We start from the raw sequence: 113698 nt of genomic DNA, 5'->3' as shown, positions 1-113698 counted from the left end.
ACTGCGCCACAAGAAGACAGAGAGGTGCGTCGTGACCAAAATCCTGCCCGTATTGCTGGTTCTCCTGATGGGGTTGCACATCATCAAACCGTTCGGCCTGCCGGGACTGAAGCGACGCAGCGATTTCTGGAAAATCGGCGTGATTTCCATTCTGGCCATGGCACTGGCAGTAGGCTTCCATTTCCACGAAGGATGAAAAGGCGGGTCAGGCCGCCTTTTCCATATCCTTCTTCCAGCCGCCGGTTGCGGCAAGGCCGTTCATCCTTGCGCGATGCGCGAAAGCCCGCTGCCCGGCTGCGATATTTTCTTCCTTGCCGCCCCATGCCTCAAGCGCCGCCGCCTGCAAGGCCCGGCCATAGGAAAAGGTCATTTTCCATGGCATGTCGAAGCCAGCATTCATGGCGGATAGATGGGCTGTCGCTTCTTCGCCGGTCTGGCCGCCGGAAAGGAAAGCGATGCCGGGAACCGCTGCCGGAACCGTATTGCGGAAACAGCGGACGGTCTTTTCCGCCACTTCCTCCACGGAAGCCTTGCGATCATTCCTGCCGTCGATGACCATGTTCGGCTTCAGAATCATGCCTTCCAGCCTGACGCGGGCATCGTAGAGCTCGGTAAATACCGTCTTGAGAACCCACTCCGTCACGCCATAACAACGGTCGATGGTGTGATTGCCCGGCTTGCCGTCCATCAGCACTTCGGGTTCGACAATCGGTACGATGTTTGCTTCCTGACAGAGAGCGGCGTAGCGGGCGAGAGCCTGCGCGTTCTGTTTAACCGCTCCCCATGTGGGCAGGCCGTCGGAAATCGAAATCACTGCGCGCCATTTGGCGAAACGTGCGCCGAGTGCGTAATATTCATTGAGCCGTTCCCGCAGGCCGTCGAGACCTTCGGTGACGGTTTCGCCCTCGAAACCTGCAAGCGGCTTCGCGCCCGCATCGACCTTGATGCCCGGAACGGCGCCAGCGTTGCGGATGATTTCAACAAGCGGCGTACCGTCCTTGGCCTTCTGCCTTATGGTTTCATCATACAGAATGACGCCCGAAATATAGCTCTTCATGGCTTCGTTTGCGCGGAAGAGCATCTCGCGATAATCGCGGCGCGTTTCCTCCGTCGAAACGAGGTTGATCGCGTCAAAGCGCTTCTTGATGGTGCCTGAACTTTCATCGGCTGCGAGGATGCCTTTACCTGCTGCCACCAGTGCAATCGCAATATCTTCAAGACGTTCAGTCATATGCAATGCTCCTTCTATCGAGGCGATGAGGGAGTGTTGGTTAAAACTGTGGCAAGCGCAAGTCTTTGAAACGATTGAAATATTTTTCAAACGGTTTAGGTAATCATACTTCCTGCCGCAGGTTTTTGACGAAACTGGTTTTATATCGGGATATCGAACCCCATGTAAGAAACCAGTGAGGAAAGCCCGCCTGTTTTCCGTTGTCGAGATTGGAGGAGGAGATATGCGACGCACCCTTTTTAGCTTGCCGTTGGTTCTGGCTGCATCGATGGTTGCCCTGCCGGTGGTGAACGCTTCGGCTGAGAGCATCAACGCTGGCGGCAGGCAGGCCGCAGCCAAGGCTCCTTTTACTGCATCCTCGGTTGCCGAATTCGATACGCCCTGGGCTATCGCCTTCCTGCCGGATGACAGGCTTTTACTGACGGAGAAGGGCGGCAAGATTTTCATCGTCACGCAGTCCGGTGACAAAACTGCCGTCGATGGTGTGCCGGAAGTCGCCTTTAGCGGCCAGAACGGTCTGCTCGATATTGCGCCTGCGCCCGACTTCGAGAAGAGCAAGGTCGTCTATTTCTCCTATAACGAACCGGCGAAGAACGGCAGCAGTGTTGTTCTGGCGCGCGCTGTTCTGGATGAAGGTGACGGCAAGGCAGCGCTGAAGGACAGGACCGCGATCTGGAAACAGGATGCGGCGGCTCGCGGGGGACAGCCGGGCGGCATCATTGCATTTTCGCCGGACGGCAAGCACTTGTTCTTCTCCGTCGGTGATCGCATGTTGCCGGCAACCGCGCAGGACGATACGGCTCCGATGGGGAAAATTCTCCGCATGAATCTCGATGGTTCCGTGCCGGAGGATAATCCACATGCCGATGCGGACGACGTGCGGGCGCTGACATGGTCGACCGGCCATCGCAACCCCTACGGGCTGGCCTTCGGTCCCGATGGAAAGCTCTGGGAGCATGAGATGGGGCCGCGGGGCGGCGATGAGTTCAATCTCATCAAGTCGGGTCTCAATTACGGCTGGCCACTCGTTTCCAATGGCGACAATTACAGCGGCAGGCCGATCTCGCGCCACAATACGCGCCCTGAATTCGAGCCACCATTGGTGTACTGGACACCCGTTATCGCTCCAGCCGGACTTGCCTTTTACGAGGGAGACATGTTCCCCGAATGGCGCGGTTCGGCTCTCATCGGAGGGCTCTCGGTCATGTCGCTGGTGCGGGTCGTGATCGACAAGGACGGCAAGGCGGACGAAGCCGAGCGCTTTGAAATGGAAAATCGTATCCGCGATGTGGCTGTAGGTCCCGATGGAGCGATCTGGCTGATCGAGGACGACAATCCCGGCCGGTTGCTGAAACTGACACCAAAAAAATAAGCCCGGCGTCAGCCGGGCTTACGTGAACCTGATGTCGGGCGTTATTTCTTCAACACATCGACGCCGGGAAGGGGCTTGCCCTCCATCCATTCGAGGAAGGCGCCGCCTGCCGTCGAAATATAGGTGAAGTCATCGGCGACGCCGGCATGATTGAGGGCGGCGACCGTATCGCCGCCGCCGCCAACCGAAACCAGCTTGCCTGCCTTGGTGCGGGCTGCGACGTGCTTTGCGGTCTTGACCGTGGCGGCGTCGAACGGGCGCAACTCGAAAGCACCGAGCGGACCGTTCCAGACCAGCGTAGCCGCATCATCGATGGCCGAGGCGATAAGATCGGTCGAAAGCGCTCCGGCATCGAGAATCATGCCGTCGCTCGGAACCGAATCGACCCCATAGGTCTTGTTCGGCGTGTCGGCTGCAAAGTGCCAGCCCACAACGGCATCGACCGGCAGGATGATGGCGCATTTTGTGGTTTCGGCCTTGGCCAGGATTTCGCGTGCTGTCGCGGCCAACTCGTGTTCGCAGAGCGACTTGCCGACATCGTAGCCTTTGGCTGCAAGGAAGGTGTTGGCCATGCCACCGCCGATGACGAGCGCATCGACCTTTTCGATCAGGTTGGACAGAAGGTCGAGCTTGGTCGAGACTTTTGCACCGCCGACAATGGCAACGACCGGGCGAGCCGGATTGCCGAGACCCTTTTCCAGCGCTTCAAGTTCGGCCTGCATGGCGCGGCCAGCGAAGGCAGGCAGGACGCGGGCCAGACCTTCCGTCGAGGCATGGGCGCGGTGCGCTGCGGAGAAGGCATCGTTCACATAAAGATCGCCATTGGCCGCCAGAGCCGTGACGAATTCCGGATCGTTCTTTTCCTCGCCCTTGTGGAAACGGGTATTTTCCAAAATCAGGACATCGCCATCCTTCAATGCATCGACGGCGGCCTTGGCCTTGTCGCCGATGCAGTCTTCGGCAAAATGGACACCGTGGCCCAGAACTTTGGCGAGCGGCTTCACAACATGCTTCAAAGAGTTCTCGTCCGAAGCAACGCCTTTGGGACGGCCGAAATGGGCGAGCAGAATGACCTTTGCGCCCTTCTTCGACAGTTCTGCGATGGTTGGAACGATGCGCTCGATACGGGTCAGGTCGGTGACTTCGCCATTCGCCATCGGCACGTTAAGATCAACGCGAACCAGTACGCGCTTGGACTTGACGTCGGCATCGTCGAGAGTGCGGAAACTCATGATCTTTCTCCCAGAACTGTCTTTCGGGTGCGAGTCGAGCAGGGTGCGCTCAAACAGGCAGGCGTCGAAAAAGGGTTGGATAGTCGGTGACAAGCCCGTCCTCATCGACGGGCAGTTCGGCGGTGAAGGTGCGGTCAGACGCTTCGTAGCGATAGCGCCGCCCTTCCTCGATACAGGTATAACGCTGCTGGTCGCGCAGCGGGCGGAAACTGTCGAAGGGCACGTAAAGCATGTCGAGCTGAACGGTGCCGCTCTCCGGCGTAAGGCCAAGGCGGCGGATCGGCAGCGTATTGGTGAAAGGTGTCCCCGCCAGATCGATGTCGACGCAGCCGTCGAACTCGGGCAGCGGGTCACCGGCCATCGTCGTCCAGTGACCATCGCCATCAGAAACGAGTTCCAGCCGTTGGCCATATGTGGTTTCGATCAGGAAATGGAGAACATGCCAGGCGCTGTTGCAGTCGATGCTGTAGCGCACGCCGTAGGGGGCACCGCCGCGATCGCCAATCACGACACTTTCAGCATGGATCGTGCGGCCAGTGGGGCCGAGATTGAGATGTTCGAGCCCTTCTCCTTCCAGCGGACGCCAGCGCGCGACGGTGGGGAGAAGGGCGCGAAACATGGTCAGAGGCTTAGATCAGCTTGCCGAAGGCGACGGCGGTGTCGCCCATGCGGCTGGAGAAGCCCCATTCATTGTCGTACCATGACAGAATGCGCACCATGGTGCCTTCCATGACCTTGGTCTGGTCCATGTGGAAGACCGAGGAATGCGAATCATGGTTGAAGTCGTGCGAGACGAGCGGCTCGTCCGTGTAGCCGAGAATGCCCTTCAGGCGGCCATTGGCAGCTTCGCGGATGGCATTGTTGACTTCCTCGACCGTGGTCGAGCGCTTGGCGATGAAGGTCAGGTCCACGACCGAGACGTTCGGGGTCGGGACGCGGATCGCAACGCCGTCGAGCTTTCCTTTCAGTTCCGGCAGAACGAGGCCGACAGCCTTGGCGGCACCGGTCGAGGTCGGGATCATCGAAAGGGCTGCGGCGCGGGCGCGGTAAAGATCCTTGTGCATGGTGTCCAGCGTCGGCTGGTCGCCCGTGTAGGAGTGGATCGTGGTCATGAAGCCCTTTTCGATGCCGATGGCATCGTTGAGGACCTGAGCGACCGGCGCGAGGCAGTTGGTCGTGCACGACGCGTTGGAGATGACCTGGTGGTCCTTGGTCAGCTTGTCATGGTTGACGCCATAGACGACGGTCAGATCGGCACCGTCGGCAGGAGCCGAAACGATGACGCGCTTGGCGCCTGCTTCCAGATGCATGGCAGCCTTGTCCCGCGCGGTGAAGATGCCGGTGCATTCGAGCGCGATGTCGACGCCTTCTTCCTTCCACGGCAGCTCAGCCGGGTTGCGGACAGCATGAACCTTGATCGGGCCGTAGCCGACATCGATCGTGTCGCCGGCGACCTTCACTTCCTTGGGGAAACGGCCATGCACGCTGTCATAGCGCAGAAGATGCGCGTTGGTTTCAACCGGGCCGAGGTCGTTGATGGCCACGACCTGAATATCGGTGCGGCCCGACTCGACGATGGCGCGAAGAATGTTGCGGCCAATGCGGCCAAAACCGTTGATTGCGACGCGAACTGCCATTTTCTCTTAATCTCCCGATGGGGTGCTGCATCTTGCGATGCGTCTGAATTGAACCGATACGTTCAAAAACTGAAACGCCGGCGTTTTTGCGACGCCGGCGTTTTTCAAATCATGCGGCGTTGAGCTTCTTTTCCGCTGCTTCCGCGGCGTGTTCTGCCGTGATGCCGAAATGCTTGTAGAGATCGTTGATCTCGCCCGAAGCGCCAAAGCCCTTCATGCCGATGAAGATGCCGTTTTCGCCGATGAAGCGTTCCCAGCCGAGCGAGATTGCCGCTTCGATGGCGATCTTGACTGGCGCGTTGCCGATAGTCGCCGTCTTGTAAGCATCGCTCTGCTGTTCGAAAAGCTCGAAGCAGGGAACGGATACGACGCGGGTCGCGATGCCCTTGCCTTCCAGAAGGTCGCGGGCCTTGAGCGCGATTTCCACTTCCGAGCCCGTTGCGAAGATCGTCACCTTGGCGTCCTTGCTTGCGGCGGCCAGCTCATAGGCGCCGTAAGCCGACAGGTTCTCGTCGCGATGCTCGGTGCGCACCGTCGGCAGATTCTGGCGGGTGAGCGCCAGCGTCGACGGGGTCTTCCTCGATTGCAGGGCGATCTGCCAGCATTCGGCAGTTTCGACCGCATCGGCAGGACGGAACACGTTGTGGTTCGGAATGGCGCGCAACGCAGCCAGATGCTCGACCGGCTGGTGGGTCGGGCCATCTTCGCCAAGACCGATGGAATCATGCGTCATGACATAGATGGTGCGGATGCCCATCAGCGAGGAAAGACGCATCGCCGGGCGGCAATAATCCGAGAAGGTCAGGAAGGTGCCGCCATAGGGGATCAGGCCGCCATGCAGCGTCATGCCGTTCATGGCCGCAGCCATGCCGTGTTCGCGGATGCCGTAATGGACATAGCGCTGGCCGTAATCTTCCGGCGTTACCGCCTTGGTCTGGCTCGTCTTGGTGTTGTTGGAACCGGTGAGGTCGGCAGAACCGCCGATGGTTTCCGGCACAACGCCATTGATGACTTCCAGCGCCATTTCCGAAGACTTGCGGGTCGCGACCTTCGGCTTGTCGGCGGAAAGCTTCTTCTTGTATTCGATGATGGTTGCATCGAAGTTTGCAGGCAGGTCGCCACGCATCCGGCGCTCGAATTCAGCGCGGGTTTCAGCGTTGGCTGCAGCAAGGCGCTTTTCCCATTCCTGACGCTTCTTGGCCGCATTGAGACCGGCTACGCGCCATGCGTCCAGAACTTCGGCCGGAACCACGAAAGGTTCGGCGCTCCAGCCGAGCGCCTTGCGGGTGGCAGCAATTTCTTCAGCGCCGAGCGGCGAGCCGTGCACCTTGTTGGTTCCGGCCTTGTTCGGTGCGCCGAAGCCAATCGTCGTCTTGCAGGCGATGAGCGTCGGCTTGTCGGAAACTTTCGCCAGTTCAATGGCCTTGGCAATGGCGTCCTGATCGTGACCGTCGACAGCCATGGTGTTCCAGCCGGAAGCCGCGAAACGGGCAGGCTGGTTGGTATTGTCGGAAAGCGTGACAGGGCCGTCGATCGAAATGTTGTTGTCGTCCCAGAAGACGATAAGCTTGTTCAGCTTCAGGTGGCCGGCAAGCGCGATTGCCTCCTGGCTGATGCCTTCCATGAGACAGCCGTCACCGGCGATCACATAGGTGTAGTGGTTGACGAGGCTGTCACCGAACTGAGCATTGAGGATGCGTTCGGAAAGCGCCATGCCGACGGCATTGGCGATGCCCTGGCCGAGCGGACCGGTCGTGGTCTCGATCCCGGCGGCGTGGCCGTATTCGGGATGGCCTGCGGTGCGCGAGCCGAGCTGGCGGAAATTCTTGATCTCATCGATGGTGATGTCTTCGTAGCCCGAAAGATAGAGCAGCGAATAAAGCAGCATTGAACCGTGACCCGCGGAGAGCACGAAGCGGTCGCGGTCGGGCCAGTGCGGGTTCTGCGGGTCGTGCGAGAGGAAGCGGGTATAAAGCGTCGTCGCTATATCGGCTGCGCCCATCGGCAGGCCGGGATGGCCCGAATTGGCTTTTTCCACCGCATCCATGGAGAGGAAGCGGATTGCGTTGGCCATCTGGTTCTGTTTGTCGGAGTTGGTCATGGTCTCAGCCGTCTTTCCTTGGGAGGGGTTAACGGGGTTGCGGCGATGCCTTTTGCCTGAGCACGATCCCGTGTCGATAACCGCTTCATGCGTTTCAGGATCACGCTCCAGAAGGCAACGGGACACATAGCACCTGCACATAAGGAGTCAATAAATCGATGAGTTTTGGGCAATAAACTGTCCGCGACCATTCGGTGAAGCAGCGTGGATCGCTTAAGAACGATCACCGAAAAGCCGTTTTTGCACCGATAACGGTGTATGAATGCCCGCATATGCCCCTCATTTGTTGCTTATCGGGCAGGCGATTATTACAATCTTTTCAAAGATGCCCGTCCCGCAGGCGCGATTCGAGGCCCGTGAATTGGCCTGCGATTGGCATTGGAAAGGACATGGATGGCACCCGAAGCGACCCTCAGGCAAGTCTTGGAACGGCTGGAAAAGGCACTCAACGCGCTTGAACAAGCGGTCGATCTGCGGCTGGACAAGGAGGGCGATTTCGCCGAAGCCGAGGAAGAGGTGCAGCGCATGAATGCGGATCGCAGCCGTCTTGCCCAGGAACTCGATCAGTCCGAAGCGCGCGCCGAGCGGCTGGAAGCCGCCAACCGCGAGGTTTCGCGCCGTCTCGTGACTGCCATGGAGACAATCCGCGCCGTTCTGGACCGATAGGAGGCTACCATAGCGACCGTTACCGTTACCATCGATGGCAAAGCTTACCGCATGGCCTGCGACGAGGGGCAGGAGGAGCATCTGTCCGGGCTTGCCGACCGCTTCGACCAGTATGTGACCCATCTGAAGTCGTCTTTCGGCGAAATCGGCGATCTGCGCCTGACCGTCATGGCGGGCATCATGGTGATGGACGAACTGGCCGAAATGCAGAAGCGCATCACGGGGCTGGAGAATGAGGCCGAAACGCTGCGCCGCTCGCGTGACGAGGCTTTGGGGCGCGCCGACAGCAACGATGCGGCCCTGACCGGCCTGTTGTCGGATGTCGCAGCCCGCATCGAGCAGGTGGCCTCGCGGATCGCCCCGCGCAGCAGCTGATCCCGTTCTCCCGTCTTTTGAAAAAGTTTTCGTGGCAAGCAGGTGCAAGCCACTGGTGTTCCCGAGAGGCAGGTACTATATTGGCTCTTGGCGAACTGCGCTTCCCGACAGGTGTAACAGCATCCCCGGGGCCTTATTGATCTCTAAGGGAGCTGTCCCTGTGAAGGCTTGCGGGCTTTCGCATATGGCGCCCACCTACTTTGTAGGTTCCCGGGATCAATCACTACCATCGGTCGTCGTGGTCGCCGCTTTCTTTCCCCGACTTGTAGCGTGATCGCTATAAGCTTGATCTGGCGGACAATTTGTTCGTAAACAGGCGCAAACTCCAACAACTTGCGCTTCTTGATGAAATCTCCCGAAACAGCATCGCCCGATTCATCGGAAAGACTGGCCGTCGCGATACCCGTCGCATTCGTTTACGGGCTTCTGCTCTATGTCATGATCTGGTCGCGCCATTACATGGACGCAATGCCGGTCATTGCCGGACTGGCGCTGCTGCCGATGGCCGTTGCAAGCCTTGCCTCCTGCCTGTCCGATCCGCGTGCCCAAAAGGGGCTCTGGCGCCATGTCCGCATGGGCTGGGCCATTATTGCCGGGCTTGTCGTCACCAGCATGGTCCTTTTCCATGAAGCGGGAATTTGCGTAGCCATGGCCGCTCCATTCTTCATGGTGTTTTCTGCGCTCGGTTCGGCGGTGACATTATGGATCATCCGGCAGTTTCGCTCGCGGCGCTCGACCACTCTCGTCATCGCGCTGCCGCTGCTTGTGCTGCCCGCCGAGCTTCAGATGTCCTATGCCCCGCGTGACGCCTCCGTCACCACCGTTGTGGAGATCGCAGCGCCGCCGGAAGTCGTCTGGCAGCAGACTGTCGAAATCCGCAATGTGCGCCCGGACGAACTGTCCTGGACCTTCAGCCATGGCATACTTGGCGTGCCGCAGCCGGTCGATGCGCGGCTGGAAGGGGAGGGCGTCGGCGCGGTGCGGCAGCTCCGGTGGACACGCGGCGTGAATTTTCAGGAAATCGTCACGCAGTGGGAGAAAAACCGGCTGCTGGCTTGGGATTTCCGCTTCGGCCCCGGTTCCATACCGCCAGAAGTAGAGGCGCATATCAAGGTGGACAGCACATATCTGAAGCTTGCGCAGGGTGATTATCGTCTCGAACCGCTTGCGGACGGGCACACGCGCCTCACGCTGACAACTCGCTACCGGATTGCCACGCCGATCGATTTCTACTGCGATCTGTGGGGCAAGCTGTTTTTGAATGACTTTCACGGCGTCGTTTTGAAGGTCATCCGCGACCGGTCCGAGAAGATCGCACAGGGAAGCGGCGCGGTCACTTGACGGAGCGGCTTAATGCGGTTCCACTGCATGGTGAAACGCGATGGCAGGGAGTGGCTTGGAATGACGGCAGCGGAGCGCGATCCCATTCAGAAGCAGGAACTCAGACGCAGGGTTCTGGCGGTTCGCGATGCGCTCGAACCGCGTTATCACTATGAGGCTTCGCTGGCTGCGGCAAAAAACGGTGAAGCCGCCATCGATGTTCCCAAAGGTACATTGATTGCGGGCTATTGGCCGATCCGCTCCGAAATCGATCCGCGTCCACTGCTATCGGCTCTTCGTGCCAAGGGCGTGCGCCTTTGCCTTCCTGTTGTGCTGGATAAAGAAACGATTGCCTTTCGAGAATATCTGCCCGATGCCGAGCTGGTGCAGACGGGCTTCGGCACGATGGGACCGGGAGAGGATGCGCCGCTCGTCGACCCGGTGATCATGCTGATGCCGCTCGCCGGTTTCGACCGTCGCGGGCATCGGCTTGGCTACGGCGCCGGGCATTACGACCGCGCGCTGGCGCGTTTTGCCGAGCGCGGCCTGCAGCCGCTTCTGATCGGCATGGCCTTCGATTGCCAGGAAATCGAGCATGTGCCAGACGAGCCGCATGATATAGCGCTCAACCAGATCCTGACCGAGAGCGGCTTGCGCGTGGTTGGAGCCGAGCCGGCATCCTAGGCTTTCTCCTGCATCTAACCGACGTCAGGCGATGCCGCCTGACTGCAAAATGCCCTGAACGGCTTGCGTTCGCTTGGCGCGGGTTTATAAGGCACTTTCATGAGATTGCTTTTTCTTGGTGATATGGTGGGCCGGTCGGGCCGGACCGCGGTTTATGAGAAGCTGCCGGGGCTGATTTCCGATCTGAAGCTGGATTTCGTTATAGTCAACGGCGAGAACGCCGCGGGCGGCTTCGGCATTACCGAAGAGATTTTCCACGACACCATTCGTGCCGGCGCCGATGTGGTGACGACCGGCAACCATGTCTGGGATCAGCGCGAGGCACTGGATTTTTCCAAGCGTGAGGACCGGTTTTTGCGCCCGGCGAATTTCCCCAAAGGCACAGCCGGAAAAGGCGAAGGGCTCTATATAGCCAAAAATGGCGCTCGCGTTCTCGTCTCGAACATCATGGGCCGGGTGTTCATGCATCCCGATCTGGACGATCCTTTCATCGCGGCCGAGAAGATTCTGGAAGCCTGTCCGCTTGGCGAACAGGCCGATGCCGTGTTCTTCGATTTTCATGCGGAAGCGACGAGCGAGAAGCAGTGTTTCGGCCATTTTGTCGATGGCCGCGCCAGCGCTGTTGTGGGAACGCATACCCATGTGCCGACCGCCGATTGCCAGATATTACGCAACGGAACGGCCTATATGTCCGACGCAGGCATGTGCGGCGATTACGATTCATCGCTCGGCATGGATAAGGAGGAACCCCTCAACCGCTTCCTGTCCAAAGTACCGAAAGGGCGTTTCGAGGCAGCGAACGGTCCGGCCACCATCTGTGGTGTCGGCATCGAAATTTCTGATCGCACTGGGCTCGCCGAAAAAGCGGCCCCCTTGCGCATCGGCGCGCATCTGGAAGAAACTATTCCGGCGTTCTGGCGCTGACTTTTACGCCGGTGAAATTATCAGGCCCGGCAATCCGGCTGCACAGTTCCGACCATTCGCAATGTTCGCAGGCAGTGCGTAGCGTGCCGTCTGCAAAGGCTTTGCGCATTTTGGCGAGCCTTTCGGCATCGAGGGCGAACGGGGTCTGGGCCGTGAGCGGTTCACCGAGCAGATTGCCCACGGACTCCAGCGCCAGCGCGTCGCGCATTTGGACGCTAGCTTCATAACAATGGCAATCGCCCCCGCAAAGCAGGGGCGCGCATATATCGTCGGGGCCATCGACAAGGAGAATATCCTCTCCCGTGCTGAGCCGCCCGGCAATCGCGTCGTAATTTTCCACGAAAGCCGGGCTGTAGCCCTTGCCGACATAGGTCAGCATGCAAAGAAGATGATGGCCGCGCAGGTGTATCGTCACCTGACGATCAGGCCTTGTCGCGGGTCGCTGCCTTGAGGATCGCAGCGCCGAGAGCGGACTTGATGAGAGCGCCGACGAGGAATGGCGTCACGCCGAAAGCCAGTGCCTTTTCGATGCCGATCATGCTGGAAAGCCACAGTGCGCCGAGGCCAAGGCAGATCACGTTGGCCGCAAGGAACGAGACGAAGGCGAGGCCGACGCGGTTGCCGTTCCAGCCGCGTTCGGCCAGATAACCGGTCAGCGCGGCAATGATCGGGAAGGATACGAGATAGCCTGCGGTCGGGCCTGCGAAATGCGCAAGACCACCGGCGCCGCCTGCCAGAACCGGAAGGCCCATCATTGCTTCTGCGAGCCAGGCCAGAACCGTGGCCATGCCAAGGCGCCAGCCATAAAGCGCGCCGATCAGCGGCACGATCAGGGTCTGCAGCGTAATCGGAACCGGCACCATGGGAACTTCGATCTGCGAAGACACGGCGAGCAGCAGCGTGCCGAAGGCAATCGCGGCAAGGCGCGTCGCGCCCGAACGGGCTTCCAGATTGAGCGGGCTGAAGGATGTGCGGGACGGAGTGTAGGTCGCCATGGATTCCTCAAATTATAGATAAAATCGAGTTTCGATCTATTTAATTTCCAGACAATGCATCGCTTTGGCAAGCGAGAAATGGCGGGGATGGAAAAATAACGCGGCGATTTGAAAGAAATTCGGGGTATAAGCCGGACCAATTCTCCTTTTACGAGGAAATGACTGCTTTATCTATATTTCCAAGACCCCGTTTCGACGGGCGAAGCCATGTTCATCCAACGATGGCGAAGGAATCGCGCATCTTGCCGGAAGCGGTCTTGACCGGGCGGTGGCCGATCCATTGCACATGGCGTGCCAGAATGGTCGCCGCGCTTTCGATATCGGCCTGACGCAGTGCCTGCAATATGGCGCGATGGTCGTGGTCGGTACGGGTTTCCCATTCCGACCTCCATGTGGCGAAGAGAAATCGCGCGCTGGCGGCATGAAGATCATCAATGGCTGCCAGCAGGCGCGGCATTTTGCACGGTTCAAGTATGAGCCGGTGGAAGCGGCGATTGGCGTCTTCCCAGCTTCTGACATCCCGCGACTTGTCGCCTTCCAGCGTGGCCTGTTCAGCGGCATCGAGCGTTGCCTGCGTGATGTGCGGCGCGGCGTGTCGCAGCGCCAGAACCTCCAGAGCGGCACGCATTTCCGCCACTTCCCTGATCTCGCCTATATCGAACGACGCGACCCGGACGCCCCGACGCGGCTCCGATACTGCCAGGCCCTGAGCCTCCAGCCGCCGGAATGCTTCCCGGACCGGCACATGGCTGGTCTCGAATTCTTCGGCGATGTGATCCTGCCGCAGTTTCGTGCCGGGTTCGATCTCGCCCGCGATGATGCGGTCGGCAAGGATGCGGCTGATACGGGCTGCGATGGTTTCGCCGGGAGGGCTCTTGACAGGCTGAATCATGAATTTATAGATAATCTGCTTTGCCTGCCGGGTCGAGCGATATTGTTTTTATTGACAGGGAATCGATGTTCGTGGCGCTTTTGCTGGACGAATGGGCCCGAATTCCTTATAACGCCGCCATTCTGCACGGAAAGCACAGTGGCCCGACATGCGGCCCTTCTCTGCTTGATCTCTGTTTCATGCGTGACGCTTCCGTGCGCAGCATTTTAAACAGAACAGGGGTGCCATGGCCGGCCATTCACAGTTTAAGAATATCATGCACCGCAAGGGCCGTCAGGATGCGGTGCGGTCGAAAATGTTTTCCAAGCTCGGGCGCGAAATCACCGTTGCCGCCAAGCAGGGTCTGCCTGACCCGGCAATGAACCCGCGGCTTCGTCTGGCGATCCAGAACGCCAAGGCGCAGTCGATGCCGAAGGACAATATCGAGCGCGCCATCAAGAAGGCCGCCGGCAATGACGGCGAGAACTATGATGAAGTGCGCTATGAGGGCCGTGGCCCCGGCGGTGTATCGGTCATCGTTGAAGCGCTGACGGACAACCGCAACCGCACGGCATCGAACGTGCGTGCCGCCTTCACGAAATCCGGCGGCGCGCTGGGCGAAACCGGTTCGGTGTCCTTCATGTTCGACCGCGTGGGCGAAATCGTCTACAAGGCCTCCGTCGGCGACGCAGACAAGGTCATGGAAGCGGCAATCGAAGCCGGCGCTGACGATGTCCAGTCCGGCGAAGAAGAACATGTCATTATATGCGCGTTTGAAGATATTGGCGAAGTGTCCAAGGCTCTGGAAGCTGCGCTGGGTGAAGCCGAATCGATCAAGACGATCTGGAAGCCGCAGACCAATACCGAACTGGACGAGGAAAAGGCGCGTTCGGTTCTCAAGCTTCTCAATGTGCTGGAAGACGATGACGACGTGCAGAACGTCTACACGAACTTCGAAGTCAGCGACGAAGTGATGGAAAAGCTGAGCGCCTGATCGGGCAGGCTGAGCTAATTTCTAAAATCCCGGCTTTGGCCGGGATTTTTTGTATCCCAGATAGCTGCAAACCCAGGCAATAAAAAACCCCGCCGAAGCGGGGTTTTTTTAAACCATGCAATATCGATTAGATGCCGAGATTGCCGAAACGGTTCTTGAACTTCGTAACGCGACCGCCGCGGTCGAGCAGGGTCTGCGAACCGCCCGTCCAGGCCGGATGGGTGGTCGGGTCGATATCGAGGTTCATCGTATCGCCTTCCTTGCCCCAGGTCGAGCGGGTCGTATATTCGGTGCCATCGGTCATCACGACCTTGATGGTGTGGTAGTCGGGATGGATATTGGCTTTCATCTTCTCAATCCTGAAAGTCTGGGGTGAAAAGCGCAGCCTGATCATCGAAACTGCGGCACTTTCGCCCAATGGCAGATATGAAGACCCATTACCTGTAGGCAATGGCTTCCAAAAGGGTTGGCGAGCCTATACATCAGGCGCACGGCAATAACAAGGGCGCAAACAAAAGAATGGCGGACCGGGGTAGTGAAATTGATATGAATCACGAATTGACCGCAAAGGAAAGCCGCCAACGCCGTTCGCTGAAGCCACTCAAGAGAATGATGCCGTTTCTGGCGCCCTATAAGGGGCTGGTTGCGGGAGCGCTCTTCTCGCTGGTTCTGGCGGCGATGACGACCCTGGCGGTACCTGTCGCGCTGCGTCGCATGATTGATCACGGTTTCACCGGCTCCAACGCGATCTTCGTGAATAACTACTTCGGTATGCTCGTGCTTCTGGCACTCGTTCTCGCGCTGGCGTCGGGCTTGCGCTACTTCTTCGTGATTTCGCTCGGCGAGCGTGTGGTGGCCGATCTGCGCAATGCCGTCTTCTCGCATGTGACGGCGCTCTCGCCGGAATTTTTCGACCGGTCGCAGTCAGGCGAAATCGTTTCGCGCCTGTCTTCCGACACGACACAGATCAAGTCCGTCGTGGGAGCGACGGCGTCCGTTGCGCTGCGCAACATGATTCTGGGCATCGGCGCGCTGGCGATGATGGTCGTGACAAGCCCAAAACTTTCGGCGCTGGTCATTGCGGCGATCCCGATCATCGTCATTCCGCTGATCGCTTTCGGGCGTTCGGTGCGCCGCCGTTCCCGCCTGACACAGGACATGCTGGCGAAAGCCAATGCCTATGCCAGCGAACAGATTGGCGCAATGCGCACGCTCCAGTCGTTCACCAACGAAAAGATGGTGGTAGGCCGTTTCGCGAGCGCGGTGGAAAAATCCTTTCAGGCGGCGCGTTCCTCTATTCAGGCGCGTGCAATCCTGACTGCCTTCGCCATCTTCCTGATCTTCTCCAGCATTGTGGCTGTGCTCTGGTTCGGCTCGCGCGATGTGCTGGCGGGCACGATGTCGGCGGGCACGCTCGGCCAGTTCGTGCTTTATGCCGTGTTCGCGGGCAGTTCCTTCGGGGCCTTATCGGAAGTGGGCGGGGAACTGGCGCAGGCTGCAGGCGCGACGGAGCGGCTTGTCGAGATTCTGGATGAGCAGCCGGGCATTGCCGCGCCCTTGAAACCTGTTGCCATGCCCGTGCCGCCGCGCGGCGAGATCGTGTTCGATTCCGTGCACTTTTCCTATCCGACACGACCGGATGCGCCATCTCTCAATGGCGTCAGCTTCACCGTGAAGCCCGGAGAGACGGTTGCGATTGTCGGCCCTTCGGGGGCCGGGAAAAGCACGGTCTTCTCGCTCGTGATGCGTTATTACGATCCGCAGTCGGGCAAGATCCTGATTGACGGCGTGGCATTGCCCGATGCCGACCCGCAGGCAGTTCGTTCGCGCATTGCGACAGTGCCGCAGGATGTGGCGATTTTCGCAACCAGCGTGCGCGAAAACATCGCGTTCGGCAGGCCGGGAGCGAGCGATGAGGAAATCGTTGCGGCGGCAAAAGCCGCCCTTGCGCATGATTTCATCGTGGCGCTCGACAAGGGCTACGACACGGAAGTGGGCGAACGCGGCGTGACGCTTTCCGGCGGGCAGCGCCAGCGCATCGCCATTGCGCGGGCAATCCTGCGTGCCGCGCCCATCCTGCTTCTGGACGAGGCGACATCGGCGCTGGACGCAGAAAGCGAGATGCTGGTGCAAAGGGCTCTGGATGGGCTGATGGCCGACCGCACAACACTCGTCGTCGCGCACCGGCTTGCGACCGTGCTCAAGGCCGACCGCATTCTCGTGCTCGACCATGGCCATATTGTCGAAGAGGGTACGCATCAAAGTCTCGTCGAGAAGGGCGGTATCTATGCCCGTCTCGCCAAGCTGCAATTCGATGCAGGAGCAGAGGCTTTCGCCGCGAAATAAAACCGGGAGGGTTTCGCCCTCCCGTTTTGTCTTTATCGTTCGGTCAGTTTCAGCTCGATGCGCCGATTCTTTGCACGAGCATCGGTCGTGTCGGAGGCGTCGAGCGGCTGGTATTCGCCGAAGCCTGCCGCAACGAGCCGGTTGGCCGGGACGCCATTGGCGATCAGGAATTTGACGACGGCAGTGGCGCGGGCCGACGAAAGCTCCCAGTTATCGCGAAAACGTCCTGTACCGGCCAGAGGCACATTGTCGGTATGGCCGTCGACGCGCAGCACCCAGTTGATGTCGTCCGGGATTTCCTGATTGAGCTGGTTCACCGCATCGGCGAGTTTCTTCATCTCGTCCTGACCGGCTGGATTGATATCCGCCGAACCTGTCGGGAACAGCACTTCCGACTGGAAGACGAAACGGTCACCGACGATGCGGATATTTTCCTTGTCCGACAGGATTTCCCGCAGGCGTCCGAAGAAATCGGAACGGTAGCGGTTCAGTTCCTGCACCCGCTGGGCCAGCGCAACGTTCAGGCGGCGTCCCAGATCGGCGATCTTGGCGTTCGATTCGCGGTCGCGGCTTTCCGAGGCGTTGAGCGCGTCCTCGAGCGCCGCGATCTGGCGGCGAAGGGCTGAAATCTGCTGGTTCAGCAGTTCCACCTGACTGAGCGCGCGGGCGCTGACCTGCTTTTCGGCATCGAGGCTCTGTGACAGTTCACCGGCGCGCTTTTCAGCCGCTGCACCCGCGCCGCTGCCTTCGTTCAGCAGGCTTTGCAGGCGCGAGCGCTCGCTTTCGGCGGTGGAAAGCGAGGCTTGCAGATTGGCGATGGTGTCCTGCATATCCTGCGAATTGCTGCGCTCCAGCGACAGAAGCTGGGTCAGTTCCTGAATCTGGCTGTTGAGGCGCGCAAGCACGCTGTCCTTGTTGTTGACCTCGCGGCTGAGCAGAAACTGCGCCAGCACGAAAACGGTAAGCAGGAACATGATTGCCAAGAGCAGCGTCGTCAGCGCATCGACGAAGCCCGGCCAGTAATCGACATGCCTTTGGGTGCGGCGGTTGCGGGCAAGGGACATGACGGCTTACTCCGCCTTGTCCGTGCGGTCGGGCTTGCGGTCATGCGAGCGCTCCCCGATAGCCTTGGTGAGGCGGTCGAGCGTCTGGCGAATGGCTTTCTGTTCGTCAGCCTGCTTTTCCACCCAGTCGCGCATGATCTGCTGTTCGTTGCGCATGTTCTTGACGAGACCCTGTATGCCTTCGGCGAGATTAGCGAGTGCCGCCGTCGTGCGCTGCGTGGATGCGTCGCCGCCGTGGAGGTTCTGCAAGCGATCGGCCAGAACGCGGATTTCCTCTGTCCCGCCATGCTGGTCGCCGGCAATGTCCGAACCAAGATCGGTCACCGAGGAAAGCCAGTTTTCCAGTTCCGTGTAGAAGCGGTTTTGTGCGCGGCCCGCCTGCAGGTCGAGGAAGCCGAGGATCAACGAACCGGAAAGGCCGAACAGCGAAGACGAGAAAGCCGTACCCATGCCGGAAAGCGGTGCCTGCAGGCCAGCTTTCAACGCATCGAGAACATCGCCGGTGCTGCCGGAATTGGGGTCGAGGGTCTGGATGGTGCGTCCGATGGAACCGACGGTTTCAAGGAGGCCCCAGAAGGTGCCGAGAAGGCCGAGAAAGACCAGAAGCCCGATCAGGTAGCGCGATATATCGCGGCTTTCATCAAGGCGTGTCGCGATGGAATCGAGAATCGAGCGCATCGAGGCGGTGGAAAGCGCCATCGACTGGCGGCGGCCGATAAGCGCGCGCATAGGCGCGAGCAGCACCGGCGCACGAGCCGCACCGTCGCGGTCGCCCTCGCGGAAGGAATTGACCCAGCGGATTTCCGGCAGGAGCCGCAGTACCTGTCCGAAAGCGAGCAGGATGCCAACCAGCAGGACACCGAGAATAAGCCCGTTGAGCCCCGGATTGGTGACGAAGAACGTATGAATCTGCCGCATGAGGATTGCAGCCAGAAAGGCTACAATAATAAGGAAGATCGCCATGGTGAGAATGACAATGCGCGGGCTCGACAGGCGGTAGGGGTCGTAATCGCGTCCCTCATCCAGACGTTCCCGGGAAAGTCTCAAATCGCTCATGCGTTGCGCTCCATGGTCGCGTGTTTGAACAGGAGCCTACTTCATTAATTCGTGAAGCGGAATCGTCTGGTTACGAAAAAATGAAGGCAGAAATGCTTCAGCGCGCCGCTTTCATGCGACGCGCTGATTTGCAAAGCCAAGAATGATGGCAATATCAGATTGGTTTTTTGATCGTCTTGAGAAGCGCGCCGTGAATGGCTTCGTTGCCGGCAACGATCGAATGATTGGTGAACATATCCTGTCCGCCATTCTTGTCCGAGACGAAACCGCCAGCCTCACGCACCATCAGGATGCCAGCGCCGAGATCCCACGGATGCATGCCGTCTTCCCAGAAGCCATCCAGGCGGCCGCCCGCGACATAGGCAAGATCGAGCGCGACAGCACCCATACGGCGGATGCCGGCGGTTTCGGCCATGACGTTGCGCAGTTCGACCAGGTAATGGCCGTGATGGCCGCGGCCCAGATGCGGAATACCCGTTCCGATAACGGAATCGACCAGCTTGTTGCGCGATGCCACGCGCAGGCGGCGGTCGTTCAGAAATGCGCCGCCACCGCGTTCTGCGGTGTAAAGCTCGTCCATGGCCGGATTGTAGATGACGCCGGCGACGATCTGTCCCTGACGCTCGAGAGCGATGGAGACTGCGAAGACCGGAATGCCGTGCAGGAAATTGGTGGTGCCGTCGAGAGGATCGACCAGCCAGCGGTGCTGTCCGTCCTTGGCTTCGATCTCGCCGGATTCTTCCATGAGGAAGCCGTAATCCGGGCGGGCGCGGCTCAATTCCGTGTAGACGATCTTTTCGGCGCGGCGATCGGCCTGGCTGACATAATCGCCGGGGCCCTTGAGAGAAACCTGAAGATTCTGGACTTCGCCAAAATCGCGGGCGAGGCTGCGGCCGGCCTTCATAGCGGCCTGTACCATAACGTTGAGAAGGGCTGAGCGGGCCATTTCATTGTCCTTGTAAGCACGATCCCGAAGCGTGGAGTTGAAGGGGATCACGCAGTTAATCATAGGCCGAACATCCGAACCGGCACAGGGCCAGCGGACAGTCGGGGAATTGAGCGATCTGAGAAAGAACGGTCGCAAGGATGCGACATGCGACGCCCCCGCTGGGGCGCCGAAATAGTCAAAAACGGATCAGGCGCGGCTGATATAGGTCAGTTCGTTGGTGTCGACAATCACGCGTTCGCCCGATTCGATGAATGGCGGAACGAGGATGCGGATACCGTTTTCAAGCACAGCCGGCTTGTAGGACGAAGCGGCGGTCTGGCCCTTGACGACCGGATCGGCTTCGGTGATGGCGAGCGTGACCTGATCCGGCAGGCGGATGCCGATCGGCTTTTCTTCGTAAAGTTCGACGGTGACCATCATGCCGTCCTGCAGGAAGGCAGCGCGGTCGCCGACGAAATCCTTGGCCAGTTCAAGCTGTTCGTAGGTTTCGGTGTCCATGAAGATCAGCGCGTCGCCCTGTTCGTAGAGGAACGAGAAATCCTTCTGTTCCAGACGAACGCGCTCGACGGTTTCAGCGGCGCGGAAACGTTCGTTGAGCTTGGTGCCGTTGATGAGGTTCTTCAGTTCGACCTGATTGTAGGCGCCGCCCTTGCCGGGCTTGACGGCATTGGTCTTTACCGCAACCCACAGGCCGCCAGCATGTTCGATGACATTGCCGGGGCGGATTTCGTTACCATTGATCTTCATGAGCTTGATCCGGAATGAAAATGTGAAACCATGTGCGGTCCGGTGCATGACGACGAAAAGGCAACCGTCCGGCATTTTTCCGGAGATTGCGCACCTGCCTTATACTCGAACCGCGATAATCGCGTTTCCAAGACCATAAAACTGCGTCTGACGCAAGCCTGACCAAGAAAAGAGAGGCGGTCCGGCTGGAAAAACCGCCACTAATCAGCGAACACGCAGATTGTTCGCGGTTTCAATGGCCTGCTTGATCTGGTCGTCAGCCAGTCCGTCCATCATATCATTGAGGTCCGGCGCGCGAAAACCGGCGCGTTGGGCGACGATATACCAGGCCGCAGCCTTCACCATATCGCCTTCAGTGCCGATGCCGTCGCGATAGAGGCGGGCAAGCCATGCCTGCGCCATCACCATGCCGCGTTGGGCACCGAGGCGCATCCAGCCGAAACCCTGTTCGTAGTCGCGGTCGCCGCCACGCCCTTCGATCAGCCAGCGGCCAAGATCGAATTGCGCCGTATCATATCCTTGCGCTGCGGCAAGCAGCAGATAGACACGCGCTTTCTTGTCGTCGCGCGGGATCTTCGAGGTGCCATTGGCATAGATCTGGCTGACTGCATATTGCGCGTCGGCAAGCTTGGCCTCGGCAGCTTTCTCGAACCAGGGGAAGGCGAGGTCGATGCCCGGCTTGCCCGGCGTCTTCACCATCAGCATCTGGCCGTAGTTGAATTGCGCCATGGCGTTGCCGCCTTCCGCCGCCTTTTTCATCAGTTCTTCTGCCTTGGCGGGGTCCTTTTTGGTATAGGTGCCCTGAAGCAGAAGTGCAGCATAGCGGAATTGCGCTTCGACAACTCCATTATTGGCCGCTTTCTCGTACCATTCCGCCGCCAGTTTCTGATTGGCGGGGATGCCGAGGCCGCGTGCATAAATCTCTGCGATGAGTGTCTGCGATGCCGGGTCGCCCTTTTCGGCTTGAGGCTTGGCCAGATTGAAGGCGGTCAGATAAAGCCCGCGCTGAAATGCCCCGAAAGCCTCGTCAGCAGGCTTGTCGCCAAAACGGCTCGGATCGATGTGCGGAACCGGTTCCGTGGTTGCCGGTTGCGGCAGCATGACGGGCTTGGAAGGCTTGTCGGCCTTCCTGTCCTGATGATTGCCCTGCGTGCCACTCTTCTGGCCGTGCACCGGTTCGCCCGCTGCCAGAACAGGCAGGACCGGCAGCGCGAATGAGATAATGGCAGCGAGAAGAAATTTGCTCTTCATGGGCATAGGCAAGACCTTGATGAAGGAATCAGTTTTCAAAACGCGGTGCTTTTTCATCGAGAAGCCGATTGGCTTCCGCGACAGCCTTTGCAGGGTCTTCGGCGTCGAAAACGGCACGCCCCAGCGCCACGAAATCCGCGCCGGTCTCGGCGGCAGATATGATGCTTTCCAGAGCATTTCCGGCCTGCGCGATGCAGGGAATCTCTACCATCTGCGCCCACCATTCGGCTAGCGACAGGTTGCGCGGATGGGCGTCGGGCTTGTTGTCCGCACCGATCTTGCCGAAGAACACGTAATCGGGCTGCAACTCGCCGATTTCCATCGCGCCATGGCGGTCGCGCAGATTGCCTGTGCCGACAATCATCTTCGGCGTGTGCTTTTCTATCGCTTCGGCCAGATCGGCGGCCTTGCCTTCGATATGGATGCCGTCTGCCCCGACGCGGCCTGCAATGCGCGTATCGTTCAGGACAAGCGCCGCAGCGCCCTTCTCCTGAATCACAGGGACAGCCTTTTCGGCTGCGGCCTGAAAGGTGGCCTCATCGAGATCGCCGGTGTCGAGAATGACGCTCGCAACGTCGCCGCCCGAAAGCGCCGCCGTCAAAAGCTTTGCGAGAGCCCCGCCATCGGCAAGCGGGGGCGCAACCAGCACGATGCGGCAGCGGTCTGTTTCAGTCTGGTGAGCGGGCTTGTTCATGAATGAAGCCTAACGGGAAAAACGTGATGGAATTCGGGCAATAGAGGCGTTCTGTTTACCGGAAACGGAAGCCGCGCTCTATCTATTTGTTTTATCGCATTTATGCGACGCAACCGCGCTTCGGCAAGCATTCGTTGGCGAAATGCCTGCTCGTTCGCGTCCGTCCGCATTGGCATAATGTTATCCACTGGAACGAAAGTTGATCGGAACCAACCCGGTTCTGCTCGTATTTACCGGTATATAACCCACACCGAAGCGGGGCAGTGAACGTCCCGGCAAACGTGTGAAACCGTTGCGGCCGCACATCCGGCCACCCACTCGGAATGACACGAAGAATTGGAAAGTCTCGCAATCCCAGGTGCAGGTACTTTCCTTAAACGATAGGCAGGCTGGTAAATGAATATTGCGACCGCTGGACAAGCGATGCCCGCACAACATGCGAAAATGCGCGATACGCGCATTGACGTGTTCCGTGCGCTCGCGCTGCTAACGATCTTCATCAACCATGTGCCCGGCACGATCTACGAGCATTTCACGCACAAGAATCTCGGCTTCTCCGATTCGGCCGAAGCTTTCGTACTGATTTCCGGCATGGCCGTAGCGCTTGCCTACGGATCGAAATTCGCTTCCGGCAACCGCCTGCTTCTGTCGCTGAAGATGTGGCGCCGCGCCGGTGTTCTTTATACCGCGCATATCATGACGACCATGGCGACCATCGCCATTTTCGCCGCCGCCGCGATCTTCCTCAAGCGTTCGGAATTGCTCACGCAGATCAACATCGCCCCGCTGGTCAAGCATCCGGTCGAGGCGCTGTTCGGCATCGTCACGATGGGCCACCAGCTCGGCTATAACAACATTCTGTCCATGTATGCCGTGATGCTGGTTCTGACGCCGGCCCTGCTTCTGCTGGCGCGCATCAGCCTGCCGCTCATGCTCGGCGTTTCCGGCACGGTCTGGTTCCTGTCCGGCCTCTATCATGTCGCGCCGGTCAATTATCCGACCGAGGGCGTCTGGTTCCTCAATCCGCTGTCGTGGCAGTTCCTGTTTGCCATCGGTATCGCGGGCGTGATGCATGTGCGTCGCGGCGGCGAACTGCCGAAGCATCCGCTGCTGATCGGCCTTGCCGTCGGCTATCTGGTGCTGGCGCTGGCATGGGTGCGCATCCCGCTCTGGGGCATCGATGCATCGATGGGCCTGCCCATGGTCATCACCGGCTTCGACAAGACGTTCCTGTCGGGCCCGCGCCTGCTGCATGTGCTGGCGATTGCCTATCTCATCGCCGTTGTCCCGACGCTGAACAATATCGCCCGCACCGCATCCGACAATCCGCTCGCCATTCTCGGCAAGCATTCGCTGCCGATCTTCATTGCCGGTACGCTGCTGGCGATGGTCGCGCAGGTGATGAAACTCGTGAACCCGGGCGGGCTGCCATATGACACGCTGCTGATCGCAACCGGCATCGTGATGCAATTCGCACTCGCCTATTATCTTGAATGGCTGCCCACCATCGGCTGGAGCAAGAAGGGCGCCGCCGTTTCGGCAAAACCTGCCGTTCCCGCTGCCGAACCCGTCAAGATGCAGGTTGTCACAAGCTCCAAGCCTGCGATGCAACGCTATTAACAATCGTCACCGATCAGCCGCCCCATTCCGGGCGGCTTTTCTTTGGGTAAAAGCACCGGATTGTGCGGGATTATCCACAATGAGCAGCCGAAATTAACCATTCATTAATCTTAAGAATGTTAAATGGTTTACATCCAGTTCGGCTGGATTCTTACCGAGTGGTTTAGCCACTCTGTTTGACGCCTCCCTGTTAAACTCCTGAGAGCCGCCCTTGCGGCTCTTTTTTTATGCGTTTTTTGCTGCACATCGGGAAAATATGGATTTTCCACATGCCGTCGCGCGGAACGGAATGGCCGTCGATCCGTTCTATTTGCGGACTTTCTTTAAAAGCCTTTGAAAATGTTAACCGAACGTTAAACATAAACTTGCGCGACGGTGCATGAACGTGCAGTTTGTCGTGGACTTGTTTAGCGCAGCTGTTCCGTCTCAGCCTCCCCCATGGTCGAACAGCGGTTCAATGGTTTCATTCGTATCCATCCGGCAAAAACCCACCGGACGAATACGGCAACGGAATGGGCCGCCGATACAGGCGGTCATGCAAGGTGGCAGAGCAGTGATTAGCGAACAGGGTCAGATGCCGAGCAATATGATCAGCCTCGCGGAGCGCATGGTCTTCTCGGATTCGTTCAAGCCGATCTATACGCAAGGCATGGATATGGTCGAGGAAGCGGCGAGCTACCTTGATGGGGAGGGCCGCGAGGAGGCGCGTAACCTGTCGCGCGTGGCTGCGACGCTTTATGCCGCCGAATCGATGCGGCTGACCACGCGCCTTATGCAGATTGCCTCCTGGCTGCTGCTTCAGCGCGCGGCGCGCAGCGGAGAAATGTCCCGCCAGCAGGTTGCCGCCGAAAAGGCCAAGGTGCGCCTCGACACGCCGTCGGCGGGCGAAGCCGCACAGGGCTGGTCCGAACTGCCCGCCGCATTCGTGGAACTGGTAGAGCGGTCCATGCGCCTTCAGGCCCGCGTGCGCCGCATGGACCGTGAGGTCTACGGCGAAGTGGTTTCGCTGCAGGGCATCCCGCGCGGCAATCCCGTTTCCGAACAGATCGTGTTGCTCAAGACCGCTTTCGGGGCTTCGTAACAATTGACGATATGCGTCCATCGTGGCGCATGTTTCTCTTTTGTTCACTTTTCTGCTGTCAAGTGAATCCGTCTGAGGATAGGGTTTGCTTATGAAAGAAACGATTCGCATCATTGGTATCGATCCGGGCCTGCGCCGTACCGGCTGGGGCATTGTCGAATCACTGGGCAATTCACTGCATTTCATCGGCTCAGGGACTGTGACCTCCAATGCGGAGATGGATCTCGCATCGCGCCTCTGCCAGCTCCATGAAGGGCTTTCAAAAGTCCTGCATGATTACATGCCGCATGAGGCGGCGGTTGAACACACCTTCGTCAATAAGGACGCAACGGCGACGCTGAAGCTTGGTCAGGCGCGCGGCATTGCGCTGCTGGCTCCGGCCCAGGCTGGCTTACCGGTTGCCGAATATGCGCCGAACGCCGTCAAAAAGGCGGTTATCGGCGTCGGTCATGGTGAAAAGCAGCAAATCCATATGATGGTGAAAGTGCTGATGCCGCGCGCATCATTCGATACGAGCGATGCCGCCGATGCGCTCGCCATCGCCATTTGTCATGCGCATCACCGGCAAAGCATCGCAAGTGCGCGCCGGTTACAACAACTTATCGCGTAGGTGGCCATGATCGGTAAGCTCAAGGGTGTGATCGATGAAATTGCCGAGGATCATGCCGTCATTGACGTGCATGGTGTCGGCTATGTTGCATTCTGTTCGGCGCGCACGCTGGGCAATCTCGGTGGCGCGGGCGAGGTGGCGGTGCTGTTCATCGAAACCTATGTCCGCGAGGACATGATCCGCCTTTACGGGTTTGCCAATCAGCTTGAGCGCGAATGGTTCCGCCTGTTGCAGAATGTGCAAGGCGTGGGGGCGAAAGTGGCGCTTGCGGTGCTAGGAACCCTTTCGCCGTCTGAACTCGCCAATGCGATTGCGCTGCGTGACATCGCCATGGTGTCGCGCGCGCCGGGTGTCGGCAAGAAGGTTGCAGAGCGCATCGTGACCGAACTCAAGAACAAGGCGCCCGCCTTTGCCGGGGAGGCGAGCGGCACGATCGGGCTCAAGCAGGAACTTGGCGCGGGCGCAGCGCCTGCGCCGGTGGCGGATGCGGTGTCGGCGCTTTCCAATCTTGGCTATTCACGCGATCAGGCGGCCAATGCTGTTGCTGCTGCCCTGAAGGAAGCGGGCGAGGGCGCCGATTCGGCCAAGCTCATACGGCTGGGTTTGAAGGAATTGTCGCGGTGATTTACTTGCCTGAGCGAACTGTTCATGCGAGGAGGAAGGCATGAGCGACCGCAATCCTCTCATCAATGCCGACAGCCGCGCAGACGAAGACAATACGCTGCGCCCGCAGACGCTCGACGATTTCGTGGGCCAGGCGGCAGCGCGCGCCAATCTAAAAGTCTTTATCGAGGCCGCCAAGGTGCGCGGCGAGGCGCTTGACCATGTGCTGTTCGTCGGACCTCCCGGCCTCGGCAAGACGACATTGGCGCAGATCATGGCCAAGGAGCTCGGCGTCAATTTCCGCTCGACCTCCGGCCCGGTCATTGCCAAGGCGGGCGATCTGGCGGCGCTGCTCACCAATCTCGAAGAGCGCGATGTGTTGTTCATCGATGAAATTCATCGGCTCAGCCCGGCAGTGGAAGAAATTCTCTATCCGGCCATGGAGGATTTTCAGCTCGATCTCATCATCGGTGAAGGCCCTGCGGCGCGTTCCGTCAAGATCGATCTGGCCAAGTTCACGCTGGTTGCGGCGACGACGCGTCTGGGCCTCCTGACCACGCCGCTGCGGGACCGCTTCGGCATTCCGGTGCGGCTCAACTTCTATACGGTTGAGGAACTGGAATATATCGTGCGGCGCGGTGCGCGCATCATGCAGATGGGCATCTCGCCGGATGGCGCGCTGGAAGTGGCGCGCCGTTCGCGTGGCACCCCGCGTATCGCTGGACGGCTGTTGCGCCGGGTGCGCGATTTTGCGCTGGTCGCCGGTAGCGACGTCATCGACCGCAAGATTGCCGATGAGGCGCTGTCGCGGCTGGAAGTGGACAATCGCGGGCTGGACCAGCTCGACCGGCGCTATCTCAATATTATTGCGCGCAATTTCGGCGGCGGTCCGGTGGGTATCGAAACCATCGCTGCCGGTCTGTCGGAGCCGCGTGACGCCATTGAGGACATCATCGAGCCCTATCTGATCCAGCAGGGATTTTTGCAGCGCACGCCGCGCGGCCGCGTACTTACAGCCGTTGCCTGGCAGCATCTCGGATTGCCTGCGCCTGCTGAAATCATCCAGCAGTCGCAATGCGGCCTCTTCATGGAAGACGAATGACGGAACGACAGGAACAATTGGCGCAGGCTGCCGTATCGGGCGAATTGAAGGACGGCGCGCATCTGCTCTATGCCCGCATCTATTATGCCGATACGGATTTTTCCGGCTTCGTCTATCACGGCCGCTATCTGGAATTTTACGAACGCGGACGAACCGACTTCCTGCGTCTTCAGGATGTTCACCATATCGAGCTGGCGGAAGGCGCGCTTGGCGAGGAAATGGTCTGGGTCGTTCGCCGCATGGAGATCGACTACAAAGCGCCGGCGAAGATGGATGACCTTATCCTGATCGAGACGCGTGTCAGCGAAATTCGCGGCGCTCGGGTCATCATGGCGCAGAAGATCACCTGTGGTGAGCGCCTGCTTTCGGAGGCGAAGGTCGAAGCCGTGATGATTACCAAGGAAGGCCACCCGCGCCGCATTCCCGATGAATGGCGAGAGGCCTTCACCAACAGCCGCAAGGGCTGAATCCTGTAGAGCTATATTTCGGCGGACCACAAAATTTATTTTTCGTCCGTTCCATTAGGGGATGCCTTTCTGCACCCTTCCAACCAGACATCGCCATGCCCTTCCGGCACGCATATTCCTGCTATGAGACGCTCAATCCGACTGACGCGCTCATTGAGCGCGGGGTCATTCTCCCCAAGTTTGTAAGATCCTGGCGCGATAAGAACAGCAACCAGCCGAATGAACTCCCTGTCGCTTAACTCGTCAGGCGACCGGTTATAGATTGCAGAACTTGCTTTATCGAAGCCTGTCATCCAGCCTCGCGGGCCTTCACCCATTTCCAATGTATCGAACCACAGGGCAAGGATTTGTTCTTTGGAAAGCCTGGTTTCCAAACCTATCGCATAACCGGTTTGTCGAATTTTGCCGATACCTGGATGAAACTTTTTAAAAGCAAGGCGCTTGGAAGCCGATTGCGTGATTGTGGTCGCTCCTGCGCCGGGGGTCGAGAAGTCCACTCCCATGTGCTGCGCGAAATTTGGGTCCTCCACCTTCAGCAGCATTGCAAGATGCTTTGCGCCAAGCGAGGCTGCGCCTCGTCCTTGCGATATCAGATCATTCGCTCGCAAACGTAGTCTCGGTGCATCTGACAAAGCATCAAGGTACCCTTTTGCGCCATATAGAAAAACCGCCATGATTAGCAGTCCCAAGAAAAGGCCTGCGAACTTGAAAATTCGTTTCATGCAATCTCTCATTCGAAATCAAGGGGCGGAAACCAAAAGCCAGAAACCACTAAATTGTCGCAGAATTTAGGGTTCCCTTGCGGCCCAGTTCAACAGAAAGACCGGCAACGTTTTTACTGCTAGAAACAGCAACCGAGAAAAGGCGGTCTCTCCATGGAGGCGCGTTGACATTCGCCGTTCGACGTTATGGCAATTTGACGATATGCGTATTTGGATAAACGCTAACGCATCTTTAACCATAATATTCCATTAATCACCCTGACGGAATCGGTTGAGAGAGTGGGTTACAGCGCAGCGCCTTCCTTTCACCAAAATTAACCGTAACAAGCGCCTAATGGATTTAAAGTTGAAATCCGGGAATGGCGGTTGCGGTGCGAAGTGTCGGCCGCCCGTCGGGCAGGTACGGCTTCAGGTAAAAAGCTGCGCGGGTTTGGGGCGTCTGTTTTCAGACGTTGAGTAACGGATTTGCGATACCGCCCGGTCATGTGGCCGGGCGTTTGGATTCGAGGACGGTAGATCGATGGAAAATGTTGCGTTAGCGGCCCCCGCCGCCGATGTTACCCTCTGGGGCCTGTTCATGCAGGCGAACTGGGTCGTCAAGCTGGTTATGCTTGGCCTGCTGTTCGCCTCGATCTGGACCTGGGCTATCATCGTGGACAAGACGATCGCATACGGACGGGCGCGACGCGCGATCGATCGCTTCGAGCAGACGTTCTGGTCCGGCCAGTCGCTGGAGGAACTCTACCGCAATCTCGGGGAGCGCCGGACCACCGGCATGGCGTCCATCTTCATGGCCGCGATGCGCGAGTGGAAAAAATCATTTGAAAAGGGCGCCCGCTCTCCCATCGGCCTGCAGATGCGTATCGACAAGGCCATGGATGTCGCGCTGGCGCGTGAAAGTGAAAAGCTCGACTCGCGCCTGGGCTTTCTGGCGACCATCGGTTCTGCGGCTCCCTTCATCGGCCTGTTCGGTACGGTTGTCGGCATCATGACCTCGTTTCAGGCTATCGCCGCATCCAAGAACACCAGCCTTGCCGTCGTTGCGCCCGGTATCGCCGAAGCGCTTCTGGCAACGGCTATCGGTCTTCTCGCCGCTATTCCCGCTGTTATCGCCTACAACAAGCTGTCTGCAGATGCCGGCAAGATCGGTGGGCGGCTGGAAGGCTTTGCGGATGAGTTTTCCGCCATACTGTCGCGCCAAATTGATGAGAAGCTGACGCCGCGCAATTAAGCGGCCTCCAGCATCGAGTGTAGTTTCAGCCTTCGGGAATCTTGCAATGGGCATGTCGGTCGGAAATCAGGGAATGCAGTCGGGCGGGCGCCGCAGGCGCGGCCGCAAGAAGGCGCTCATGAGCGAAATCAACGTGACGCCGTTCGTCGACGTGATGCTCGTTCTGCTCATCATCTTCATGGTTTCCGCGCCGCTTCTGACGGTCGGCGTGCCGATCGATCTGCCCGACACGCAGGCCAAGGCCATGAATGCCGACACGCAGCCGATCACCGTTTCCGTCAACAGCGAAGGCAAGATCTACCTGCAGGAAACCGAAATCCCTATCGAAGAAGTGGTGCCGAAACTCCAGGCCATCGCCAAGACGGGCTATGAGGAGCGCATTTTCGTGCGCGGTGACAAGGCTGCCGATTATGGCACCGTCATGAAAGTCATGGCCCGCATTTCCGCCGCCGGTTTCAAGAATATCGGCCTTGTAACCCTCCAGGAGCAGGATAGCTGACGCCATCATGAAGGCTGGCCTGACATCTTCTGTTGCCCTGCATGCCGTTGCGGTCGCGCTGGCAGTGGTTTCGTTTTCCTCGCCGAAGGCTTTCGACGTGCAGGATTCGGAGTCATTTCCGGTCGATATCGTACCGATCGAGTCGATAACCCAAATCCAGCAGGGCGACAAGAAAGCGCCCATGAAGGAAAAATCCGCGCCGATCCCGACGACGAAGCCGCAAACCGTTCCCGACGCCCAGAATGTCGGCGATCAGGACGTGGACACCACGACGCCCCCGAAGCCCGACCCAAAGGCGAAACCGATTGAGGCGGCTGAGGAGCCGAAGGCGCAGCCGGAGCCGGTGAAGAAGCCGGAACCGAAACCTGATCCCAAGCCGGAACCCAAGCCCGAGGAAAAGCCGACGCCGGTTCCCGCCACCGAAATGCAGGCGAAGCCGGAGCCCAAGCAGGAAGTGAAACCCGATCCGGTGGCCGAAGCCATCGACAAGCAGGCTGAATCGCCGGATGCGCAGACGCCGAAGCTGCCGGACAAGGTTCCCGCACCGGAAGCAAAGCCGAAGCCGCCGCAGGCGCAGACTGCCAAGACGCCGGATCGTAAGCCAACCGAGGAAAAGAAGCCGACGCAAAGCGCGTCGCAGTCGTCGCAGTCGAAGAACGACGCGATTGCAGACGAGGTTGCGGCCCTTCTCAACAAGCAGAAGGCGGCGGGCGGCGGGGCGAAGCGTTCCACCGATCAGGCGTCGCTCGGCGGCAAGAAGAATACGGGCGGCTCCAAGCTCAGCCAGAGCGAAATGGATGCACTGCGCGGTGCGATTTCCAAGTGCTGGAACGTGCCTGCCGGTGTGGCTGACGCGCCGGGACTGGTCGTCACCGTCAAGATGAAGCTGAACCAGGACGGCTCCATTCAGGGCGTCCCGGAGGTGACATCGGGCGGCGGCGGCGATGGTGTGGCTCGTGCAGCAGCCGAGAGCGCCAAGCGCGCTGTCGCACGCTGCGCGCCGTACAATCTGCCAGTCGACAAATATGATTCATGGTCGGAAGTGATCGTCAATTTCGACCCGAGCGAAATGTTCTGACCGGGCTTCCGGTCGCCAACCACTGCAAGGACAAAGAGGTCCCAGAAGACATGAAAATCGGCATCATCAATACAAAGATCCGGACGGTCTTTTCGGCTTTCGCGTGTATGATTGCCGCAAGCCTTGTCTGCACCATGCCGGCGCGCGCCGTCGTGGAAATCAACATCAACAAGGGTGTGATCGAGCCGCTGCCGATCGCCATCACCGATTTCCTTTCGGCCGACCAGCTCGGACCGAACATTACCTCGGTCATCGCCGCCGATCTTGAGCGGTCGGGCCTGTTCGCGCCCATCGACAAGGGCGCTTTCATCGAAAAGATTTCCAACCCCGATGCGGCTCCGCGCTTCGAGGACTGGAAGGTCATCAATGCGCAGGCGCTCGTCACGGGCCGCATCACCAAGCAGCCGGATGGCCGTCTGAAGGCCGAGTTCCGCCTGTGGGACACGTTCGGCGGTCAGCAGATGATCGGCCAGCAGTTCTTCACCACGCCGGATAACTGGCGCCGCGTTGCCCATATCATTGCCGATGCGATCTATGAGCGCCTGACCGGTGAAAAGGGCTATTTCGATACGCGCGTCGTCTTCGTGGACGAATCCGGCCCGGCACAGAAGCGCGTCAAGCGCCTGGCCATCATGGACCAGGACGGCGCCAATGTGCGTTACATTTCCGACGGCCGCGCCATTTCCCTGACGCCGCGTTTCTCGCCGAACCGTCAGGAAGTCACCTATATGTCCTACGAAGGCGGTTCGCCGAAGGTGTATCTTCTGCAGCTGGAAACCGGCCAGCGCGAGCTTGTCGGCAACTTCCCCGGCATGACCATTGCTCCGCGTTTCTCGCCCGATGGCCAGAAGGTGGTGATGAGTCTGCTTCAGGATGACGGCAGCGCCAATATCTACACGATGGACCTGCGCAACCGTTCGACCACGCGCCTGACCAACAGCCAGGCCATCGACACCGGCGCATCCTATTCGCCGGACGGCTCGCAGATCGTCTTCACGTCTGACCGCGGCGGGCGTCCGCAGCTCTATATCATGGGTGCCGACGGCTCGAACCCGCGCCGCATCTCCATGGGCGACGGCAGCTATTCCACGCCGGTCTGGTCTCCGCGCGGCGATCTCATCGCCTTCACCAAGCAGTCGCAGGGCCAGTTCTCCATCGGCGTGATGAAGACCGACGGTTCAGGCGAACGCCTCCTGACCTCCGGCTTCCACAATGAAGGCCCGACCTGGGCTCCGAACGGTCGCGTCCTCATGTTCTTCCGCAAGGCGGCAGGTTCGGGCGGCCCGAAGCTTTTCACCATCGACCTCACGGGCCGCAACGAGCGCCAGATTCAGACGCCGAACTTCGCGTCCGACCCGGCCTGGTCGCCGCTGCTCGAATAGGTTTTGTGCGAAAGCGTTACCAAAGTTGAAGGCGCGAAGCTTCGGTTCCGCGCCTTTTTTATGGCAAATTGCCACAATCATTCTGCCCGAGCCGTGTTTCTGCCGTATTTTGCCGCCAAGGGCTGGGACAGCAGGAATTCATTAACCATACTTCTTGAGCCTGTCTTAACCTCAATATGATTATTGGGTGGTTACGCAGGAACATCAAATCTTAAGGAGCTCCGGCCCATGCGCCGTATCCAGTCGATTGCACGTAGCCCGATCGCTATTGCCCTTTTCATGTCGCTCGCCGTTGCTGGTTGCGCGTCGAAGAAGAACCTTCCGAACAATGCCGGCGATCTCGGCCTCGGTGGTGCAGGCGCGGCAACGCCCGGCTCCGCGCAGGACTTCACCGTCAATGTCGGCGACCGCATCTTCTTCGATCTCGATTCGTCGTTGATCCGCGCCGATGCGCAGCAGACTCTTTCCAAGCAGGCTCAGTGGCTGCAGCGTTATCCGCAGTACTCGATCACGATCGAAGGCCATGCCGACGAACGCGGTACGCGTGAATACAACCTCGCTCTTGGCCAGCGCCGCGCTGCCGCCACCCGCGACTTCCTCGCTTCGCGTGGCGTGCCGACCAACCGTATGCGCACCATCTCCTACGGCAACGAACGTCCGGTCGCAGTCTGCGACGCCGACTCTTGCTGGTCGCAGAACCGCCGCGCCGTCACCGTTCTCAACGGTGCAGGCAGCTAATCTGCTGACAGCTTACAGTGTTACGGAAAAGCGGCTTTCGGGCCGCTTTTTTCGTTTTGGGCCGATTGTTTGGTCGTTTCGACAAACTTTGGCCGAAGTCACCTTTGTGATAGTGAGCGTCAAAAAGCCTTCGCTTTTCGCATTATTCGGCGCAAAACCGCTTCGCACTTTTGCGGTAAATGCTCTAAAAGCGGAGCTGGAGCATGTCTCCCGGAAGTGGGAACCGGTTTCGGGGAAAAGACATGCGTAAAAACAAATGGATAGAGCGGTTCCAATGCGTCATGTTCCAACCGGAACGGTTCTCATGATGCGGCAAACCATGTTCAGCGTCCGTTCAGGCGCGGCACTTGATCATTCTGTTCGTTCGGAGCGGGATGGGTGAATTAGCAGGGGCAAAGAGAATGAGGAAACCAATGAGGAAAGTGACGCTGGCAATTGCCATGCTGCCGCTTTTGGCGAGTGCTCCGGTTCTGGCGGCATCTGTTTCTTCGCAAGGGGGAATTCAGCTCGCGCAGGCAGGCACTCCCGGCGGGGATCAGTTTTCGCAGCAGGTCTGCAATCTCGCGCATCAGAACGCGCAGTCCTATGCGCGCATCTTGCAGCTTCGCGACAAGATGCTGAAAATCCAGCGCGACAATGAAGCCCGTTTCCAGGCATTGGAAAAGGGCCGCGGCGGCGCACAGAATAGGGTCAGCATCGGTTCCACGGCGATTCTCGATGAAGCCATGCGGGATAACGGCAGCGGCGGCGGGCAGGGCGGTGGCTATCAGAGTCCCGGCTTGCAGCAGGAACTGGTGCGCAACCTGACCGGCAAGGTCGAGGATGTGGACGCCCAGATTTCGTTCACCGACAATCAGCTGCAAAAGACGCAGGAAGACAATGAATTCCGGTTTGAAGAACTGGAAAAGAAGAATGGCCTGACCTCGCCTGCTTCGAGCAGCGCGTCCCAGACGGCACCCGCAGCAGCATCGCCGGGGGCTGATTTGTGCGCTCAGGGCGTGGGCAATCCGGCGGCGATTGCCGATGCGTTGAGTGCGCGGGCGGAAGCCATGAACTTCCAGATTCTCGAAATGCAGGATCAGATGCAGAAGATGCAGGAAGCAAACGAAAGCCGCTTCCAGTTTCTCGAAACCGGCAAGCGCGCCGATGTGGAAATCCAGCAGGCTGGCGGCGACACGTCGCTTGCCGATGCCAGCTCGGATCAGGGCAACAACGGAAACCTCGATGGCGGGGTTTCCGGAAGCGCTCCCCAGAACGGGGGATACGACGCTTCCACACAGTCCGCGGCCAGCCAGTCGTCTGGCGCCGATTCCGTGGCTATTGGTTCGAATGCGCCCGCACAGGGCGGGCCTGCGCGTGGCGAGCCGCCGCAAACGCTGGGCTCCATCCGCTTCGATGCCAGTGGCAATGTAATCGGCGAAACACTCGACGCCACCCCGCGCGCGGTACAGCCGGGCAACGTCCCTTCGGGCGACACGGTCGCGTCTCTTCCGACCGACGATAATCCCAATTCGCTCTATCAGGCTTCCTATCAGTATCTGATGTCGGGCGACTACAAGGCAGCCGAAACCGGTTTCCGCGAGCATGTGAAGCGTTATCCGGCTGATCCCAATACGGCGGAAGCGCGTTTCTGGCTGGGGGAATCGCTTTACGGTCAGGGGCGTTATCCGGAAGCGGCGACGGTATTCATCGATACGCAGCGCGATTATCCGGATTCCAAGCGTGCGCCGGAAAACATGTTCAAGCTCGGCATGACGCTTGAGAAAATGGACAATCGCGATGTTGCCTGTGCGACCTTCGCGCAGATTCCGGAACGTTACCCCAAGGCAGCTCCTGCCATTTTGAAGCGCGTTGCCGATGAGCGCAGCCGCGCAAAGTGTTAGAATCAGAACCTGTTAGAGCGGGACGTATTTAAGCTGAATCGCTAACTCGCTCTAAATTTTTGTTTGAGCATGATTTTATCCGAAAACCGGTTCCCACTTTTCGGAATCATGCTCTGATTGCGGAGTTATTTCGTGGGGCTTAGCCCAAGCAATATTTCCAGATTATTCGAGCCATTCGGATTTGAGCAGGCCAAGGCTGTGATTGCCGCCGTGTCAGGCGGCAGCGATTCTCTTGGCCTGCTTTTTCTCCTTCGGGACTATATGGCCATGTTGAAGGACCCACCCCGGCTGATCGCCGTGACGGTGGACCATCAGTTGCGCGCCGAATCGAAAGCGGAAGCCGAAAATGTCGGTGTGCTTTGCCGACACCACGGGATCGAGCACCGCATTCTCGCCTGGGACGAAGCCAAACCCGCAAGCGGGCTTGCCGCCGCCGCGCGCACCGCGCGCTATCGCCTGTTGGCGCAGGCGGCGCGGGATGCGGGTGGCGCCTTCATTGTCACCGGGCATACTCAGGATGACCAGATCGAAACCTTTCTGATGCGCAAGGAGCGCAGCGCCCATGCCGAAGCGCGGGGGCTTGCAGCCATGTCGTCGCGTTCTTTACTGGGTGGTCTTGGGCGGGAAGGATCGGTCGAACTCGACCGCCCGCTGCTTTCCATTTCCCGTCAGGCCTTGCGTGATGAATTGCGGGAAAGGGGTATCGATTGGGTCGATGATCCCAGCAATGCCAACACGGAATACGAACGTCCACGGGTTCGTCTGGGCGTTGCTGCGCAGGCTGACAGGCAGGCGGTTCTCGACCAGATTGCCGAGGCTGGGGCTGCGCGCGAGCGGGACAATGCGGATTTGATCGCTGCACTGGCCGATCCGTCGAGCCTGCATGTCGATGCGAACGGTTCCCTGCTGGTCGATCCGCAGCTTTATGCAGCGCTTCCCGACAATGCGCGGCGGCTGTTCTCCGGACTGCTGGCCGCCATTGCCGGTGGACGCCGCTTCCTGCCGGGCGACAGCGAGCGCTCCCGCATCGAACGGCTTCTGTCGGGAGAGGATGACAACCATCGCCTGACCGTGTTTGGCGCGCTGATCGAACGTGGCGAGAAGGGTACGCCGCATCGCCTGCGCCGCGAAAAGCGCAATCTGCCGAGACTCCATCTGGAGCCGGGCAAGCCAATTGTCTGGGACGGACGCTTCCGTTTCGCCAATGAAGGCACGATGGATTTCGAGCTCGCGGCGCCGGGGCGTCAGGAGCTTGCCGATTTCCTGAAATCGCGGAACATCGAGATCGAATCCCGCAAACGTGAAGCCTGGCTGGTTTCGCCCGCTCTTTATAGTAATGGCAGGCTATTCGCCTTGCCATTTCTGAAGAATGGGGAGTTTCCGCAAGACGTTCATATCGAACGGCATTTCGCGATCTTCGATCATGTTTTGCCGGGGCATGATTTCGACCTTGCAATGGCTGTGGAAGCCCGCATCGGGCGGGTCTGCGCCGAAATGTCCTAGAGCTGTTCCCGATTCAACGGAATCGCCGGGAACAGCTCCATCCTTGCTTTAACGCATTATCCTGCGCAAAACCGCTTCGCACTTTTGCTGGAAATGCTCTTTTTATAAACCAGAGTGCGAAGAATCGAGGATGCGGGGTCGAACGCGCCTTGGCAAGGCCATCCTTCGATCCTATGTTAGACCGAAACATCGTTCCGTGCCCGCGGAATGGCCGTGGTATCGATTGGACCCGATATGAATCCGAACTATCGCAACTTCGCCCTCTGGGCGATCATTGCTCTTCTTTTGATCGCGCTGTTCAACCTGTTCCAAAGCCCAGGTCAGCGTTCCAATTCCCGTGAAGTTTCCTATTCGCAATTTATAGACGACGTATCCAACGGTCGCGTGAAATCGGTCACGATCACCGGCCAGCGGATCACCGGTACTTTTGCTGATAATGGTTCGACCTTCCAGACCTATTCGCCGGGCGATACGGGTCTCGTTTCGCGCCTGGAAAGCAAGGATGTCGCGATCACCGCCCGCCCTGAAACCGACGGTTCCAGCTCGCTGATCGGCATTCTTCTGTCCTGGCTTCCGATGATCCTGATCCTCGGCGTGTGGATTTTCTTCATGCGCCAGATGCAGGGCGGTTCGCGCGGCGCCATGGGTTTTGGCAAGTCGAAGGCCAAGCTTCTGACGGAAGCGCATGGCCGCGTGACTTTCCAGGACGTCGCCGGCGTGGACGAAGCCAAGCAGGATCTTGAGGAAATCGTCGAATTCCTGCGCGATCCGCAGAAATTCCAGCGTCTGGGCGGCAAGATTCCGCGCGGCGTTCTTCTCGTTGGCCCTCCCGGCACCGGTAAGACGCTGCTTGCGCGCTCGGTCGCGGGCGAAGCCAATGTGCCTTTCTTCACCATTTCCGGTTCGGACTTCGTCGAAATGTTTGTCGGTGTCGGCGCAAGCCGCGTCCGCGACATGTTCGAGCAAGCCAAGAAGAATGCACCCTGCATCATCTTCATCGACGAAATCGATGCGGTGGGCCGTCATCGCGGCGCCGGTCTCGGCGGCGGCAATGACGAACGCGAACAGACGCTCAACCAGCTTCTGGTCGAGATGGACGGTTTTGAAGCCAACGAATCGATCATCCTGATCGCCGCCACCAACCGTCCCGACGTTCTCGATCCGGCACTTCTGCGTCCGGGCCGTTTCGACCGTCAGGTCGTGGTGCCGAACCCGGATATCGTCGGTCGTGAACAGATCCTCAAAGTGCATGTGCGCAATGTACCGCTTGCACCCAATGTCGATCTCAAGGTTGTCGCACGCGGCACGCCGGGCTTCTCCGGTGCCGATCTCGCCAACCTCGTCAACGAAGCTGCCCTCATGGCCGCACGCCGCAACAAGCGCCTCGTGACCATGCAGGAATTCGAGGACGCCAAGGACAAGATCATGATGGGTGCGGAACGCCGCTCCGCCATGACGCAGGAAGAAAAGGCCAATACGGCCTATCACGAAGCCGGTCACGCCATCGTTGCGCTCAACGTGCCGAAGGCCGATCCGGTCCACAAGGCGACCATTATTCCTCGTGGCCGCGCGCTTGGCATGGTGATGCAGCTTCCGGAAGGCGACCGTTATTCGGCTACCTATACATGGATGGTGTCGCGCCTTGCCATCATGATGGGTGGTCGTGTGGCGGAAGAGCTGAAATTCGGCAAGGAAAACATCACTTCCGGTGCTTCCTCCGATATCCAGCAGGCCACCAAGCTCGCCCGTTCGATGGTTACGCAATGGGGCTATTCGGACAAGCTGGGCCGTGTGGCCTATGGCGACAATCAGGAAGAAGTCTTCCTCGGACATTCGGTATCCCGCACGCAGAACATTTCGGAAGAAACCGCGCAGATCATCGACGCCGAAGTGCGGCGCCTGATCGACGAGGCCTATGCCGAAGCGACCCGCATCCTGACCAAGAAGAAGAAGGACTGGATCGCTCTTGCCGAAGGTCTGCTCGAATATGAAACGCTCTCCGGCGACGAGATCAAGGAACTGATTGCGGGCAACAAGCCATCGCGCGATCAGGGCAGCGATACGCCGTCGCGTGGTTCGGGCGTGCCGAAGGCCGGAAGCCCGCGCAAGCGCAAGGGTAGCGAGCCCGGTAGCGAACCGGGTATGGAGCCGCAGCCGCAATAAGCTGTTCGAAATTGAATTGAGAAAGCCGGGGAAACCCGGCTTTCTTGTTATCCAGCTTTGTGGGAGCTTACGGCAAAGGCTCGTTAAGGATTTCGGCGCATCTTACTGCGTCAGATTACGACTTTGGACGTGGGAAGGTTGAGCCTGCAGCCAAAGGCGAAATTGCATTTGTGAGGGTTTTCGCGTTAAGAACAGCGAAATCCGCTGGCCGGACAACCGGCAGCCATTGCTCGCCCGCGAATTCGGGCGACAGATATTTGAAGATTGAGAGCGGTTCATGGCTCAACGCAAGGCGAAACAGATGGCACGCAAATACTTTGGAACCGATGGCATCCGCGGACAGGCAAACAGCTTTCCGATGACCCCGGAAGTCGCCATGAAAGTCGGCATGGCGGTCGGTCATATCTTCCGCCGCAAGGATCACGCTTCGCGCGTGGTGATCGGCAAGGATACGCGCCGTTCCGGCTATATGCTGGAAAATGCGCTGGTGGCCGGTTTCACCGCCGCCGGCATGGATGTGTTCCTGCTCGGCCCCATTCCGACGCCGGCCGTTGCGATGCTCTGCCGATCACTGCGCGCCGATATCGGCGTCATGATCTCCGCATCGCACAATCCGTTCTACGATAACGGCATCAAGCTTTTCGGTCCCGACGGTTACAAGCTTTCCGACGAGATCGAACTGAAGATCGAGGCAATGATCGACGGCGATCTGTCCCCATATCTCGCCAGCCATGGCGACGTCGGTCGCGCCAAGCGCGTCGATGGTGACATCTATCGCTATATCGAATTCGCCAAGCGCACGCTGCCGCGCAACATCGACCTGAACGGCCTGCGCGTCGTGGTCGATTGCGCCAATGGCGCGGGCTACAAGGTTGCCCCTGCCGCTTTGTGGGAGCTGGGCGCGGAAGTCATCACCATCAACAACGAGCCGAACGGTATCAACATCAACGAGGATTGCGGCTCGACGCATCCGATCGGCCTGATGAAGAAAGTCCACGAAGTGCGCGCCGATGTCGGCATCGCGCTCGATGGCGATGCGGACCGGGTGCTGCTGGTCGATGAAAACGGCACTGTCATCGACGGCGACCAGTTGATGGCCGTCATCGCCGAAAGCTGGGCGGCAAGCGACCGGCTAGAAGGCGGCGGCATCGTGGCGACCGTCATGTCCAATCTTGGTCTGGAACGCTTCCTCGCCGACCGTCACCTGACGCTGGCCCGCACCAAGGTGGGAGACCGCTATGTGGTCGAGCATATGCGTGAGCACGGCTTCAATGTCGGCGGCGAGCAGTCCGGCCATATCGTCCTGTCCGATTTTGCGACCACGGGCGACGGACTGATCTCGGCGCTGCAGATCCTTGCCGTCGCGCAGGAACAGGGCAGGCCGATCAGCGAAGTCTGCCGCAAATTCGATCCGGTGCCGCAGCTTCTCAAGAATGTTCGCACCGCTGGCGGCAAACCGCTGGAGAACAAGCGCGTTAAGAGCGCAATCGACGAAGCAACCGAGCGTCTTGGCCACCAGGGTCGCCTAGTTATCCGACCGTCGGGCACAGAACCGCTCATCCGCGTCATGGCGGAAGGCGACGACCGTGGTCTGGTGGAAAAGGTCGTCAACGACATCATCGACGTGATTGCGTCCGAAGGCAGCGCGGCGGCCTGATTACTTCGGAGCAAATTGAACAATGGCGCGGGTTCTGTCCCGCGCTTTTTGTTTGGAGCGCGTCGCGAAAGGGGGGGAATCGGGACTAACAGCCGGGCACTTCTGTATATTAGTTATTCTTAATAATCGTGGTAAAAAAACAAGGTTATATGATTTTTATATAATGCTATTTTATTGATAGGTAGTTTGGTTTGCTGATTAATCGAAGTTTCGGACAAAAAGTTTGTGTGAACAAACTTTTCAAGCGTGACCGTCTGTATCTATCACTGTGCAATCTTCAGCAGTTCTGCTGGCTCGACCTCCAGCACTACTGCCAATCTGCCCAGCACGTCGATGCTAACGCCATATACACATCGTTCTAGGGAACTGACGTAGGTTCGATCTATATCGGCGCGATGTGCAAGCTCTTCCTGCGATAGCCCTTTAGCCAGTCGCAATTTCTTCAAATTCTTTGCGAAGATTTCTCGTATGTCCATCCCGAAGGATGAACTGACTTGTTGAGTATTCCGCCACGGAGTATTCTCTACATGAGATTCGCGCGCGGACCAGCTTTCTAAGGAGTTCAATTTAAGCGCGTGAAACCATAGCGGGTAATGTCAAGCTTCACGCAAGCTATAGACGGCACAAATAGGTTTGGGTTAGGGGGCAATTCAATGGGTTTGTACGGAATGATGCGTACGGGCGTTTCAGGAATGAACGCTCAGGCAAATAAGCTTAGCGCAGTGGCAGACAATATCGCAAATGCCAGCACAAATGGTTACAAGCGCGGTTCGACAGAGTTTTCGTCACTGGTGCTGCCATCAACGTCTGGCAATTACAATTCCGGCAGTGTCCTGACGCAGGTGCGTCATAACATCGGTGCGCAGGGCGGATTGACGTCCACGAGTTCTACCACCGATCTGGCTCTTGACGGCAATGGCTTCTTCGTTGTGCAGGATGCCAATGGCATGCCTTTTCTCACGAGGGCTGGATCGTTCGTACCGGACAAGAATGGCGATCTGGTGAACGTGGCTGGCTTTACCCTCATGGGCTATCCCTATCCGTTCACAGGCGCGGGTAACGGCTTTGATGGCATGGTGCCTATCACGCTCGGACAGAGCAGCTTTCCGGCAGAGCCTACAACCAATGGCACTTTCACTGTAAATCTGCCTGCGAATGGTCCAGACGTGGGACAAGCAATCGTCAATGTTCCACCATCGGAGAATAGCCCGTATAGCGCGTGGAACCGCAAGCTGACGACGGCTAGCCTGAATAGCGCTGGCGAATTTGTGACGACCGAGACCTATTTCACGAAGATTGCTGATAACCGCTGGGAGGTAACCATCGTTGAAACTGATGGTGCGCCATCAACAGGGTTTCCCTATGACCTGACGAGCGGCAATGTTGAATTGCGCTCCGTCCAGCTCGACTTCGATCCGGGGACCGGAGATCTGATCGACAGCAATCCGATTGTTGGCTTCGATCCGAATGATCCCTTCCTCGTTGATCTTTCCGGCTTCACGCAGGCAATAACGGGTGGTTCGACGCCAGCTGTAAAGATCAATACGAACCTGTCCACGCTGGCACCGATCCTCGACACGGCAGCAGGTGAGCTGCCAGCATCCGCTAATAGCGCCGCAAGTGCCCCGACTGAACGGATGAGCCTGCGAGGCTATGCAGGGTTCCCAAACAATGTCGGCCTCGACGTCTATTATACGCGTACAGGGCCGGACACATGGGAAGTGGCTGTCTACAACGCTGCTGACGCGACAAGTACCGGGGCTGGAGCTCCGTTTCCTTACAGTAGTGCCCCGCTCGGCCAAACAACGCTTCAATTCGATCTCGCGACGGGTTCGCTGATCAGTGGCGGCAGTCTCAATGTGACGCTTCCGGGCGGGGAGACCTGGCCCATCGATTTCAGCGACAGTATGTCTTTGGCCGACTCCAGCCTGATGGATAATGAGGGGATATTTGCAGCGCTGAACCTTCCAGCGACCGATCCAGTCATCAAGCCTTCGGTGCTCGGCAATACGCCTGCCGATAATATGGCAAACAGCGCCTATTCGCATAAGACCTCATTGATCGCTTATGATGATCAGGGACGGGCCGTAACGCTGGATGTCTATTTCACCAAGGGTGCGGATTTCAACTGGGAAGTCGCCGTCTTCAATCGGAACGATGCGTCACCATCGGGCGGATTTCCCTACGGTGCTCCGGGTAGCGCGCCCCTTGCGACGTCGCTCATGCGGTTTGATCCTCAAAACGGCAAGCTCCTTGAAGGTGGTACGCTTGAGATAGCAATACCCAACGGCCAGACCATGACACTTGATCTTGCAGCATCAACACAGCTTGCAGGCGATTATCAGATATCGGCTGTTGAACTGAACGGGCAAGCCCCAAGCGCGACCGTCGATACCGTTATAGGTGAAGACGGCATCGTTTATGATCGTTCGGCAAACGGTGACATGCTCGCACGCTATCAACTCGCGATCGCCAATGTTGCAAGCCCGGACAAAATGACCGTCATCAGCGGCAACGTGTTCTCACCTTCCGCTGAATCTGGCGATGTCACGCTAGGAACTGCCGCGTCGAACGGCAACGGCAAAATCAGGACTGGTGCGCTGGAAAACTCGAACGTTGATATTGCACAAGAACTGACCGACATGATCGAGGCGCAGCGTAGCTATACGGCCAACTCGAAGGTATTCCAGACAGGCTCAGAGCTTATGGACGTTCTGGTCAACTTGAAGAGATAGCGGGGCCCGTTTTGTATGCATATTCAGAGGCACCTAATGGCAGGAAGTGAACGCATTGATTTGATTGCGATCACGGAGAAACTCAATCGCTCGCCGATATTCCATATGTCGTTGGGTTCCAAAGAGTTGTTTCACTCGAACTTCATTGCATGGCTTTTAATGGCCTACCCAGACGCTGTGAACTGCTTCGATATTGATGTAACCAAGCCGTTTTCGGTTATTCGAGAACAACACAATATCGATTTAGCGCTAAAGCGTGAATGCGAGCCTCCATTTTGCATCATTGAAAACAAGTTCAAAGATATTCCGCGGCGAGCGCAATTGGAGAGATACGCCGATAAAAGCCCCGCTCATTCGCGTGTTCTTCTCACTCTGGTGCCTGCATCATTTGACGTAACCCAAATAGGTTGGCAGCAGGTTCTTTATGCCGATTTTGCCGATAGGTTAAATGGATGGCTTAATCAAAACCAGAACGTCTCATTCCGTGACCGAGAATTTGTAGCCAGCTACTGCGAGATGACTTCGGCTATCGCTTCTATCGCGGATGCTGTATTAGTGGCGCCCAGCCAAGCGAGGGACAAAATCTACTGGTTCGGATTGACGAACGAATGGCAATGCCGTTTGGACGAAATACGCTTTCTGGATACCATATCCAAACACAGTGCCGACGAAATGCAGTTCGATCTGGAACATGCGTTGCGACTAGGTCTGCCCGATCTTGTGGTCAATCCTGATGAAAAGCAGGAAAAGGACCTCCAACGGTCTGGGGTCATCTTCTGTAAAACGTGGTCGGCGCTCTTTAACAAACAGCCGTGTGTCACGGTCGAGTTGCATCGCTGGATTGCCTCAAATCAGTTTAATCTGACGATCCAGATACAAGGGAACCAATATCGTCGGCTGATTGATTGCGATTATTTCAGAATACCACGCAGCCAAAGTGCGGTTCGCAAAAATTTTGATGCACGGGGTATAATAGAAGCCAGCGATGATTATCGCTGGTTTTTCGATCCCGATATTCATAACGGAATCGTCAACATCACAACATGGAGCCACATCGCATCAAGTAAATTTAGGACATCGATGCGAAAGCCATTCGGCACCTACGCTCCGAAAGCTATCTATCAGTATATTACAATCAGCGATACTCCGACTAGCGATACGTTGCACGCAAGCAAGGTTACTGCCAGCGTTATTGCTGATGTCCGCTTCGGCCTAGAGTTGCTGAATGATGAGCAATACGTACAGCGCTTTGCGAACTTAAAGCAATAGAACGCGCAATATCCTCATTCTTCGCTCGCCCTTTTGGCCGACGGCTATATCCGGGACGAAACAACGACGTTTCGGAAAGGATCACAGCATGTCCCATCTCAAGGCGCTTAAGCTTGCAACCGCAGCTCCCGCCCGCACGAACGACCCTGTTTTGCGGTCACGAGAAAAAATGATCGCGGCACTCTCCGAGCAGAAACTCATGGTTGCTGCGGCGCTTGAGGGTCGCAAGTATCACACCTTCCGCAAGGTTTGGCGCACGAACGCCGAAGGGCAGAAGGTCCAGACGGAGGCACTGCGACGTGTTCGTCAGGGCTGGTTCGAAGATCTTATGGGCAAGACATTTTTTGTCTTACGTTATGCTGGCAAGACCATCGAAATCGCCAAGGACAAGAACGCCATCGAGGTCAGCGAATTGAAGGCGCTGCCTGCAATTCTCGATACGTTGATCGAAGCTGTTCGCGCTGGTGAGCTTGATGCGCAACTGGCTGCGGCATCGGCAGAACGCAAGAAGCAGCTGCACAAAACTGAATAACAGCACAGATATCTGTGCTGTCTTCAAACCCCATGGGATCAATATGATCCCATGGGGTTTGTCTTTTTCAGCAATCATCATAGAGCGTCAACGGCAAGCGTTTATCATCGGATGCTGCTTGGCTGCTTATCTGGCCTTGTCCTCGTTCCTTGACGCTTCTCTGCTTCTTAACGATAGCGATGAAGTTGCCCCGCAAAAGTTTGTTCAACAAACTTTCATCGACGTCCCATACTGCCGGTCGAAGCGCCATCGCGCTGAGCGAGGGCAATGCTATGCAGACGCTCTTTCAGACTGATGACATTTCCGGCAAATTTAAATGACCGGCCAACATCATATGCCTCATGGTTCCAAAGTTCTTCGCTCTCGTCTTCTGTCCAGTTCGTATCTGTATAAGGGTTCTTATACCTTATATCATTGACAGAACTTCCCCAATTAATAACTCCTTCGTCTTCAACACAAATCCCATGAGCTGAGTATTCATCAAGAAAACCATCATCGACTTCGACAGCATCTGTCTGATCGAAACGGTCATCGAATGCTTCGTCGACCAATTCAATACCGTCGAGATCATCATCAGCAATGACCTGCATCTGTGATGTGCCCGGCTTGGCCGACAAATCATTCGACGCCGAATTTGCGACACCAGCACTGGCTCTTTTGCCCTTCACGCCCAAGGAAAAGCGAAGCGACTGAAACCCCGAGTTTTTCTCGCAGAGCCATTCCGCATATGTCTTGACATCTTCAGCTGGCCACCACTTCCTGTTGGCCAGATCATATTTTCCAGAACTGCAGTTGCTATCAGCCGCCTTGAAATCCGCTTCGATACGGAACTTCAGCGCGTACTGGATCACCGATTTGATGTTGAGGCCGACCCTCTGGCTGGCCGTAAACGGTTTGATATCGACCTGATAGGCTGCGCCGTATCCGTTGTTGCGGAAGGCATCGGCGACCTCGGAAACGGAGAGTTGATCCAGCCGAACAATCGCATGAAGGTGTGGTCGCCAGATAGTCGTGTCGTCGGACCAGACCAAGGGAATGCCAAGCTGTTCCAGCGCAATCTGCGAGTTACGGCCCATTCCTTCAAAATCGCTGTACGTCATCCGGTCAGTCTCCCACCAACCGAGGATTTCGAAGTTGTCCCAGCGGCTGTCCTTCCGGCGTTTCAGGCTCACCATATTGCGAATGCGCGTTTTCTCGGTGTCGATGATATCGGAGACATCGGAAAGCATGGTTGCCATCGGTAAAAGGATCGTCGCGAACGCCAATTGCTCATTGGGCACGCCGACGAACCGCTGTCGTGTCGCTTGCTTTATCTGCTTGCTCCGCTCCGTCATGAAACAGCGCGGACACAATGGGATACCGCAACGCCGCATGTAGTTGGTGTCGGGATCCTCAATCCTCCCGCAGCGGGTAGCCTTTCCTCGTAGCGGATGACCGTAGCCGAGGGATTCCATCAGCACGGTCCGTTGCTGTTCGTTCCCTTCGCTGAGCCAGCGAAATCTCTTCTTGTCGTCCCGATCAATATATCCGGGCGCGGCCCAAATCGCATTCCTTAGCTTCCACATGGCGCTCGTCATAAAAATCTCCTTTTTGAAATAACGTGCTATTTATAAAGCACCATTTTAACACCTCCTATGTTCTGAATTAAATATATTTTTCAATAGGATAGGTATAATGAAGCTTGTAGAAATATATGCGGCCATGCACCAGGCACGCCTTACAAAATCGCAAATGGAATTCTCGACAATCTGGCTTGGTCGCAGTCCGCGCTATTATTCGTATCTGCTTGCAACCCAGCGGGAGCCGGGACTTGCAACCCTTTGCGGTATTGCGTGGCGATTGGAACAATTTTTAGAAAACATGTCCGCAGATCATGCGGATGAATTGCTAGAACTCAAGCGTTCAATCAACGTGGACATTGCGCATCGATCTATTGTTGATGTTCGTGGTCGGAAGTTCCGATAGGTGCCCAAGAAGGCAATGGAAGAAAAGGAAAAACCCGGATTGCTGTCAGGAAACAATCCGGGCTCAAATGAAACCGTGGGCTTAACCCTGTTATGCGAGGGAGGGCGTCTTCTCCCTCTAACAGCATCTTGCTCACATTCTATTTATGCCTTCATGCCAAGTGCATGGTAGAGCTTGCCACCATCGAAAAACCTGTCACCGACATTTATTGCGAGATTGCGCGCTTCTATTCGCCACCGGCCTACCTCTGCACGGCTCAGGGCTACACGCAAGAACGCGACCAATTGCGATTTATGCCGCAAATAATTGTCCCAGTTGCTGGTCCATTCAGATGGATACAGACAATCTTCGGGATACATTTCCGAGTAGGAAAGCCGATTGGGCGCAATCGGGATTGCGCCGCAAACAAGCCCTTCCCACAATCCGATTCCAAGTGTTTCCTGCAAGCTTGCCGAAAACACGGCCACGGCTTCACCAAGCAATGTATGATATTCCGGCTTGGTTAGTTTTCGCTCCTGACAGACACGAAACTCGTAGTCTGGAAACTCGGTTGTCAGATCGCGGAAAATATCGACCTGTTTTTCCGGTGCAATGCGGTGCGGAAAGAGGACGAGTTTGCGCTTTTGCCGGTTTTGGTATGTTGCAAGCATTCCCGGCATGTACTCCATCGGCCAGCCAGCTCGTAAAATCCGGCTATCATCCTGTACTTGATGGACGCTCTTGAAAAGATCGACATGGAATTGCGTTGCAAACACATTCACGTCAATCGCCTCAAACAGCGACCGTTCAAAATGCCGCGCCCATGTAACGTCAGGAATGCGTCCGAGGAAATCATGTGGGTCGTGGCTGGCAGCGTGCCATAGAGCAACCGTTCGGACAGGAATTTGCAGAAGATCGCTCATATAACGCAGGGCTGTAATTCCGTAATGCCATGCATCCGTAAACAGAAAGCAATCACCCGCTTTGACTACCTGCCTTTCAAACAGATCTGCGATTTCGGCAATTTGCTGCGACTTGAAGATATTTGTCGCTGCAAAATTTAAGAAGGCCCCCGGCGTCGTTTCTTGCCGGTTGGCCGTACCTTCTATGATACACACTTGCTCATTTGGTAGCGCATGACGGATTTGCTGCGGTAAATAGTGCGCCCACTCAACCGTATACCGCTGCTGGTGCTGCTCAAGCCCGACTATATGAATTGTCATGCTGGCTGTACCTTGGCAGACTGCTTCCACATCAAAAACGCCCAAACGATCGTCGTGCCGATCATTTTCAGGGCTACGCCAACCATCAAGGTTTTGGCATCAAGAATGTTGAGCAAGTAGAAAAGAAGGCCGGTATCAACCGGAACGCTGATCAGCGAAGACAGCAACATTCGCTGGAGGAATGGGCGTTTCGTAATCGAAAAGACGACATAATCGACCAGTTCCGAAACCAGAAACGCGACTACGCTCACGAACGCGATATCAGGGCCGGCCAGCCAGTATGTTGCCAATGCTGCTGCGAGCATGACCGCCAGAACGGAATGGCCTAAATCCATCTGGGCGTAATCGCGAAATACGAACACCAAGCCGAACAGGATGATCGCGGGCGGAATGACTACACCGAATATCTCAATCGGCGCCATCCAGACCAGAAGTAGATTGCTTACGACGATGGTTACGAAATAGAGCGCTGACCACGCAAAGCGCAATTGACGGGTGGTGGGCGCGTTCGGGTCACGATATGAAATTGTCATCGTTCAAGTGCTTTCTTGCAGAAAATACGAATGGGAAATCGGGCTAGCCTGCTGCCAGTGTGTCGAGAAATTGCCCCCAATCCTTGGTCTTCGATTGCGGATCGGCCCAGATGTCTTCGATTGCGAAACGCAGCCCTTTGAGCAAGACGGGAATGTCCGTTTCGAACTCTTTGGGATTGTCGAAAATCCTGTTCACCTGCTTGAACACACGCAGATAGGCTTCGGCGTTGTGGTTCATGAGGATCATGATGCTATCATTGTCGAGATCGGACGAGCCGTTCGACCCGACGCAGATTTCATTGACCGCCACACGTGCGCCGACCGTCGTTGACACGGGGATCGCGTAGAGGGTCTGTCCGTCTTGGATGGCTTTACTGCCTCGCTTGGCTTTCGGGCGACGTTGTGCAATTTCCCATGCAAGCTCGTTCAGAGAGCGGGCATCCGAGGGGCTTCCCTCTTTCGGCATGGATACCGTCGAGAACGTCCATCCGGTCTTATCCAGCCGGTGGGTCACCAGCGCCTGAAATTTCGCAGCGGAAATAAATGGGCCTGCCGTGTCGAACGTGATCTGGAGATCGGGATTTATTTTGGTCACGCAGCGTTGCAGCGCGTTGAACAGGTAGGCAATAGAGGGCGTGGAAATGCCCAATATGTGTATCCACTTCGCTGATTGCAGCAGGCCATCGTTGCGCATGTCATGAAGACGGTTGAGCAGTAACGAAAAGGAGTTCTGGTGCGCGCCAGCAAAGGCCCAGCCTTCGAAGCCATAACCCTTCACGGCCTCGTACCATGCCTTGCTTTCCGGCTCGTTTCGTCCCTGAAGGACGTTGAGCAGTTTCGTTGCCCCCGGCTTTCGGTTTTGCACGAAATAATCGAGATTGAGCAAAGACTGTTTCAGGCAGGCATTGAAATCCAGTGACAGGTCGTTTGCCGCGCACATCGCATCGAGATTATGGCCTTCAGCTATCAGCCGCTCGGCATGCATGGCGACGTTTCCAGACGTGATGCCACCTGTGGGGAAATCCAGCGACATCGAATAGTCGGAATGTGTTTCCAGCCAGCGCAACATGCGTTCGCACGTCGGATCGCCAGTGAACTTGATCCTATTGCCCTGTATCTGGAAGCCGCCGCTGTCACCGATGACCGTGGTCGCCTTCCGGTCACGCAGCTTCACGATGTTGTCTTCGAGTGCCGAGTTCGCCGTCTTTGCGGCCTGACCTGCACTGTAGAGCGCATAGGGATAGTGAAACAGGCCGCTCTTCGGGTCGAGAAAGTTCAGGTCAGTTTCCAGAAACGCAAAGCTGCGCTTAAGGTGCTGCGAATATCCGAGCTTCGCAAATTCCTGACTGATCGCAGGGGTGTATATGGCATATTTTGAAGGCTTGTTAATCATGTCGTCCGTTAAAGAATTTTCGCATTGGGATCGTCTGCAAATTTTTAAGGATTGCATCGTCTGATTGCGCCGGTTTGAATAAAGTGCGTGAGGCATCCAGTGGGAATAGCGGTTAAAAAACAAACAATTCGCGACCAAAATTATTTCGAAGCACAGTTCGCCACGATCAAAAGTGCGGCCAGTGCATTCGAACAGTACGAGAGCAAGACAGAAAACCTGTTGCATGTCGCGTTGGACAAGATTTTCGAGTTCGGTGAAAACATCCGCCAAGACCCGCAGGCATTCGAAAGATTCCTGAGCAGCCACGAAAAAGCCTGCAACAAGGTGACAAAAGCCAATCCCTACAATGCTCTTGTCGATCTGGCCTTTTCCGGTGAGCGGAGCAAATCGTGGCGCAGTCAGATGACCAATGTTCTCGCTCTCGCAGCGGAAACAATCGGCGATCAGCAGTTTGTCGATTGGCTCGTCAGCAACGGCGGCGTGTCGGGCTGTTACCTTCTCGCCGTCAAGCACTTTGCCCGACCGGCGACAGCCAAGGCCGAAAAGCTGCGTTCGGTCCGGTTGAATACGATATCGGAAGAGTTAAAGCGCAAGCCGATTGTAAAAACCGCTTTGCCGGGTGTCAGCCTGCCGGATGGCTTTCATCGGTCGATGCTGTTTTCGCAGGGCGGCCAGACCTTCCTTGTGGATATCCGCGAAGACGATAGCGACGCGACAATCGAAAAGTACCTGCTGGAAGCGATAGGTGACAGGGTCGTTACAACTCATCCGCTTGCTGACAAGCCGCTGTTTTCTCTGTATCGCGCCATCGATCTGATTTCCGGCACCTGCAAACTGTCATCGGCAGATCAGTTGCAATGCATTGCCATCTGGAACGAGGATGCCCAAGACGGCCCTGTTACAAAACTCCGCTTTCTTTCCGAAGCTTACAGCTTCACCAATGCCACGGTCACGCTCGCCCATGCGCTTCCCGAATTGAATGGCAAGGGACAGCGCATTCTTGATCTGGCCAAGGCCGATATCTTCCGGCAGCAGTTTCAGCAGGACACTGCTTGGACGATCCATGAGGATAATAGCGAACTGATCTTGGCCGACAACGCTAAATCCCCCACGCGTCTGACATTGTTACCGGTGTCTGACTACGCAGATAGAAAGCTTCGGCAGTGCCGCAAACTCGGATTGCGCACACGGCACTTCACGATGCTGCTGGACGCGATGCAACGCGATAGCAAGAATCTCGATATCGCGATGACCCTGTTTCAGAAGGCAAACGCGCAAAGGACGACGCTCATCTCGCGACCGAAGCGGTTCCAGTGGGTGTTTAACGGCAAGCATATCGAACTCGGTTTCGAACAGACGTCTGGCATGATGAACACCAACTATCGGTCTGTTGCGTTCAAGGACACGACGACCACGTTGCCCCAAAACGAGCTTTTGCCTGCCGATGCGCAGGCTGTCTGGAATTCCTTCGTCGCCCATGGGGAAGACATTGGCGGATACATCGCGCACGGCGAAGTCGAAGACGCTGCATTTTGCATTGAACATACCTTCGTCAATGGCGATACCGTGGAATACAGATCGCCGTTGATCATCGGAAGGAAGATGGACCCGACGCAGATTTGCGAACCGTTCGTTCAGGCAACCGTACCAACGCCGCCTGCACCACGAACGCCGCCGCAGGGATCAAAAGGTTCAACGCAATCGGGAAACTCCGGCGAATCTTCTGGCAAAACGAAAGCGAGTTCGACTCCTGCTAGCACTGCTACGAGTGCTACAGCCGCTCTCAATCATAGCCCCCGAAACTACGCATTGATCGAGAAGAACCATAGAAAAAAGACGAACTTCCCGGCCACACCATTATCCTGCCGAAATGCTTTCGGAGCATTCATCACGAGCTACCTTCCCAGCGATCCAGAACAGCGCGAAAGCCGGAAATTCGATCTTGAATGGCAACTGGAATGGTGGCGACGGATGACCGACATCCCGGTTCACATCATTGCCTCGAACTGGAGCGATGAAGACGTTGCCGCAAGCAAAGAACTAGGCTTGCTGGCTGGGCATGGGGGCAACATTTCCCGCGTCGGGCCACGCATTCTCATTGAGAACCGCATCGATTGCTTCAATCAGCTTTACATGAGCGCATTCGATTGGGGCATCATGATGGATGACGATGCCGTACTGATGCAGGCCGAGAACCATAACAGCAGCTACCGTCTGTTCTCGGAGATGGCTGAAAACGGCGTAACTGCCTACGATGGCGTTGACGTGTTCGCCCCCATTTATAGCCGGAAAGTGCCGTTCAATAAGGAGCTCAATGGCGACGGCAATCCATATACGGCCAATCACGTGTTCAAGAAGAACACCGATCTCAAAGGCAGCATGATCGTGGTAAGGAACTTTCGGAAGGAAGGCCGCGAACTGCTGCTTCCCGATCGGAGTTTCCGAACGCACGGCGAAGACACTTATCTTGCCTTGCAGGCGGTTGCGCTTGGCTATTCCACCATGACGAGTTGGAACATGGTTCTGGAGGAACTCTCCGGTAAAAGCACGTTCGCCGATGGCGACGATGACAGGACGGAAAAGATGCGGGAGGGCCATGAACAACTCGTCGCAAAATTCGGCCAGCTTGGTTTGCGCATGAAGGCAGCCTCTCATTCCCTCTATAAGAAGGAATTCGAAACCCGCTGCTGGGGCGCAAAGGCAAAACGGATAGAAGTCCCCAAGCCACACGTAGCATCGCTGGAAAAGTTCGTTGAGCGAACTTTTGCCGCATGAGCAGCGGTCAGAGCAAATCGACCGCCGCTTTCATCATTTCATCCCGCACGTCGATATAACGCTGGGTTGTCGTCAAATTGCGATGCCCCGCCAGTGTCATGATGACTTTCGGACTGACGCCAGAATGTGCAAGGCGGGTAATGAACCAGCGCCGACCGCTATGCGATGTTGCGCCATCAAGGCCAGCGTGCCGATATAGTTGGCCCATCAACTGACAAAGCGTGTTGGCGGAAAATGCAGTGTGTTTTTGCGTCAGAAGCAATGGCGCATCCGGCAAACGTTCAACCTGCCATTCGCCGCAATAACGTTCGATCTCCCGGCGCAGCTTTTCGTTGACAAAAACCACTCGGGCATGACCGCCTTTGGTAATTTCAGCACGTAATCGCAATTGCGCCCGCACAAAACCATCTCCATCAAACACATCACGCACAGTCAGCGCTGCAATTTCTCCGACCCGTAATCCCGCCATATGCGACAGCATCAACGCCAGTCGATTGCGGCCTGCGTGTCGGGATTGTGCGACCACTGCAAGCAACCGTTTGAATTCCGCGTCCGTCAGCACACGCGCTTGTTTCATGACAACCTCACAAAATGCAGAGTTTCCATGCCTTTCGTTATGTTACCAAAGGACAGGAAGGGCGAGCGCAGAATGACGTCGAAAATTATTCAATGGGTGCAGTGCTTTAGGGATCGCCGAGATGACAATCTAACAAAATGCGTATTTTTTTAGGTTAATCGGAAGAGAATTTAGCAGTGGCAACGGTACTCACAACGCGTATCACGCCAACAAGGTTTCCGATTTGTTCACGAGGCAATATGCCTTCGAGGCAATCATCATCGGAGATTGTACTTATGGGGTATTGAATGTGGAATGCAGCTGGCATCGGCGGTGGGGCGAACAATTACAAATGACTGCATATCTCACCTCTGAAACCATGTGGATTATCATAGGCTTTCTTGGTCAAGCCATGTTCTCCATGCGCTTTATCGTGCAATGGATCGCCTCTGAAAAAGCCGGGAATAGCATTATTCCGCACACATTCTGGTATTTCAGCATCGGCGGCGGGCTTGCCCTGTGCGCGTATGCGATTTACCGGCAAGACTTGGTTTTCATTCTCGGCCAAAGCACCGGCCTGTTTATCTATGCGCGCAATCTGTACCTCATCCGGCGCAAGGAATAGCAAACCGTTGTCGCTCAATAAGTACAAGGACCTGCCTAGTGAATTTTTCTACCATAGCCAAAAATCTGTGGCTCCCTTTCGTTATCTTCGCCTTGTTCTTGACCGCCATTGCGTTCCGGCCTTTGCTGCCGGTTGATGAAACGCGCTATATGACGGTCGCGTGGGAAATGTTTTTGCGCCAAGGCTGGCTCCAGCCCTTGACAGTGAATTTTGAGCCGTACCACCACAAGCCGCCGCTGCTATTCTGGCTGATAAATCTTTCATGGTCGGTATTCGGGATAAGCCGGTGGGCGGGCCTTATCCCTATTGTGCTGTTCTCGATGGCCTGCGTCTATCTGACGGGCTTTTTAAGCAAGCGTCTTTTCCCTGAAATCCAAGACCGCCAGCGCGTCCAGCTTATCATGGCGGGCGGCATTCCGTTTATGATCTATGGCACGCTGGTCATGTTTGATTTCGTGCTGTGTGCCTTCGTGCTTCTTTCCCTGATTTGCCTTTACTATTTCCGGCAGGAACGCCACTTACGCTATGCACTGCTCATGGGCCTGTGCTTTGGCATGGGCGTGTTGACCAAAGGCCCGGTGGCTTATCTCTATGTCTTGCCGGTCGCGCTTCTGGCCCCGTTCTGGATGAAAGAATTTTCCCGGCCCGCGCAATGGTACGGCGGCATATTGGCCGCGCTTGCCGTTTCCGTACTGCCGGTTTTATTCTGGCTGGTTCCCGTTCTGAAAGCGGCGGATAGCGACTTTGCATTCTGGTTGGTCTGGAATCAGACCGCCGGGCGGATAACGGGGAATTTCAACGCCGCGCATGTGCGCCCGTTCTGGTTTTACTTGCCATTCATCCCGGTCATTTTCATGCCGTGGCTTTTCTTTCCGTCATTCTGGCGCGGCCTGTCCCATGCCAAGGCCGGGCTGAACGGGCACGAGGGTTTGCGCTTTCTTGCTTTCTGGCTCGTGCCGGTCGTGATCGCCTTTTCCCTGATAAGCGGAAAGCAGCCGCATTATCTCGTCCCGCTGGTGCCAGGCGTCGCCATGCTTGCGTCGTATTGCCTTCAAAGGCTTGAAACGCGAACGCTGGTCAAGGCTTTCGCCGCCGTTCTGGTGCTTTTCATCGGTGGGCAGATGATCGCCTCGCACAATTTTCTCAAGCGATACACGCTTGAGTATGTCGCGGACATCGTGAAGACGCAGCCGACGCGCGATCTGGCCTTTGTCAGCAGTTATCACGGCGAATTAGGCTTTATGGCGCGGCGTGAAACGCCGGTCGACAGCCTGCAAATAGAGCAGCTTGCGGCATGGTTTGAAGCGCACCCGGACGGGTGGGCGGTCGTGCGTTTCAAGGACGACCAGCCGGAAATTAAAAATCTCAAGATGATTTTCGCCCACCGTTACCGCGGTAAAAATCTCGGAGTGTTCGAGAAATGAAATGGCTATACGATAAAAAGTGGTGCTCCCCAGCCGTTGTGCAATGGATTCATGATCCCGCCGGATTGAAGGTTACTGAACGTTCGACACTAGAGTATTTACCACGATCTATATGGAGATCTCATAAAAGTGCAAATATATAGTCAGGGCTTGAAGCTAGCGCAAAATTAGCACATGCGATAAAAGTGTAATAATATCAAATTATTATTGGCATATCACCTAATTGAAAATGCGCACGTTGACCTTTCTAGGGGGTAAGGGCTAAGTCCTTCATCGGTACGATTTCGACGTCGATCAACGTGGATTCGTCTGCGTTGCGTCGCACCAGAACAACTGAATGGGCTGCGATTGCCGCTTTCATGAGTGCTGTGAAATCCTCAAGGATTGGCTCGATAGGATTATCTTGCAGTTTTACCCATTCATCGGGGAGCACAATATTATCGTATTGCTCGTAAGTTGCCTTAATGGGCCAATCCCGATGAATGAGCCTTTCCGGTGCGAGCAAATGAACTGTCTTTTTGAATACGGCGTCATAAAGGGCATTAGTGCGGTGGGACTTTTGCTCGTAGTCGTATAGCATTTTGATTGGCTGCCCGCTCGTGTCCAAGCGTACCGCTTCTCCAGCTTTTTGCTTCTCACGCATAACCTTTGACAATTTTTCATGTCGCGATTCATCTCCTTGTGCGAAATGCTCCATTTTCAACGGAGACACGCCAATCGACGAATGTGATGTTGCAAGATCGAACTTGTTCGTCATTCGACCTTGCTTGTCGAATTCGTAAGCCACAATACCAAAGCCGATAATCACACGGAAACAGCGCGTATTCATGTCGAACGATATAAAGTCGATAATCTGCTTGAGTGCTTGCGCTATCTTTGAACGGCTTTCGTAGACTTTCTCGTCCGATCCGGTTTCCCATATCGTGCGCTCGCTGGCGATCCGTTCGGCAAGTGAGTTAGCGTTACGTTCTGCACTGTCCAGCGTCATTAAATCCGCGCGAAATATTTCGAGTTCGGCTTTCGTGCTGTCCTCACGGGATCGACGGTCACTTAACTCGCGCATCAATTCGGCTCGAACTTCGTCTCTATCGGCCAATGCTGCAACTGCTATAAGGTTCTTGCGCTGCCTCTCCAATTCCGCGAGTGTGGTTTCGTGGCTCGCAATCTTCTCCTGCAATTGCTGCTTTCCGGTGGTGTTGTTCTCACGAGCGAAGGCCGAGAACGAATGAAACTCCTTCACGTGGTCGAGAATGGCGCTCTCAACCTTATCATACCGGAATTGTCCGGTTGGTCCGGTGCATGTGCCGCCACGGTAATTGTTGTCGCAACGAATGTACTTCTGAGGATTGTTTGCAGCGCCGCCCGTTTTAATGAGCATTCGGCCCTGACAATGGGCGCATGTTGCGAGCGGCCCGATTAAGTTCGTGAGCCTTTCGCCTTTTCGTCCAGCTGAATTACGAACACGCTTGTTCTTTTGCACTCGCCAGAACAGTTCCTCGTTTATCGTGGCGGGGAGATAACCGCGCAGCGCTTCGCCGTATGGTTGTGACTTTCCGTTAACGCGATGAACCGGCTGATACGTTCCGATCACCGCTTCGTTCCGTAAAATTAACCCTACCGTTGGCTGTTGCCACACACCTTTGCCCGTAAGGGTAGGGGTCTTCGCCTCATTGAGACGGCGAGTAATTACGATCTGGCCTATGCCTGCATCGGCCCATTCGTATATCTGCCGCACAGTGTCGGCATGTTTGTTCAGCCGGTACTCATATTTGTCCGGCGCAATCTCGATTTGATCGAGCCAACGAAACATATGATGCGAAAAGCGTGTCTCACCAGCAAGCGCCCGTTTGCGTCTGCCTTCTGCTGCTCGTTGCAGTCGGTCACTCTTCGTCTGGCTCTCTTCATGTGCGCGAGACATGATTGCCAGCGACATCATTAATTGCGTCCAATTCTCGTCAACGGTCGCATCCGAGTAAACCTGCTTATCTGCAAGCGTTACAATGGTTATTCCGGCGTTGATTAGTTCGATGAACGGGCCGAGCGCATTGCGAACTTGCAGTCGTGAAAGACGATCCAACGACTCCACGAGCAGGTAACTACCGCGTTTGATTTGTCCGCTTTGTACGAGTTGCAAAAACTGTCCAAGCGCACCGGATCGCACGTTTGCGCCAGTGTAAGCGCTGACGCCAATATCGTGCAGTGTGTCGTCCAGACGGAGGTTGTTTTCGGCTGCATATTCGCGACTGCGTTCAAGCTGGCGACGAAGCGAATCACCCTTCAACTGCTGTTGGGTACTCATGCGCACATAAGAATATGCGGTGGGGCGAATGTCGGTTTCTTCCATCGATACAGCCTTCTTTAACCATTAACAGCTATGGTTAAGAAACTCCTTTCATTTAGCAGTTGCTAACTAAGTCGCTTAACGTAATAGCACAATACAAAACTTAACGTTAAGTTGTATTTAACTTTTGCCGAATAGTCTTCCCCGCAAACATCCGTACCCGTCGCTTTCTGCGGCGTGATTCTCCGATGGGGCAGACATATGAAACGTCTTACGAAAACTCTTTTTGCCGGTGTGGCGGCATCGGTTGCCCTCACGGTTATGGCACCTCTCGCGCTGGCGGCCGATATCATTGAACCTGTACCGGAAGTCGTTGTCGCTCCGCCTGCTGTGGGTGGTTGGTATCTGCGCGGCGATATCGGTTACTCAAAGACCAAGTTCAAGGATGCGGATTACGCGACCATCGATAATTGCGACACCTGCGGCGGCGGTTCGCCGACCTTCGGCAGCAACACGCTTTATGGCGATCTGAAAGGTTCGTTCCTTGTTGGTGGCGGCGTCGGCTATCAGGTGACGGATTATTTCCGCACCGACCTGACGGTCGACTACATGACGCGCGCCAAGTTCAACGGTCATACCTACGGTTCGGCCTGTAATGGCGATATCGACTGCGCTTCCGATGAGCGCGGCCGTTTCTCGGCCCTCTCCATTCTGGCCAATGCCTATGTCGATCTCGGCAATTTTGCCGGCTTCACGCCCTATGTCGGCGCCGGTATCGGCGGCACTCGCGTGAAGTGGGGCGACCTTGATGATGTTCGGTATGGCGGCACGCAGGAAGGCGCTGCCAATTGGCGCTTTACCTATGCGCTCATGGCCGGTGCATCCGTCGATCTCACGCAGAACCTCAAGCTCGATGCGGGCTATCGTTATCGCCATATCAATGGCGGCAAGATGTTCGAGGGCAACCAGTGGATCGGTGACGGTTACGACAAGGGCATGAACGTGCACGACGTGCGTGTGGGCTTGCGCTACATGTTCGGCGGTGCAGCTCCAGCCTATGCCCCGCAGCAGGTTTCGACCATCGTGGACGGCCCCGTTTACAAGTAAAAAAGCAAATTGCCGAAACGAAAAGAGGCCCGGTCATCCGGGCCTTATTCATTTAGAAATACGGTAAATATATCCCTATATTTATGCGATCTTAACCATGTTCATTCATACATGACGATACATTCATAAGCGGGGATTTCATCATGTACATGCAATGGCGTGCTTTCTGTTCGCCGGCTGCGCTGCTGGCCGGATTCTGCATCGCATCGCAGTCCTTTGCCGCCGATCTCGATACGATCAGCTATGAGCCGGGCGCTCCGGCGCAGCAGCCGGTCGAGGTAGGCTCCGGCTGGTATCTGCGCGGCGATATCGGCTATAACATTTCCTCCAACGTCAAGGTTCAGACCGAGACGGCTTTCTGGAGCGCATCGCAAAGCTACGACCTGGACAAGAATGTCGTGCCGTCCGTCGGCGTCGGCTATCAGTTCACGGATAATCTGCGCGGCGACGTGACGCTCGGCTATTCCAAGCAGGGCTTCGACGACCTGGATGTCGACGTTCGCAGCTGGGACATGATGGCCAATGCCTATGTCGATCTCGGCAATTATTATGGTTTCACGCCCTATCTTGGTGCGGGCCTTGGCTTCGCCAATGTGCGCTATTCCATCAATACGGCCTATGGCGACTACAAGACGGACGATGATTATCGTCTTGCCTGGGCGCTGATGGCGGGTGTCGGCATCGATGTGGCATCCAATATCAAGCTCGATATCGGCTATCGCTATGGCGTCATCGAGGGTGCTGATGTTGCGAGTGCGGCAGGCATCACGCTCAGCGATAAGGACATTCAGTCCCATCAGTTGCGCGCCGGTGTGCGCTTTACGACCTGGTAATACCAAGCCTCATCGAGACTTGGTTAAGGCCGTGCGGCAATTGAGCATTTCCAGGGCGTGATGCGTTAGCATCTTAGCGCCCCGCTATAATCGCAGCGGGCCTCCTGGCCCGCTTTCCAGTTCATTTGTTTAAGCGCCAGCGAATTTTTCGTTTTCATATGCGCCCCAAATCCTTACAGGTGACAGAACGCGTCGAATGCGTTTCCTGAAAGGGGAGGGGTTATGAAAGCAATCGCTGCACTATCGGATTTTGTTGGCCGCACCTTTGCGGTCTGGGTCATTGTCTTTGCCGTTCTCGGCTTCCTGCTGCCGTCCACGTTCAGCATTTTCGCGCCATGGATCGTGGTGCTGCTCGGCATCATCATGTTCGGCATGGGCCTGACCATTTCGGGTAAGGATTTTGCCGAAGTCGCCAAGCGGCCTTTCGATGTCGCCATCGGCGTGCTGGCGCAGTTCATCATCATGCCGCTTCTCGCCGTATTGCTGACGCGGATCATTCCGATGTCGCCGGAAGTGGCGGCGGGCGTCATTCTGGTGGGTTGCTGCCCCGGCGGGACTGCTTCCAACGTCATGACCTATCTGTCGAAAGGCGACGTGGCGCTGAGCGTTGCCTGCACCAGCGTCACAACCTTGCTGGCGCCGCTCGTGACGCCATTCCTCGTCTGGTTCTTCGCCAGCCAGTATCTGCCGGTGGATGCAATGAGCATGTTCATCAGCATCGTGAAGGTAATCCTCGTGCCGCTGGCGCTTGGCTTCGTGTTGCAGAAGCTGGTGCCGGGACTGGTCAAGGCGGCGGTGCCGATGCTGCCACTGGTGTCTGTGGCGGGCATCGTGCTGATCGTGGCGGCGGTGGTCGCGGTCAACAAGGCGGCCATCGTCCAGTCCGGCCTACTGATCTTCGCGGTCGTGGTCCTGCACAATTGCTGCGGCCTGCTGCTCGGCTATTTCGCCGCGCGTTTCGCGGGCCTGTCGCTTGCCAAGCGCAAGGCGATCAGCATCGAGGTCGGCATGCAGAACAGCGGCCTTGGGGCTGCGCTCGCCAATGCGCATTTCTCGCCGCTGGCGGCGGTGCCGAGCGCGGTTTTCAGCGTCTGGCACAATATTTCGGGTGCGCTGGTCGCGAACTATTATGCGCGCATGGAAGACGATGCTCCCGAAACGCAGACGGCGACACGGTAATGAAATTCTACCGCCCGAAGCAATTCGGGCGGGTTTCGTTAAAATATTCCCCGAAAGCCGTATTGAGGAAAAACGCGCTTTCGGCTATCCCGGTAAGTGGGCCACGTCTCCCCAACGAGACGCGTGCTATCTGAGAGGATAGAAACAACATGACGACGATTGCGAAGCCGGCAGTTCGCCCGGCTAATCCTAATTTTTCATCCGGTCCCTGTGCAAAACGTCCCGGCTGGTCGCTGAATGCGCTGGTCGATGCAGCTCTTGGCCGTTCGCACCGCGCGAAAATCGGCAAGACGAAGCTGAAAGACGCCATCGACCTTACCCGCGAAATTCTTCAGGTGCCTGCCGATTACCGCATCGGCATCGTGCCGGCATCCGATACCGGCGCTGTCGAAATGGCGCTGTGGTCCATGCTCGGCGCGCGCGGCGTCGACATGGTCGCGTGGGAAAGCTTCGGCTCGGGCTGGGTCACGGATGTCACCAAGCAGCTCAAGCTCGAAGATGTGCGCACCTTTGAGGCGCCTTATGGCGAGATTGTCGATTTCAGCCAGGTCGATTTCGACCGCGATGTGGTCTTCACCTGGAACGGCACTACGTCGGGCGCGCGCGTCCCGAACGCCGATTTCATTCCCGCAAGCCGTAAGGGCCTGACCTTCTGCGACGCCACATCGGCGGCTTTCGCGCAGCGTCTCGATTTTGCCAAGCTCGATGTTGTCACCTTCTCCTGGCAGAAGGTGCTGGGCGGCGAAGGCGCGCATGGGATGCTGATCCTCAGCCCGCGTGCTGTCGAGCGTCTGGAAAGCTACAAGCCTGCATGGCCTCTGCCGAAGATTTTCCGCATGACCAAGGGCGGCAAGCTGATCGAAGGCATCTTCACTGGCGAAACCATCAACACGCCGTCCATGCTCTGCGTGGAAGATTATCTCGACGCGCTGAACTGGGCGAAATCGCTCGGCGGTCTCGACGCGCTGGTTGCGCGCGCCGATGCGAATTTCGCCGTCCTGAACGCTTTCGTGGAAAAGACGTCGTGGATCGCCAATCTGGCCGTGAAGCCGGAGACGCGCTCCAACACCTCCGTCTGCCTCACGATTGTCGATCCGGCAGTAACCGCCTTGTCAGCCGACGAACAGGCCGCTTTCGCCAAGGGCATCGTCACTGCTCTCGACAGGGAAGGCGTTGCCTATGACATCGGCGCTTATCGCGACGCGCCTTCGGGTCTGCGCATCTGGGCTGGCGCGACGGTGGAAGCTTCCGATCTGGAAGCGCTGACGCATTGGCTGGATTGGGCTTTTGCAACGCAGAAGGCAGCGCTGAAAGCTGCTGCCTGATACGCATTTCATGCATGACACCGTGGTCCGCGTTGGGGCGGCCACGGTCCGCATTCTCCCATTACAGCGCATTTCCTGAGGCAGAACGGTCTGCGTCATCACAGGAATGCATGGTTTGAAAATGTTTGAAGGAGGCCTCAATGGCACCTCGCGTTCTCGTATCCGATAAGCTTTCGCCCACTGCCGTCCAGATTTTCAAGGATCGCGGCGTGGAAGTCGACTATCTGCCCGATCTCGGCAAGGACAAGGAAAAGCTTCTCGAAGTCATCGGCGATTATGACGGTCTGGCGATCCGTTCGGCCACCAAGGTCACGGAAAAGCTGATTGCCGCCGCCAAAAAGCTCAAGGTCGTCGGTCGCGCCGGTATCGGCGTGGACAATGTCGATATTCCGGCGGCTTCGCGCCGCGGTATCATCGTGATGAACACGCCTTTCGGCAATTCGATCACCACCGCCGAACATGCCATTGCGCTGATGTTCGCCGTGGCGCGGCAATTGCCGGAAGCCGACACATCCACCCGCGCCGGCAAGTGGGAAAAGAACCGCTTCATGGGCGTGGAAATCACCGGCAAGACGCTCGGCGTCGTCGGCTGCGGCAATATCGGTTCGATTGTCGCGACCCGCGCCATCGGCCTGAAAATGCATGTGGTGGCGTTCGATCCATTCCTGTCCGAAGCCCGTGCGCAGGAGCTGGGCGTTGAAAAGGTCGAGCTGGACGAGCTGCTCGCCCGCGCCGATTTCATCACGCTGCACACGCCGCTGACCGACAAGACCCGCAATATCATCAACGCGGAAAACCTCGCCAAGACCAAGCCCGGCGTGCGTATCGTCAATTGCGCGCGGGGCGGGCTGATCGTGGAAAAGGATCTGGTCGCGGCGTTGAAGTCCGGCCATGTGGCAGGTGCGGGTATCGACGTCTATGAAACGGAACCGGCGACCGAAAACGAACTTTTTTCGCTGCCCAATGTCGTTTGCACGCCGCATCTGGGCGCGTCGACGGCGGAAGCGCAGGAAAATGTCGCGCTTCAGGTGGCCGAACAGATGTCGGACTATCTCGTGAAGGGCGCCGTTTCCAACGCCATCAATATGCCGTCGATCACGGCGGAAGAAGCGCCACGCCTGAAACCGTTCGTGAAGCTCGCCGATGTGCTTGGCGCTTTCGTCGGTCAGGTGACAGACGAGCCGATCCAGGAAGTGGAAGTGCTGTTCGACGGTGCCACCGCCACCATGAACACACGCGCTTTGCTGAGCGCGGCTTTGGCCGGTCTCATCCGTCCGCAGGTCGCCGATGTGAACATGGTTTCCGCGCCGATCATGGTGAAGGAACGCGGCATCATCGTTTCGGAGGTCAAGCGCGACAAGTCGGGCATCTTCGATGGCTATATCAAGCTGACGGTGAAGACCACCCTGCGTGAGCGTTCCATCGCCGGAACCTGCTTCTCGGACGGCAAGCCGCGTTTCATCCAGATCAAGGGAATCAATCTCGATGCCGAGGTTGGTCCGCACATGCTTTACGTCACCAACAAGGACGTTCCGGGCATGATCGGCCTGCTTGGTACGATCTGCGGCAAGCACAACATCAACATCGCAAACTTCTCGCTCGGACGCGACCATCCGGGTGGCGATGCGATTGCCATGCTCTATGTGGATGAACAGATTCCACAGGCAGCACTTGACGAACTGACGGCTCAAGAGGCAATCAAGGCGGCAACACCGCTTGAGTTCAACGTCGGAGAAGTTTGAGAAAATGGTTGAAGAGATGGTACAGCCGGAATGGCGGCGCATGCACGAGCATGATATTGCGAGCGTGACCGCCGTCGCCAATGTTGTCCATCTCGACTTTTTCGAGGATGAGGCGGTCTTCCGGGACCGCTTCACGCTTTATCCGGCTGGCTGTTTCGTGCTTGCCCGCGAGAGCGAGATTCTGGGTTACGGCGTCAGTCATCCGTGGAAGCTCGATACGGTTCCGGCCCTCAACGCTGTTCTGGGCGAATTGCCGGAAGATACCAACACTTATTACATTCACGATATTGCGCTTCTGCCCGAAGCACGCTCCGGCGGTGCCGCCACGCGCGTCGTTGAGCTGATGGCCTTGCAGGCCGAACGCGACGGCTTCGTCACCATGTCGCTCGTCGCCGTTAATGGCTCGCAGGGCTTCTGGGAAAAGAAGGGCTTTGTCGTCCGCGATCTCCCGGCGCTGGAGGAAAAGCTGAGAAGCTATTCGGAGGATGCGCTCTATATGGTCCGCGCCGGTTAGGCCGCCGATCTGGTCGGCGCCCTGCCTTTTTATCCTTGGAAGATGCCGCGCATCTTGTGAAGATATGTGGCAATTTTCCAGCCTCTTGAACTATGGATGCTCGCCAATTCGCGCTCCAGATTATCGGCTCTGTTAGATTCGTGGAATCTGAACATTTCAGATTGCTGTAACATCAGGTTTTTTTCTTTTAATTCTTCCCGCAAAATATCTATATGAACACTATGATGGGATTGCGGGGGCAAATCCGTTGAATAAGAGTATTTTTCTCCATCAATTGTACTTCTTATAATTCTGGAGAGTCTTTCAGACTCTAAGAACATATCTTTCTTTAAGCTGCTCATGTTTGAGTATCCAGTGAATATATCATATAGTATTGTACGATTTGGCGGAGGTAAATCGTACGTCAATTCTTCAAATCTTAACCAAAGTACGCGCCCATCACATTCTTGTTCTATAAGGGAACGGAGTTCAACGGTCAGCTGGCTTCCGTATTCGGAGACTTTCTCGCTTCCAGAGAAATATTCTTCAGTGACATTCTCCAAAGAGCGACCTGAAAAATTGGTTCTCATCGCCTGATAGAAGTTTGAGGGTTTAATGAAACCCTTCACGCCATCGTAGCCTACGAGGATTACTGGTTTCTTCGAAGCCAGTCCCTCAAGGGCAACGCGGCCCATACCCGCAACGCCAGCGAATCTGGCCATGTAGGAATGCACGTCAGTTTTAGTGCCGAGAAACTCAACGAAGTCCGCGAGTCCGTTAGTTGCGAGTTTTTCCATCAGTGCTGTACGAGCTGATCCATCGCCGATGATTACGATACCCGGCAGGTTGAGGGACTTAGCGATCGTTATAAATTCATAAATTCCGACGATCTTGAATTCGTCGAGCCGGGAGACAATCAGCCATCGCGGGTCAGCCACATCGTGGGCGACCACTTGGGAAAAAACAGATAAATCTATAGAGTTTGGGAGTATTTTCACAGTATCGGGGTTGGTATAAGGTTCGACCAATTGGGCGACTTCTTCCGAGACCGCTAAAATCAGCGGCGTGTTTGGTAGTATCACCTGCTTCAGGAGGAGGTCGTGTAGTGGGCTATAGCTTGCAATGGAAGTGGGGCCATGCAGAGTTAATACGAAACCAGTTCTCTCAAATTCTGCAGCAATGAAGGCAGCAAAAATCGAAATAAATGGATGCGCATGCACTAAGTCGATCTTATTGGTGCGGATCAGTTCTCTCAAAGAGTGAACGGTTTCCCAAAGACTCTCGATTGATTGGGAAGGTTCGAAATCCAAATCTCTTGTTATCGACGCTATTCCATCTGGAATAAGTGCATCTTCAAACTGTTTTCCTACTGCGAGATGCACTTTCCAACCGTCTTCAGTCAGTTGCCGAATCTCTCCAGACAGGTAAGTTTCCAAGCCGCCAACAGTAAAATTCTCAGTGACTATAAGTATATTTTTCATTCGCCTATCATCAGAAACTTGTATTTTTGATTTCGTTAGAGTCGGCGGTCTAATGATCTGCGCTATCTTCACATATAGCTCGAATGGCTTTTGCCCCAATCCCCAAACCCATTCCGTCCCCTCTTCAATTATCGCATGAAATTCAGGACCCGATCAATAGCTTTGGATATGAGAGGAGAATGGTAGTGGATATGAGAACCGAGTTAGCAGCAGGAATTCCGGTTCTCAAAATCACCTTTTTTGCCTCCCTAGAGACGGAATCTCTACCGATCTAGTCCCGCGCGCTAAAAATCGCGATTTTCTTGCACGAAAGAGTCGCGCAATCCCGTTTCAATCTGTATAGAGACGAGGGATCAGCACCCTGTAGCCTCAGCTGGCGATGACCGGGCCGCTTCGATCCTTGGATTTTCAAATAGAAGCCAAGGAGTTTCTTCAATGGCAAATGTGGTTGTCGTCGGGTCGCAATGGGGCGACGAGGGCAAGGGTAAGATCGTTGACTGGCTGTCCGAACGCGCCGATGTCATCGTGCGCTACCAGGGCGGTCATAATGCAGGTCATACGCTGGTCATCGACGGCGTCAGCTACAAGCTTTCGCTGCTGCCATCTGGCCTTGTGCGCGGCAAGCTGAGCGTCATCGGCAACGGCGTCGTTGTCGATCCGCATCATTTCGTTTCCGAAGTCGGGAAACTGCGCGCGCAGGGCATCGACATCAATCCGGACGTGCTGCGCATTGCCGAAAATGCCCCGCTCATCCTGTCTCTTCATCGCGATCTCGATGCCATGCGCGAAGGTTCCAATTCGGGCCTCAAGATCGGCACGACCAAGCGCGGCATCGGTCCGGCCTATGAAGACAAGGTTGGCCGCCGCGCTATCCGCGTCATCGATCTGGCCGAGCCGGAAACGCTGGAGCCGAAGGTCGAGCGCCTGCTCGCGCACCACAATCTGCTGCGTCGCGGCATGGGCCTTGAGGAAATCGCGGTTGAAACCATTCTGACCGAACTGACCTCGGTTGCCGACCAGATCCTGCCCTATATCGATCAGGTCTGGCGCGTTCTCGATGAACGCCGCAAGGCAGGCGACCGCATCCTGTTCGAAGGCGCACAGGGCGCTTTGCTCGACAACGACCATGGCACCTATCCGTTCGTGACGTCTTCCAACACGGTTGCCGGTCAGGCTGCCGCCGGTTCGGGTCTTGGCCCGACGGCCATCGGCTATGTGCTGGGCATCACCAAGGCCTATACGACCCGCGTGGGCGAGGGGCCTTTCCCGACCGAACTCAACGACGAGATTGGCGAGTTCCTTGGCACCAAGGGCCATGAGTTCGGCGTGGTGACAGGTCGCAAGCGCCGTTGCGGCTGGTTTGACGCCGTGATCGTGCGCCAGACGGTTCGTACTTCCGGCATCACCGGCATCGCGCTCACCAAGCTCGACGTTCTCGACGGTCTGGATGAGATCAAGATTTGCGTTGCGTATGAACTCGATGGCAAGCGCATCGACTATCTGCCGTCCTCTATGGGCGCGCAGGCGCGCGTGAAGCCGATCTATGAAACCTTGCCGGGCTGGTCGGAAACGACCGCAGGTGCGCGTTCGTGGAACGATCTTCCGGCGCAGGCTGTCAAATATGTCCGTCACATCGAAGAACTGATCGGCGCGCCGGTGGCGATGCTCTCCACCAGCCCGGAACGCGAGGACACCATTCTCGTTACCGATCCATTCCACGACTGATAGCGTTTGGATCAAAGCTTGTTCGGAGTGGCCTTCCCCGAAGGCCACTCCAAATTCATTTGTATAGGCCGGTGAACCAGTATCAATGCGTCGCAACAGGGCGAATTTTGCCACTATTTTACCGCATCGTTTTGAAAGTCTTCGCTAAATCGTAGCCGGAGACTTTGCTTTCCCTTGATTATTGTGATTATTGAGACATTTATTGCATCCTGTGCTTATTGTTCATCTGGACGGGCGGAAACCGGGTAAGACGGAATGGCGGATTTTGTAGCGGTACTGAAAAAGACGATCGATGCGCAGACGGACAAGTCTCCTGAATTGCGCCAGCGCGTTTACGCGAAAGCGCGTGCCACGATCGAGCAGAAGCTTGTCACGGCAAATGCCTCGCAGGCTGTGGCTGTCCGCCAGCGCAATATTCTCGAAGATGCCATTGCCGAGGTTGAAGCCTTTTATGCGCCACCCGCCACAGCACCCGAGCCGCCGGTCGAGGATGCGCTGGACAATTTTCTGCAGGAGGCGAATCAGGATGCGGCAGCGCGCGCGCCGTCCCATGAGGACGATGACGCGCCCGCGTTCCCCAGCGCGCCGCACGACGAGCGTCGCGGCAGTCTCTCCGGCGAAGAGGACGACGCACCAGCTATTGCAGCCGAGCGCAGCGACGACTGGAAACTGGACCGCGCCAAGGAAAAGGCGCAGGCCCGTCGCAGCGAATATATCGAGCGCACCGCCAGGAAAGAGCAGCGTTCCTACAAGGGCCTGATTGCGGCTCTGGTTGCCGTCCTGGTCCTTGGCGGCGCCGGTTACGCGGTCTGGGCCAACAAGGACAAGATTCAGGAACTGGCCTCGAGCCTCGGGCGCAGCGATGCGCCTTCAACGGGTTCTGATACCCAAACACATCCTGAAGGCACGACGCCGCCAGCCGACACCAATACCGCGACGACCGGCGGCGAACAGACGCCGGAACAACCGCAACAGCCTGCGGGCGAGCCGAAGATGACCCAGCGGCTTATGCCGGACGGCAGCGAAACCGATAGCGGGCCAGCCGGTGGCGCGAATGGCATCGGCGAGGGCACGTCCACAGCCGCTTCCACCCCTGCGCCTGTCGAAACGAACACGCAGAGCGGCGCGCAACCGGGGCAGAACCAGACGGTCGCCGTCGGCCAGCAGGCGCTTCTCTATGAAGAACGCGGCGGCGCCGGGTCGGATTCGGTCGAGCGCGGCAATGTGGTCTGGTCGACCATCGAGGAAAGCCCGGAAGACGGCCAGCCAGCCCAGCCCGCCGTGCGCGCAACCGTTACGATGCCGACCAGCAAGGTCGAGTTGAAAATGACCATTCGCAAGAATACGGATCAATCCATTCCGGCGAGCCATCTGATCGAAATGGTCTTCACCGTGCCTGAAGGCTTCTCCGGTGGTGCGGTGGATAATGTGCAGCGCGTCACCTTCAAGGATACGGAGCAGGCAGCGGGCAATCCGCTGATCGCCGTGCCGTCGAAGATCGGCGACAATTTCTTCATCGTATGGCTGAACGATGCCCGCACCGCGCAGGATACCAATCTGTCCCTGATGCGCCGCCTGCAGTGGATCGATATTCCGATCTCCTACCGCAACGGTCGCCGCGGCCTCATCAGTCTTGAAAAGGGCGTGCCGGGCGAGAAGGCGTTCAACGACGTGCTGGGCGCGAATTGATCTTCTTGCGAAACGAAAAAGGCCGCTTCGAGCGGCCTTTTTGTTTGGTCGCGATCAGGGATCGCGGTTACTTCTTCTCGGCGAAAGCCTTGATGGCCTTGGCGATTTCGTTCTGCGCGGCTTCCGCACTGTCGAAACCCGCCAGTTCAACGACCTTGCGGCCTTCCGGCAACTGCTTGTAGACGCGGAAGAAGGCTTCAAGGCGCTGCTGTTCGATCTTCGGAAGATCGGTGATTTCCTTGATGTTGTCATAGGTCGGATCGATGTCCGTGGTCGGGACCGCGACGATCTTGTCGTCCTGATCGCCGCCATCGATCATCTTCAGGACGCCGATGGGACGAACCTTGATGATTGCGCCGGGAACAATCGGCTCGCGGGTATAGATCAGCGCGTCGAGCGGGTCGCCGTCGCCGGCAAGCGTGCTGGTGATCGAGCCGTAATTGGCCGGATAGATCACAGGCATGGACTGGTAGCGGTCGACGACGATATGGCCGGTCTTGTCGTCGATTTCATATTTGGTGAAGCTGCCTTGCGGGATTTCGATGGCCGTGAAGAACTCCTTCCCGTCCTGCTCCTTCTGCGGGTAATCGAGGAAGGAGACATATTCGGAAGCAGATGCGGCAGTGGCAGCGGTAAGCGCAAGAGCTGCGGCGAGCAGGAGCTTTTTCATGGGATGACCTTCAGGCTTGGTTGGAACACGCCTTCGTCCCTAAAGCCAATCCATTACAGTTGTTTGACGGTTTTATATCGGTTGGATGACAGCCGCTGCGAAAAGCCGCCGGCGATACTCAGCCGGGCGGATGCCGATCTTCTGGCGGAAGGACGACGGAGCGTATGGGCGCTTCCAAAGCCGACCGCAGCGGCAATATCGTCAATGTCTGCTTCTCCTTGAGAAAGCAGTTCCTTAGTCGCCGCTATCCGCTCCATCGGGCGCAGCGCCGGTTGCCTCGGCAAAGCGCCGCGGGAATGTCCGCGGACTGGATCACGAGGGATTTGAACTCGCGAAAGGCGAGGCGGATCAGTAACGTTCAAATAAATACTGCCGCAAATGGTCTCCCATTTTGCGGCAGTAAAATTGCATGCTGATTATATCAGTTTCAGGCGTGCGCTTCCTCGACATGGTTCAGTGCCTTCTGCTGCTTGAAAGCTGCGGCCTTGACGGCCGCCTGCACCTTTTCAAACGCACGCACCTCGATCTGGCGCACACGCTCGCGGCTGATGCCGAATTCGCCGGAAAGATCTTCCAGCGTCATCGGATCTTCCGACAGGCGACGCGCCTCGAAAATCCGGCGTTCGCGGTCGTTCAGCGTATCCATCGCCTGTTCGAGCATGGAGCGGCGGTTGTCCAGCTCGTCCTGTTCGATGAGGACCTGCTCCTGGCTGCTGCTGTCATCGATAAGCCAGTCCTGCCATTCGCCCGATTCGCCTTCCGAAGCGCGCAGCGGCGCATTCAGCGAAGCGTCACCGGACAGACGGCGGTTCATGGAAACCACTTCGTCTTCGCTGACATTGAGCTTGGTCGCGATCTGCTTGACCTGATCGGGGTTGAGATCGCCGTCATCAAGCGCCTGGATCTTGCTCTTCATCTTGCGCAGATTGAAGAACAGGCGCTTCTGATTGGCGGTCGTGCCCATCTTCACAAGGCTCCACGAGCGCAGGATATATTCCTGGATCGAGGCCTTGATCCACCACATGGCATAGGTGGCAAGGCGGAAACCGCGTTCAGGCTCGAAACGCTTCACGGCCTGCATGAGACCGACATTGCCTTCCGAGATGACTTCACCGATCGGCAGGCCATAGCCGCGATAACCCATGGCGATCTTGGCCACGAGACGCAGATGGCTCGTCACCAGCTTGTGGGCGGCCTTGGGGTCGGTATGTTCGTGATAACGCTTGGCCAGCATGTATTCTTCCTGCGGCTCAAGCATGGGAAAACGTCGGATTTCTTCCAGATAACGGGTAAGACCGCCGTCACCTGACGTGATGCTTGGGAGATTCATCTGGGCCATAGAGCACCCTCCTTTATGATTTCAGGTTCCCGTTTGGCGAACCTGTCGCGGGGGCTGCCTCCTGCACTTCCCTCTCGCGAGCCTCCATATATAGGCATGATTTTGGCGAAAACACGATCCTTTAACTCATGAAACAATCTGTCACTACAATGTGAACGCCGCTTAAAGCCAAAGGTTGCGCTAGCAATTTGAAATGAAATGTTTTTGTGGTGAGAGAGCGGCTTGCACCGCAACCGCGCCCCCGATCTTGATGACGGAAGAGCCGATTTTTATCAGCGATCCATCCTTCGGCCAACCATGATAGTTGCCAGTATTATATAGAGTGCTTCCGGAAATTTTCCAGAAGGTGCTCCATATCTTCCGGCACTGGCGCTTCAAAACGCATCAGTTCCCCGGTGGCCGGATGGGTGAAGGCGAGCAGCCATGCGTGCAATGCCTGACGGTGAAAGCCGCGCACGGCCTCTTTCAGCGGTTCCGGCAGCTTGTTGGCCTTGGTCTTGTAGGCGCTGCCATAATCCATGTCGCCGACAAGCGGATGGCCGATATGCGCCATATGCACGCGAATCTGGTGGGTGCGTCCTGTCTCCAGGCGGCATTCGACCAGCGAGGCCAGTGCGGTGGCATCTTCGCGGGGACCGAATTTTTCAACCGTCACATAATGGGTGATGGCGTGGCGGGCATCCTCGCGCTCTTCATTGACCACGGCCTGCTTGGTGCGGTCGCGATGCGAGCGCCCGAGATGCGCGTCTATGTAGCCCTGCGGGCGCTCCGTCATGCCCCAGACAAGTGCGAGATAGGCGCGCTCCAGATCGCCGGTGCGGCCATGGTCGGCAAACTGTTCGCTCAGATGCCGGTGCGAAAGATCGTTCTTGGCAACGACCATGACGCCGCTCGTATCCTTGTCGAGCCGGTGGACGATGCCGGGACGGCGGATTCCGCCGATGCCCGACAAGCTATCGCCACAATGATATATGAGGGCATTGACCAGTGTTCCCGTCCAGTTGCCGTTGCCGGGGTGAACGACAAGCCCGGCGGGCTTGTTGATCACGATGAGATCATCGTCCTCGTAAAGAATATCGAGCGGTATGTTCTCGGCGATCGGCTCTGCTGGCTCCGGCTCGGGCAGCACGATGGCGATTGTCATGCCTTCGCGCAGCTTCTGCTTGGTTTCACGGGCGGGCGCGCCGTCGATGGTCACATGGCCGTCGGCAATAAGGGACTGAACGCGGCTGCGCGAGAGTTCCGGCCCCAATGCTGCGGCCAGCCACTGGTCGAGACGCTTGCCGGTGGCATCGGAGTCGGTCGTAAGCTCTTTCACTCGTGTCTTCCTCTGTGAGAGCGGCTCTGTCTTAACGAAATCGTCAGAACTGCTCTGTCTCTTGATTTTACCGCATTTATGCGGCGTCAAATGTTTCCATTTGGCTGCAAAATGCTCTATCACGCGCCACACGCCGTAACATGGCGCAGTTCGAACCGGAGTCGTTGAATGCAGGATCCACACTATCCGAGATACCAGAATCATCAGGATTCAGGCTATCAGGACTATCAGCAGGGCTATTACCCGGATGAACAGGCCGAGCCCCCGCTTGATCCAGCCATGGAACGTGTGCGCCGCAAAATGATCCGGCTTCTGGCCGTCTCCATCGGTGTCATGCTGATCGGTCTTATGGCGGTGCTTGTCGCCGTTGTCTACAAGATCAATCGCGCGCCGGAAACCCCGCCGGCTGAAGAAGCCCGTTCCGATATTCCCGGACAGGCCGCTCCCGTGCCCGCAAAGCCCGAGCCGCCGAAGCTGATCGAATCGCAGATCAACCTGACGCCGGGCACCCGTCTTCTTTCGCAAAGCCTTTCGGGCAACGAGCTTTCCCTGGAAACGCTGCTGCCGGACGGCGGCACGGAACTCATCATCTATGACTATCGTGAGTCTCGCATCATCGGCCGCATCAAGCTCGGCAACGTCGAATAGGGCGAACAAGGTCTGAACAGGGCGGCGTGATTGCCGCCTTGCTTCTTTCTGTCCGTGAGGATTGCGCTTTTTCTTTTTGGCGCTTATATCAGCGATATGACTCAGGCGCCCATCGTCTAGCGGTCAGGACGGCGCCCTCTCACGGCGCAAACAGGGGTTCGATTCCCCTTGGGCGTACCAGCAAGTTCAATCACTGAAATCGTTGGCGAAGGGCGTTGTTTCATAATCGTCAATAAACCGTTCTGTATCGGCGATTTGTGCATCCATCTCATCTAAACTGCCGCCTCTAATTCTAAAACATCAATAATAGCTTCAACGATGGGGCGAGACGGTCTCGGTTTCAATTGAAGCGCACTAATATCGCGGTGATGGAGTGATTTCTTTTCCCGTTCAATTCGTGGGGAATGGCAAAAATATACTCTGGTCAATGTCTGCTTCCGCTATCTGAGAAAACCGCTCGGGAACAGAGCATTTGTCACCGTTTCCATAGCTGAAGGCAATGAGGTTTGGTGTCGAGATGACCCATAGTCCGTTATCGAGTGCAAACTTAGCCCTTTCATTGTCATCTCAAGAGTGGAAAAAGCAGGATGAACGGATATTGCACAGATTTCCGCTCGGGTTAATTTCGATATTATCGAAGGCTGTCTGCAATGGATTGTCCAACTCAATGTATGCGCCATCGGTAAAATCGATGGTAATTTTCAACTCTTTTATACTAAGAAGCGACACTGCTGGTTCCCTGACGGACGAGAATTTTGGTTGCATTCGAAGAATTTGAAGCCAACCTAACATATTCCCAGCCACTTCATATTGTCCTTGCCCGCGCTAATGGACACGACGCACTTGCAGACCGAGCGAGTAGATGAAAAAGACATTTATTACAGTACTGTTCTCCATGTCCGTAGTTCATACTGCATCGGCGGACACCTCCATGGCGCCAACCTTTCCGCCACGCATCTCTCGGCAAGACTTTATTACTTACATGGCCGGAGCCATGGCTGCTGGCTTATATTGTGAAGGTTTAGACCTTAATATTGAATATGTTAAAGGTTTTCAGGATGCTACCGGCCTTATGTTTCCTTTCGCAGATCCTAGCTACCGGGAGGAATTTGCGCGGCGAGAGAAGGAAGCGAAGGAAGACCCGGAGAATTACTGTAAAGTTGCGATTGTCATGTTCCACAAAGATGCAAAGCCAAGAGCGGCGCTGGCACCCTTGTTGATGAACAAAATCCGATAAAGAATTTTCAGGCAACGACACCACCTGGCAATAGCTAGACGCATCTGTCCACTCTCTCTGTTGTTCGGATTCTTCCAAAAGGGCGCGTGTGGAACCGATCGGAGCGGAGTATGATCGTGTTTCAATATTCAGGTCCGGCTTGCTTGTCCGCGCAAAGTTTTTGGATTAGTTAAAATTGCAATTATCCCGTGTTTACGGGGTATGAACGCTGCGTATGGTAGTGTTAAACTGGATGCATGTGGAAAATTGGATCGACTATTTATCCTCAAATCCATAATGCCGTCAGGGTGAAAGGCATTCTTGCCGAACCTTTCACGCCGCGGGACGTGCGTCGCGTCGCTCCGGGCTGGCCATATTCGCGATACTTCTCCTTCCTCGCCGAAAACTGCACCGCCAATCAACCGGAAGGCGATGCGCTTTTCGTACGGGTGGGCAGGGGACAATACCATCTGAACGACAAGGTGTCCGGCCCGCGGACGGAACCCGGTCACCAAGCGCAATCCCAATAAGGGGCGCAATCCCAATAAGGGCTGGGGAGATCGGCCCGCTGCCAGTTGCAAAAATTTGCAACTGGCGCCTGGACAGTGCATAATTGCCGCATGAGTGAATCGTACAAGAAACCTGATTATGAGCAGGAACTGCGCCAGGCAGGTGTTCGCATCACGCGGCCGCGCCGGATCATCCTGAACATATTGACCGAGACGGAAGATCACCCCGACGCGCTGGAGATTTTTCGCCGGGCGGTCGAAATCGACAGCAGCATTTCGCTGTCCACCGTTTACCGCACGATGAAGCTTCTGGAAGAGCGCGGCGCCATTCACCGGCACGCCTTTGCCGGCGGGCCTTCGCGTTTTGAACAGGCGAGCGGCGCGCATCACGACCATATCATCGACATGGACTCCGGCGATGTGGTGGAATTCCGCTCCGACAAGATCGAAAAGCTGCAGGAAGAAATCGCCCGGTCGCTCGGTTACGAGATCGTGCATCACCGGCTCGAACTTTATTGCAAAAAAATCCGGAACTGACGGAACCAAGTTCCCTCTGGTGCGTTTAGCGCCCATGAAGGCCGTGACCCCGCCCCCACAACGCGGCTTTCAGAGTTCGCCTCAACCTCCCCGCACGAGGCGAGCGGCGAGAATGCCGCGCTAACCGTCAAACGTTGAGCAGCTGGCGTTCCGCAAATTCAGAGCAAGCCGCCGTGGTTCCGCCTAAGCCGAACCATGGCGGCTTTTTTTGGATGGCCGCTACCCGTCAGGCGTCGAACTGCTCGGTCGGGATGACGAGCGAATAAACAGCCCCGGTGCCGTCGATGCGATAATCGGCATGGCCGTTGACGGAGGCGGGGACGATGCGCTGCAGCACGGCGCTGCCGAAACGCGGATCATGCTCGAAAACCTCGGGCATCGCCGGATTGGTTTCTTCCCAGAGGAATTCCAGGCGGTCAACGCCGCTGGCCAGATGAAGGACCTTCGCCGAAATCTTCACCCGGCCATAGGGGATGGAGAGACCGCCGAAGGACGTCGCATTGACCACCAGCTCGTGCAGCGCAAGGCCGACATGCAGCGCGGCACCGGGAAAAAGATAAGGGTTGTCTCCCTCGACGCTCACGCGTTCATCGCTGACGTCGATATATTTTTCGACCTGCGAATGCACGAGATCGCGAAACAACGCGCCGCGCCAGTTCGAATCGGTCACCAGATCCTGCGAATAGGACAGAGACTGAATGCGCCCGCGAAACTTCAGCAGAAAATCGTCGATGGAATCGGTGAAGCGCGCCGTCTGGCTGGCGATGCTCTGGACGATAGCCAGAAGATTTTTCGAGCGGTGGCTGACCTCGCGCAACAGGGTCTTCAGCACCTGCTCGCGCCGCTTCAGTTCGCTGATTTCAATGGCGGTGGTAACGAGACCCAGAATATTGCCCTCATCGTCGCGGTCGCAATCGATGTGAAATTCTATCCAGCGCAGCTTGTCGCCGTCATTGATGGCAATCTCGACATTCTGCGCTTCGCCAGTGTCGAGCGCCGCATGCTTGGCGCCGTCCAGCTTGTGCAGGGTGGAAGAGAAAATGAAATCGCAGTCGTTGCCGCCGACTTTCCACCGTTCCTGCCAGTAAATCGGGATGTTTTCTCCCCAGGCATAAGCCAGATCGGGCTTCTGATAGAGCACGCAGACATTGCTGTTGCGCACCGCCCGCAACAGGGCCCGCAGGCGGGCTGCGTCGGGTTCGGTGTCCTGCACGGTGAATTTTGCGCCAGCCGTCATATGTGCCCCGATTATCCCGCAACCGAACCCAATTCGCCCGTCTGCAACACGACCAATTCTTCAGAAACGCTGATCGGAAACTTGCGTGCCATGGCGTCCATTTTCTTCGACCAGTCGGCGGGTCTCGGTCGAGCATCGACCTTCCGATCCTTGAACTGTCCCGAATCCTGAAACCTGTAAACCGCCGCATGACTTATGCGGCGGTTAGCTTCACTAAGGCGTAATATAGGCTGGCGTTTCAGGAGGTCAAAAACAGCCTTCGACTTTATGCGGGTTATGCCTTGCGGATCGCCGACGCGATGAGCGAAATGACGAGCAAGGCAAGGAACACGAAGAACAGAATCTGCGCTATACCAGCCGACGCACCAGCGATGCCGCCGAAACCGAGCGCACCTGCCACGAGTGCCACCACGAGAAATACAAGCGCATAATAAAGCATTTTCGGTCTCCTCTTTATTGGATGAAGAAGAAACTCTGCTGAAGCGGTATTGGTTCCGTGCTTCCGGGAAAATTAGGGCGCTCACAACTCTAAATACTCATGACGGGACGTAAGGCGGTGTGATCGGGCAATGGGCGAAGCACCGACGACCGAAATCCCGAAAGGTACGCGCCTTCCGGGATTTTGCGGTTCTTATGCAGTACTTCACTTCCCCTGCCGCTAGGCTGCGACCTGCGAGGCTTCCTCGAAGAAGAGTGCCTGGCTGATCAGTGCTTTCACCATATCCGGGTTGAAGGGCTTGGTGACGAGGAAGGTAGGTTCGGGACGTTCGCCCGTCAGCAGCCGTTCCGGGAAAGCGGTGATGAAAATGACGGGGATCGCATCGTTCTGCAGGATTTCATTCACCGCATCGATGCCGGAGCTGCCATCGGCAAGCTGGATGTCGGCCAGCACCATGCGCGGCTTTTCCTGTTTGTAGAGGGCAACCGCCTCGTCCTTCGTGCGCGCAATGCCCACGACCTCATGGCCGAGGCTTTCCACCATCTGCTCGATATCCATCGCGATCAGCGGCTCATCCTCGATAATCATGATGCGCGTCGCCACCTGGCGCGAGATTTCGGTCGAGGCGACCGAGAGCACGCGGCTCAGTTCGGCGTCGTCCAGTTCGAGAATTTCGGCGGCTTCCTTGTCGGAAAAGCCTTCCACCGCGACAAGCAGGAATGCCTGACGCGGGAGAGGTGCGATATGGGCAAGATTTCTTGCCGCCCGCTGCTCCCATGCAAATTCCGACGCCGGTTCCGGCACGCGGACGGAGGCTGTCTTGTACAGGTTGCAAAAAAGGCGATAGAGGCCGATCCGGTCGGACGAACCCTCCGGGAATATGCTCACATCGGCGATCAATGCTTCAAGAGCTGCCGCGACATAGGCATCGCCCGAAGCCTGGGAGCCTGTAAGAGCGCGGGAAAAACGACGGAGATAGGGAAGATGCGGCGCGATACGCGTCGATAACGTCATGGTAATGGAACTCCTCAACTGCCGCTTTCGTTCATTGAATGCACATTGGCGGACAAGTTTTGACCCTCTCCCGCCTATGCTTTGAGCGCAGCATTATGTTACCTTAAACGGGGCGTTTTGAAAAAAGTTCCGTGAGCGGGAGATATATTCGGAACTTTTCAGAAGCCTGCGCATTTCCCGGACAAGCAGGGGCTTAGATTAATAGGGTAGGGCAATCAGCCCGGAATGATCAAGATATGGCAGAAAAAGAAAACCTTCACATGAACGGAGCCGGGGTTCGGTCGTCCCGCCGCGTTCAGAAGGATATATTAGGACCAAATTGTGAAGTCGGATTGAAACTAAAGGCGCTGTACACCTCGATACAGGATGAGATGATCCCGGACCGCTTCCTCGATCTTCTCGAAAAACTCGATCAGGCTGAACAGGAGAGTATGCGTGAACACAGCACCCGGTCCGTCGGTTGAGAGTAATGCACAATTCAAGCGAGAGCTCTTGTCATCGCTGCCGAGCCTGCGCGCCTTTGCGGTGTCGCTGATCGGCCAGCACGACAAGGCGGACGATCTCGTTCAAGATACGATCATGAAAGCCTGGGCCAAACAGGAGTCCTTCGAGATGGGGACCAATATGAAAGCCTGGCTCTTCACGATCCTGCGCAATGAATTCTACACGCAAATGCGCAAGCGCGGTCGCGAGGTGCAGGACACGGACGGCGTGTTCAGCGAACAGCTTGCCGTGCATCCTTCGCAATATGGCACGCTCGACCTGCAGGATTTTCGCGCGGCGCTTGAGCAGCTGCCCGACGATCAGCGCGAAGCGATCATTTTGATCGGCGCTTCGGGCTTTGCCTATGAGGAAGCTGCCGAGATCTGCGGTTGTGCCGTCGGAACGATCAAGAGCCGTGTAAGCCGCGCGCGCACCCGCTTGCAGGAAATCCTGAAGATCGAAGGCGAAAGCGACTACGGCCCCGATGCGGATTCGTCGCGGGCGACCTTGAGAAGCTTCGCATGATGCATCACGGATCTCCCCTTTCCGCCGGGCGGGGGAGAACCTGTGTCGCCAAAACCCCAAACCTTTGCCAGTTTTTGCTCCCAGCGATTGCTTTTTATATCCAGTCACTTGTAGGTTAGTGATTGCTGATATTTCGTGTCGGCAAAGTGATCGTTGTTTGTAGGTTGCGTCCTTGCCTTCAGCCTTGTTGCAAAAACTGCTTCAATCGTCATCGAAGCCGGTTGCGGTTATCGTGTCGCTTGGCCTCGTGCTGCTGTCGGCAATCATGACATTGTTCTTGTCGTCCGGGGTCAACCATCAGGTGATCGATATTTCGCGCAACTATGCCCTGCGCCAGCAGGTCGACAAGGTTGCGCGCCTTGCCAGCAATATAGAGATGAGCCGCCGCGGCTATCTTCTGACGCTCGACGAGACCTACCTCGATCTTTATCGCAATACGATCCTGAGCGTTGACAAGACGCTTGCCGATCTTGAAGCCCTGACGGATCAGAACCCGCAGCAGGATGCGCGGGTCCGGCAGATTCGTGCGCTGGTCGAACGTGAGCAGGAAGATGTGCGCGAGACGGTCGGCCTCGCCCAGTCGGGCGATGTGACGGCAGCGGTCGAAAAAGTGCGCGGCGATGAGGGCAAGGTGCTGATGGACCAGCTTGCCAGCACGGTAACGCAGTTCATAGACGCGGAAGAACAGCAGCTTCTCGAACGCAACAAGCGGATCAACCGCATGCGCTACTGGATGACGGCAACCTCCATCGTGGCGCTGGCATCCGCCGCCACGCTGGCGCTTTTGCTGTTCAGCCGCGTGCAGCGTTATGCGCGCTCCATGTTCGAGGGGCAGACCGCGCTGCGTTCCGAAAAGCAATTGCTGGAACAGCGGGTCAAGGAACGGACCGCCGAGCTGGAAGAGGAACGCCGCATTGCCGAGCGCGAGCGCCAGCGGGTCGAGCTTCTGCTGCAGGATACCAACCATCGCATCGGCAATTCGCTGGCAACGGTTTCATCCCTGCTTGGCCTCCAGATGCGGCAGACGCGCAGCGAGGATGCCCGCGCAGCCCTTGCCGCCGCCCGCGATCGCGTCCAGACCGTATCGACGGCGCATCGGCGCCTGCGTCTGGGCGAGGACATGGAATCGGCCCGTGTCGATGATTTTCTGGGAAGCGTCATCGACGATATACGCAGCGCCATCGGGCAGGACCGAAAGATCGAGTTCACCACCGATCTGGCGCCGCTCGACCTGAAAGCCCGCGATGTGACGACGATCGGCATCATTCTGGGCGAGCTTGTCACCAATGCCATCAAGCATGCCTTCAAGGGACGCACGGAAGGCCATATCCGCATCAGCCTGAAGCCGGGCGAGGACGCTGTTCCAGTGCTGGTTGTGGAAGATGACGGCGTTGGCCTGGACGCGGATCATCATAAGTCCGGCGAAAAGAATGGCCTCGGGACGCTCGTCATCGAACAGCTTTGCATGCAGTTCGGTGAAAAGCCGGTTTACTGCAAGACCGATAATGGTGTGGGGACAAGGGTGATCGTTCGTCTGTCGTCGCTCCTCGAATGCTCCGACAAGGCTGCCGGCAAATAGGCGCATTGGGTTCCAAAAGCGGGCCGCTCTGAGCGCCGGGCGTAGACCGATGTCGAATGGCACGGTATTTTGCCCTGTCTGAGCGGCAAAGCGATTTTCAACTTTGATCTGAGATTCAGCACTTTCGCGACAAAGGCCATGTCTGCTTTCGCGCCCCAGCCTGTCGTCCGTTTCAGGATGCAACCACGCAAAAATGGGCTTTGCAGGATAGTGGTGAGCCCGAATCTTCCAGATGAGAGATTCTGGGAGTTCTTGCGGCAGAAGAATTGATTGACGAGGTAGCTCTGGCCCATTATGTGCTGTGACCAAGGTTCCGGCACCTGCCGCCTGCGACGCAAGTCACGGTGAAGCCCGGATCGATGTGACAACTCACCCTCGAAGCATTTCGCGCGGTGGGCAATGCAGGCCCCCATTCCACCTTGAAATGCCTCACAAGAGGAGTGAGCGATGTCTACGCGGCACGCTGCCCAAGAGGTTAACCCATTTCTGACCGCCCCTATCGGGCGGCTGTTTGTGTCCAATGCCTTTCCCATGGCTGTGGTCATGTCGATGGGCGGAGTTCTTAACATTGTCGACGGGATATTCGTCGGCCACTTCATCGGATCCGACGCGCTCGCGGCGGTGAGCCTGGCCTTCCCGATGGCCATGGTGCTGTCCGCGCTAACAACCCTGGTGGGCGGCGGCATGTCTAGCCCTATGGCCCGATATCTAGGGGCCGGAGATCGCACGTCTGCCGGACGCATGTTTGCCGGGGCGCACGGGCTGGCGCTGGCGATTTCGATTGGCCTTGCTGCGCTATGGGCGGTGCGCGGCACGGCGCTCGTCGATTTTATGGCCGCAGGCAATCCTAAAGTCGGCGGATTGGCTCAGGATTATCTACGGATCATAATTCTTGGCGCGCCAGCGCAACTGATGCTCGGCGTTCATGCCGATGCCCTGCGCAATGAGGGGCGGGCAGGTTTGATTGCCGTCTTGGCTGTGTTGGTCAACCTGCTCAATATGGGTGCGAACTGGTGTGGGATCGTGATGCTTGACCTTGGAATTTCAGGGTCGGCGCTTGGTACGGTTGCAGCCCAAGCCTTTGGATTGATGCTGTTGGTAGAGGTGAGAAGGCGCGGCAAGGGGCTGCTTCCGCTGTCTGTTCTCGGTTCGCAGAACTGGCTAGGGGCGTGGTCACAGATGGTTCGGCTGGGCCTGCCGCTGTGCCTAAGTTTCATCGGTATTGCCGTGGTCGCTAGCATCGTGATCCTGTCCTTGCGGTTTTCTGCCGATCCCGGGAAATATGATGCCCTGGTGGCCGCTTATGGCGTGGTGACGCGACTTCTAAGTTTCGCCTTTCTACCGCAGATGGCGATTGCGCTCGCGACGCAGAGCATCGCCGGTAACAACGCCGGTGGGGGACTGCATGATAGAGCGAGAACGGCATTGTGGCTGGCGATGGGAACAGCTTTCCTCTGGTGTCTGGCGGTTGTGCTGATCGGGATATCTGGGGGAGCCATCCTCGGCAGTTTGTTCAGTGACGACCCTACCGTGATCGAAGCCGTTGCGGAGATATTGCGGCCAATGATGCTGCTTTACGCGGCATCAGGCCCGGTGCTTGTCCTGGCGTTATATTTTCAGGCTCTTGGTCAACCGGGTCAGACGGCGGCGCTAACTTTGGTAAAGCCTTGGCTTTTGATGCCCACGCTCATATTGGCGCTTTCTGTCGGCTACGGTGTGTCTGGCATTTGGCTGGCCTTTCCCACGGCGGACGCGATCATTGTTATGCTCGCCGTGATGATTGGGCGCAGCGCCCTGCACAGCGCAGGCGCGCCGGCCGTCAATGCGGGGGGAATACATGAAGATCAATGATGCAAAAGCGCAAGCCAAAACCTTGCGCGCTGCCCTTCAGGCGAAGGGAACTGCGATCAGCCATGCACAGGCGTTGGAACTGATAGCCAGGCAACACGGGGCAAGGGACTGGAACACGTTCCATGCCCGGCTGGCTCTGTGCAACGCCCCGCCAGAACTTGCACTAAACGATCGGGTGCGTGGCCTCTACCTTGGTCAGCCTTTCACCGGGCAGATAATCGGCCTTTCCGGCCCGGCTAACCATCGGGAGATTTCCATCCGCTTCGATACGCCAGTTGATGTGGTCCGGTTCGAGAGCTTCTCGAACTGGCGCCGCCAGATCAAAGGCACGATCAACGAACATGGCCGCTCGCATCGCCATACCTCAGATGGTGAACCTCAGTTGATTGTTGAACCGGAGAAAGGCCACCCCTCCTGAACTTCCGAACTGTTGCACAAATTCGAGTTTTTGAGTGGACCAGAAGTTTCCGTCCCAGCTACAGGTGCAAAAGTCGTCCTACCCGAGCGACCTTTGCGATGCAGGATAGCCGCTTACCTTCTGCAAGCCCGGAAGTCCCCTGACTGTTTCCCACCCCATATCCGATATATGCAGATCGGTATTGCAATGACCGTCTTTGGCGCCAGACGGCGCTCAGAAGGCCCAATATCGTGGCATTCGATACCGGCATTTTCGTGAAATGGGATGAAGCGGTTCAGCTTCGCGGCGGGCGCTTTTTCTTGTCCGAAAGCAGCGAGACCAGAGCGATGCCAGCAAGCGGCAGCGCGGCGGCCAGTATCGGGCGTTTCAGGATGGCGGGGACGGTTGCGATTGCTGCAGTGGCCATCATGGCCGTCTTGTCAGCCTCCATTTTCTGCTTGCGCTTTTTCTCCTCGGACGCAGCCTGAATCTTCATGACCGCGAGGATAAGAAGCGCCACGATCAGCGACAGTGCCGCAAGAATGAGAGCTGCCAGCGGACCGCCATAGCTCTGCGCGAGCGCCAGAAAAGCGGCGACGCAGAGAAAGGTGACCGCAATGATGATGAAGATCGCGATGGCCGCGCCGAATATCGCGGCGCGTTTCGTCCGGCCCGCCACGAACTTCAGTTCCTCGCCTGCCATTGCAGACAACAGGGGCATGAGAGCTTTCAGCATGGTCCGCCTCAGCGGCGCGAGAGCAGGGCCAGCAGATAGCCGACACCAAGTGCAGTGGCGAGCGAGGCAATCGGGCGTTCGCGCACCGTTGCCGTCAGCTGGGCTTCGAGGTCCTGCGCCTTGTTGCGCAAATCATCGATGGCGTCTTCGCCCTGAATATAGGCGCTCTGGTAGGTCTCCTTCGCGCTGCGTTTGGCGTCGCGGACCGTCTGCGAACCGAGATTGGCCAGTGTCGCTGCGATGGCGGCAATATCTTCCTTAAGCTGCTCGACCTGTGCCTGAAGGTCTTCCGCGCTGGCATCGGTCAGCGCTTCCTCGATCTTTTCTTCGATCTTGCTCGTTTTCGCGGATGCTCGCGCCATATCGGCTCTCCTGTTCATTCTCTGCTTATCGCTCGGATAACGTGCGGGTGTCCCAATGGTTGCATGCAAAGCCGCCAGCGGCAACAAAACCGGCCGGTTGTTGCGCGTCATGGTAAATGGCGGCGCAAATGGTCGGCATCCGCGGAAGCATCGCTTTGGCTGCTTCCGCGGATGGGCGGACCTTATTCGGCTTCGCCGTGCAGGATCGTGCCCTCGGGGTCCTTCTTGTAGGCTTCAGCCGAATAGGCGGGCTGCGCCTCAAGCTGCTCCTTGGTGAACTGCGTGAAGACGTTGAGCTTGTCGTCCTTGCCGCTCGCCACATCAAGATTGGCGATGGAAACGGCCACAGGCTTGGAGTTGATGCCGAGGAACCCGCCGACATCGACCACGAACGCCTCCGTCTGGCCGTCAGCCGACATCAGCACATCGCCGACTGTCCCGATCTTCGTCTCGTCGGCGCCGAAGACCGTCGCTCCGATCAGCTTGTCGGCGCTCAGTCCTTCCGACGGAACCGGTTTCATGCCGTCGGGCATGGTCCTGTCCGCCTTCTGGGTGGTGATCGTCGTTTCGGCGGCTGGCGGTTCGGCACGCGGCGCGCCATCTGCCGCGAAAGCCGCATTGCGGTCGAATGCCGGTGCCTTTTCGAGCTGTTCCTTCGTGGCATCCACGATCAGCCAGCGCTTGCCGTCATCGCGAACCACCCATGACAGGTGGTCAAAGCCGATGGCGACATTCTTTTCTCCCACGCCGAGAAAGCCGCCGACCCCGATCACCACCGCCTGCGGGCTGCCATCGGCGCCGAGAATGACGTCATTGACCGTGCCGATATTGGCGGCATCGTTGGAAGGCCCATTATAGACCGCTTGTCCGATGAAGCCAGACACCAGAAGCTGGCCGGGCGACGCAACGAAATATCCATTCTCGCTGGCGATCGGCTTTTCCTGTCTCTCATCGGAGAAAATCGGCGAACGGTCCTGAGCAAAAGCGGGCAGGGCGATCAGCGCGGCAAGAGCCGTGGAGGCGAGAAATCTTTTCATGAAAACTCCTGTCGGTAATTAAGGCAAACCGAAGGCGAGAGCCAATCTCGCCGTCAACAGGAGAAAAAACGAGGGGAAACGCTTTCAGTTCCGCTCAAATTCTGTGTTATTCGAACGTCGAAATTGCGAAAGCTGCGGCTTTTTGGTGGCAAAATTGCGGCAATTGGCTTTTCAGGTTGTAATTTTCGCTTACGCCAGCAGCAGGTAAGCTGCCCCAGCCAGCATGATGACGGCCAATCCGACATGGGCCGGCTTCAATGAGCGCTGTTGGACGGGCAGCGGATCGTCATTCCCTGCCATGGCAGTGCGTGCCGCATGTTCAAGCGTCTGGATATCCTTGAGCATCATTGGCATGTCCCTCCAGAGTTCCGGCTCAATTCAGGTCCGAGCGGAATCGCATATCCTCCCCCACGCCCGGAATTTTCTTTTAAATCCAACCCTCAAGCGCTTCGGTCGTCCTATCAGGTCTGATTTGGCGCGAATGTGCAACTGGCAAAAAGGCGGGAGCCCGAAAATCTTGCGGCATCCGGAATTGCACGACGAAAATGCCTTCAATATTAAAACATGACTTGCGCCATCATATTATTGGGAGTTAAGAAGAAACCCAACAGGCGGCGCGACGGCCTGCATGAAGGTTTGGTCATGTGCGCGCGGATTTGAACAATCAAAAGGCGATCGAAATGACTGGTTTCTGGCGAAAAGGCTTCATGGCTGCGGCGATGGGCATGGGCTTGCTGGGCGCGGCTTCTGCTTTGGCTCAGGAGGCATCCCCCTCAACGAATGCCCCGGCGGCTCCTGCTGTGGAAGCGCCTTCCAGTGCCGCACCAGCCAATACCTCACCCGCTTCTGGGTCTGCTCAGGAACCGGCAACGACCGCCCCGACTGCTGCGCCATCGCCTGAACTGATCCAGCCCCAGACGGCTGCTCCTGCCGCCGCGCCGGTCGAAAGCGAGAATGGCCTGATCCTCCCGCACGACCTGTCGCCATGGGGCATGTTCATGGCTGCCGACTGGGTGGTGAAGGCGGTGATGATCGGCCTGGCGCTGGCCTCGCTCGCCACATGGACGGTCTGGGTCGCCAAGTCGCTTGAACTGGCCGGTGCGCGCCGCCGTGCCACCAAGGCATTGAAAGTTATCGGTCATTCGGCAACGCTTGCCGAAGCCGTCCGTGCGCTCGACGGCGCAAAGGGTCCGGGTGCAATTCTGGTCCGCGCTGCGGAAGATGAGGTTCGCCTTTCCGGCCCGGCACTTGCCCGCGCCGGTGGCGAAGGGCTCAAGGAACGTGTTTCCTCGCGCTTGTCGCGCATCGAAGCCAAGGCCGGACGCCGCCTGTCCAAAGGCACGGGCATTCTTGCCACTATCGGTTCGGTTGCGCCGTTTGTCGGCCTGTTCGGCACGGTCTGGGGCATCATGAACTCCTTCATCAATATCAGCCAGGCGCAGACGACCAACCTTGCGGTCGTGGCGCCGGGTATTGCCGAAGCCCTGCTTGCAACGGCCATCGGTCTCGTCGCTGCTATTCCTGCCGTGGTCATCTACAACGTGTTCGCCCGTTCGATCACCGGCTACCGGTCGCTGCTCGCCGATGCTTCGGCGGGCGTCGAGCGCCTTGTCAGCCGCGACCTTGATTTCAGGACGGCCGGTGTGCGTGAAGGCACGCTGCACGCGGCGGAGTAGGCACCATGGCTGGTAAAGTTCGCGAAGGCGGCGGTGACGATCTCGAGCTGAACCACGAGATCAATGTGACGCCCTTCATCGACGTCATGCTGGTTCTGCTCATCATTTTCATGGTGGCGGCACCACTGGCCACGGTTGACGTGAAAGTGGACCTGCCTGCCTCGACGGCAGCGCCCGCACCGCGCCCGGACAAGCCGCTTTATGTGACCCTGAAGGAAGACCTCAGCGTCAGCGTTGGCAATGACGTGGTGGACCGGGAACGCCTCGGCGTGGCGCTGGACGTGCTGTCGGAAAAAAACAAGGAAGCGCGCATCTTCCTGCGCGCCGACAAGAATGTCGGCTATGGCGAATTGATGCGGGTGATGAACCTGCTGCGTGAAGCGGGCTATCTGAAGATCGCGCTGGTGGGTCTTGAAACCGTTGGCGCAAACGCCACAGAGACAGCACCTGCGTCTTCCACTTCCGCACCGGCACCGCAGGGAGTCGCGCAATGAATGCACTCCCGCCCGAGCATCCCCCGATAAAGGTGGCTTCGGCCGACGTTTACCATCATTCCTTCTGGCATGATGCGGGGCGCTGGCTCGGCGCGGGCATTCTTGTTCTGACGGTTCATGCCGCCGGCGCCTATGCCATCCACATGGCGCAGGAAGAAGACCAGCCCGATGGCACGCAGGTTGCCGCCATGGTGGTGGAGCTTGCGCCGGAGCCGGAAGCGCCGATGGAAGAACAGGTTGCGGAGGAAGCCCAGCCGGAAACGGCTGAAGCGCCGCAGGAACAGGCAGAGCCGGAGCCGCAACCGGAACCCGTGCAGGAAGAGCCGACACCGCCCGAACCGGAAGAGGTGACGCCGCCAGAACCCGCGCCCGAACCGCAGGCCGTTCAGGAACCGGAAGAAGTTATCCCGGATGTGGTCGAGGCCGAAAAGCCGGAAGTTGCGGTGCCCATGCCGGTTGAAAAGCCGGAAGTGAAGCCGGAGCCCAAACGCGAGCCGGAGCCGGAACCGAAAAAGGTCGAGAAGCCAAAGCCGGAAAAGCCCAAGCAGCCCAAGGCCGAAAAGCCGAAGCCAAAGAAGGCTGAAAAGGCACCGGAAACCCGTCAGGCCGCAGCACCGCGAATGGATGCTGACAGTGGGACAAAAACGACTGCCAACCGGCGCGGGCAGAATTCTGCCGAGGCGGGGGTGAGTTCGGACAAGTGGAAGTCCAAACTTTATTCGCACATGATAAGGCGTACTCGTTACCTGAAACGCCAATTGGGAAGGGATGCCAGAGGCGTCTTGCAGCTTCAAATCGTCGTGGATCCTTCGGGAAATATCCTTTCCGCGAAGCTGGCGGGATCATCGGGTAATCCAAAATTGGATCAGCTTGCGCTTGAGGCGGCAAAACGAGCTTCCCCTTTGCCCGCGCCTCCTGCTGCTTTGGCTCAGCCCCGGAATGCAGTTTTGGTGCCTATGAAGTTTGAATAGTGTTGAAATAAGAGAAGCCGGTCTGGAAATCAGACCGGCCTTTTCATTACCGCGATCACTCCACAAACCCGAACATCGGGCCATAGCCTCCATGCCAGGATATATCGTTCCGCTCCAGCGCAGGGGCGTAAATGCCTGCACCCCCGCCGCCATCCAGAAACAGGGCTTTTGCGCATTTGAGATGGTCTCGGAACAGTTTTGCAAAGTCGTGGAAGTTGATCGCATCCTCGCTGACCGCGAAGGGGATCGCGCCGCCATCGCAAACGCCGACGCCGCTGCGCCGTGTCCTGTCGGTTGAGCCGACGATGAAAATCGGATTGATCTTGCCGCGAATAACCAGCATCGGCCCGGACTGGGTGGCCATTTGCGGCTTGATCTTCTGTTTCAGAAAACGGTCCGTGGGCAGGATTTCCGCGCCCTTTTCGCCGAGATAGAAGATGCCGTTCGGCTTCTTGTAGAAGTTCGGCACCGGACCGGAGCGGTGGACGGCTGTGGTCTTGCTTGCCGGGCGAAGCTCGCGGCCATCTTCGACATAGAGACCCATCGGTGAAAAATCAGGCTGGTACATTCCGGCATTGAGCGCGAAAACCAGATTTTTGCCCCGGCTTGCGGCAGCGTCGGCCAGTTTTGAAAAATTGCGGTACGGCTCGCCATCCGCATTCTTCCAGAACAGGCGCAAGCCGTCAGCTTTGGCGTCGCAGATGACGTAGTTCGTGTTTTCATATGCTTCGCGGTTGCAGGCTTCAGACCGGCCCGGCTGCGTCAGGGCAGCAATCGCGGCAAACATCAGGGCGGCAGCGAACAGGGCTCGCCTGAGAAGAATCATCTGTGCACTGCCTTTGGCTCGAAAATGCTTTATTCGGATGACAGTGCCACAGCCGGGAGCAGGCGGGAAGCCTTGCGCGCTGGCAGGAAGCCGAAGATCAGGCCGGTGGCGAAAGCGCAGGCAAAGGCCAGCAGAACAGGCCCGACACTGTAACCGACCGAAAGACCGGCCCAGCCCGCGATGGCAGCAGCGCCGAGCCCGATCACGACGCCAAATGCGCCGCCTATGGCCGAAACGGTTAGCGCTTCGGTGATGAATTGCAGCAATATATCGCGCCGCCTTGCACCTGTCGCCATCCGCACGCCGATCTCGCGAGTGCGCTCCGTCACGCTCACCAGCATGATGTTCATGACGCCGATGCCGCCGACGAGAAGCGAGATTGCCGCAACCGACCCCAGAAACAGCGTCATCGTGTTGCCCATTGCCGTCGCATCCTCGCGGATGGAGGACATGTTGGTTATCATCGTGTCCTGTTTCTTGTGACGCTGGTCGAGCAGGTCCTGAATCTGTTCCTGCGTCGTGTTGATGAGGTCGGAATCCTTCACCTGCACGGTGATTGTGCGCACATATTTCTGGCCGAACAGCCGCAGATTGCCGGTCGAAAGCGGCACGACCACCACATCGTCCTGATCCGAACCGCCAAAGCCCGCGCCCTTCGGCTCCAGGGTTCCGATCACCTGAAACGGAATCTTCTGGATCAGGATATATTGGCCGATCGGGTTGCTGCCATCTGGAAACAGGGTGTTGACGACGGTTTTGCCCAGCACGGCAACGGGCGCATAATTGTCGATATCGTTCTGGCTGATGAAATCGCCGGTCGCGACCTTCCACGACTTGGCCTCGGAAAAGGCGGGGACGGTGCCGTTTGCCTGCGACTGGTAATCGACATTGCCGCGCCGCAGCGTCACCGTGCCGGTGACTTCGGGGACGGCGGTTCTGATATTCGGAAGTTCCAGAATGGCGGTGGCGTCTTCGGGAACCAGTGTCGCTATCGAGCCTGTTCCGCGAAAGCCCGCCATGGATGGGCGCACCAGAATGAGATCGGTGCCCATGGCATTGATGCGGTCGAGAATCGAGTTCTGCGCGCCGGTGCCGATGGCGAGCATCGTCACCACGGAACTGACGCCGATTATGATGCCGAGCAGGGTGAGGACCGTGCGGAAGATGTTGGCCTTCAGCGCACGCATCGCCATCTTCACCGCTTCCGAAACATCGGCGATGCGGGCGGAACTGCCGTCAAGCGTCTGGCGGAGGCGGAGAGGGGCCTGCGTATCCGGAATGGCGCGCTTCACCGTATCGGACAGGATCTGCCCGTCGCGGATTTCGATCAGACGGTCGGCGCGTTCGGCCACTTCGCGGGCATGGGTGATGACGATAACGGTATGGCCTTGCTCGTGCATGGAGCGCAGCAGTTCCATCACGTCCTCACCGCTCTGGCTGTCGAGTGCGCCGGTCGGTTCGTCGGCAAGGATGATGCGCCCGCCATTCATCAGCGCGCGGGCGATGGAAACACGCTGCTGCTGGCCGCCGGAAAGCTGGTTCGGGCGATGATCGAGGCGGTCGCCAAGCTTCAACTGGTTGAGCAGTTCGGCGGCGCGGGCATGGCGTTCGGATGCGGGCAGGCCTGCATAGATCGCGGGAACCTCGACGTTTTCCTGCGCTGTCGAGGTCGAGATAAGATTATAGCTCTGGAAAACGAAGCCGAATGTGCGGCGGCGCAGCGCTGCCAGCGCATCGGCATCCAGCGTCGAGACGTCCTCGCCGTCGAGCAGATATTGCCCGCCGCTGGGGCTGTCGAGACAGCCCAGAATGTTCATCAGCGTCGACTTGCCGGAGCCGGAAGCGCCCATGATCGCGACGAATTCGCCCGCCTGAATGTCAAGCGTGATGCCGTGCAGCACCTCAACGGCAAGGTCGCCATTGTAATAGGTCTTGCGAATGTCATCCAGTCTGATGAGGGGCGTATCGGTCATTTGACGGCTCATCAGAACAGGCGCATGCCGGGCCTGCGGCCGCGCTGTCCCGCGGCGGCTTCGGCACCGCTGGAAGCGCTGGTGACGATGACCTTGTCGCCTTCTTCGAGCCCGCTCCTGATCTCGGTCTGCACGCGATTACGCACGCCGATTTCGACCTGACGTTCGGTGACTGCGCCATTGTCGCTTACGACCTTCACCGAAATCTGCGGCTTGCCTCTCTGGTTCTGGCCTTTCTGATTCTGGTCGGCACGCTTGTAGTTCAGCGCCGAAGACGGGACGATCAACACGTCCTTTGCCTCATCAAGAATGAAATAGACCTGCGTGCTCATATTGATCATCAGCTCGCCGGTCGGGTTTGGAACGTCGAACAGGGCGTAATAGAGAACGACATTGTTCTCGGTCGCGGGCGTCGGCTTGATCTGGCGGAGCGTGCCGGTGAAACGCTTTTCGGGCTGGCCGAGCAGGGTGAAATAGACCGGCATTCCGGGCTTCAGCCTGCCGATGTCGGCCTCTGACACTTGCGCTTCCACGGTCATGACCTTGAGATCGGCCACGGTGACGATGGTCGGCGCGCTCTGCACGGCATTCAGCGTTTCGCCTTCCTTGGCGGCCTGATCGACGACCGTGCCTTCCATGGGGCTGTAAATCTTGGTGTAGCCGAGATCGACCTTGTCGCTGGCAAGCTGTGCTTCCTGCTGACGGATCTGCGCGCCGAGCGCCTTCACGTCGGCATCGGCCATGGCAAGATCGGCGTCCGCCTGATCGACGGTCGACTGTGATACGCCACGCGTGGCCAGAAGCGAGCGCTGGCGGGCCGCATTGGCCTTTTTCAACGTCAGCTGTGCCTGTTTGCTCAGAAGCTGCGCCTTGAGATTATCGAGCTGGGCGCTTGCGATTTCCACCTTCTTCTCGAAGGGCGACGGGTCGATTTCAGCGATGAGCTGGCCTTGCTTCACCTGATCGCCCACTTCGACCTTCACGCTTTTGAGCTGGCCGGAGACCTGCGCGCCGACATTGATGCTGCGCAGCGCGCTCAGCGTGCCGACGGCGGTAATGGCGTTCTCGATGTCGCCGCGTGTGACTGTTTCGGCGAGATAATTCGTCTTCTGTCCGCCGGCTTCGCCCGAGCCGTAGAAATACCAGCCGACGCCCAACGCGATTGCAGCCAGCAAAAGCCAGAGCCACCAGCGGCGCGCCTTGCGTGGGGCACTCTTCGGCGACGGTGCCTTGCGCTGCCCGGTTTTGGAAGAATCGGAAGTTGTAAGCACCGTCAAACCCTCAAAGCTTTCAGAACCGCCGTCATCGGGGATTCTTTATCATGTCCCGCATAATTTCTGCCGCATGCAACCAAAGCGGGACGTCGCGCGCTCTGATCGCACATTGCTTTCGGGATATCTATGCTTCTCCGGTCAGGATTTCATCTTAATTATTTGTCATGCAATAATTGCCGGTGACACAAAGGCTGGAGGCTTCCCTGTGGCTGGCGGCAATCGCGTGGACAGCAAGCGGTGAAGCATCGAAAGTTGGCGTCAAGATACAACTGGAAGTTATTCTTTCCAGTTTTGACGGCAAAAGAAAAGCTGGTATAAAAATTAAGTGTTCTTAAATTATATCATGCTGAAATAAGGCCGGGAAATTACAATCAGAAAGTAGACTGAAGAATTAAGAACGTGGCTGTCCAGAAAGGCGGATGGTCGGCGCATGCATGATGCGTGTTGCTTCAAACTGGCATGGGAATAAGGTTTCACTGCTCTTGGACGGGAGGGCAAATGGCTTACCTTATTATGGGGCGGAAAAGGTTCTTATTTGTGAGGAACAGGTTTCATACCTTGTTCCGAAGAATACCTTCATTACGGTCTTTCGATCGGAATAAAAGCGGCACGGCGGCGGTCGAGTTCGCAATATTGGCGCCGGTTTTTCTTTTGATATTGATGGGCATGATTGCGTTCGGCCTTTATCTGGGCGTGGCGAATGCCGTGCAGCAGCTTGCGGCTGACGCGACCCGGACGGCATTGGCGGGCATCGATCCGCCGGAGCGGCTCACCCTGGCGACCAGCTATATCCAGAAGAACGCGGCGAAATATTCGCTGATCGATCCGGCAAAGATGCAGGTGAATGTCGACAATGCCCAGTCCGATCCGAACCAGTTCACGGTGACGATCCGCTACGATGCGGAAAACCTGCCGATCTGGAACCTGATGACGGGCCTGCCGCTTCCGGACACGACCATCACGAGAGCATCGACAATAAGGCTTGGCGGAATCTGAGGCAGGGTGGGGGCATTCGATATGCGAGGTTTGGTATCGCGTTTCCTGCGCGCGCGGGGCGGTAATCTGGCGACGATGGCGGCGCTGGTCGCGCCGGTTTTTCTGGCCGTGGCAGCTTTCTGCGTGGATACAGGCTCACTGTTTCTGGAGCGGCGCCAGTTGCAGAGCATGGCCGATCTTGCCGCCGTTGCCGGTGCGGCCTCTCTTTCGCAGGCCGATGACGCGGTGCTGAGGCAATTGCAGGCAAACGGTGTCGATCCGTTGTTGATGAGCGGCAGCTACGATCCATCCATCGTCAACGGGAAGACCGACAACAAAACGCGGGTCTGGGTGGAGAAGGGCAATTATTTTCCCGACAAGAGCCGCGCGGTCGAAAACCGTTTCGTGGCCGGAGGGGCAAATCCGGATGCGGTTCGCGTCCGGCTGGCGCGGCCGGGCAATCTCTATTTCGGCCAGTCGTTCATCAGTCGACCTGCGCTTGGCGCGACGGGCATGGCGGCGACGAAGGCAGAGGCGGCTTTCTCCATCGGTTCGCGATTGTTGAGCCTGAATACCGATCAGAGTGTGCTCAATGGCCTTCTGGGCGGGCTTCTGGGAACATCCCTCAATCTGAAGCTTGTCGACTACAATGCCCTGGCTGCGACCGATATCAATTTACTCGGTTTTCTGGACAAGCTTGCTCCGAAAGTCGGGTTGACGGCTGGGACCTATGACCAGTTGTTGAATACGGATGTTTCAGTCGGGACGCTGGCAACTGTGCTGGCCGAGGTGGTGACGAACAATCCGACGGCCAAAGCAGCACTCGGTATTCTGGGCAAGGATGCAGCAGCCCTTGCTGCGAAACTGCCGGTCGGAAAGCTGCTAGGGCTCGGATCGATCGCCGATGCATCGCTTGGATCGGCCAGTAATTACAATATCACGGCCAATGTCCTGCAATTGATTTCAGCGGCAGCGATGCTGGGAGGCGATCATCAACTTCAACTTGGCACCGGGCTGAAACTGCCGGGAGTGCTGGCATTCAAACTGGATGTCGCAGTTGGAGAGCCCGCGCAAAAGACCCCGTTCTTTACCGTGGGCGGAGCAGGTACCTTGGTGCGCACCGCGCAGATACGCCTGCTTTTGACGCTTGAGGTCGGCAATGACGGGCTTGTTTCCTATCTGGCCAATGTTCACGTGCCGATCTTCATCGACGTGGCGAGCGGCGAGGCCGAACTGAAAAGCATAAGCTGTCCGCAGGGCCCTGGAAGTGCCACGGTGAAACTCGCCGTCAAACCGGGCCTGGCCGGTGTTTATCTTGGCGATACCGATATAGATCTGATGAGGAATTTCAGCAAAACGCCGGTTGTCAGGAAGACAGCGATCGCTACAGTGAAATTGCTGGTCGCAGACATTGCCGAGCTTCGCGGTCGTGTCGAATTGCCGCTCGGCAACCCCAAGCAGGAAATTGTGACCTTCACGCCTGCCGATATTGCCGCCAAACGGATCAAAACCGTGGGGACCAACCAACTTGCCGGATCGCTTTTTGTCGGGCTGGTAAAGGGGCTCGATCTCGAGGTTGTCCTGATCGGATTCTTGCCCTTGCCTCTGCCCCTGAGTGGGTTGACCCAGCTTTTGGGTACATTGCTCACCCCTTTGGGCCCGGCGGTGGATGGCCTGCTTTTCGGGGTGCTGGATCTGCTCGGCGTCAAGATTGGACAAGCCGACGTTCAGGTCACTGGCGTTCTTTGCCAGCGCGCCGTTCTTACACAGTGAGAAAATCTGCAATAAAATAGCCCGGCTTAGCCGGGCTTTGTTTGCGTTTTGTATATTTACGCAGTGCCGGTCGAACCGAAACCGCCTGCGCCGCGTGCCGTGTCGGTCACTTCGGCGCGTTCCTCGATCTTCGGCTGGACGACCGGCGCGAAAACGGCCTGCGCGATGCGCATCCCGCGCTCGATGCGAAAATCGTCATCGCCGAGATTTATGAGCAGGACCTTCACCTCGCCGCGATAATCGGAATCGATGGTGCCGGGTGTGTTGAGGCAGGTGATGCCATTCTTGAAGGCAAGGCCGGAACGCGGGCGAATCTGTATCTCGAAGCCTTCCGGAATCTCGAAGATCAGGCCCGTTGGAACCAGCGTGCGGCGTCCCGGCAGGAGAACGATCTGGCGATCTTCGGCAACGGCTGCGCGCAGGTCCATGCCAGCAGAACCAGGTGTCTCATAGGCCGGGAGTTCGAGGCCCTCCGCATGTTCGAGGCGGATGATGCCGAGCGTTGGCGCGGAAGAGGATGCTGCGGTCATGAGGGAGCCTTTCCTGCGGGGATTCAAATTGGCGATGCTCATACGTGAAAACAGATCAAAGGTGTACCGCCTATTTGGCGTTTTGCAATGATAGTACGGCACAGGGTCATGCAATTTGCACCGGGAATAGTCCGTGCGGGATGAAAAGCAGCCGACCGCGCCCTTATGGAACAAATCCGTCCTTCGCCTGTTGGACCTCGTGTCCAAAGGATAAGGAATTGAAAAATGCCCAACCCGGAAGTGACCAGATGTATCGATGCCTGCCTTGATTGCTATCGCATTTGCCTCGACACCGCCTCCAGCCATTGTCTGGAAGAGGGCGGGGCGCATGTCGAGCCGAAACATTACCGCATCATGCTGGCTTGCGTGGAAAGCTGCCGGACGGCAGCCCACATAATGTTGCTGGACACGCCCCTTCACCGTGCAACCTGCGGCGCCTGCGCGAAGATTTGCGAAGCCTGCGCTGAATCCTGCCGGGAGATTGGCGGCATGGAGAAGTGCGTCGAAGCATGTGACCATTGTGCGGCGCTCTGCCGGGAAATGGCCACGCATTAGAGGTGCAACGGCTCGGGAATGGTGCAAACAAACAGGGAAAGCGCCGCGCGCATGCGCCATTATTCCTTCAGCGGCACGGCGGTGGTTTCCTTGATCTCTTCCATCACGAAAGAAGCCGAAACATCCGAAAGCGGCACGCTGGCGATCAGTCGCTGGTAAAGGCGGTCATAGGCCTTGACGTCCGAAACGCGGGCCTTCAGCACGTAATCCAGATCGCCGGTCATGCGGTAGACGCCGACGATTTCGGGAAAGCGCCCCATGGCGGCGCGGAATTTGTCCAGCCACTCGGGATCGTGGCTCGATGTGCGCACGAGAATGAAGACCGAAAGGCCGCAGCCCACCATTTCAGCATCAACCAGGGCGACACGCGCCTTGATGATCCCTTCATCCTCCATGCGCTTCACCCGCCGCCAGCAGGCGTTGCGGGAAAGATGAACGCGCTCGGAGAGAGAATCAACGGACAGGGTGCCGTCAACTTGCAGCTCGCTTAAGATTTTTCGATCAATTTCATCGAGGGACAGGCTCATGGTGGGATGATTGTCCCAATATGAAGCTCAGCGCAAGGATAATTTGAGATTTCATCTCCAAACCTTCTGTTAAAATGATTTTTCACAAAGGTGCTTCTGCGCCTGATAAGTGGGAACGAATTGCTCAATCCTGGGAGTTTTCAATGACGACACGTATTACCCGCCTCTTCACCGACCATCCTTCCTCGGTCGATGAAACCTATTTTGAGCATATGCTTTTTGCATCACGTTTTTCGGCAAAATTGCTTGGAGCGGCGCTTGCCGCGCTGGTTCATGCAATTTTGCCATTTTTATTCGAGAAGACGGCGAGCACGATCGTTCGCCAGCTTTATGAGCGGACGCATAACCGGGGCCGGTAATCGCCGGATCGAAAATGTGTCGTTGGGCCGCCTATCTCGGACCTGAAACCTATCTGGAAGACATTATATCGTCTCCCTGCCATTCGCTCGTGGCGCAGAGCCACGACGCGCATGAAGCCAAAACGCGTACCAATGGCGACGGTTTCGGTGTCGCCTGGTACGGCCATCGCGACGAACCGGGCCTCTATCGGGACATACTTCCCGCATGGTCGGACCAGAATCTGCGCAGCCTTGCGCGGCAGATACGCTCGCGTCTTTTTCTGGCGCATGTGCGCGCATCGACCGGAGGCCTGACCAGCCGTTCCAACTGTCATCCCTTCGTGTCCGGCCGTTGGAGCTTCATGCATAACGGGCAGATCGGCAGTTTCGACCGGCTGCGCCGCCGTCTGGAAAGCCATTTGAGCGATGACGTCTACGGGCAGAAGCATGGCGCGACCGATTCGGAACTGATTTTTCTGCTGATGCTGGAATTCGGCCTCGACAGCGATCCTGTTCTGGCGATGAAGCGCATGGTCGCGACCGTCATCGAAGAGGCGATCCGCGCCGGCGTGCCGCCGTTCCTGCGGCTGACGGCGGCTTTTTCCGACGGAAACCAGCTCTATGCGATCCGCTATGCCACCGATGCCTTCGCGCCGACGCTCTACACGGCGACGCTCGGGGGATCGGCCGGGATTTGCGTGGTGTCCGAGCCTCTGGACGGCGAAGCGGCCAACTGGATGGCGGTTCCCGCCAACAGTTTCGTCACCGTCTCGCGGCGGGGCCGCATCTCCATCGAAACCTTCGAGGAACCGGTATCGCGCCCGCAGGAAGCTGTCATGCGGGCGTGAAACTGCGACCGCAGGATCAGGCGCTGCCGATCAGGATGCCTGCCGCCAGAACCAGCCCGCCGCCCAGAACGATTTGCAGGACGGAGCGGAAGAACGGCGTTTCCATATAGCGGTTCTGGATGAAGGCAATCGCCCAAAGCTCGAAGAACACCAGCACGGCGGCGAAAATCGTCGCGGTCCAGAAATCCTTGATCAGATAGGGCAATGTGTGGCCAAGGCCGCCCAGCGTCGTCATGATGCCGCAGGCAAGGCCGCGCTTGATCGGCGATCCGCGCCCTGACAGCTTGCCGTCGTCGTGGATCGCTTCGGTAAAGCCCATCGAAATGCCTGCGCCCACCGAGGCCGAGAGGCCGACGAGAAAGGTTTGCCAAGTATCCTGCGTGGCGAAGGCTGCGGCGAAGATCGGCGCGAGCGTCGAGACCGAACCGTCCATCAGGCCCGCAAGGCCGGGCTGGACATAGGTGAGGATGAACTGCTTGCGTTCAGCAGCGCGTTCCTCGTCCTGCACATCGTCCGGCGTGAGCTCGTTTTCGAGCCGCTCCGCGGTCGCCTCGTGCTTCTTTTCCTGCAAGGCCAGATCGCCGAGAAGCTTGCGGGTCTCCGCATCGGTCACGCGCTTTCCGGCCTCGATATAGAAGCGATAGGCCTGCTCTTCCATTTCGGAGGCGGCTTCGCGCACCTTGTCGATGCCGAGCGGCCGCACGAGCCAGTCGGGCTTGCGGTCGTAATAGCCGCTCACATGCTCGCGGCGGATCAACGGAATATGGTCACCGAAGCGGGCCCTGTAGCGTTCGATCAACGCGTCGCGGTGGCCGTGCTCCTCAGCCGCCATTTCCTCGAAAATCTTTGCCGATTGCGGGAACTCGTCGCGCAGGCCATCGGCATAGGCGAGATAGATGCGGGCATCGTCCTCTTCGGAGGATATGGCGAGCGCCAGGATTTCCTGTTCGGAAAGCGAATCGAAAGGGCGGCGGCCATTACGGAAAAAACGGTTCAGCATGAGGAAATACCAAAGTCCTTTATCCACCCGATCGGGTAGCTGATATAATTTAGAATAGTTCTAAAAATAGAATCTACGGTGCGGAAGTCAAGACTTTCGTTCGCTCATGTTTGGGATTGCTGCATGCCGGAGGCGCCAATAGATTCAATGACGGCGGGTAGCAATGTCACGATTGTGGACGGGACGGAAAAGGACGCGGAATGACCGCACCGCATAATTCTACACACAGTATCGACGCCCGACCGCTTGACCGCCGGGATTTCCGCACCCTTGGACTGTCGGCGATCGGCGGCGCGCTTGAACTCTATGATTTCATTATCTTTGCGTTTTTCGCCAGCACGCTGGGACATCTGTTCTTTCCGCCGGACATGTCTGAATGGCTGGCGCTCGTCCAGACTTTCGGCATTTTCGCCGTTGGCTATCTCGCGCGGCCGCTCGGCGGCATCGTGCTGGCGCATTTCGGCGACCGGTTCGGGCGCAAACGTGTTTTCACCTTTTCCGTCCTGCTGATGGGGGGCGCGACGCTGGCCACGGCCTGCCTGCCCACCTATGCGACGCTGGGTATCGCCGCGCCGGTTTTGCTGACCTTGTTGCGCATCATGCAGGGAATAGCTGTCGGCGGGGAAGTGCCGGGGGCATGGACATTCGTTGCCGAACACGCGCCTGCCAATCGCGTCGGACTGGCCTGCGGTCTTTTGAGTTCGGGCTTCACATTCGGCATTCTGCTCGGCTCGCTGATCGCTGCCCTGATCAACTGGATCTATACGCCGGAACAGGTTGCGGCCTATGCCTGGCGCATCCCGTTCCTGATCGGCGGCATTCTGGGTGCTCTCGGCCTTTATCTGCGCCGCGGGCTGACGGAGACGCCGGTCTTCATTGCCATGGCGAAAAGCACCGAGCAGCGGAAGCGGCTGCCGCTCGGCACTGTCTTGCGCCACCATCGGCGCGGCGTCGTCATTACGATGCTGCTGGCCTGGTGCATGACGTCGGCCATCACGATCACCATGCTGATGACGCCTACCTTCCTGCAGAAGCTCTACGGCTACAGCCCGCTTCAATCGCTGACCGCGACCAGTTTCGGCCTCGTGTTCCAAATAGCCGGGGCAGCTTTGGGCGGCATTGCCCTGGACCGTTTCGGCAGCGGGCGCTTCCTTGTGGCGACGGGCGTGGTCTTCGCCGTCGTCACCTTCACTTTCTACAGCTTCGCCGGCGTTTCGCTCTGGTGCCTGTTTGCTCTATACGGGGTGGTGGGCTGCGTTGACGGAATGGCGGGGGCGACTTCGTTCACCATGGTCCGCGTCTTCCCGGCTCATGTCCGCTTTTCAGGCGTTTCGTTCGCCTACAATATCGCCTGCGCTATTTCCAACGGGCTCACGCCGATGGTGCTGACCGCCGTCATGGCGGTCAATCCTGCTGCTCCTGCCTGGTATCTGCTGCTCATCGCGGCGCTGATCAGCGGAATGGGTTTCTATCTTCTGGCGCGCAGTGACCGGGTGGAAGGCGCAATTGATCTCGACGAGCTGTCGGTAGGGCATGCCATTCCAATGAAGGGCTAAGAAAAAGGGCCGCGTATGCGGCCCTTTTCTTTCGCGTCTAGTGTGCCGCCAGCTTGGCGGCCCCCAGTTCCTTGTCGTGGACAGCGAAGCGGTCGATCATATCGGCGCTGGCCTCGTTGAAGCCGACCACCGAGACGGAGGTGCCGCCGGCCCGATATTTGAGGACGACCTTGTCCAATGCGCCGACCGAGGTGATGTCCCACAGATGCGCATGGCTGACATCGATGGTGATCTTTTTTGCAGGCTTGGAGAAATCGAACGCGGCGATGAAATTCTGCGCCGAAGCGAAGAAAATCTGGCCCTGCACGGTGTAGATGCGTTCGCTGCCGTCGCTGTTTTCGGTTTCGGTGACGCGGAACATTTTGGCGACCTTGCCCGCAAAGAAGACACCGGAGAGCAGAACGCCGACCAGAACGCCTTTCGCCAGATCATGGGTTGAAACGACGGTCACGACCGTTGCCAGCATGACGAAGGATGAAGACGGCGGATTGCGGCGCAGATCGAGGATCGACCGCCACGAGAAGGTGCCGATGGACACCATGATCATGACGGCCACCAAGGCAGCCATCGGGATGATGCGGACGAGATCGTCGAGCACCAGAATCAGGAACAACAGGAAGGCGCCGGCCACGAAGGTCGAAAGCCTGCCGCGTCCGCCGGACGAAACATTGATGACCGACTGGCCGATCATGGCGCAACCGCCCATGCCGCCGATCAGCGCCGAGGCGATATTGCTCGTACCCTGACCGATGCATTCCTGGCTCTTGTTGCTGGTCGTGTCGGTCATATCGTCGACGATCTGGGCGGTCATCAGCGATTCGAGCAGCCCGACAGCGGCAAGGGTGATCGAATAAGGCAGGATGATCTGCAAGGTTTCGAGCGTCAGAGGCACTTGCGGCAATGCAAAAACCGGCAATGCGGATGGCAATTCGCCGAGATCGCCCACGGTGCGAAGGTCCATTCCGGTCCACCAGGCCAGCGCGGTGAGAACCGCAATGGCGACGAGCGGCGAGGGGATCGCTTTGGTCAGACGCGGGAAGAGATAAATGATGGCAAGGCCGCCCGCGATCATCCAATAGGTCTGGATGGGGACATGGATCAGCTCAGGCAGCTGCGCCATGAAAATGAGGATCGCCAGCGCGTTGACGAAGCCGGTAATGACCGAGCGCGATACGAAGCGCATCAGGCGTCCGAGTTTGAGGAAGCCCGCAAGGATTTGCAGGATGCCCATCAGGATCGTGGCGGCAAAGAGATATTGCAGCCCGTATTCCTTGACGAGCGAGACCATCACCACGGCGGTTGCAGCCGTGGCGGCGGAAATCATGCCGGGGCGACCGCCGGTAAAGGCGGAGACGCAGGCGATGGCGAAGGAGGCGAAGAGGCCGACCTTGGGATCGACTCCGGCGATGACCGAAAAGCCGATGGCTTCCGGAATAAGGGCAAGTGCTACGACGATGCCGGAGAGAATATCGCCGCGAATATTGGAGAACCACTCGCGGCGGTAGGCAGCAAGACGTGTCATTGAATTTTCCGCAAATAGAAGACGGGCGTTGAAAGCCGTCCGATTCAACATGGCCGATTGTAAAAATGGGAGATGTTGTTGCGTTGTCTGGCGGATAGGCGGCCAGAAGAGCCACCCGGGCTTTCACCGGGTCCTTGCGAATGCGCTTGTATAAACAAAAACAACGCAGCAGGGCAATAACCCGCTGCGTTTTCTATTGAGCTATATTGAACAGATCAGAGAATCTTCTGCATGAAGGTCAGGTCGAGCCAGCGGCCGAATTTCTGGCCAACCTGTTTCAGCGTTCCGCAATCCTCAAAACCTTGCGATTTATGCAGGGCGATGGATGCGGCATTGCCCGCTTCGATGCCCGCCACCAGCACATGGACATTTCGTTCGCGCGCTTCTTCCACCAGTTCGGCCAGTAATGCGCGACCGATACCCCCGCCGCGCGCGTCGCTCGCCACGTAGACCGACAATTCGGATGAGTGGCGGAAACCCTCGAACGGGCGGAAGGGGCCGTAGCTCGCATAGCCGACGACCCGCTTCTCGCGTTCGGCAACCAGAACCGGGAAACCGTCGCGGTTGCGATTTTCCAGCCACTGGCGGCGGTTTTCCAGGTCGACGAGCGTTTCGTTCCAGATGGCGAGCGTATTCTCAACCGCGTCATTATAGATCGCAAGCAGGGCAGGGAGATCGGCTTCCGTCGCATGGCGGATCACGAGGGTCATTTCAGATGCCTTTATAAAAGAGCGTGGTAGCGCAGGGGCTGCCATCGGGAAAGAGCGCGTAATTGGGAATCACGCCGGCAGGCTGCCAGTCAAGATGCATATAAATCGCTTCGGCGGGGCTGCCGGTGGCGGTATCGAGACAGATCAGCGTTTTGCCATGCATGCGGGCTTGGGTTTCCGCCGCATCCATCAGCTTGCGGGCGAGGCCGAGGCCGCGTGCCTTGCGATGGACGAGCAGTTTTTTCAGGTCGGCGCGATGCGGCTGATTGGGCATTTGCGCAAGACCAAGCTGGACCGTGCCGACAATCTCGCCCTCATGTTCGGCAACGATGAGCAACGTTTCGCCGTTCTCGGTTTGATGGGCAATGCGGGTCCAGTAAGGGATGAAATCCTGTGGTTCGCACGGCGCCATAAAGCCCACCGATGCGCCACCCATGACACAATCGGCTAGGATTTCGGCAAGCGCGGGAATGGCGCGTCTTGCTTCTTCGGCATCAAGAATGTGGATCATCGGTCTGCCTTTCAGGGAACGCTCCGGCGTTCGAGCACAATGGCATAACGCGCAACGGTCGAGCCCGGATTGTGAAAAGTGATGCCCGCCATGATGGGCATATAGAGGCAGTCGCCGGGCTTCAGACTGTAATGCGTGTCGCCGACGGTCATTTCCATCTCACCGGCAAACAGCCACATATGCTGCGTGATACCGGCATTGGCGGTTTGCGGTGCAAAGGAAACCTTGCCGCCAGCGGGAAACTCGACCTCAATCATGTCCACATTCGAGCCGGTGCCGGGAGGAGAGACCGACCGGCGCACATAGCCGGTATCGGGATCGCGCCAGACAGGCTGGCGGTCATGCGGCAGATAGGGCGAGGGCGGGGCTTCCGCATCGCCGAAAAAGGCTGAGAGCGACGTGCCGAGCGCGGCGCAAATGCGCGCCAGAAGCTGCGCGGTGGGGCTTGTCTCGCCGCGCTCGATCCGCGAGATCATGGCGCGGCTCACCCCGGACGCATCGCCCAAGGCCTCCAGTGTCATGCCTTGTGCCAGACGCAGGTGGCGCAGGTTCTGACCAATGGCGTTGTCGAGTTGTTCGATCGTGTTTTCCATTATATTAGAATTAATATCTATTATAATGGAGTCAAGCGATTTCGGAAACGAAAACGGCGGGATTTCTCCCGCCGCATTCAATCTGCTTCTACGATCAAAGCCCGAGGCTTTGGCAATGACCTCTCATCCTGAGCCGGTGCGAAGCACCTTGTCGAAGGGCGAGGGGGGGGGGGGCGCGTGGTTCGCTTTCCCTCGTCCTTCGATCCTTCAAAAATCTCAGGATGATGCGCCGTTTTCAACGGCTCCTCAGGATGAGGGAAGGGACGTCTGCGCTCCAAACCGATCAGCCTTGCGCCTTCAGCTCCAGGCGGCGGCGATGCAAGACCGGCTCGGTGTAGCCGTTCGGCTGTTCGCGGCCCTTGAAGACCAGATCGCAAGCTGCCTGGAAGGCAATAGACGTGTCGAAATCGGCGGCCATCGGGCGGTAGAGCGGATCACCTTCATTCTGCTTGTCCACGACAGCGGCCATGCGCTTCATGGTTTCCATGACCTGCGCTTGCGAAACAACGCCGTGATAGAGCCAGTTGGCGATGTGCTGTGCGGAAATGCGCAGCGTTGCGCGGTCTTCCATCAGGCCGACATTGTTGATGTCCGGCACCTTGGAGCAGCCGACGCCCTGATCGACCCAGCGCACCACGTAACCGAGAATGCCTTGAGCATTGTTGTCGATCTCCTTCTGGATGTCTTCCGGCGTCCAGTTCGGACGGCTGGCGACCGGCACCGACAGGATATCGTCAAGCTTGGCGCGCGGGCGGCTCTTCAGGGTCGCCTGAACGGCGGCAACATCGATCTGGTGGTAGTGGGTGGCGTGTAGCGTAGCGGCGGTCGGCGACGGCACCCAGGCGGTGTTGGCGCCAGCCTTCGGATGCGCGATCTTCTGTTCCAGCATCGCGGCCATCATGTCGGGCATCGCCCACATGCCCTTGCCGATCTGCGCATGACCGGAAAGCCCGCATTCCAGACCGATATCGACATTCCACTGTTCGTAAGCGCCGATCCATGAAGCCTGCTTCATGTCGCCCTTGCGGATCATCGGACCCGCTTCCATGGAGGTATGGATCTCATCGCCGGTACGGTCGAGGAAGCCGGTATTGATGAACACGACGCGATCCTTGGCAGCGCGGATCGCCTCCTTGAGATTGACGGTCGTGCGGCGCTCTTCATCCATCACGCCCATCTTCAGCGTGTTCGGCTTCATGCCGAGCATTTCTTCCGTGCGGGTGAAAAGCTCGTTGGCGAAAGCCACTTCTTCCGGCCCGTGCATCTTAGGCTTGACGATATAGACCGAGCCTTCGCGCGAGTTCATGTGGCGGCCATTGGGGCCGATGTCGTGCAGCGCGATCAGGCTGGTGAAGGCCGCATCCATGATGCCTTCCGGCACCTCATTGCCTTCGGCATCGAGAATGGCCGGGTTGGTCATCAGGTGGCCGACATTGCGGACCAGCATGAGCGAGCGGCCCTTGAGCGTGAGCGTGGAACCGTTCGGCGCCTTGTAGGTGCGGTCGCCGTTGAGGCGGCGGGTCATCTGCTTGCCGTTCTTTTCGAACGTGTCTTCAAGCTTGCCATTCATCAGGCCAAGCCAGTTGCGATAGACGGCAACCTTGTCTTCGGCATCGACGGCGGCAATCGAATCCTCGCAATCCTGGATCGTGCTGACGGCCGACTCCAGAACCACATCGGCGATATGGGCCGGATCGGTCTTGCCGATCGGGTGGTCAGCGTTGACGACGATGTCGACATGCATGTTGTTCTTGGCGAGAAGCACGTTCGTCGGGCCGGCGGCGTCGCCATTATAGCCCTTGAACTGGCTTTCATCCTTCAGCGCCGTTGTCGAGCCATTGGTCAGCTTGATTTCAAGCTTGCCGTCCTTGATTGCGAGACCGGCGACATCGGCCCATTTGCCGGCGGCGAGCGGCGCGCTTTCATCGAGAAAGTTCTTCGCCCAGGCAATGACCTTTTCACCGCGCTTCGGATTGTAGCCCTTGCCCTTTTCCGCGCCATCGGCGTCGGAAATGGCATCGGTGCCATACAGCGCATCATAGAGCGAGCCCCAGCGCGCATTGGCGGCGTTGAGCGCATAGCGTGCATTCATGACCGGGACGACGAGCTGCGGGCCGGCGATATGGGTGATTTCAGGATCGACATTGGCGGTCGAAACCTTGAACTCGCCGCCTTCCGGCAGGAGATAGCCGATATCCTTCAGGAACTGCTGGTATTCGGCCTGCGTGTAGCCCTTGTCACGGTTCTGCTTGTACCAGGCATCGATTTTCGCCTGCATTTCGTCGCGCTTGGCGAGGAGGGCGCGGTTTTTCGGAGCAAGATCGCGAATGATTGCGGCAAAGCCCTTCCAGAATTTTTCCGGCTCCACGCCGGTGCCGGGCGCGGCTTCCTTGGCCAGAAATTCCACCAGTTCGGGGGCAACACGCAAACCTTCGATTTCGACGTAATTGCTCATTGCTTGGCCTCCTTCAGAATAAACGAATGCACTGCCGCATTTTTCAATGCGGCTCCTTCCCGCCTATGAACCGTTTCGGGGCGCTTTCGTCAATCGGTGCGCGGGCACATCATCTGTGACGCTGCGGCGAAAATCATTTCAGAGCTTGAGCTTGGCGCGAATGTCGTCAGGCGTAAAGCCCTGCTCCCGCAGCGATGCAAGCGCCGTATCCATCCGGCTTTTTGACAGTTTCAATCCATCATCGCCCAGTACCAGATCGTGGTGATGATAGTGCGGCTCCGGCAGGCCGAGAAGTTTCTGAAGGAGCCGGTGCACGGATGTTGCGTGAAAAAGATCTCGCCCGCGCACGACATGGGTAATGCCTTGCAGGGCATCGTCCACCACAACAGAGAGGTGATAGCTGGTCGGCGTGTCCTTGCGCGCTATCACCACGTCGCCCCAGCGGGACGGATTGGCAGCGATCTTTCCCGTTTCGCCATCCGGACCCGCTCCGCTTTCATTCCATGCCAGCGGTTCGCCCGCGGCGGCAAGCGCCTTGTCCATATTGAGCCGCCAGGCATAGGACATGCCTGAAGCAATGCGTTCCATCTGTTCCTTTTCGGACAGATCGCGCTCGCCCTGCGGATAGAGCGGCGTTCCGTCCGGGTCGGACGGCCAGTCCTCGCCCTTGGCGAAAGCTTCGCCAATCCGCTCGCGCACCTCGCCACGGCTGAGGAAGGCCGGATAGACGAGGCCCTTGTCGGCAAGTTTGGTGAGGGCGTTGCGATATTCGCCGAAATGCTCCGACTGACGGCGTACAGGTGTTTCCCAGGTCAGGCCAAGCCAGCCCAGATCGTCGTAAATGCCTTTTTCCAGCGCAGGCGTACAGCGCGCGGTGTCGATATCTTCCATGCGCAGGAGAAAACGCCCGTCATGTTCCTCCGCCATACGCGCATTGAGAAGCGCGGAATAGGCATGGCCGAGATGCAATTGTCCATTGGGGCTTGGCGCGAAGCGAAAGACGGGTCGGGTCATGGTCATTAGCCGGAGTCGGTTGCCAGAGTCAGTTGATTGTCATCTGGGTGCATTGCTACGATGTGCCAGCGAATAAAGGAAGACAGTGCGATGCGGCGAATAGACAGTCTGGACGACATTGCGGCGGGGCTTGACGCGCTGGTGCTGACCGATGAGCGGCTGGCGGATATACGCAGCCGCTCCCATGCGGTGCCGCTGCGCCGTTCACCACCCGGTTTTGAGAGTCTTGCCTCCATTATCGTCGCGCAGCAGGTTTCGACCGCCAGTGCGGCCGCAATATGGGCGCGGCTGAAACAGGCGATCGATCCGCTGACGCCTGAAGCTTATATTGCGGGCGGGAAGGAGGCATGGCGTTTGGCAGGACTGTCGCGTCCCAAGCAAAGAACGCTTCTGGCTGTGAGCCAGTCACTTGCCGAAGGTGCTCTGGACTTGCACGGTCTCTGTGACCTGCCCGCTGAGGAAGCGATCGCCGCGCTGACGGCGATCAGGGGCATCGGTCCGTGGACGGCGGAAGTCTACCTTCTGTTTTCTGCCGGTCATCCGGACGTGTTTCCGGCCGGCGATGTGGCGTTGCAGGCGGCTGTCGGCCACGCCTTCGCCCACGAAACCCGGCCCGATGCAGTCGCGCTTCGCAAGCTGGCGGAAGACTGGGCGCCGTGGCGCGGCGTGGCGGCGCGATTGTTCTGGGCCTATTATGCCGCAATCAAGGGACGCGAGGCCGCGCCGCTCTTGTAAATATTGCGTGTTTCCCGAAGCATAAATGCGTTTCCGCTTCACAATCCTGTCACGTCGGGCTTACATTATCCACATCGGCTGATGACGGTATTTCGATTCGCAGAAGCTTGATTTGTCTGCGCATCGCCGCACCGTCTTCACGAGATTGGAGCGTCGTTGTTGCGCCCAAAATGGACGCGCGGCGCTTCGATGAAAGCGCAATTCCGCATGGAGAGCCATTTCGCCCTTTTTCGGAGTTGCTCTGAAGGAGGTGCGCCCTTGAATGTTGCCGTCTCGCCCAGAACCGTCTCGACCAGTGGCTTGCCCGCGCTGGTTCTGAACGCGGATTACCGTCCGCTCAGCTATTATCCCCTGTCACTGTGGTCCTGGCAGGATGCGATCAAGGCGGTGTTTCTCGAACGCGTGAATATCGTGGCGGAATACGATCATATCGTTTCCTCGCCATCGTTCTCCATGCGCGTTCCGAGCGTGATCTGCCTGAAGGATTATGTAAAGCCGCCGCGTTATCCGGCTTTCACGCGCTTCAACGTTTTCCTGCGTGATCGTTTCGAGTGCCAGTATTGCGGTTCGCCGCATGACCTGACCTTTGATCACGTTACCCCGCGTTGCCATGGCGGCGAGACGACGTGGGAAAATGTGGTCGCCGCCTGTTCACCCTGCAATCTGCGCAAGGGCGGCATGATGCCCGCCGTGGCGCATATGTGGCCGCGCCAGAAGCCGGTCATGCCGACCGTGCAGGACCTGCACAATAATGGTCGCCTTTTCCCGCCCAACCATCTTCACGATAGCTGGCTCGATTTTCTGTATTGGGATGTCGAACTGGAACCTTAGTGTCTGTTCCAAAAGTCGCCATGCCGGTCTGCAAATGGCAATTTGTCTGCGTTCCGGTGCTCATGTAGCTTTTATTCGTATATTCTTATCCGAAAAGTCTGCAACTTTTCGGGAATATGCGTAAGTACACTCCGCTCCGGTACTCGAAAATCACCATTTTCGCCACAGCCTGCCGCTTTTCGATTCAAACACTTGAGCACGTTGCGCAAAAGGGCGCAGCGGTCTTGCGATAACGACATGTGATAAAAGAAGAAAACGCCCCTACAGCTTCCCGTTCTTACTTCCCAGTTTTTGCAAATGCGCCGTAGTAGCCGATGGCTGCAAAGAGCAGGCTTGCGACGACGTTCCATCCGGCAAAGGACAGGCCGAGGAAGTGGCCCGGTGCGCTGTCGCATGCTGGCGGATGCGTATTCAGATCGCTCAGCAGATTACCCGCATCCAGCGTGACTTTCATTGTTGCAGCGCTGCAATCCAATGGTCCCGGCCAGTATTTCAGTTCAACGCCGGTATGATAGACGGCAAGGGCCAGGCCGAAGGTCATCAGCAGCGCCCCGATCAGGATCAGGCCGCGTGTCAGGACCGGCGGCCATTTCAAGCCATAAGAGACCCATGCAGCCGCCAGAACCGGGCCCCCGATATAATAAGGCGTGCGTTGTTCAAGGCAGAGCTTGCAGGGCATGAAGCCGGCCAGATGCTCGAAACCCAGTGCCGTGCCGACAGTTGCGGCAAGGCCGATGGTCATGATGCCCGCGGTCCATGCCTGAACTTTGCCAACCGGATTATTGAGTGCAAACGCCATATGGGATTCCCTGAAAAGGCTCTTTAGAGCGGTTGTCGCATGTCTTTATCCCGAAACCGGTTCCCACTTTTGGGAGACATGCTCGAGATAAACATAACACCACAGTTGCAAATTCGTGATGTCGGGCTGCAAAGAGCGCTGTGTCTGTTTTCCGGTGCTCACGTACCTTTAAGTACGCTCCGCTCCGGTACTCGAAAATCACTCCTTTCGCCACGGCCCGACGAATTTGCAACTGTAGTGCTAAGCGAAAAAATCTGCATGTCTCCAAGCAATTTATTTTGACCGGGATTGGGCGAACCGCTCAGGCATGAAGATATTTCACAGCAAAGAAGAGCGCGATCAAGACCACAGCGACCAGACTTGCGATCAGGCCGAGGCGCTTTTCGATGAATCCGCGGATCGGTTCACCGTAACGGCGCAGCAGCCAGGCCAGAAAATAGAAACGCGCACCGCGCGCAACGATGGCCGATGCAATGAACAGCCAGATATTGATGCCGGCTGCACCCGACAGGATCGTCACCACCTTGATCGGCGGCAGGTGCGCCAGGCCGGAGGTGATGAGCATCAGCAGGATGGCGTCGGCGCTGGTCGTGCCGCGCAATTGCTCGAACGTGTCCAGCTTGCCGTACATTTCGAGCACCGGCTTGGCGATCTGTTCATAGGCGTGATAGCCGAGATACCAGCCCGCAATGCCGCCGAGGACGGAGGAAACCGTCGCGATGAAAGCGTAGCGCCAGGCGCGTTCGGGCCTCGCAAGCGCCATGGGCAGAAACAGGACATCGGCGGGGACAAGAAAAACCGAGCTTTCCACAAAGGCAATGATGGCAAGCCACCATTCGGCGGATTTTCTTGCAGCGAGCGAAATCGTCCAGTCGTAAAGGCGGCGCAGCATATATTTTCCGGAGTTCCTTGGCCAAGGCCATATTAGCGGTTGGACCGTCTATAAATAAAAAAGGCGGCGCGAACAATGCGCGCCGCCTTCTTTGACACTGCTTTCAGAGGAACGGAATGGAAAGCAGTGTCTTCTAGCGCTTGTAAGCGCTGCAAATGTATTTGGTTTCGAGATATTCCTCGATGCCGTATTTGGAGCCCTCACGGCCGAGGCCGGACTGCTTTACGCCGCCAAAAGGCGCGACTTCGTTGGAAATGAGTCCGGTATTGTGGCCGACCATACCGTATTCCAGTCCTTCGCTGACACGGATCGCGCGGCTGAAATTCTCCGTATAGAAATAAGCGGCCAGCCCGAAGATCGTGTCATTCGCCATGGCGATGACTTCTTCTTCCGTGTCGAAGGCAAAGAGCGGGGCCAGCGGACCAAAAGTTTCTTCCTTGGCGACGATCATGTCCGGGGTCACGCCCGTCAGGACGCCGGGTTCAAAGAACAGCCCACCCAGTTCCTTGCCGCCGGTGATAAGCTTCGCACCCTTGGAGACGGCATCGTCGATATGTGCCTTGACCTTGGTGATGGCCTTCGGCTCGATCATCGGCCCGATGACGACGCCCGGTTCGGTGCCGTTGCCGACCTTGAGTTCCTTGACCTTGGCCGCAAGCTTTTCGGCGAACTTGTCGTAAATCCCGCGCTGCACGTAGATGCGGTTGGCGCAGACACAGGTCTGGCCCGCATTGCGATACTTGGAAATCATGGCGCCGTCGACGGCGGCATCGAGATCGGCATCGTCGAACACGATGAACGGCGCATTGCCGCCAAGCTCCAGCGAGATGCGCTTGATGGTCGGGGCGCACTGCGCCATCAGCAGGCGGCCAACTTCCGTCGAACCGGTGAAGGAGAGCTTGCGCACGGTTTCATTGCTCGTCAGTTCGGCGCCGATTTCGCGGGCCTTGCCGGTTACGATCTGCAGAACGCCTGCCGGGATGCCGGCCTTTTCGGCCAGGACCCCGAGCGCCAGTGCCGTCAGCGGCGTGAGGTCGGCGGGGCGAACGATCATGGTGCAACCGGCAGCAAGGGCAGGCGCTGCCTTGCGTGTGATCATCGCGGCGGGGAAGTTCCACGGCGTGATGGCGGCGGTGACGCCGACCGGCTGGCGGATGACCGTCAGGCGCTGCCCGGCCTGCGGGGCAGGGATGGTGTCGCCATAGACGCGCTTTGCTTCCTCTGCGAACCATTCGATGAATGATGCGGCATAAAGAACTTCGCCGCGGGCTTCAGCAAGCGGCTTGCCCTGTTCGGATGTCATGATAAGAGCAATATCGTCGGCATTGGCAACGATGAGATCGAACCATTTGCGCAAGATGGCCGCGCGTTCCTTGGCGGTCTTGGCGGCCCATGCTGGAAAAGCCTTTGCCGAAGCGTCGATAGCTTCCTTGATGGTCGCGACGGAAAGGGAAGGAACCGTGCCGATGACCGAACCGTCTGCCGGATTGGTCACGTCGATCTTGGCTCCGTCCGTGGCGTCTATCCAGCGCCCGTCAACAAGGCATTGCGATTTGAGCAGCAAAGGGTCTTTCAAAGCGAGCATAGTGGTTTTCCATCCCAGTCTTGCAGAGAAAGCGTGTTCAGTATATTGAACAGCTTACGATATTTTGAATTAAACAGGCCGCCGCTACCAAAGTCAAACGGTTAATCATGCGGTCGATGAGGCGAATGGCAAGGCTATGACGAAAACGGCGAGTGACGAAGAGAGTTCCCAGAAACTGGTGCCGGCAGTTATGCGTGCGGCACAAATCATGGATCAGATCGCGAAGTTCGCGCAGGAGGGCGGCAAGGGATCGGCGGATGGGCTCAAGCTTTCCGATCTCGCCCGCCGGACCGGTTTGCCGAAAAGCAGCGTGCATGGGCTTTGCCAGACGCTGGTGCATCTCAAGCTGTTGAAACTCAACAGCGACGGAAGCTTTGCGATGGGGCCGCAATCGGTGCGCTGGGCCAATGTGTTCATGGCAGGCAGCGACATCGTTGATGCATTTCATGAGGCGGTTGCGGAGGCGGATGGCCTCGGCGCACATACGTTGACGCTCTCGCACCTCGAAGGCCCGGATGTCATTTATCTCTCCTGCCGCAACTCGGCAGCGCCGCTGGGGATCACGTTCCGTATCGGCATGCGGGTTCCTGCTGTTTTCACTGCGACCGGCAAGGCCATGCTGGGAGCAATGTCGCCACAGGAACTGGCACGCCATCTGCCGTCCGAATGGCCGGAACTGATTACACCGGCGAGCGCGCCTTCGCTCAAGGTTCTGGAAGCCGAGATGGCGGAAGCAAGAGCAAGAGGCTATTCGCTGGATAATGGCCAGTTGCGCGAAGGCATGTTTTGCATTGGCGCAGCGATCTGCGACAGGCCATTCCATCCAGCAGCCGGCATTGCCCTATCGATGATGGCTGCCGAGGCGCGCCCCGATATTATAGAAGACATGGGCAGGCGAGTGCGCGCATTGGCGAATGATGTGGCGGACCGGATGGGATGGCTCTCCGCCTAAGCCGGGATGGACGCGTATATAAGGGGCCGCTTGAGTGGCTTTGTCTTGTTCCTTGGCTGTGGAAAGAATTTTTGGAAAAAGTTATGATTGGTCGTTGACAGTTTTGTTAGGTGGGGTCTATATGGCGCCACAACGAGGGCGGCGACGCTGCTAGCGGCAGACTGATGCGTCCCT

General features: G+C 57.5%; 109 protein-coding genes, 1 tRNA gene, 1 other RNA gene, 1 pseudogene and 1 other annotated feature. Of the genes and pseudogenes, 63 read left to right on the top strand and 49 right to left on the bottom strand.

From position 1 onward, the window contains the following. Position 1 precedes the first annotated feature (1 nt). On the top strand, positions 2–196 hold the full coding sequence (locus tag J9800_RS20310) for a hypothetical protein (protein WP_286167637.1): 195 nt from the start codon (positions 2–4) through the stop codon (positions 194–196). Positions 197–205: 9 nt separating this feature from the next. Here the strand turns inward: J9800_RS20310 and J9800_RS20305 are convergent, their stop codons facing one another. Beyond that, complete coding sequence (locus tag J9800_RS20305; RefSeq protein ID WP_114216909.1) at positions 206–1231, bottom strand: class I fructose-bisphosphate aldolase; 1026 nt, start codon at positions 1229–1231, stop codon at positions 206–208. 223 nt (positions 1232–1454) lie between these two features. On the opposite strand from J9800_RS20305, the gene J9800_RS20300 reads away from it, so the two are divergent. After that, complete coding sequence (locus tag J9800_RS20300; RefSeq protein WP_210845917.1) at positions 1455–2603, top strand: PQQ-dependent sugar dehydrogenase; 1149 nt, start codon at positions 1455–1457, stop codon at positions 2601–2603. A gap of 41 nt (positions 2604–2644) precedes the next feature. On the opposite strand, the gene J9800_RS20295 is transcribed toward J9800_RS20300, so the two are convergent. From J9800_RS20295 to tkt, 4 genes are all read right to left on the bottom strand, one after another. Further along, positions 2645–3835: a phosphoglycerate kinase gene (locus J9800_RS20295; RefSeq protein ID WP_114216907.1), complete on the bottom strand. Its 1191-nt coding sequence runs from the start codon at positions 3833–3835 to the stop codon at positions 2645–2647. A 49-nt stretch (positions 3836–3884) separates the two neighbouring features. Beyond that, the gene (locus J9800_RS20290; protein WP_114216906.1) at positions 3885–4454 is read right to left on the bottom strand and encodes a putative glycolipid-binding domain-containing protein; all 570 of its coding nucleotides are present in this window, start codon (positions 4452–4454) and stop codon (positions 3885–3887) included. 10 nt (positions 4455–4464) lie between these two features. Continuing rightward, entirely contained in the window at positions 4465–5472 is a 1008-nt protein-coding gene (gene gap / locus J9800_RS20285) for a type I glyceraldehyde-3-phosphate dehydrogenase (RefSeq protein WP_112591377.1), read from the bottom strand. 109 nt (positions 5473–5581) lie between these two features. Continuing rightward, positions 5582–7573, bottom strand: coding sequence for a transketolase (tkt, locus tag J9800_RS20280; RefSeq protein ID WP_114216905.1), 1992 nt, complete (start codon positions 7571–7573; stop codon positions 5582–5584). A gap of 393 nt (positions 7574–7966) precedes the next feature. Here tkt and J9800_RS20275 point away from each other — a divergent pair, with 393 nt between their 5' ends. The 6 genes from J9800_RS20275 to J9800_RS20250 all read left to right on the top strand — a co-directional run bounded on the left by J9800_RS20275 (position 7967) and on the right by J9800_RS20250 (position 11542). Continuing rightward, on the top strand, positions 7967–8239 hold the full coding sequence (locus tag J9800_RS20275; RefSeq protein ID WP_112591381.1) for a DUF4164 domain-containing protein: 273 nt from the start codon (positions 7967–7969) through the stop codon (positions 8237–8239). 9 nt (positions 8240–8248) lie between these two features. Beyond that, positions 8249–8614 (top strand): cell division protein ZapA, encoded by a 366-nt coding sequence (locus tag J9800_RS20270; protein ID WP_112591382.1) that lies wholly within the window; start codon positions 8249–8251, stop codon positions 8612–8614. Positions 8615–8703: 89 nt separating this feature from the next. After that, positions 8704–8862, top strand: a non-coding RNA gene (gene ssrS / locus J9800_RS20265) — 6S RNA. Between the two features lie 97 nt (positions 8863–8959). Further along, positions 8960–9955, top strand: coding sequence for an SRPBCC family protein (locus J9800_RS20260; protein WP_114216904.1), 996 nt, complete (start codon positions 8960–8962; stop codon positions 9953–9955). A 60-nt stretch (positions 9956–10015) separates the two neighbouring features. Further along, positions 10016–10618, top strand: a complete 603-nt coding sequence (locus J9800_RS20255) for a 5-formyltetrahydrofolate cyclo-ligase (protein WP_112591387.1) — start codon at positions 10016–10018, stop codon at positions 10616–10618. A gap of 99 nt (positions 10619–10717) precedes the next feature. Continuing rightward, positions 10718–11542 (top strand): TIGR00282 family metallophosphoesterase, encoded by an 825-nt coding sequence (locus J9800_RS20250; protein ID WP_112591389.1) that lies wholly within the window; start codon positions 10718–10720, stop codon positions 11540–11542. Here J9800_RS20250 and J9800_RS20245 read toward each other — a convergent pair. From J9800_RS20245 to J9800_RS20235, 3 genes are all read right to left on the bottom strand, one after another. Beyond that, positions 11520–11957, bottom strand: coding sequence for a DUF1284 domain-containing protein (locus J9800_RS20245; protein ID WP_114216903.1), 438 nt, complete (start codon positions 11955–11957; stop codon positions 11520–11522). The genes J9800_RS20250 and J9800_RS20245 overlap by 23 nt on opposite strands. 7 nt (positions 11958–11964) lie before the next feature. Further along, entirely contained in the window at positions 11965–12537 is a 573-nt protein-coding gene (locus J9800_RS20240; RefSeq protein ID WP_114216902.1) for a biotin transporter BioY, read from the bottom strand. 211 nt (positions 12538–12748) lie between these two features. Next, positions 12749–13429 (bottom strand): GntR family transcriptional regulator, encoded by a 681-nt coding sequence (locus J9800_RS20235; RefSeq protein WP_114216901.1) that lies wholly within the window; start codon positions 13427–13429, stop codon positions 12749–12751. Between the two features lie 226 nt (positions 13430–13655). Here J9800_RS20235 and J9800_RS20230 point away from each other — a divergent pair, with 226 nt between their 5' ends. Beyond that, on the top strand, positions 13656–14402 hold the full coding sequence (locus J9800_RS20230; RefSeq protein ID WP_112591397.1) for a YebC/PmpR family DNA-binding transcriptional regulator: 747 nt from the start codon (positions 13656–13658) through the stop codon (positions 14400–14402). Between the two features lie 127 nt (positions 14403–14529). Here J9800_RS20230 and rpmE read toward each other — a convergent pair whose 3' ends face one another. Continuing rightward, positions 14530–14751 (bottom strand): 50S ribosomal protein L31, encoded by a 222-nt coding sequence (rpmE, locus tag J9800_RS20225; RefSeq protein ID WP_006467736.1) that lies wholly within the window; start codon positions 14749–14751, stop codon positions 14530–14532. Between the two features lie 101 nt (positions 14752–14852). Here rpmE and J9800_RS20220 point away from each other — a divergent pair, with 101 nt between their 5' ends. After that, positions 14853–16748, top strand: a complete 1896-nt coding sequence (locus tag J9800_RS20220) for an ABC transporter transmembrane domain-containing protein (protein WP_286167632.1) — start codon at positions 14853–14855, stop codon at positions 16746–16748. A gap of 32 nt (positions 16749–16780) precedes the next feature. Here the strand turns inward: J9800_RS20220 and J9800_RS20215 are convergent, their stop codons facing one another. The 6 genes from J9800_RS20215 to J9800_RS20190 form a co-directional block, all read right to left on the bottom strand. Continuing rightward, positions 16781–17812, bottom strand: coding sequence for a peptidoglycan -binding protein (locus tag J9800_RS20215; RefSeq protein WP_114216900.1), 1032 nt, complete (start codon positions 17810–17812; stop codon positions 16781–16783). A gap of 6 nt (positions 17813–17818) precedes the next feature. Continuing rightward, positions 17819–18868 (bottom strand): MotA/TolQ/ExbB proton channel family protein, encoded by a 1050-nt coding sequence (locus tag J9800_RS20210; RefSeq protein ID WP_112591401.1) that lies wholly within the window; start codon positions 18866–18868, stop codon positions 17819–17821. Positions 18869–19022: 154 nt separating this feature from the next. Next, positions 19023–19814, bottom strand: a complete 792-nt coding sequence (locus J9800_RS20205) for an inositol monophosphatase family protein (RefSeq protein ID WP_114216991.1) — start codon at positions 19812–19814, stop codon at positions 19023–19025. A gap of 189 nt (positions 19815–20003) precedes the next feature. After that, positions 20004–20564 (bottom strand): elongation factor P, encoded by a 561-nt coding sequence (gene efp / locus J9800_RS20200; RefSeq protein WP_112591549.1) that lies wholly within the window; start codon positions 20562–20564, stop codon positions 20004–20006. Between the two features lie 204 nt (positions 20565–20768). Continuing rightward, positions 20769–21815 (bottom strand): tetratricopeptide repeat protein, encoded by a 1047-nt coding sequence (locus J9800_RS20195; protein WP_210845916.1) that lies wholly within the window; start codon positions 21813–21815, stop codon positions 20769–20771. Positions 21816–21843: 28 nt separating this feature from the next. Then, the gene (locus J9800_RS20190; RefSeq protein WP_112591405.1) at positions 21844–22509 is read right to left on the bottom strand and encodes a thiamine phosphate synthase; all 666 of its coding nucleotides are present in this window, start codon (positions 22507–22509) and stop codon (positions 21844–21846) included. A 423-nt stretch (positions 22510–22932) separates the two neighbouring features. Between J9800_RS20190 and J9800_RS20185 the strand changes: the two genes are divergently transcribed. The 6 genes from J9800_RS20185 to J9800_RS20160 all read left to right on the top strand — a co-directional run bounded on the left by J9800_RS20185 (position 22933) and on the right by J9800_RS20160 (position 27992). After that, positions 22933–24129, top strand: coding sequence for an OpgC family protein (locus tag J9800_RS20185; RefSeq protein ID WP_114216989.1), 1197 nt, complete (start codon positions 22933–22935; stop codon positions 24127–24129). Between the two features lie 574 nt (positions 24130–24703). Next, positions 24704–25210, top strand: a complete 507-nt coding sequence (gene rcdA / locus J9800_RS20180; RefSeq protein WP_210845922.1) for a protease adaptor protein RcdA — start codon at positions 24704–24706, stop codon at positions 25208–25210. 91 nt (positions 25211–25301) lie between these two features. Next, the gene (gene ruvC, locus J9800_RS20175; protein WP_112591408.1) at positions 25302–25820 is read left to right on the top strand and encodes a crossover junction endodeoxyribonuclease RuvC; all 519 of its coding nucleotides are present in this window, start codon (positions 25302–25304) and stop codon (positions 25818–25820) included. 6 nt (positions 25821–25826) lie between these two features. Then, positions 25827–26444 carry a Holliday junction branch migration protein RuvA gene (gene ruvA / locus J9800_RS20170; RefSeq protein ID WP_114216988.1) on the top strand — a complete coding sequence of 206 codons (618 nt, stop codon included), beginning with the start codon at positions 25827–25829 and terminating at the stop codon, positions 26442–26444. A gap of 40 nt (positions 26445–26484) precedes the next feature. Beyond that, a complete protein-coding gene (gene ruvB, locus J9800_RS20165) occupies positions 26485–27525 on the top strand; it encodes a Holliday junction branch migration DNA helicase RuvB (protein WP_114216898.1) in 1041 nt (346 codons plus the stop codon). Further along, positions 27522–27992 carry a YbgC/FadM family acyl-CoA thioesterase gene (locus J9800_RS20160; RefSeq protein ID WP_114216897.1) on the top strand — a complete coding sequence of 157 codons (471 nt, stop codon included), beginning with the start codon at positions 27522–27524 and terminating at the stop codon, positions 27990–27992. Before ruvB ends, J9800_RS20160 begins: the two co-directional genes overlap by 4 nt. Positions 27993–28027: 35 nt before the next feature. Here the strand turns inward: J9800_RS20160 and J9800_RS20155 are convergent, their stop codons facing one another. After that, positions 28028–28714 carry a transglycosylase domain-containing protein gene (locus tag J9800_RS20155; protein ID WP_286167631.1) on the bottom strand — a complete coding sequence of 229 codons (687 nt, stop codon included), beginning with the start codon at positions 28712–28714 and terminating at the stop codon, positions 28028–28030. A 520-nt stretch (positions 28715–29234) separates the two neighbouring features. Here J9800_RS20155 and tolQ point away from each other — a divergent pair. From tolQ to glmM, 9 genes are all read left to right on the top strand, one after another. Further along, positions 29235–29945: a protein TolQ gene (gene tolQ, locus J9800_RS20150; RefSeq protein WP_010661376.1), complete on the top strand. Its 711-nt coding sequence runs from the start codon at positions 29235–29237 to the stop codon at positions 29943–29945. A 46-nt stretch (positions 29946–29991) separates the two neighbouring features. Further along, on the top strand, positions 29992–30444 hold the full coding sequence (gene tolR / locus J9800_RS20145) for a protein TolR (protein ID WP_006467713.1): 453 nt from the start codon (positions 29992–29994) through the stop codon (positions 30442–30444). Between the two features lie 7 nt (positions 30445–30451). Then, entirely contained in the window at positions 30452–31522 is a 1071-nt protein-coding gene (tolA, locus tag J9800_RS20140) for a cell envelope integrity protein TolA (RefSeq protein ID WP_114216896.1), read from the top strand. A 50-nt stretch (positions 31523–31572) separates the two neighbouring features. Continuing rightward, entirely contained in the window at positions 31573–32904 is a 1332-nt protein-coding gene (gene tolB, locus J9800_RS20135) for a Tol-Pal system beta propeller repeat protein TolB (protein WP_112591419.1), read from the top strand. A gap of 228 nt (positions 32905–33132) precedes the next feature. Next, the gene (gene pal / locus J9800_RS20130; protein WP_112591421.1) at positions 33133–33642 is read left to right on the top strand and encodes a peptidoglycan-associated lipoprotein Pal; all 510 of its coding nucleotides are present in this window, start codon (positions 33133–33135) and stop codon (positions 33640–33642) included. A gap of 401 nt (positions 33643–34043) precedes the next feature. Then, complete coding sequence (ybgF, locus tag J9800_RS20125; protein WP_114216895.1) at positions 34044–35525, top strand: tol-pal system protein YbgF; 1482 nt, start codon at positions 34044–34046, stop codon at positions 35523–35525. 132 nt (positions 35526–35657) lie between these two features. After that, on the top strand, positions 35658–37028 hold the full coding sequence (gene tilS, locus J9800_RS20120; protein ID WP_114216894.1) for a tRNA lysidine(34) synthetase TilS: 1371 nt from the start codon (positions 35658–35660) through the stop codon (positions 37026–37028). 234 nt (positions 37029–37262) lie between these two features. Beyond that, positions 37263–39191: an ATP-dependent zinc metalloprotease FtsH gene (gene ftsH / locus J9800_RS20115; RefSeq protein WP_112591429.1), complete on the top strand. Its 1929-nt coding sequence runs from the start codon at positions 37263–37265 to the stop codon at positions 39189–39191. A 301-nt stretch (positions 39192–39492) separates the two neighbouring features. Further along, complete coding sequence (gene glmM / locus J9800_RS20110) at positions 39493–40848, top strand: phosphoglucosamine mutase (protein ID WP_114216986.1); 1356 nt, start codon at positions 39493–39495, stop codon at positions 40846–40848. Positions 40849–41111: 263 nt separating this feature from the next. Here the strand turns inward: glmM and J9800_RS20105 are convergent, their stop codons facing one another. Beyond that, positions 41112–41324: a helix-turn-helix domain-containing protein gene (locus J9800_RS20105; RefSeq protein ID WP_112591431.1), complete on the bottom strand. Its 213-nt coding sequence runs from the start codon at positions 41322–41324 to the stop codon at positions 41112–41114. 117 nt (positions 41325–41441) lie between these two features. Here J9800_RS20105 and J9800_RS22320 point away from each other — a divergent pair. The 4 genes and pseudogenes from J9800_RS22320 to J9800_RS20085 all read left to right on the top strand — a co-directional run. Next, positions 41442–41570: pseudogene (locus J9800_RS22320) on the top strand (hypothetical protein); the annotation flags it as partial. Then, positions 41571–43583, top strand: a complete 2013-nt coding sequence (locus J9800_RS22145) for a flagellar hook-basal body complex protein (protein WP_502710101.1) — start codon at positions 41571–41573, stop codon at positions 43581–43583. A gap of 36 nt (positions 43584–43619) precedes the next feature. Next, positions 43620–44852: a PDDEXK-like family protein gene (locus tag J9800_RS20090; protein WP_162707517.1), complete on the top strand. Its 1233-nt coding sequence runs from the start codon at positions 43620–43622 to the stop codon at positions 44850–44852. 88 nt (positions 44853–44940) lie between these two features. Next, positions 44941–45384: a DUF6641 family protein gene (locus J9800_RS20085; RefSeq protein ID WP_112591435.1), complete on the top strand. Its 444-nt coding sequence runs from the start codon at positions 44941–44943 to the stop codon at positions 45382–45384. Between the two features lie 215 nt (positions 45385–45599). Here J9800_RS20085 and J9800_RS20080 read toward each other — a convergent pair whose 3' ends face one another. Further along, on the bottom strand, positions 45600–46961 hold the full coding sequence (locus J9800_RS20080; RefSeq protein WP_112591437.1) for a hypothetical protein: 1362 nt from the start codon (positions 46959–46961) through the stop codon (positions 45600–45602). Positions 46962–47058: 97 nt separating this feature from the next. Here J9800_RS20080 and J9800_RS20075 point away from each other — a divergent pair, with 97 nt between their 5' ends. Continuing rightward, the gene (locus tag J9800_RS20075) at positions 47059–47349 is read left to right on the top strand and encodes a DUF6626 family protein (protein WP_112591439.1); all 291 of its coding nucleotides are present in this window, start codon (positions 47059–47061) and stop codon (positions 47347–47349) included. 143 nt (positions 47350–47492) lie between these two features. On the opposite strand, the gene J9800_RS20070 is transcribed toward J9800_RS20075, so the two are convergent. Genes J9800_RS20070 through J9800_RS20060 form a run of 3 tightly spaced genes read right to left on the bottom strand, consistent with a single transcriptional unit; the run spans position 47493 to position 50477 of the window. Further along, positions 47493–48551, bottom strand: a complete 1059-nt coding sequence (locus J9800_RS20070) for a glycosyltransferase family protein (RefSeq protein WP_162707518.1) — start codon at positions 48549–48551, stop codon at positions 47493–47495. Next, entirely contained in the window at positions 48548–49084 is a 537-nt protein-coding gene (locus tag J9800_RS20065; protein WP_112591443.1) for a VUT family protein, read from the bottom strand. The genes J9800_RS20070 and J9800_RS20065 overlap by 4 nt, the downstream gene beginning before the upstream one ends. A 43-nt stretch (positions 49085–49127) precedes the next feature. Next, positions 49128–50477, bottom strand: coding sequence for a hypothetical protein (locus J9800_RS20060; protein WP_112591445.1), 1350 nt, complete (start codon positions 50475–50477; stop codon positions 49128–49130). 219 nt (positions 50478–50696) lie between these two features. On the opposite strand from J9800_RS20060, the gene J9800_RS20055 reads away from it, so the two are divergent. Continuing rightward, the gene (locus J9800_RS20055) at positions 50697–53252 is read left to right on the top strand and encodes a hypothetical protein (RefSeq protein WP_162707519.1); all 2556 of its coding nucleotides are present in this window, start codon (positions 50697–50699) and stop codon (positions 53250–53252) included. A gap of 7 nt (positions 53253–53259) precedes the next feature. On the opposite strand, the gene J9800_RS20050 is transcribed toward J9800_RS20055, so the two are convergent. Continuing rightward, entirely contained in the window at positions 53260–53814 is a 555-nt protein-coding gene (locus tag J9800_RS20050; RefSeq protein ID WP_353618745.1) for a tyrosine-type recombinase/integrase, read from the bottom strand. Positions 53815–54160: 346 nt separating this feature from the next. Between J9800_RS20050 and J9800_RS20045 the strand changes: the two genes are divergently transcribed. Both J9800_RS20045 and J9800_RS20040 read left to right on the top strand, forming a co-directional pair. Continuing rightward, on the top strand, positions 54161–54433 hold the full coding sequence (locus tag J9800_RS20045; protein ID WP_112591451.1) for a lipid-A-disaccharide synthase N-terminal domain-containing protein: 273 nt from the start codon (positions 54161–54163) through the stop codon (positions 54431–54433). After that, positions 54328–55857: an ArnT family glycosyltransferase gene (locus J9800_RS20040; protein ID WP_162707520.1), complete on the top strand. Its 1530-nt coding sequence runs from the start codon at positions 54328–54330 to the stop codon at positions 55855–55857. Before J9800_RS20045 ends, J9800_RS20040 begins: the two co-directional genes overlap by 106 nt. Before the next feature lie 247 nt (positions 55858–56104). Here J9800_RS20040 and J9800_RS20035 read toward each other — a convergent pair whose 3' ends face one another. Beyond that, complete coding sequence (locus tag J9800_RS20035; protein WP_112591455.1) at positions 56105–58201, bottom strand: recombinase family protein; 2097 nt, start codon at positions 58199–58201, stop codon at positions 56105–56107. Positions 58202–58399: 198 nt separating this feature from the next. On the opposite strand from J9800_RS20035, the gene J9800_RS20030 reads away from it, so the two are divergent. The 6 genes from J9800_RS20030 to J9800_RS20005 all read left to right on the top strand — a co-directional run bounded on the left by J9800_RS20030 (position 58400) and on the right by J9800_RS20005 (position 64838). Next, positions 58400–59245, top strand: coding sequence for an outer membrane protein (locus J9800_RS20030; RefSeq protein WP_114216889.1), 846 nt, complete (start codon positions 58400–58402; stop codon positions 59243–59245). Positions 59246–59388: 143 nt separating this feature from the next. Further along, positions 59389–60078: an outer membrane protein gene (locus tag J9800_RS20025; protein WP_114216888.1), complete on the top strand. Its 690-nt coding sequence runs from the start codon at positions 59389–59391 to the stop codon at positions 60076–60078. A gap of 222 nt (positions 60079–60300) precedes the next feature. Continuing rightward, a complete protein-coding gene (locus tag J9800_RS20020; protein WP_112591461.1) occupies positions 60301–61257 on the top strand; it encodes a bile acid:sodium symporter family protein in 957 nt (318 codons plus the stop codon). A gap of 149 nt (positions 61258–61406) precedes the next feature. Continuing rightward, positions 61407–62582: a phosphoserine transaminase gene (locus J9800_RS20015; protein WP_114216887.1), complete on the top strand. Its 1176-nt coding sequence runs from the start codon at positions 61407–61409 to the stop codon at positions 62580–62582. A 140-nt stretch (positions 62583–62722) separates the two neighbouring features. After that, positions 62723–64324 (top strand): phosphoglycerate dehydrogenase, encoded by a 1602-nt coding sequence (gene serA / locus J9800_RS20010; RefSeq protein ID WP_112591465.1) that lies wholly within the window; start codon positions 62723–62725, stop codon positions 64322–64324. Between the two features lie 4 nt (positions 64325–64328). Beyond that, positions 64329–64838, top strand: coding sequence for a GNAT family N-acetyltransferase (locus tag J9800_RS20005; RefSeq protein ID WP_114216886.1), 510 nt, complete (start codon positions 64329–64331; stop codon positions 64836–64838). 29 nt (positions 64839–64867) lie between these two features. On the opposite strand, the gene J9800_RS20000 is transcribed toward J9800_RS20005, so the two are convergent. Continuing rightward, positions 64868–66298 carry a glycosyltransferase gene (locus J9800_RS20000; protein ID WP_162792699.1) on the bottom strand — a complete coding sequence of 477 codons (1431 nt, stop codon included), beginning with the start codon at positions 66296–66298 and terminating at the stop codon, positions 64868–64870. 435 nt (positions 66299–66733) lie between these two features. On the opposite strand from J9800_RS20000, the gene J9800_RS19995 reads away from it, so the two are divergent. Further along, positions 66734–68023 (top strand): adenylosuccinate synthase, encoded by a 1290-nt coding sequence (locus J9800_RS19995; RefSeq protein WP_114216884.1) that lies wholly within the window; start codon positions 66734–66736, stop codon positions 68021–68023. Between the two features lie 255 nt (positions 68024–68278). Further along, entirely contained in the window at positions 68279–69712 is a 1434-nt protein-coding gene (locus tag J9800_RS19990) for a transcriptional regulator (RefSeq protein WP_114216883.1), read from the top strand. A gap of 67 nt (positions 69713–69779) precedes the next feature. Here the strand turns inward: J9800_RS19990 and J9800_RS19985 are convergent, their stop codons facing one another. The 3 genes from J9800_RS19985 to J9800_RS19975 all read right to left on the bottom strand — a co-directional run bounded on the left by J9800_RS19985 (position 69780) and on the right by J9800_RS19975 (position 73243). Then, on the bottom strand, positions 69780–70382 hold the full coding sequence (locus tag J9800_RS19985) for an inorganic diphosphatase (protein WP_114216882.1): 603 nt from the start codon (positions 70380–70382) through the stop codon (positions 69780–69782). 427 nt (positions 70383–70809) lie between these two features. Then, positions 70810–71721, bottom strand: coding sequence for an RNA polymerase sigma factor RpoH (gene rpoH / locus J9800_RS19980; RefSeq protein ID WP_114216881.1), 912 nt, complete (start codon positions 71719–71721; stop codon positions 70810–70812). 313 nt (positions 71722–72034) lie between these two features. Next, positions 72035–73243, bottom strand: coding sequence for an RluA family pseudouridine synthase (locus tag J9800_RS19975; protein ID WP_286191829.1), 1209 nt, complete (start codon positions 73241–73243; stop codon positions 72035–72037). Between J9800_RS19975 and J9800_RS19970 the strand changes: the two genes are divergently transcribed. From J9800_RS19970 to J9800_RS19955, 5 genes are all read left to right on the top strand, one after another. Next, positions 73208–73687 carry a hypothetical protein gene (locus tag J9800_RS19970; protein WP_112591479.1) on the top strand — a complete coding sequence of 160 codons (480 nt, stop codon included), beginning with the start codon at positions 73208–73210 and terminating at the stop codon, positions 73685–73687. The two genes, J9800_RS19975 and J9800_RS19970, sit on opposite strands and share 36 nt — an antisense overlap. A gap of 105 nt (positions 73688–73792) precedes the next feature. Further along, positions 73793–73867: transfer RNA gene (locus tag J9800_RS19965), tRNA-Glu, on the top strand. A 682-nt stretch (positions 73868–74549) separates the two neighbouring features. Beyond that, the gene (locus J9800_RS19960) at positions 74550–74924 is read left to right on the top strand and encodes a hypothetical protein (RefSeq protein WP_162707521.1); all 375 of its coding nucleotides are present in this window, start codon (positions 74550–74552) and stop codon (positions 74922–74924) included. A 236-nt stretch (positions 74925–75160) separates the two neighbouring features. After that, entirely contained in the window at positions 75161–75433 is a 273-nt protein-coding gene (locus J9800_RS22140) for a hypothetical protein (RefSeq protein WP_112591485.1), read from the top strand. A 90-nt stretch (positions 75434–75523) separates the two neighbouring features. After that, the gene (locus J9800_RS19955) at positions 75524–75949 is read left to right on the top strand and encodes a ferric uptake regulation protein (protein WP_010661349.1); all 426 of its coding nucleotides are present in this window, start codon (positions 75524–75526) and stop codon (positions 75947–75949) included. A gap of 226 nt (positions 75950–76175) precedes the next feature. Here the strand turns inward: J9800_RS19955 and J9800_RS19950 are convergent, their stop codons facing one another. The 3 genes from J9800_RS19950 to J9800_RS19940 form a co-directional block, all read right to left on the bottom strand. After that, positions 76176–77186: a sensor histidine kinase gene (locus J9800_RS19950; protein ID WP_114216879.1), complete on the bottom strand. Its 1011-nt coding sequence runs from the start codon at positions 77184–77186 to the stop codon at positions 76176–76178. Between the two features lie 274 nt (positions 77187–77460). Then, the gene (locus J9800_RS19945; protein ID WP_006473348.1) at positions 77461–77625 is read right to left on the bottom strand and encodes a DUF1328 domain-containing protein; all 165 of its coding nucleotides are present in this window, start codon (positions 77623–77625) and stop codon (positions 77461–77463) included. Between the two features lie 219 nt (positions 77626–77844). Then, on the bottom strand, positions 77845–78639 hold the full coding sequence (locus J9800_RS19940; RefSeq protein WP_112591489.1) for a response regulator: 795 nt from the start codon (positions 78637–78639) through the stop codon (positions 77845–77847). A 236-nt stretch (positions 78640–78875) separates the two neighbouring features. Between J9800_RS19940 and J9800_RS19935 the strand changes: the two genes are divergently transcribed. From J9800_RS19935 to J9800_RS19915, 5 genes are all read left to right on the top strand, one after another. Continuing rightward, positions 78876–79103 carry a NepR family anti-sigma factor gene (locus J9800_RS19935; RefSeq protein ID WP_112591491.1) on the top strand — a complete coding sequence of 76 codons (228 nt, stop codon included), beginning with the start codon at positions 78876–78878 and terminating at the stop codon, positions 79101–79103. Then, entirely contained in the window at positions 79075–79647 is a 573-nt protein-coding gene (locus J9800_RS19930; protein ID WP_006467673.1) for an RNA polymerase sigma factor, read from the top strand. Before J9800_RS19935 ends, J9800_RS19930 begins: the two co-directional genes overlap by 29 nt. 172 nt (positions 79648–79819) lie before the next feature. Further along, entirely contained in the window at positions 79820–81226 is a 1407-nt protein-coding gene (locus J9800_RS19925) for a sensor histidine kinase (RefSeq protein WP_114216878.1), read from the top strand. Between the two features lie 447 nt (positions 81227–81673). After that, the gene (locus tag J9800_RS19920; RefSeq protein ID WP_114216877.1) at positions 81674–83077 is read left to right on the top strand and encodes an MATE family efflux transporter; all 1404 of its coding nucleotides are present in this window, start codon (positions 81674–81676) and stop codon (positions 83075–83077) included. Further along, positions 83049–83495 carry a glyoxalase superfamily protein gene (locus J9800_RS19915; protein WP_205315978.1) on the top strand — a complete coding sequence of 149 codons (447 nt, stop codon included), beginning with the start codon at positions 83049–83051 and terminating at the stop codon, positions 83493–83495. The genes J9800_RS19920 and J9800_RS19915 overlap by 29 nt, the downstream gene beginning before the upstream one ends. A 274-nt stretch (positions 83496–83769) precedes the next feature. Here J9800_RS19915 and J9800_RS19910 read toward each other — a convergent pair whose 3' ends face one another. From J9800_RS19910 to J9800_RS19895, 4 genes are all read right to left on the bottom strand, one after another. Then, positions 83770–84210, bottom strand: coding sequence for a phage holin family protein (locus J9800_RS19910; RefSeq protein WP_114216876.1), 441 nt, complete (start codon positions 84208–84210; stop codon positions 83770–83772). Positions 84211–84218: 8 nt separating this feature from the next. Beyond that, complete coding sequence (locus J9800_RS19905) at positions 84219–84572, bottom strand: ElaB/YgaM/YqjD family protein (protein ID WP_112591501.1); 354 nt, start codon at positions 84570–84572, stop codon at positions 84219–84221. A gap of 182 nt (positions 84573–84754) precedes the next feature. Further along, positions 84755–85609 (bottom strand): PRC-barrel domain-containing protein, encoded by an 855-nt coding sequence (locus tag J9800_RS19900; protein WP_114216875.1) that lies wholly within the window; start codon positions 85607–85609, stop codon positions 84755–84757. 189 nt (positions 85610–85798) lie between these two features. After that, positions 85799–85957, bottom strand: coding sequence for a hypothetical protein (locus tag J9800_RS19895; protein ID WP_021587971.1), 159 nt, complete (start codon positions 85955–85957; stop codon positions 85799–85801). Between the two features lie 296 nt (positions 85958–86253). Between J9800_RS19895 and exbB the strand changes: the two genes are divergently transcribed. Genes exbB through J9800_RS19880 form a run of 3 tightly spaced genes read left to right on the top strand, consistent with a single transcriptional unit; the run spans position 86254 to position 88750 of the window. After that, a complete protein-coding gene (exbB, locus tag J9800_RS19890) occupies positions 86254–87285 on the top strand; it encodes a tonB-system energizer ExbB (protein WP_114216874.1) in 1032 nt (343 codons plus the stop codon). A 5-nt stretch (positions 87286–87290) separates the two neighbouring features. Then, the gene (gene exbD, locus J9800_RS19885; protein ID WP_114216873.1) at positions 87291–87779 is read left to right on the top strand and encodes a TonB system transport protein ExbD; all 489 of its coding nucleotides are present in this window, start codon (positions 87291–87293) and stop codon (positions 87777–87779) included. Next, a complete protein-coding gene (locus tag J9800_RS19880) occupies positions 87776–88750 on the top strand; it encodes an energy transducer TonB family protein (protein ID WP_114216872.1) in 975 nt (324 codons plus the stop codon). The genes exbD and J9800_RS19880 overlap by 4 nt, the downstream gene beginning before the upstream one ends. A 55-nt stretch (positions 88751–88805) precedes the next feature. On the opposite strand, the gene J9800_RS19875 is transcribed toward J9800_RS19880, so the two are convergent. From J9800_RS19875 to J9800_RS19865, 3 genes are read right to left on the bottom strand one after another with little or no spacing between them, the layout of a single operon-like run. Beyond that, the gene (locus J9800_RS19875) at positions 88806–89576 is read right to left on the bottom strand and encodes a phosphodiester glycosidase family protein (protein ID WP_210845915.1); all 771 of its coding nucleotides are present in this window, start codon (positions 89574–89576) and stop codon (positions 88806–88808) included. Between the two features lie 29 nt (positions 89577–89605). Further along, positions 89606–91549: a MacB family efflux pump subunit gene (locus J9800_RS19870; protein ID WP_114216870.1), complete on the bottom strand. Its 1944-nt coding sequence runs from the start codon at positions 91547–91549 to the stop codon at positions 89606–89608. Between the two features lie 11 nt (positions 91550–91560). Further along, entirely contained in the window at positions 91561–92820 is a 1260-nt protein-coding gene (locus J9800_RS19865) for an efflux RND transporter periplasmic adaptor subunit (RefSeq protein WP_112591557.1), read from the bottom strand. Positions 92821–93360: 540 nt separating this feature from the next. Between J9800_RS19865 and J9800_RS19860 the strand changes: the two genes are divergently transcribed. Together J9800_RS19860 and J9800_RS19855 are read left to right on the top strand one after the other, a co-directional pair. Next, on the top strand, positions 93361–93819 hold the full coding sequence (locus tag J9800_RS19860) for a TadE/TadG family type IV pilus assembly protein (protein WP_353616835.1): 459 nt from the start codon (positions 93361–93363) through the stop codon (positions 93817–93819). 21 nt (positions 93820–93840) lie between these two features. Then, the gene (locus J9800_RS19855) at positions 93841–95571 is read left to right on the top strand and encodes a pilus assembly protein TadG-related protein (protein ID WP_114216868.1); all 1731 of its coding nucleotides are present in this window, start codon (positions 93841–93843) and stop codon (positions 95569–95571) included. Between the two features lie 56 nt (positions 95572–95627). On the opposite strand, the gene dut is transcribed toward J9800_RS19855, so the two are convergent. Beyond that, a complete protein-coding gene (dut, locus tag J9800_RS19850; RefSeq protein ID WP_114216867.1) occupies positions 95628–96101 on the bottom strand; it encodes a dUTP diphosphatase in 474 nt (157 codons plus the stop codon). 225 nt (positions 96102–96326) lie between these two features. Between dut and J9800_RS19845 the strand changes: the two genes are divergently transcribed. Continuing rightward, entirely contained in the window at positions 96327–96656 is a 330-nt protein-coding gene (locus J9800_RS19845) for a four-helix bundle copper-binding protein (protein ID WP_112591521.1), read from the top strand. Positions 96657–96715: 59 nt separating this feature from the next. Here J9800_RS19845 and J9800_RS19840 read toward each other — a convergent pair whose 3' ends face one another. Beyond that, complete coding sequence (locus J9800_RS19840; protein ID WP_112592800.1) at positions 96716–97183, bottom strand: Lrp/AsnC family transcriptional regulator; 468 nt, start codon at positions 97181–97183, stop codon at positions 96716–96718. Positions 97184–97326: 143 nt separating this feature from the next. Between J9800_RS19840 and J9800_RS19835 the strand changes: the two genes are divergently transcribed. After that, on the top strand, positions 97327–97542 hold the full coding sequence (locus J9800_RS19835) for a DUF6356 family protein (RefSeq protein ID WP_112592798.1): 216 nt from the start codon (positions 97327–97329) through the stop codon (positions 97540–97542). Between the two features lie 14 nt (positions 97543–97556). After that, entirely contained in the window at positions 97557–98369 is an 813-nt protein-coding gene (locus J9800_RS19830) for a class II glutamine amidotransferase (protein WP_112592797.1), read from the top strand. A gap of 16 nt (positions 98370–98385) precedes the next feature. Here the strand turns inward: J9800_RS19830 and mbfA are convergent, their stop codons facing one another. Next, a complete protein-coding gene (gene mbfA, locus J9800_RS19825) occupies positions 98386–99369 on the bottom strand; it encodes an iron exporter MbfA (RefSeq protein ID WP_114216866.1) in 984 nt (327 codons plus the stop codon). Between the two features lie 200 nt (positions 99370–99569). On the opposite strand from mbfA, the gene J9800_RS19820 reads away from it, so the two are divergent. Next, positions 99570–100925 (top strand): MFS transporter, encoded by a 1356-nt coding sequence (locus J9800_RS19820; RefSeq protein ID WP_114216865.1) that lies wholly within the window; start codon positions 99570–99572, stop codon positions 100923–100925. Positions 100926–100962: 37 nt separating this feature from the next. On the opposite strand, the gene J9800_RS19815 is transcribed toward J9800_RS19820, so the two are convergent. The 6 genes from J9800_RS19815 to gluQRS form a co-directional block, all read right to left on the bottom strand. Further along, positions 100963–102447 (bottom strand): SulP family inorganic anion transporter, encoded by a 1485-nt coding sequence (locus tag J9800_RS19815; RefSeq protein WP_114216864.1) that lies wholly within the window; start codon positions 102445–102447, stop codon positions 100963–100965. 81 nt (positions 102448–102528) lie between these two features. Beyond that, positions 102529–102584: a sequence feature (sul1 is cis-regulatory element that is thought to sense ions involved in sulfur or methionine metabolism; They are found in Alphaproteobacteria), on the bottom strand. Positions 102585–102662: 78 nt separating this feature from the next. After that, a complete protein-coding gene (locus J9800_RS19810) occupies positions 102663–103157 on the bottom strand; it encodes a GNAT family N-acetyltransferase (RefSeq protein ID WP_114216863.1) in 495 nt (164 codons plus the stop codon). A gap of 1 nt (position 103158) precedes the next feature. Beyond that, positions 103159–103668 (bottom strand): GNAT family N-acetyltransferase, encoded by a 510-nt coding sequence (locus J9800_RS19805; protein WP_114216862.1) that lies wholly within the window; start codon positions 103666–103668, stop codon positions 103159–103161. A gap of 11 nt (positions 103669–103679) precedes the next feature. Further along, complete coding sequence (locus J9800_RS19800; RefSeq protein WP_114216861.1) at positions 103680–104261, bottom strand: helix-turn-helix domain-containing protein; 582 nt, start codon at positions 104259–104261, stop codon at positions 103680–103682. A gap of 283 nt (positions 104262–104544) precedes the next feature. Next, positions 104545–106716, bottom strand: a complete 2172-nt coding sequence (locus tag J9800_RS19795) for a malate synthase G (protein WP_114216860.1) — start codon at positions 106714–106716, stop codon at positions 104545–104547. Positions 106717–106854: 138 nt separating this feature from the next. After that, positions 106855–107730 carry a tRNA glutamyl-Q(34) synthetase GluQRS gene (gene gluQRS / locus J9800_RS19790; protein WP_114216985.1) on the bottom strand — a complete coding sequence of 292 codons (876 nt, stop codon included), beginning with the start codon at positions 107728–107730 and terminating at the stop codon, positions 106855–106857. Between the two features lie 90 nt (positions 107731–107820). Between gluQRS and J9800_RS19785 the strand changes: the two genes are divergently transcribed. Together J9800_RS19785 and J9800_RS19780 are read left to right on the top strand one after the other, a co-directional pair. Further along, a complete protein-coding gene (locus tag J9800_RS19785) occupies positions 107821–108465 on the top strand; it encodes a DNA-3-methyladenine glycosylase family protein (RefSeq protein ID WP_114216859.1) in 645 nt (214 codons plus the stop codon). Positions 108466–108723: 258 nt separating this feature from the next. Then, entirely contained in the window at positions 108724–109296 is a 573-nt protein-coding gene (locus J9800_RS19780; RefSeq protein WP_114216858.1) for an HNH endonuclease, read from the top strand. A 277-nt stretch (positions 109297–109573) separates the two neighbouring features. On the opposite strand, the gene J9800_RS19775 is transcribed toward J9800_RS19780, so the two are convergent. From J9800_RS19775 to J9800_RS19765, 3 genes are all read right to left on the bottom strand, one after another. Further along, positions 109574–110095 (bottom strand): disulfide bond formation protein B, encoded by a 522-nt coding sequence (locus tag J9800_RS19775; RefSeq protein WP_114216857.1) that lies wholly within the window; start codon positions 110093–110095, stop codon positions 109574–109576. 301 nt (positions 110096–110396) lie between these two features. After that, entirely contained in the window at positions 110397–110987 is a 591-nt protein-coding gene (locus J9800_RS19770) for a YqaA family protein (protein ID WP_114216856.1), read from the bottom strand. Positions 110988–111120: 133 nt separating this feature from the next. Beyond that, complete coding sequence (locus J9800_RS19765; RefSeq protein ID WP_114216855.1) at positions 111121–112572, bottom strand: NAD-dependent succinate-semialdehyde dehydrogenase; 1452 nt, start codon at positions 112570–112572, stop codon at positions 111121–111123. 136 nt (positions 112573–112708) lie between these two features. On the opposite strand from J9800_RS19765, the gene J9800_RS19760 reads away from it, so the two are divergent. Further along, positions 112709–113524 (top strand): IclR family transcriptional regulator, encoded by an 816-nt coding sequence (locus tag J9800_RS19760; protein WP_114216854.1) that lies wholly within the window; start codon positions 112709–112711, stop codon positions 113522–113524. The last annotated feature ends 174 nt before the right edge of the window (positions 113525–113698 follow it).

Source organism: Ochrobactrum sp. AP1BH01-1 (assembly GCF_018066705.1).
Classification (GTDB): Bacteria; Pseudomonadota; Alphaproteobacteria; order Rhizobiales; family Rhizobiaceae; genus Brucella.
This window is presented reverse-complemented; position numbering and strand designations above follow the sequence as displayed.

Coding starts and splice junctions, on each gene's coding strand:
- J9800_RS20275 (WP_112591381.1), top strand. CDS start 7,967: ATGGCACCCGAAGCGACCCTCAGGCAAGTCTTGGAACGGCTGGAAAAG.
- J9800_RS19945 (WP_006473348.1), bottom strand. CDS start 77,625: ATGCTTTATTATGCGCTTGTATTTCTCGTGGTGGCACTCGTGGCAGGT.
- J9800_RS20240 (WP_114216902.1), bottom strand. CDS start 12,537: ATGGCGACCTACACTCCGTCCCGCACATCCTTCAGCCCGCTCAATCTG.
- ruvC (WP_112591408.1), top strand. CDS start 25,302: ATGAAAGAAACGATTCGCATCATTGGTATCGATCCGGGCCTGCGCCGT.
- J9800_RS19940 (WP_112591489.1), bottom strand. CDS start 78,639: ATGACGTTATCGACGCGTATCGCGCCGCATCTTCCCTATCTCCGTCGT.
- J9800_RS19905 (WP_112591501.1), bottom strand. CDS start 84,572: ATGGCGCGAGCATCCGCGAAAACGAGCAAGATCGAAGAAAAGATCGAG.
- pal (WP_112591421.1), top strand. CDS start 33,133: ATGCGCCGTATCCAGTCGATTGCACGTAGCCCGATCGCTATTGCCCTT.
- J9800_RS20060 (WP_112591445.1), bottom strand. CDS start 50,477: ATGATTAACAAGCCTTCAAAATATGCCATATACACCCCTGCGATCAGT.
- J9800_RS19830 (WP_112592797.1), top strand. CDS start 97,557: ATGTGTCGTTGGGCCGCCTATCTCGGACCTGAAACCTATCTGGAAGAC.
- J9800_RS19990 (WP_114216883.1), top strand. CDS start 68,279: ATGGCGGATTTTGTAGCGGTACTGAAAAAGACGATCGATGCGCAGACG.
- J9800_RS20020 (WP_112591461.1), top strand. CDS start 60,301: ATGAAAGCAATCGCTGCACTATCGGATTTTGTTGGCCGCACCTTTGCG.
- J9800_RS19955 (WP_010661349.1), top strand. CDS start 75,524: ATGAGTGAATCGTACAAGAAACCTGATTATGAGCAGGAACTGCGCCAG.
- J9800_RS20090 (WP_162707517.1), top strand. CDS start 43,620: ATGGCAGGAAGTGAACGCATTGATTTGATTGCGATCACGGAGAAACTC.
- J9800_RS19935 (WP_112591491.1), top strand. CDS start 78,876: ATGGCAGAAAAAGAAAACCTTCACATGAACGGAGCCGGGGTTCGGTCG.
- gluQRS (WP_114216985.1), bottom strand. CDS start 107,730: ATGACCCGACCCGTCTTTCGCTTCGCGCCAAGCCCCAATGGACAATTG.
- J9800_RS20290 (WP_114216906.1), bottom strand. CDS start 4,454: ATGTTTCGCGCCCTTCTCCCCACCGTCGCGCGCTGGCGTCCGCTGGAA.
- J9800_RS20030 (WP_114216889.1), top strand. CDS start 58,400: ATGAAACGTCTTACGAAAACTCTTTTTGCCGGTGTGGCGGCATCGGTT.
- J9800_RS19970 (WP_112591479.1), top strand. CDS start 73,208: ATGCAGGATCCACACTATCCGAGATACCAGAATCATCAGGATTCAGGC.
- efp (WP_112591549.1), bottom strand. CDS start 20,564: ATGAAGATCAATGGTAACGAAATCCGCCCCGGCAATGTCATCGAACAT.
- glmM (WP_114216986.1), top strand. CDS start 39,493: ATGGCACGCAAATACTTTGGAACCGATGGCATCCGCGGACAGGCAAAC.
- J9800_RS20070 (WP_162707518.1), bottom strand. CDS start 48,551: ATGACAATTCATATAGTCGGGCTTGAGCAGCACCAGCAGCGGTATACG.
- dut (WP_114216867.1), bottom strand. CDS start 96,101: ATGACCGCAGCATCCTCTTCCGCGCCAACGCTCGGCATCATCCGCCTC.
- J9800_RS20305 (WP_114216909.1), bottom strand. CDS start 1,231: ATGACTGAACGTCTTGAAGATATTGCGATTGCACTGGTGGCAGCAGGT.
- J9800_RS19855 (WP_114216868.1), top strand. CDS start 93,841: ATGCGAGGTTTGGTATCGCGTTTCCTGCGCGCGCGGGGCGGTAATCTG.
- J9800_RS19810 (WP_114216863.1), bottom strand. CDS start 103,157: ATGACCCTCGTGATCCGCCATGCGACGGAAGCCGATCTCCCTGCCCTG.
- J9800_RS19870 (WP_114216870.1), bottom strand. CDS start 91,549: ATGACCGATACGCCCCTCATCAGACTGGATGACATTCGCAAGACCTAT.
- J9800_RS19900 (WP_114216875.1), bottom strand. CDS start 85,609: ATGAAAAGATTTCTCGCCTCCACGGCTCTTGCCGCGCTGATCGCCCTG.
- rcdA (WP_210845922.1), top strand. CDS start 24,704: ATGCCGAGCAATATGATCAGCCTCGCGGAGCGCATGGTCTTCTCGGAT.
- J9800_RS19995 (WP_114216884.1), top strand. CDS start 66,734: ATGGCAAATGTGGTTGTCGTCGGGTCGCAATGGGGCGACGAGGGCAAG.
- J9800_RS19920 (WP_114216877.1), top strand. CDS start 81,674: ATGTCTACGCGGCACGCTGCCCAAGAGGTTAACCCATTTCTGACCGCC.
- tolQ (WP_010661376.1), top strand. CDS start 29,235: ATGGAAAATGTTGCGTTAGCGGCCCCCGCCGCCGATGTTACCCTCTGG.
- J9800_RS19840 (WP_112592800.1), bottom strand. CDS start 97,183: ATGAGCCTGTCCCTCGATGAAATTGATCGAAAAATCTTAAGCGAGCTG.
- J9800_RS20255 (WP_112591387.1), top strand. CDS start 10,016: ATGACGGCAGCGGAGCGCGATCCCATTCAGAAGCAGGAACTCAGACGC.
- J9800_RS19910 (WP_114216876.1), bottom strand. CDS start 84,210: ATGCTGAAAGCTCTCATGCCCCTGTTGTCTGCAATGGCAGGCGAGGAA.
- J9800_RS20035 (WP_112591455.1), bottom strand. CDS start 58,201: ATGGAAGAAACCGACATTCGCCCCACCGCATATTCTTATGTGCGCATG.
- tolA (WP_114216896.1), top strand. CDS start 30,452: ATGAAGGCTGGCCTGACATCTTCTGTTGCCCTGCATGCCGTTGCGGTC.
- ybgF (WP_114216895.1), top strand. CDS start 34,044: ATGAGGAAACCAATGAGGAAAGTGACGCTGGCAATTGCCATGCTGCCG.
- J9800_RS20025 (WP_114216888.1), top strand. CDS start 59,389: ATGTACATGCAATGGCGTGCTTTCTGTTCGCCGGCTGCGCTGCTGGCC.
- J9800_RS19770 (WP_114216856.1), bottom strand. CDS start 110,987: ATGCTGCGCCGCCTTTACGACTGGACGATTTCGCTCGCTGCAAGAAAA.
- J9800_RS19805 (WP_114216862.1), bottom strand. CDS start 103,668: ATGATCCACATTCTTGATGCCGAAGAAGCAAGACGCGCCATTCCCGCG.
- J9800_RS20080 (WP_112591437.1), bottom strand. CDS start 46,961: ATGACGAGCGCCATGTGGAAGCTAAGGAATGCGATTTGGGCCGCGCCC.
- J9800_RS19785 (WP_114216859.1), top strand. CDS start 107,821: ATGCGGCGAATAGACAGTCTGGACGACATTGCGGCGGGGCTTGACGCG.
- J9800_RS20085 (WP_112591435.1), top strand. CDS start 44,941: ATGTCCCATCTCAAGGCGCTTAAGCTTGCAACCGCAGCTCCCGCCCGC.
- J9800_RS19760 (WP_114216854.1), top strand. CDS start 112,709: ATGACGAAAACGGCGAGTGACGAAGAGAGTTCCCAGAAACTGGTGCCG.
- J9800_RS19875 (WP_210845915.1), bottom strand. CDS start 89,576: ATGATTCTTCTCAGGCGAGCCCTGTTCGCTGCCGCCCTGATGTTTGCC.
- ruvB (WP_114216898.1), top strand. CDS start 26,485: ATGAGCGACCGCAATCCTCTCATCAATGCCGACAGCCGCGCAGACGAA.
- rpmE (WP_006467736.1), bottom strand. CDS start 14,751: ATGAAAGCCAATATCCATCCCGACTACCACACCATCAAGGTCGTGATG.
- ruvA (WP_114216988.1), top strand. CDS start 25,827: ATGATCGGTAAGCTCAAGGGTGTGATCGATGAAATTGCCGAGGATCAT.
- J9800_RS19815 (WP_114216864.1), bottom strand. CDS start 102,447: ATGACACGTCTTGCTGCCTACCGCCGCGAGTGGTTCTCCAATATTCGC.
- J9800_RS19880 (WP_114216872.1), top strand. CDS start 87,776: ATGAATGCACTCCCGCCCGAGCATCCCCCGATAAAGGTGGCTTCGGCC.
- tolR (WP_006467713.1), top strand. CDS start 29,992: ATGGGCATGTCGGTCGGAAATCAGGGAATGCAGTCGGGCGGGCGCCGC.
- J9800_RS22140 (WP_112591485.1), top strand. CDS start 75,161: ATGTGGAAAATTGGATCGACTATTTATCCTCAAATCCATAATGCCGTC.
- rpoH (WP_114216881.1), bottom strand. CDS start 71,721: ATGGCCCAGATGAATCTCCCAAGCATCACGTCAGGTGACGGCGGTCTT.
- J9800_RS20235 (WP_114216901.1), bottom strand. CDS start 13,429: ATGATTCAGCCTGTCAAGAGCCCTCCCGGCGAAACCATCGCAGCCCGT.
- J9800_RS20015 (WP_114216887.1), top strand. CDS start 61,407: ATGACGACGATTGCGAAGCCGGCAGTTCGCCCGGCTAATCCTAATTTT.
- J9800_RS20155 (WP_286167631.1), bottom strand. CDS start 28,714: ATGAAACGAATTTTCAAGTTCGCAGGCCTTTTCTTGGGACTGCTAATC.
- J9800_RS19895 (WP_021587971.1), bottom strand. CDS start 85,957: ATGATGCTCAAGGATATCCAGACGCTTGAACATGCGGCACGCACTGCC.
- J9800_RS20195 (WP_210845916.1), bottom strand. CDS start 21,815: ATGAAGAGCAAATTTCTTCTCGCTGCCATTATCTCATTCGCGCTGCCG.
- J9800_RS19915 (WP_205315978.1), top strand. CDS start 83,049: ATGCGGGGGGAATACATGAAGATCAATGATGCAAAAGCGCAAGCCAAA.
- J9800_RS20185 (WP_114216989.1), top strand. CDS start 22,933: ATGCCCGCACAACATGCGAAAATGCGCGATACGCGCATTGACGTGTTC.
- J9800_RS20300 (WP_210845917.1), top strand. CDS start 1,455: ATGCGACGCACCCTTTTTAGCTTGCCGTTGGTTCTGGCTGCATCGATG.
- ftsH (WP_112591429.1), top strand. CDS start 37,263: ATGAATCCGAACTATCGCAACTTCGCCCTCTGGGCGATCATTGCTCTT.
- tkt (WP_114216905.1), bottom strand. CDS start 7,573: ATGACCAACTCCGACAAACAGAACCAGATGGCCAACGCAATCCGCTTC.
- J9800_RS19985 (WP_114216882.1), bottom strand. CDS start 70,382: ATGAAAAAGCTCCTGCTCGCCGCAGCTCTTGCGCTTACCGCTGCCACT.
- J9800_RS19765 (WP_114216855.1), bottom strand. CDS start 112,572: ATGCTCGCTTTGAAAGACCCTTTGCTGCTCAAATCGCAATGCCTTGTT.
- J9800_RS20205 (WP_114216991.1), bottom strand. CDS start 19,814: ATGGCCCGCTCAGCCCTTCTCAACGTTATGGTACAGGCCGCTATGAAG.
- J9800_RS20160 (WP_114216897.1), top strand. CDS start 27,522: ATGACGGAACGACAGGAACAATTGGCGCAGGCTGCCGTATCGGGCGAA.
- J9800_RS19775 (WP_114216857.1), bottom strand. CDS start 110,095: ATGGCGTTTGCACTCAATAATCCGGTTGGCAAAGTTCAGGCATGGACC.
- J9800_RS20190 (WP_112591405.1), bottom strand. CDS start 22,509: ATGAACAAGCCCGCTCACCAGACTGAAACAGACCGCTGCCGCATCGTG.
- J9800_RS19950 (WP_114216879.1), bottom strand. CDS start 77,186: ATGACGGCTGGCGCAAAATTCACCGTGCAGGACACCGAACCCGACGCA.
- J9800_RS20005 (WP_114216886.1), top strand. CDS start 64,329: ATGGTTGAAGAGATGGTACAGCCGGAATGGCGGCGCATGCACGAGCAT.
- J9800_RS20295 (WP_114216907.1), bottom strand. CDS start 3,835: ATGAGTTTCCGCACTCTCGACGATGCCGACGTCAAGTCCAAGCGCGTA.
- J9800_RS20220 (WP_286167632.1), top strand. CDS start 14,853: ATGGCTTCCAAAAGGGTTGGCGAGCCTATACATCAGGCGCACGGCAAT.
- J9800_RS20045 (WP_112591451.1), top strand. CDS start 54,161: ATGACTGCATATCTCACCTCTGAAACCATGTGGATTATCATAGGCTTT.
- J9800_RS20000 (WP_162792699.1), bottom strand. CDS start 66,298: ATGAAAAATATACTTATAGTCACTGAGAATTTTACTGTTGGCGGCTTG.
- J9800_RS20215 (WP_114216900.1), bottom strand. CDS start 17,812: ATGTCCCTTGCCCGCAACCGCCGCACCCAAAGGCATGTCGATTACTGG.
- J9800_RS20250 (WP_112591389.1), top strand. CDS start 10,718: ATGAGATTGCTTTTTCTTGGTGATATGGTGGGCCGGTCGGGCCGGACC.
- J9800_RS20105 (WP_112591431.1), bottom strand. CDS start 41,324: ATGGACATACGAGAAATCTTCGCAAAGAATTTGAAGAAATTGCGACTG.
- J9800_RS19795 (WP_114216860.1), bottom strand. CDS start 106,716: ATGAGCAATTACGTCGAAATCGAAGGTTTGCGTGTTGCCCCCGAACTG.
- J9800_RS20065 (WP_112591443.1), bottom strand. CDS start 49,084: ATGACAATTTCATATCGTGACCCGAACGCGCCCACCACCCGTCAATTG.
- J9800_RS20210 (WP_112591401.1), bottom strand. CDS start 18,868: ATGAGCGATTTGAGACTTTCCCGGGAACGTCTGGATGAGGGACGCGAT.
- J9800_RS19960 (WP_162707521.1), top strand. CDS start 74,550: ATGAAAAAGACATTTATTACAGTACTGTTCTCCATGTCCGTAGTTCAT.
- mbfA (WP_114216866.1), bottom strand. CDS start 99,369: ATGCTGAACCGTTTTTTCCGTAATGGCCGCCGCCCTTTCGATTCGCTT.
- J9800_RS19975 (WP_286191829.1), bottom strand. CDS start 73,243: ATGATTCTGGTATCTCGGATAGTGTGGATCCTGCATTCAACGACTCCG.
- J9800_RS20260 (WP_114216904.1), top strand. CDS start 8,960: ATGAAATCTCCCGAAACAGCATCGCCCGATTCATCGGAAAGACTGGCC.
- J9800_RS19800 (WP_114216861.1), bottom strand. CDS start 104,261: ATGGAAAACACGATCGAACAACTCGACAACGCCATTGGTCAGAACCTG.
- J9800_RS19845 (WP_112591521.1), top strand. CDS start 96,327: ATGCCCAACCCGGAAGTGACCAGATGTATCGATGCCTGCCTTGATTGC.
- gap (WP_112591377.1), bottom strand. CDS start 5,472: ATGGCAGTTCGCGTCGCAATCAACGGTTTTGGCCGCATTGGCCGCAAC.
- exbD (WP_114216873.1), top strand. CDS start 87,291: ATGGCTGGTAAAGTTCGCGAAGGCGGCGGTGACGATCTCGAGCTGAAC.
- J9800_RS19820 (WP_114216865.1), top strand. CDS start 99,570: ATGACCGCACCGCATAATTCTACACACAGTATCGACGCCCGACCGCTT.
- J9800_RS20075 (WP_112591439.1), top strand. CDS start 47,059: ATGAAGCTTGTAGAAATATATGCGGCCATGCACCAGGCACGCCTTACA.
- serA (WP_112591465.1), top strand. CDS start 62,723: ATGGCACCTCGCGTTCTCGTATCCGATAAGCTTTCGCCCACTGCCGTC.
- J9800_RS20230 (WP_112591397.1), top strand. CDS start 13,656: ATGGCCGGCCATTCACAGTTTAAGAATATCATGCACCGCAAGGGCCGT.
- tolB (WP_112591419.1), top strand. CDS start 31,573: ATGAAAATCGGCATCATCAATACAAAGATCCGGACGGTCTTTTCGGCT.
- J9800_RS19835 (WP_112592798.1), top strand. CDS start 97,327: ATGACGACACGTATTACCCGCCTCTTCACCGACCATCCTTCCTCGGTC.